Source organism: uncultured Croceicoccus sp. (assembly GCF_947496385.1).
In the GTDB taxonomy this organism is placed as follows: domain Bacteria; phylum Pseudomonadota; class Alphaproteobacteria; order Sphingomonadales; family Sphingomonadaceae; genus Croceicoccus.
In genome coordinates this window covers 339,242-454,584 of the sequence record NZ_CANMCP010000001.1, presented here as the reverse complement: position 1 = coordinate 454,584, position 115,343 = coordinate 339,242, and the positions used below count along the sequence as shown (strand labels likewise).

General features: G+C 64.5%; 97 protein-coding genes, 1 tRNA gene, 1 pseudogene and 2 riboswitches (1 of these 101 cut by a window edge). Of the genes and pseudogenes, 43 read left to right on the top strand and 56 right to left on the bottom strand.

Translation table 11 applies throughout. The annotated features are described in order from the left end of the window. The 3 genes in view from Q0897_RS02185 to Q0897_RS02175 are tightly spaced (at most 17 nt apart) and all read left to right on the top strand, a layout consistent with a single transcriptional unit that may run on beyond the window. Positions 1 to 1,814, top strand: the 3' portion of a protein-coding gene (locus Q0897_RS02185) for a primosomal protein N' (RefSeq protein ID WP_299307268.1). It extends 397 nt beyond the left edge of the window; 1,814 of the gene's 2,211 nt are visible here — the last part of the coding sequence; the start codon falls outside the window, past its left edge; the stop codon is at positions 1,812 to 1,814. Between the two features lie 17 nt (positions 1,815 to 1,831). Further along, positions 1,832 to 2,464: a glutathione S-transferase family protein gene (locus Q0897_RS02180; RefSeq protein ID WP_299307267.1), complete on the top strand. Its 633-nt coding sequence runs from the start codon at positions 1,832 to 1,834 to the stop codon at positions 2,462 to 2,464. Positions 2,465 to 2,471: 7 nt separating this feature from the next. Beyond that, on the top strand, positions 2,472 to 4,040 hold the full coding sequence (locus Q0897_RS02175; RefSeq protein ID WP_299307266.1) for a cryptochrome/photolyase family protein: 1,569 nt from the start codon (positions 2,472 to 2,474) through the stop codon (positions 4,038 to 4,040). Here the strand turns inward: Q0897_RS02175 and Q0897_RS02170 are convergent. After that, positions 4,037 to 4,561, bottom strand: a pseudogene (locus Q0897_RS02170) (methylated-DNA--[protein]-cysteine S-methyltransferase); the annotation flags it as partial. The gene Q0897_RS02175 and the pseudogene Q0897_RS02170 overlap by 4 nt on opposite strands. Before the next feature lie 208 nt (positions 4,562 to 4,769). Between Q0897_RS02170 and Q0897_RS02165 the strand changes: the two are divergent. The 6 genes from Q0897_RS02165 to Q0897_RS02140 all read left to right on the top strand — a co-directional run bounded on the left by Q0897_RS02165 (position 4,770) and on the right by Q0897_RS02140 (position 11,335). Continuing rightward, complete coding sequence (locus tag Q0897_RS02165; protein ID WP_299307265.1) at positions 4,770 to 6,350, top strand: serine protease; 1,581 nt, start codon at positions 4,770 to 4,772, stop codon at positions 6,348 to 6,350. 209 nt (positions 6,351 to 6,559) lie between these two features. Continuing rightward, on the top strand, positions 6,560 to 7,114 hold the full coding sequence (locus Q0897_RS02160; protein WP_299307264.1) for a F0F1 ATP synthase subunit delta: 555 nt from the start codon (positions 6,560 to 6,562) through the stop codon (positions 7,112 to 7,114). A 13-nt stretch (positions 7,115 to 7,127) separates the two neighbouring features. After that, the gene (gene atpA, locus Q0897_RS02155) at positions 7,128 to 8,654 is read left to right on the top strand and encodes a F0F1 ATP synthase subunit alpha (RefSeq protein ID WP_299307263.1); all 1,527 of its coding nucleotides are present in this window, start codon (positions 7,128 to 7,130) and stop codon (positions 8,652 to 8,654) included. Between the two features lie 28 nt (positions 8,655 to 8,682). Then, on the top strand, positions 8,683 to 9,570 hold the full coding sequence (locus Q0897_RS02150; protein WP_299307262.1) for a F0F1 ATP synthase subunit gamma: 888 nt from the start codon (positions 8,683 to 8,685) through the stop codon (positions 9,568 to 9,570). A 26-nt stretch (positions 9,571 to 9,596) separates the two neighbouring features. Further along, positions 9,597 to 11,072: a F0F1 ATP synthase subunit beta gene (gene atpD, locus Q0897_RS02145; RefSeq protein WP_299307261.1), complete on the top strand. Its 1,476-nt coding sequence runs from the start codon at positions 9,597 to 9,599 to the stop codon at positions 11,070 to 11,072. A 5-nt stretch (positions 11,073 to 11,077) separates the two neighbouring features. Next, a complete protein-coding gene (locus Q0897_RS02140) occupies positions 11,078 to 11,335 on the top strand; it encodes an ATP synthase F1 subunit epsilon (RefSeq protein WP_299307260.1) in 258 nt (85 codons plus the stop codon). A gap of 92 nt (positions 11,336 to 11,427) precedes the next feature. Here the strand turns inward: Q0897_RS02140 and Q0897_RS02135 are convergent, their stop codons facing one another. Continuing rightward, on the bottom strand, positions 11,428 to 11,739 hold the full coding sequence (locus Q0897_RS02135) for an HNH endonuclease (RefSeq protein WP_299307259.1): 312 nt from the start codon (positions 11,737 to 11,739) through the stop codon (positions 11,428 to 11,430). 75 nt (positions 11,740 to 11,814) lie between these two features. On the opposite strand from Q0897_RS02135, the gene Q0897_RS02130 reads away from it, so the two are divergent. After that, complete coding sequence (locus Q0897_RS02130; RefSeq protein ID WP_299307258.1) at positions 11,815 to 13,320, top strand: CpaF family protein; 1,506 nt, start codon at positions 11,815 to 11,817, stop codon at positions 13,318 to 13,320. An 18-nt stretch (positions 13,321 to 13,338) separates the two neighbouring features. Here the strand turns inward: Q0897_RS02130 and Q0897_RS02125 are convergent, their stop codons facing one another. Further along, positions 13,339 to 13,560, bottom strand: a complete 222-nt coding sequence (locus Q0897_RS02125) for a hypothetical protein (RefSeq protein WP_236672088.1) — start codon at positions 13,558 to 13,560, stop codon at positions 13,339 to 13,341. 153 nt (positions 13,561 to 13,713) lie between these two features. Here Q0897_RS02125 and Q0897_RS02120 point away from each other — a divergent pair, with 153 nt between their 5' ends. Together Q0897_RS02120 and Q0897_RS02115 are read left to right on the top strand one after the other, a co-directional pair. Then, entirely contained in the window at positions 13,714 to 14,601 is an 888-nt protein-coding gene (locus Q0897_RS02120) for a DMT family transporter (protein WP_299307257.1), read from the top strand. A gap of 67 nt (positions 14,602 to 14,668) precedes the next feature. Continuing rightward, positions 14,669 to 14,797, top strand: a complete 129-nt coding sequence (locus Q0897_RS02115; protein ID WP_202083959.1) for an entericidin A/B family lipoprotein — start codon at positions 14,669 to 14,671, stop codon at positions 14,795 to 14,797. A gap of 74 nt (positions 14,798 to 14,871) precedes the next feature. Here the strand turns inward: Q0897_RS02115 and Q0897_RS02110 are convergent, their stop codons facing one another. The 12 genes from Q0897_RS02110 to Q0897_RS02055 all read right to left on the bottom strand — a co-directional run bounded on the left by Q0897_RS02110 (position 14,872) and on the right by Q0897_RS02055 (position 26,264). Beyond that, positions 14,872 to 15,522 (bottom strand): DUF938 domain-containing protein, encoded by a 651-nt coding sequence (locus Q0897_RS02110; RefSeq protein WP_299307256.1) that lies wholly within the window; start codon positions 15,520 to 15,522, stop codon positions 14,872 to 14,874. Further along, on the bottom strand, positions 15,519 to 17,117 hold the full coding sequence (gcvPB, locus tag Q0897_RS02105) for an aminomethyl-transferring glycine dehydrogenase subunit GcvPB (RefSeq protein WP_299307255.1): 1,599 nt from the start codon (positions 17,115 to 17,117) through the stop codon (positions 15,519 to 15,521). The genes Q0897_RS02110 and gcvPB overlap by 4 nt, the downstream gene beginning before the upstream one ends. After that, the gene (gene gcvPA, locus Q0897_RS02100) at positions 17,114 to 18,484 is read right to left on the bottom strand and encodes an aminomethyl-transferring glycine dehydrogenase subunit GcvPA (protein WP_299307254.1); all 1,371 of its coding nucleotides are present in this window, start codon (positions 18,482 to 18,484) and stop codon (positions 17,114 to 17,116) included. The genes gcvPB and gcvPA overlap by 4 nt, the downstream gene beginning before the upstream one ends. Positions 18,485 to 18,513: 29 nt before the next feature. Then, positions 18,514 to 18,885, bottom strand: a complete 372-nt coding sequence (gene gcvH / locus Q0897_RS02095; protein ID WP_299307252.1) for a glycine cleavage system protein GcvH — start codon at positions 18,883 to 18,885, stop codon at positions 18,514 to 18,516. 1 nt (position 18,886) lies between these two features. After that, positions 18,887 to 20,023 (bottom strand): glycine cleavage system aminomethyltransferase GcvT, encoded by a 1,137-nt coding sequence (gcvT, locus tag Q0897_RS02090; RefSeq protein WP_299307251.1) that lies wholly within the window; start codon positions 20,021 to 20,023, stop codon positions 18,887 to 18,889. A gap of 47 nt (positions 20,024 to 20,070) precedes the next feature. Next, a riboswitch (glycine riboswitch) is annotated at positions 20,071 to 20,177 on the bottom strand. After that, a riboswitch (glycine riboswitch) is annotated at positions 20,178 to 20,291 on the bottom strand. Positions 20,292 to 20,328: 37 nt separating this feature from the next. After that, a complete protein-coding gene (locus tag Q0897_RS02085) occupies positions 20,329 to 21,003 on the bottom strand; it encodes an NAD(P)H-binding protein (RefSeq protein WP_299307250.1) in 675 nt (224 codons plus the stop codon). Beyond that, a complete protein-coding gene (locus tag Q0897_RS02080; protein WP_299307249.1) occupies positions 20,996 to 22,198 on the bottom strand; it encodes a deoxyguanosinetriphosphate triphosphohydrolase in 1,203 nt (400 codons plus the stop codon). Before Q0897_RS02080 ends, Q0897_RS02085 begins: the two co-directional genes overlap by 8 nt. Positions 22,199 to 22,269: 71 nt before the next feature. Next, positions 22,270 to 22,965: an amino acid racemase gene (locus Q0897_RS02075; protein ID WP_299307248.1), complete on the bottom strand. Its 696-nt coding sequence runs from the start codon at positions 22,963 to 22,965 to the stop codon at positions 22,270 to 22,272. 121 nt (positions 22,966 to 23,086) lie between these two features. Further along, a complete protein-coding gene (locus Q0897_RS02070; RefSeq protein WP_299307247.1) occupies positions 23,087 to 24,550 on the bottom strand; it encodes an NAD(P)(+) transhydrogenase (Re/Si-specific) subunit beta in 1,464 nt (487 codons plus the stop codon). Position 24,551: 1 nt separating this feature from the next. Further along, entirely contained in the window at positions 24,552 to 24,863 is a 312-nt protein-coding gene (locus Q0897_RS02065; protein WP_299307246.1) for an NAD(P) transhydrogenase subunit alpha, read from the bottom strand. A gap of 110 nt (positions 24,864 to 24,973) precedes the next feature. Beyond that, positions 24,974 to 26,098 (bottom strand): NAD(P) transhydrogenase subunit alpha, encoded by a 1,125-nt coding sequence (locus Q0897_RS02060; RefSeq protein ID WP_299307245.1) that lies wholly within the window; start codon positions 26,096 to 26,098, stop codon positions 24,974 to 24,976. Positions 26,099 to 26,141: 43 nt separating this feature from the next. Further along, positions 26,142 to 26,264: an aa3-type cytochrome c oxidase subunit IV gene (locus Q0897_RS02055; protein WP_299307244.1), complete on the bottom strand. Its 123-nt coding sequence runs from the start codon at positions 26,262 to 26,264 to the stop codon at positions 26,142 to 26,144. A 367-nt stretch (positions 26,265 to 26,631) separates the two neighbouring features. On the opposite strand from Q0897_RS02055, the gene Q0897_RS02050 reads away from it, so the two are divergent. Continuing rightward, the gene (locus tag Q0897_RS02050) at positions 26,632 to 28,044 is read left to right on the top strand and encodes a sigma-54 dependent transcriptional regulator (protein ID WP_299307243.1); all 1,413 of its coding nucleotides are present in this window, start codon (positions 26,632 to 26,634) and stop codon (positions 28,042 to 28,044) included. 7 nt (positions 28,045 to 28,051) lie between these two features. On the opposite strand, the gene Q0897_RS02045 is transcribed toward Q0897_RS02050, so the two are convergent. The 4 genes from Q0897_RS02045 to Q0897_RS02030 form a co-directional block, all read right to left on the bottom strand. Next, the gene (locus Q0897_RS02045) at positions 28,052 to 28,597 is read right to left on the bottom strand and encodes a DUF1643 domain-containing protein (RefSeq protein ID WP_299307242.1); all 546 of its coding nucleotides are present in this window, start codon (positions 28,595 to 28,597) and stop codon (positions 28,052 to 28,054) included. Beyond that, the gene (gene folP / locus Q0897_RS02040; RefSeq protein WP_299307241.1) at positions 28,594 to 29,718 is read right to left on the bottom strand and encodes a dihydropteroate synthase; all 1,125 of its coding nucleotides are present in this window, start codon (positions 29,716 to 29,718) and stop codon (positions 28,594 to 28,596) included. The genes Q0897_RS02045 and folP overlap by 4 nt, the downstream gene beginning before the upstream one ends. Before the next feature lie 18 nt (positions 29,719 to 29,736). Further along, positions 29,737 to 30,894: a site-specific DNA-methyltransferase gene (locus Q0897_RS02035; RefSeq protein ID WP_299307240.1), complete on the bottom strand. Its 1,158-nt coding sequence runs from the start codon at positions 30,892 to 30,894 to the stop codon at positions 29,737 to 29,739. Positions 30,895 to 31,093: 199 nt separating this feature from the next. Next, complete coding sequence (locus Q0897_RS02030; RefSeq protein WP_299307239.1) at positions 31,094 to 31,678, bottom strand: ribonuclease HII; 585 nt, start codon at positions 31,676 to 31,678, stop codon at positions 31,094 to 31,096. A gap of 45 nt (positions 31,679 to 31,723) precedes the next feature. Between Q0897_RS02030 and Q0897_RS02025 the strand changes: the two genes are divergently transcribed. The 7 genes from Q0897_RS02025 (at position 31,724) to Q0897_RS01995 (ending at position 38,412) form a co-directional block, all read left to right on the top strand. Continuing rightward, a complete protein-coding gene (locus Q0897_RS02025; RefSeq protein WP_299307238.1) occupies positions 31,724 to 32,917 on the top strand; it encodes a PQQ-dependent sugar dehydrogenase in 1,194 nt (397 codons plus the stop codon). A 128-nt stretch (positions 32,918 to 33,045) separates the two neighbouring features. Then, positions 33,046 to 33,588, top strand: coding sequence for an N-acetyltransferase (locus Q0897_RS02020; protein ID WP_299307237.1), 543 nt, complete (start codon positions 33,046 to 33,048; stop codon positions 33,586 to 33,588). Between the two features lie 66 nt (positions 33,589 to 33,654). After that, a complete protein-coding gene (locus tag Q0897_RS02015) occupies positions 33,655 to 34,215 on the top strand; it encodes a DUF1285 domain-containing protein (protein ID WP_299307236.1) in 561 nt (186 codons plus the stop codon). Then, positions 34,212 to 34,811: a CoA pyrophosphatase gene (locus Q0897_RS02010; protein ID WP_299307235.1), complete on the top strand. Its 600-nt coding sequence runs from the start codon at positions 34,212 to 34,214 to the stop codon at positions 34,809 to 34,811. The genes Q0897_RS02015 and Q0897_RS02010 overlap by 4 nt, the downstream gene beginning before the upstream one ends. Further along, complete coding sequence (locus Q0897_RS02005) at positions 34,808 to 35,977, top strand: CCA tRNA nucleotidyltransferase (protein WP_299307234.1); 1,170 nt, start codon at positions 34,808 to 34,810, stop codon at positions 35,975 to 35,977. The genes Q0897_RS02010 and Q0897_RS02005 overlap by 4 nt, the downstream gene beginning before the upstream one ends. Before the next feature lie 80 nt (positions 35,978 to 36,057). Beyond that, positions 36,058 to 36,732 (top strand): TIGR02281 family clan AA aspartic protease, encoded by a 675-nt coding sequence (locus Q0897_RS02000; RefSeq protein ID WP_299307233.1) that lies wholly within the window; start codon positions 36,058 to 36,060, stop codon positions 36,730 to 36,732. Between the two features lie 267 nt (positions 36,733 to 36,999). Then, complete coding sequence (locus Q0897_RS01995) at positions 37,000 to 38,412, top strand: DEAD/DEAH box helicase (RefSeq protein ID WP_299307232.1); 1,413 nt, start codon at positions 37,000 to 37,002, stop codon at positions 38,410 to 38,412. A 90-nt stretch (positions 38,413 to 38,502) separates the two neighbouring features. Here the strand turns inward: Q0897_RS01995 and parC are convergent, their stop codons facing one another. After that, entirely contained in the window at positions 38,503 to 40,797 is a 2,295-nt protein-coding gene (gene parC, locus Q0897_RS01990) for a DNA topoisomerase IV subunit A (RefSeq protein WP_299307231.1), read from the bottom strand. 112 nt (positions 40,798 to 40,909) lie between these two features. On the opposite strand from parC, the gene Q0897_RS01985 reads away from it, so the two are divergent. Next, positions 40,910 to 41,455 carry a type 1 glutamine amidotransferase domain-containing protein gene (locus Q0897_RS01985; RefSeq protein ID WP_299307230.1) on the top strand — a complete coding sequence of 182 codons (546 nt, stop codon included), beginning with the start codon at positions 40,910 to 40,912 and terminating at the stop codon, positions 41,453 to 41,455. Positions 41,456 to 41,538: 83 nt separating this feature from the next. Here Q0897_RS01985 and Q0897_RS01980 read toward each other — a convergent pair whose 3' ends face one another. From Q0897_RS01980 to Q0897_RS01970, 3 genes are read right to left on the bottom strand one after another with little or no spacing between them, the layout of a single operon-like run. After that, positions 41,539 to 41,874: a 2Fe-2S iron-sulfur cluster-binding protein gene (locus Q0897_RS01980; protein ID WP_299307229.1), complete on the bottom strand. Its 336-nt coding sequence runs from the start codon at positions 41,872 to 41,874 to the stop codon at positions 41,539 to 41,541. Between the two features lie 4 nt (positions 41,875 to 41,878). Then, positions 41,879 to 42,967 (bottom strand): cysteine desulfurase family protein, encoded by a 1,089-nt coding sequence (locus tag Q0897_RS01975; protein ID WP_299307228.1) that lies wholly within the window; start codon positions 42,965 to 42,967, stop codon positions 41,879 to 41,881. Further along, positions 42,964 to 44,103: an aminotransferase class V-fold PLP-dependent enzyme gene (locus tag Q0897_RS01970; protein WP_299307227.1), complete on the bottom strand. Its 1,140-nt coding sequence runs from the start codon at positions 44,101 to 44,103 to the stop codon at positions 42,964 to 42,966. Before Q0897_RS01970 ends, Q0897_RS01975 begins: the two co-directional genes overlap by 4 nt. 92 nt (positions 44,104 to 44,195) lie before the next feature. Here Q0897_RS01970 and Q0897_RS01965 point away from each other — a divergent pair, with 92 nt between their 5' ends. Further along, a complete protein-coding gene (locus Q0897_RS01965) occupies positions 44,196 to 44,852 on the top strand; it encodes an alpha/beta hydrolase (protein ID WP_202083912.1) in 657 nt (218 codons plus the stop codon). A 98-nt stretch (positions 44,853 to 44,950) separates the two neighbouring features. On the opposite strand, the gene Q0897_RS01960 is transcribed toward Q0897_RS01965, so the two are convergent. From Q0897_RS01960 to Q0897_RS01935, 6 genes are all read right to left on the bottom strand, one after another. Next, the gene (locus tag Q0897_RS01960) at positions 44,951 to 45,382 is read right to left on the bottom strand and encodes a response regulator (protein ID WP_202083910.1); all 432 of its coding nucleotides are present in this window, start codon (positions 45,380 to 45,382) and stop codon (positions 44,951 to 44,953) included. Between the two features lie 333 nt (positions 45,383 to 45,715). Then, complete coding sequence (locus tag Q0897_RS01955) at positions 45,716 to 46,201, bottom strand: DUF6692 family protein (protein WP_299307226.1); 486 nt, start codon at positions 46,199 to 46,201, stop codon at positions 45,716 to 45,718. Then, entirely contained in the window at positions 46,198 to 46,692 is a 495-nt protein-coding gene (locus Q0897_RS01950; RefSeq protein ID WP_299307573.1) for a DUF305 domain-containing protein, read from the bottom strand. Before Q0897_RS01950 ends, Q0897_RS01955 begins: the two co-directional genes overlap by 4 nt. 114 nt (positions 46,693 to 46,806) lie before the next feature. After that, entirely contained in the window at positions 46,807 to 47,532 is a 726-nt protein-coding gene (locus tag Q0897_RS01945; RefSeq protein ID WP_299307571.1) for a glutaredoxin, read from the bottom strand. A gap of 41 nt (positions 47,533 to 47,573) precedes the next feature. Continuing rightward, positions 47,574 to 48,050 carry a DUF411 domain-containing protein gene (locus tag Q0897_RS01940; protein WP_299307225.1) on the bottom strand — a complete coding sequence of 159 codons (477 nt, stop codon included), beginning with the start codon at positions 48,048 to 48,050 and terminating at the stop codon, positions 47,574 to 47,576. 47 nt (positions 48,051 to 48,097) lie between these two features. Beyond that, entirely contained in the window at positions 48,098 to 48,373 is a 276-nt protein-coding gene (locus Q0897_RS01935) for a metal-sensitive transcriptional regulator (RefSeq protein WP_299307224.1), read from the bottom strand. 94 nt (positions 48,374 to 48,467) lie between these two features. Here Q0897_RS01935 and Q0897_RS01930 point away from each other — a divergent pair, with 94 nt between their 5' ends. Both Q0897_RS01930 and Q0897_RS01925 read left to right on the top strand, forming a co-directional pair. Then, complete coding sequence (locus Q0897_RS01930) at positions 48,468 to 50,276, top strand: copper resistance system multicopper oxidase (RefSeq protein ID WP_299307223.1); 1,809 nt, start codon at positions 48,468 to 48,470, stop codon at positions 50,274 to 50,276. Next, entirely contained in the window at positions 50,276 to 51,448 is a 1,173-nt protein-coding gene (locus tag Q0897_RS01925; RefSeq protein WP_299307222.1) for a copper resistance protein B, read from the top strand. The genes Q0897_RS01930 and Q0897_RS01925 overlap by 1 nt, the downstream gene beginning before the upstream one ends. 215 nt (positions 51,449 to 51,663) lie before the next feature. On the opposite strand, the gene Q0897_RS01920 is transcribed toward Q0897_RS01925, so the two are convergent. After that, complete coding sequence (locus Q0897_RS01920; RefSeq protein ID WP_366519888.1) at positions 51,664 to 53,334, bottom strand: carboxylesterase family protein; 1,671 nt, start codon at positions 53,332 to 53,334, stop codon at positions 51,664 to 51,666. Between the two features lie 300 nt (positions 53,335 to 53,634). Between Q0897_RS01920 and cls the strand changes: the two genes are divergently transcribed. Beyond that, entirely contained in the window at positions 53,635 to 55,065 is a 1,431-nt protein-coding gene (gene cls, locus Q0897_RS01915; RefSeq protein WP_299307221.1) for a cardiolipin synthase, read from the top strand. Positions 55,066 to 55,467: 402 nt separating this feature from the next. Here the strand turns inward: cls and Q0897_RS01910 are convergent, their stop codons facing one another. The 5 genes from Q0897_RS01910 to Q0897_RS01890 all read right to left on the bottom strand — a co-directional run bounded on the left by Q0897_RS01910 (position 55,468) and on the right by Q0897_RS01890 (position 65,407). Continuing rightward, positions 55,468 to 57,528, bottom strand: coding sequence for a glycoside hydrolase family 97 protein (locus Q0897_RS01910; RefSeq protein WP_299307570.1), 2,061 nt, complete (start codon positions 57,526 to 57,528; stop codon positions 55,468 to 55,470). Beyond that, a complete protein-coding gene (locus tag Q0897_RS01905; RefSeq protein ID WP_299307220.1) occupies positions 57,528 to 59,141 on the bottom strand; it encodes an alpha-amylase family glycosyl hydrolase in 1,614 nt (537 codons plus the stop codon). Before Q0897_RS01905 ends, Q0897_RS01910 begins: the two co-directional genes overlap by 1 nt. Beyond that, positions 59,141 to 60,997: an alpha-amylase family glycosyl hydrolase gene (locus Q0897_RS01900; RefSeq protein ID WP_299307219.1), complete on the bottom strand. Its 1,857-nt coding sequence runs from the start codon at positions 60,995 to 60,997 to the stop codon at positions 59,141 to 59,143. The genes Q0897_RS01905 and Q0897_RS01900 overlap by 1 nt, the downstream gene beginning before the upstream one ends. After that, a complete protein-coding gene (locus Q0897_RS01895) occupies positions 60,994 to 62,529 on the bottom strand; it encodes a tryptophan halogenase family protein (RefSeq protein ID WP_299307568.1) in 1,536 nt (511 codons plus the stop codon). Before Q0897_RS01895 ends, Q0897_RS01900 begins: the two co-directional genes overlap by 4 nt. 94 nt (positions 62,530 to 62,623) lie before the next feature. Continuing rightward, a complete protein-coding gene (locus Q0897_RS01890; RefSeq protein ID WP_299307218.1) occupies positions 62,624 to 65,407 on the bottom strand; it encodes a TonB-dependent receptor in 2,784 nt (927 codons plus the stop codon). A 288-nt stretch (positions 65,408 to 65,695) separates the two neighbouring features. Between Q0897_RS01890 and Q0897_RS01885 the strand changes: the two genes are divergently transcribed. Further along, a complete protein-coding gene (locus Q0897_RS01885) occupies positions 65,696 to 66,739 on the top strand; it encodes a LacI family DNA-binding transcriptional regulator (RefSeq protein ID WP_299307217.1) in 1,044 nt (347 codons plus the stop codon). Between the two features lie 105 nt (positions 66,740 to 66,844). After that, on the top strand, positions 66,845 to 68,398 hold the full coding sequence (locus tag Q0897_RS01880) for an MFS transporter (protein ID WP_299307216.1): 1,554 nt from the start codon (positions 66,845 to 66,847) through the stop codon (positions 68,396 to 68,398). A 179-nt stretch (positions 68,399 to 68,577) separates the two neighbouring features. On the opposite strand, the gene Q0897_RS01875 is transcribed toward Q0897_RS01880, so the two are convergent. Further along, positions 68,578 to 69,030, bottom strand: a complete 453-nt coding sequence (locus Q0897_RS01875) for a MarR family transcriptional regulator (protein WP_299307215.1) — start codon at positions 69,028 to 69,030, stop codon at positions 68,578 to 68,580. An 80-nt stretch (positions 69,031 to 69,110) separates the two neighbouring features. On the opposite strand from Q0897_RS01875, the gene Q0897_RS01870 reads away from it, so the two are divergent. Further along, the gene (locus Q0897_RS01870) at positions 69,111 to 69,566 is read left to right on the top strand and encodes a hypothetical protein (RefSeq protein WP_299307214.1); all 456 of its coding nucleotides are present in this window, start codon (positions 69,111 to 69,113) and stop codon (positions 69,564 to 69,566) included. Positions 69,567 to 69,872: 306 nt separating this feature from the next. On the opposite strand, the gene Q0897_RS01865 is transcribed toward Q0897_RS01870, so the two are convergent. The 7 genes from Q0897_RS01865 to Q0897_RS01835 form a co-directional block, all read right to left on the bottom strand. After that, positions 69,873 to 70,700, bottom strand: coding sequence for an NYN domain-containing protein (locus Q0897_RS01865; protein WP_299307213.1), 828 nt, complete (start codon positions 70,698 to 70,700; stop codon positions 69,873 to 69,875). 168 nt (positions 70,701 to 70,868) lie between these two features. Next, entirely contained in the window at positions 70,869 to 72,794 is a 1,926-nt protein-coding gene (locus Q0897_RS01860) for an HWE histidine kinase domain-containing protein (protein ID WP_299307212.1), read from the bottom strand. Between the two features lie 428 nt (positions 72,795 to 73,222). Further along, a complete protein-coding gene (locus Q0897_RS01855; RefSeq protein WP_299307211.1) occupies positions 73,223 to 73,945 on the bottom strand; it encodes a response regulator in 723 nt (240 codons plus the stop codon). Further along, on the bottom strand, positions 73,942 to 76,182 hold the full coding sequence (locus Q0897_RS01850) for a response regulator (protein ID WP_299307210.1): 2,241 nt from the start codon (positions 76,180 to 76,182) through the stop codon (positions 73,942 to 73,944). Before Q0897_RS01850 ends, Q0897_RS01855 begins: the two co-directional genes overlap by 4 nt. A 32-nt stretch (positions 76,183 to 76,214) precedes the next feature. Further along, positions 76,215 to 76,742, bottom strand: coding sequence for a YfiR family protein (locus Q0897_RS01845; protein WP_299307209.1), 528 nt, complete (start codon positions 76,740 to 76,742; stop codon positions 76,215 to 76,217). Positions 76,743 to 76,752: 10 nt separating this feature from the next. After that, complete coding sequence (locus tag Q0897_RS01840; RefSeq protein ID WP_299307208.1) at positions 76,753 to 78,816, bottom strand: TonB-dependent receptor; 2,064 nt, start codon at positions 78,814 to 78,816, stop codon at positions 76,753 to 76,755. Between the two features lie 18 nt (positions 78,817 to 78,834). Further along, on the bottom strand, positions 78,835 to 80,535 hold the full coding sequence (locus tag Q0897_RS01835) for a bifunctional diguanylate cyclase/phosphodiesterase (protein WP_299307207.1): 1,701 nt from the start codon (positions 80,533 to 80,535) through the stop codon (positions 78,835 to 78,837). Here Q0897_RS01835 and Q0897_RS01830 point away from each other — a divergent pair. Beyond that, positions 80,534 to 80,839 carry a hypothetical protein gene (locus Q0897_RS01830; RefSeq protein WP_299307206.1) on the top strand — a complete coding sequence of 102 codons (306 nt, stop codon included), beginning with the start codon at positions 80,534 to 80,536 and terminating at the stop codon, positions 80,837 to 80,839. The genes Q0897_RS01835 and Q0897_RS01830 overlap by 2 nt on opposite strands. Before the next feature lie 331 nt (positions 80,840 to 81,170). Here Q0897_RS01830 and Q0897_RS01825 read toward each other — a convergent pair whose 3' ends face one another. From Q0897_RS01825 to Q0897_RS01805, 5 genes are all read right to left on the bottom strand, one after another. Further along, a complete protein-coding gene (locus tag Q0897_RS01825; protein WP_299307205.1) occupies positions 81,171 to 83,093 on the bottom strand; it encodes a glycoside hydrolase family 3 N-terminal domain-containing protein in 1,923 nt (640 codons plus the stop codon). 93 nt (positions 83,094 to 83,186) lie between these two features. Beyond that, on the bottom strand, positions 83,187 to 86,618 hold the full coding sequence (locus tag Q0897_RS01820) for a glycosyl hydrolase (protein WP_299307204.1): 3,432 nt from the start codon (positions 86,616 to 86,618) through the stop codon (positions 83,187 to 83,189). 46 nt (positions 86,619 to 86,664) lie between these two features. After that, positions 86,665 to 89,028, bottom strand: a complete 2,364-nt coding sequence (locus Q0897_RS01815; RefSeq protein ID WP_299307203.1) for a TonB-dependent receptor — start codon at positions 89,026 to 89,028, stop codon at positions 86,665 to 86,667. A gap of 98 nt (positions 89,029 to 89,126) precedes the next feature. Beyond that, complete coding sequence (locus Q0897_RS01810) at positions 89,127 to 90,419, bottom strand: TIM barrel protein (RefSeq protein WP_299307202.1); 1,293 nt, start codon at positions 90,417 to 90,419, stop codon at positions 89,127 to 89,129. Between the two features lie 18 nt (positions 90,420 to 90,437). Then, positions 90,438 to 92,549, bottom strand: a complete 2,112-nt coding sequence (locus Q0897_RS01805; protein WP_299307201.1) for a bifunctional rhamnulose-1-phosphate aldolase/short-chain dehydrogenase — start codon at positions 92,547 to 92,549, stop codon at positions 90,438 to 90,440. A 93-nt stretch (positions 92,550 to 92,642) separates the two neighbouring features. Between Q0897_RS01805 and Q0897_RS01800 the strand changes: the two genes are divergently transcribed. From Q0897_RS01800 to Q0897_RS01785, 4 genes are read left to right on the top strand one after another with little or no spacing between them, the layout of a single operon-like run. Beyond that, a complete protein-coding gene (locus Q0897_RS01800; RefSeq protein WP_299307200.1) occupies positions 92,643 to 94,031 on the top strand; it encodes an FGGY family carbohydrate kinase in 1,389 nt (462 codons plus the stop codon). Then, positions 94,028 to 95,182 (top strand): FMN-dependent L-lactate dehydrogenase LldD, encoded by a 1,155-nt coding sequence (lldD, locus tag Q0897_RS01795; RefSeq protein WP_299307199.1) that lies wholly within the window; start codon positions 94,028 to 94,030, stop codon positions 95,180 to 95,182. The genes Q0897_RS01800 and lldD overlap by 4 nt, the downstream gene beginning before the upstream one ends. Further along, positions 95,179 to 96,453: an MFS transporter gene (locus Q0897_RS01790; RefSeq protein ID WP_299307198.1), complete on the top strand. Its 1,275-nt coding sequence runs from the start codon at positions 95,179 to 95,181 to the stop codon at positions 96,451 to 96,453. Before lldD ends, Q0897_RS01790 begins: the two co-directional genes overlap by 4 nt. Positions 96,454 to 96,465: 12 nt before the next feature. Further along, positions 96,466 to 97,248, top strand: a complete 783-nt coding sequence (locus tag Q0897_RS01785; protein ID WP_299307196.1) for a DeoR/GlpR family DNA-binding transcription regulator — start codon at positions 96,466 to 96,468, stop codon at positions 97,246 to 97,248. Positions 97,249 to 97,918: 670 nt separating this feature from the next. On the opposite strand, the gene Q0897_RS01780 is transcribed toward Q0897_RS01785, so the two are convergent. The 4 genes from Q0897_RS01780 to grxC all read right to left on the bottom strand — a co-directional run bounded on the left by Q0897_RS01780 (position 97,919) and on the right by grxC (position 99,676). Continuing rightward, positions 97,919 to 97,995 (bottom strand) — tRNA-Arg (locus Q0897_RS01780). Positions 97,996 to 98,051: 56 nt separating this feature from the next. Continuing rightward, positions 98,052 to 98,576, bottom strand: a complete 525-nt coding sequence (locus tag Q0897_RS01775; protein WP_299307195.1) for a DUF1178 family protein — start codon at positions 98,574 to 98,576, stop codon at positions 98,052 to 98,054. Beyond that, positions 98,573 to 99,400, bottom strand: a complete 828-nt coding sequence (locus tag Q0897_RS01770; RefSeq protein WP_299307194.1) for a carbon-nitrogen hydrolase family protein — start codon at positions 99,398 to 99,400, stop codon at positions 98,573 to 98,575. The genes Q0897_RS01775 and Q0897_RS01770 overlap by 4 nt, the downstream gene beginning before the upstream one ends. Beyond that, positions 99,401 to 99,676, bottom strand: coding sequence for a glutaredoxin 3 (gene grxC, locus Q0897_RS01765; protein ID WP_299307193.1), 276 nt, complete (start codon positions 99,674 to 99,676; stop codon positions 99,401 to 99,403). It abuts the gene before it with no gap. Positions 99,677 to 99,868: 192 nt separating this feature from the next. On the opposite strand from grxC, the gene Q0897_RS01760 reads away from it, so the two are divergent. Continuing rightward, on the top strand, positions 99,869 to 100,363 hold the full coding sequence (locus tag Q0897_RS01760; protein ID WP_299307192.1) for an Hsp20 family protein: 495 nt from the start codon (positions 99,869 to 99,871) through the stop codon (positions 100,361 to 100,363). A 413-nt stretch (positions 100,364 to 100,776) separates the two neighbouring features. On the opposite strand, the gene Q0897_RS01755 is transcribed toward Q0897_RS01760, so the two are convergent. The 3 genes from Q0897_RS01755 to tpiA form a co-directional block, all read right to left on the bottom strand. Continuing rightward, positions 100,777 to 102,408 carry a CTP synthase gene (locus Q0897_RS01755; RefSeq protein WP_299307191.1) on the bottom strand — a complete coding sequence of 544 codons (1,632 nt, stop codon included), beginning with the start codon at positions 102,406 to 102,408 and terminating at the stop codon, positions 100,777 to 100,779. Positions 102,409 to 102,529: 121 nt separating this feature from the next. After that, positions 102,530 to 102,898, bottom strand: coding sequence for a preprotein translocase subunit SecG (secG, locus tag Q0897_RS01750; RefSeq protein WP_299307190.1), 369 nt, complete (start codon positions 102,896 to 102,898; stop codon positions 102,530 to 102,532). Between the two features lie 99 nt (positions 102,899 to 102,997). Beyond that, on the bottom strand, positions 102,998 to 103,738 hold the full coding sequence (tpiA, locus tag Q0897_RS01745; protein ID WP_299307566.1) for a triose-phosphate isomerase: 741 nt from the start codon (positions 103,736 to 103,738) through the stop codon (positions 102,998 to 103,000). A 263-nt stretch (positions 103,739 to 104,001) separates the two neighbouring features. Between tpiA and Q0897_RS01740 the strand changes: the two genes are divergently transcribed. The 9 genes from Q0897_RS01740 (at position 104,002) to lexA (ending at position 113,019) form a co-directional block, all read left to right on the top strand. Then, positions 104,002 to 105,930 carry a peptidylprolyl isomerase gene (locus Q0897_RS01740; RefSeq protein ID WP_299307188.1) on the top strand — a complete coding sequence of 643 codons (1,929 nt, stop codon included), beginning with the start codon at positions 104,002 to 104,004 and terminating at the stop codon, positions 105,928 to 105,930. Positions 105,931 to 105,934: 4 nt separating this feature from the next. After that, positions 105,935 to 107,461 carry an anthranilate synthase component I gene (gene trpE, locus Q0897_RS01735; RefSeq protein ID WP_299307187.1) on the top strand — a complete coding sequence of 509 codons (1,527 nt, stop codon included), beginning with the start codon at positions 105,935 to 105,937 and terminating at the stop codon, positions 107,459 to 107,461. Next, a complete protein-coding gene (locus Q0897_RS01730) occupies positions 107,458 to 108,228 on the top strand; it encodes a phosphodiester glycosidase family protein (protein ID WP_299307186.1) in 771 nt (256 codons plus the stop codon). The genes trpE and Q0897_RS01730 overlap by 4 nt, the downstream gene beginning before the upstream one ends. Next, on the top strand, positions 108,225 to 108,836 hold the full coding sequence (locus Q0897_RS01725; RefSeq protein ID WP_299307185.1) for an aminodeoxychorismate/anthranilate synthase component II: 612 nt from the start codon (positions 108,225 to 108,227) through the stop codon (positions 108,834 to 108,836). The genes Q0897_RS01730 and Q0897_RS01725 overlap by 4 nt, the downstream gene beginning before the upstream one ends. Continuing rightward, positions 108,833 to 109,795, top strand: coding sequence for an anthranilate phosphoribosyltransferase (trpD, locus tag Q0897_RS01720; protein WP_299307184.1), 963 nt, complete (start codon positions 108,833 to 108,835; stop codon positions 109,793 to 109,795). The genes Q0897_RS01725 and trpD overlap by 4 nt, the downstream gene beginning before the upstream one ends. Continuing rightward, positions 109,792 to 110,580 carry an indole-3-glycerol phosphate synthase TrpC gene (gene trpC / locus Q0897_RS01715; protein WP_299307183.1) on the top strand — a complete coding sequence of 263 codons (789 nt, stop codon included), beginning with the start codon at positions 109,792 to 109,794 and terminating at the stop codon, positions 110,578 to 110,580. Before trpD ends, trpC begins: the two co-directional genes overlap by 4 nt. Beyond that, entirely contained in the window at positions 110,577 to 111,068 is a 492-nt protein-coding gene (gene moaC, locus Q0897_RS01710) for a cyclic pyranopterin monophosphate synthase MoaC (RefSeq protein ID WP_299307182.1), read from the top strand. Before trpC ends, moaC begins: the two co-directional genes overlap by 4 nt. After that, positions 111,065 to 112,255, top strand: coding sequence for a molybdopterin molybdotransferase MoeA (locus tag Q0897_RS01705; protein WP_299307181.1), 1,191 nt, complete (start codon positions 111,065 to 111,067; stop codon positions 112,253 to 112,255). Before moaC ends, Q0897_RS01705 begins: the two co-directional genes overlap by 4 nt. A gap of 86 nt (positions 112,256 to 112,341) precedes the next feature. Next, positions 112,342 to 113,019: a transcriptional repressor LexA gene (lexA, locus tag Q0897_RS01700; RefSeq protein WP_299307180.1), complete on the top strand. Its 678-nt coding sequence runs from the start codon at positions 112,342 to 112,344 to the stop codon at positions 113,017 to 113,019. A gap of 33 nt (positions 113,020 to 113,052) precedes the next feature. On the opposite strand, the gene Q0897_RS01695 is transcribed toward lexA, so the two are convergent. Beyond that, the gene (locus tag Q0897_RS01695) at positions 113,053 to 115,320 is read right to left on the bottom strand and encodes a ComEC/Rec2 family competence protein (RefSeq protein ID WP_299307179.1); all 2,268 of its coding nucleotides are present in this window, start codon (positions 115,318 to 115,320) and stop codon (positions 113,053 to 113,055) included. Positions 115,321 to 115,343 lie beyond the last annotated feature (23 nt).

The window sequence follows — 115,343 nt, the reverse complement described above, 5'->3', positions numbered from 1 at the left end:
CGGGCGAGGATCCGGGCCGCATGACGCCGCAGCGCGAACGTGCGCTGGACGCGCTTCAGGGCGAACAGGGCACCATTCGCGAACTGTCCGCCCTGTCCGAGGTGTCGGAGGCCGTCCTGCGCGGGCTGGTGAATGCGGGCGCGCTGGAACCGGTACAGGTGGACATCGACCGCCCCTACCCCGCCGCCGATCCGGCCCATGCGCCGCCCGCGCTCAACGATGGGCAGCAGGCGGTCGCCGACCGCTTCGTCGCCGCGGTGGCAGAGCGGCGGTTCGCGCCCTTCCTCCTCGACGGGGTGACGGGCTCGGGCAAGACCGAGGTCTATTTCGAAGCGGTGGCCGAGGCGATCCGCAGCGATCGGCAAGTGCTGGTCCTGCTCCCCGAAATCGCGCTGACCGAGAATTTCCTCAAGCGGTTCGAGGCGCGCTTTGGCGTGGCCCCGGTGGTGTGGCACTCGAACCAGAAATCGTCCGAACGGCGCCGCGCCTGGCGGCAGGTGGCGAGCGGCAGCGCACAAGTGGTGGTGGGTGCGCGTTCGGCGTTGTTCCTGCCATTTGCGCGGCTTGGCCTGATCGTCGTCGACGAAGCGCACGAGATCAGCTTCAAGCAGGACGACGGCGTGCGTTACAATGCGCGCGACGTCGCCGTGATGCGCGCCCGGTTCGAAGGTGCGCCCGTCATCCTCGCCAGCGCGACGCCCGCGCTCGAAAGCCTGCAGATGGCGGAGGCGGGCGTGTATGAAAAGCTCGACCTGCCGGCGCGGTTCGGCGGCGCGAACCTGCCCGACATCGCCATCGTCGACCTGCGCGAACAGGTCCCGCCGCGCGGCCGCTGGATCGCGCCGCCGCTGGTGGAGGCGATGCGCGAACGGCTGGACCGGGGGGAGCAGGCGCTGCTCTTCCTCAATCGGCGGGGTTATGCGCCGCTGACGCTGTGCCGCAATTGCGGGTATCGCTTTCAATGCCCGAACTGTTCGGCGTGGCTGGTCGAACACCGGCTGTCGGCGCGGCTCGCCTGTCATCATTGCGGCCACGAAGTGCCCAGCCCCGAAGCCTGCCCCGAATGCGGGGAGCGCGATTGCCTCACCGCCTGCGGCCCCGGCGTGGAGCGTATCGCCGACGAGGTCTCGCAGATTTTCCCCGAGGCGCGCACCGCCGTCGTCACCTCCGACACGCTGTCGAATCCGGAAAAGATCGGCGCCTTCGTCGATGCCGCGCATGCCGGGGCGATCGACGTGATCGTCGGCACGCAGCTCGTCACCAAGGGCTATCATTTTCCCGAACTCACGCTCGTCGGGGTGATCGACGCGGATCTCGGCCTCGAAGGGGGCGACCTGCGCGCCGCCGAACGCTCGTATCAACAGATCGCGCAGGTCGCGGGCCGGGCTGGCCGCGCGAAAAAAGCGGGCGAGGTGATGATCCAGACCCGCCACCCCGAAGCCCCCGTCATTGCCGCGCTTGCAGCCGGCGACCGCGATGCGTTCTATGCCGCGGAGACGGAGGCACGCCGCCATGCGGGCGCCCCGCCCTTTGGCCGGTGGGCCGCGATCATCGTGTCGAGCGAGGACGAGGCCGAAGCCCGCGATGCGGCCCGCGCCATCGGCGGCGCCGCGCCGCGCATGGACGATCTCGCCGTGTATGGCCCCGCGCCCGCGCCGCTGTCGCTTTTACGCAATCGTTACCGTTATCGCCTATTGATCTACGCGAGGCGGAGCGCGGCATTGCAGGATACGCTCCGGAACTGGCTCGGCTCGCTTGCATTTCCATCGGGCGTTCGGGTCGGCATCGACATCGACCCGTATAGTTTTGTCTGAACTGCGAAAGGCGTACATTGCTCACTGTCCATCATCTCGGCGTGTCCCAGTCCGAGCGGGTCATCTGGCTATGCGAGGAAATCGGGCTTCCGTACCGGATGGTGCGACACGAACGGCGGGAGGATAACAAGCTCGCCCCCGAAGCGCTCAAGACCATCCATCCCATGGGCCTCGCCCCCGTGATCGAGGATGACGGCCGGATCCTCGGCGAAAGCGCGGCAATCTGCCAGTATATCGACGCGCGTTACAACGATGGCGCGCTGACGCCGCAACCGGACGATCCCGATTACGTCGATTTCCTTTACTGGTTTCATTTCGCCAACGGCACGCTGATGCCGAACATGTACATGGAGGCGGTGGTCGTCATGGCCGATCTGGAGGAGCCGCCCTTCTTCTTCGTCGACCGGAAACGCCGGTCCTGGTCCATGCTGGAAAAGCGGCTGGGCGAGGCGCCGTTTTTCGCAGGCGAGCGGCTGACGCTGGCCGACATCATGATCGTTTTCGTCATGACCACGGGGCGCATGTTCATCAATTTCGACCTCGACACATGCCCCAATGCCCGTGCCTATCTGCGCCGGATCGGGGAACGCCCCGCCTATCGCGCCGCCATGGCCAAGGCGGAGCCGGGTTTTCGCCCCATGCTGGACTGATCCGCGGGTGCCCGTTCTCGTCCCCGTACTGGGCGATCAGCTTTCGCCCGGCCTCGCCTCCCTGCGCGATTGCGACAAGGGCGACACCGTGGTCCTGTTGATGGAGGTGCGCGAGGAGTGCACCTATGTGAAGCATCACAAGCAGAAGATCGCGCTGATCCTGTCCGCGATGCGCCATTTTGCGGAAAGCTTGCGCAGCGATGGCTGGACCGTCGATTACGTCGAACTGTGCGACCCCGACAATACGGGAAGCCTGACCGGCGAAATCATGCGTGCGGCAGAGAGGCACGATGCCGATCTGGTGCGGGTGGTGGAGCCGGGGGAATGGCGGCTCGACAAGGCGTTCAAGGGATTGATGGGCCCGCTCCCCTGCGAGATGGAGATCGTGCCCGACGACCGCTATCTGTGTTCCATCCCCGAATTCATCGGCTGGGCACAGGGGCGCGGCGAATTGCGCATGGAATATTTCTATCGCGAGATGCGGCGCAACACCGGCCTGCTCATGGAAGAAGCGGACGGCGATGCCGCGCCCGAACCGGCGGGCGGCAAATGGAACTACGACCACGAGAATCGGGCCGGTCCCGACGATTCGATGGAACCACCCCCGGCCCCAAAATTTGCGCCCGACGCGACCACGCGCGCGGTGATCGCCATGGTGGAGCGGGAGTTTCCCGACCATTTCGGCACCACCGACGGCTTCGCTTGGCCCGTCACCGCGGACGAGGCGGAGAAGGCCGTGGATGCATTCATCGCCGACCGCCTGCCCCTTTTCGGGAAGTATCAGGACGCGATGGTGCATGGCGAGGACGATCTGTTCCACTCGCTGCTCTCAACCTCGATCAATCTCAGCCTGCTCGACCCCGTGGCGGTGTGCCGCCGGGCGGAGGCGGCGTATGACGCGGGCGACGCGCCCCTGAACGCGGTGGAGGGGTTCATCCGGCAGATCATCGGCTGGCGCGAATATATCCGCGGCATGTACTGGCTCGAAATGCCGGAGCTGGCCGAGGCGAACGCATTGGACGCGGACCGGCCGCTGCCCGAATTCTACTGGACCGGCGAGACGGACATGCGATGCATCGACGATTGCGTGCGCTCGACCCGGGACAATGCCCATGCCCATCATATTCAGCGGCTGATGATCCTCGGCAATTTCGCACTCATCGCCGGGATCGTGCCGCAGGATGTCGAGGACTGGTTCCTCGTCGTCTATGCCGATGCGTATGAATGGGTGGAATTGCCGAACGTGGCCGCGATGGCGCTCTGGGCGGACAAGGGGCGGCTCGCATCGAAACCCTATGCCGCGGGGGGCAATTACATCAACAAGATGTCGGACTATTGCCGCGATTGCCATTATTCGGTGTCGAAGAAAACGGGCGAAGGCGCCTGTCCGTTCAACGCGCTTTACTGGCATTTCATGGTGCGCAACCGGCGATTGCTGGAGCGCAACAACCGCGTCGCCCGCGTCTATTCGACATGGGACCGGATGAAGGAGGAACGGCGGGACGAATACATGGCCAGCGCCGACGCGTTTCTGGAAACCCTCGCACCCGCGCGCGCGGGATGGGCGCGGGATTAGAAGGTCAGCCCCTCACGCCGCAGCAGTTCCCGCTTGATCGCCGGACCATACTCGTAACCGCCCAGCGCCCCGTCCGCCCGCACGACCCGGTGGCACGGGATCAGCACCGCCACCCGGTTGGCGCCATTGGCCCGGCCGACCGCGCGCGATGCCCCCGCCTGCCCCAGCCCGGCGGCAAGCGCACCATAGGACCGCGTCTCGCCCGCCGGAATATCGCGAAGCGCCTGCCACACGCGCTTTTGAAAGACCGTCCCGCCGGTATCGAGCGGAATATCCGCCACGCCGCCCGGCGATTCGACCGCCGCCACCACGCGCGCGAGAAGCGGGGCGAAATCCTCCCCCCCTTCGACGAGATCGGCCCGGGGAAAAAGCGTTGCGAGATCCTCGCGCCCCTTGCCGAACGCCACACGGCAAACGCCCGCATCGCTCGCCGCGACCAGAACGTCGCCCACCGCGGTCGGCGCCCTGCCCCAGCGGATCGTCACGCCCGCGCCGCCATCCGTCCATGCCGATTGAGTCATCGTTTCGCTCCTTGCCCGATGGCGGCGATCCTACCCGCAACCGGTGCGCGGGTAAAAGGCGAAAGCGCCGCGCGGGCGATTGCCCCCTGCCCAAGGGCGCGAAACCGCGTTAAAGGCGCTGCCCATGCGACACACCGCGCCGACAGGACATGACATGACGATGCCTTCCATGGGGGCGCCTCTCGTGCGGAGGGGGTGGCTTGCCATCATGGGATTCGTTGCCCTTCTGGCGGCGTGCATCGCGATCTGCGTGCCCGCGACCGCTCGCGCCGATACCGCCGACATCAACGCGGCGGCGCGCAGCGTGGTCCGCGTCGTCATCGTGCAGCGCGATTCGGCCGGCTATGACGTGATCGGGCATGGCACCGGCTTTGCCGTCACGCCGAAGCTCATCGTGACCAATGCACACGTGCTGGCCCCGCTGCTGGAGGATGAACGGTTACAGCTCGGCGTGGTGCCGGCGCAGGGGAAGAGCGGCTATTTCGCGCGGATCGTACGGGTTGCGTCCGATGTGGACCTTGCGCTTATCGAACTGACCGAGGATGCGACGCTGCCGGTGGCGACGCTGTATTCCGGGGCGGTCGGGGATGGTTCGGACGTGTTCGCGGTCGGCTATCCGGCGAATGTGGACCAGGCGATCGGGCTCGGCCTCGGTGCGCTGACCTCGCCGCAGGCTCCGGTAAAATCGCGCGGGCAGGTTTCGGGCGGACGCACGGCGAGCCAGTACGACACGATCCTGCATACCGCGCCCATCGGGGTCGGCAATTCGGGCGGGCCGCTGCTCGACCCGTGTGGCCGCGTCGTCGGCGTCAACAGCTTTGGCACGATCAGCGACAACGGCAGCGATTCCGAGTTCTACTTTGCCGTATCCATGCGCGAAATCGCCCCCTTCCTGCGCGAGGCCGGGGTGAATGCACGCTTCAACGCGCAGCCCTGCCGGTCGATGGGCGAATATGACGCGCAGCAGGACGCCCGCGCCATGCGCGAGGCCAGCGCGATGCAGGCCCGGCAGGCCGCGGCCGCCGCCCGCCTGCGCGACGAGGCCGAACGCGCCGGTCGCCGCGCCGAGCTCGAGGCGCTGGACCAGCGCGAGACGATGATGGCACTCGCGGGGGCGTTGCTGGCCGTGATGGTGCTGGCCGTGATCGGCACCGTGGTTCTGTATGATCGCGACCGGCGCGAGGCGGCGCTCGCCTGTGGCGTGTTTGCGGGCGTCGCGCTTTTGGGTGCGCTCGTCGCGTGGTTTTCGCGTCCCGGCATTGCCGAGATCGAACGGCGCGGCGAAGCGGCGCAGCAGGCCGCGCTCGAACAACCGACGGACCGCGCGCTCGTCTCGCCCGACATGCAGACGGGCCGCTTTACCTGCCGGCTCGTGCCCGAACGCAGCCGCGTGACCGTGTCGGATGCCAGCGATATCGCGCTCGGCTGGGACGCGGAGGGCTGCGTGAACGGACGGACGCAATACGGCCTGTCGAACGGCGAATGGTCGCGCGTGCTCGTCCCCAATTCGGAGCAGACCGTGTCGGTCAATCGCTACGACCCGGAAAAGCGGATCTTCACGACCGATCGCTTCCTCGTCGACCTGTCCGTGATGAACGCGGCACGCGAGGCGCGCGGGCAGTATCAGGCGCCCGCATGCGGCGGTGGAGAGGACGCGGCCCGCGAACTTGGCGAGAATCAGGACGCGATTCGCGCGATGCTGCCGGACATGCCCAACGAGCGGCTGACCTATATCTGCGAACCGTCGGCGGACGCGGTTCTTGGCGAGGGCGACGATATAACGGATTGAGCGGCCCACGCCGCAGATCGTGCCGAAAGCGGGCATCTGCGCCATGCGCCGCGAAGAAGCGATGCGAAGCGGTTGTCATTTGCGAAGCGTATTGCTAGGCGCGCCAGCGTGAAGGACGCAACCGCGCCCCGTTTCGCGGTGCACGGGTTTGGAAACCGTCTTTGAACGGACATAATCTTTTACGCTATTGAACAAGGGGCATTACGCGCGTGGATATTTCGGGCGGCATCAAGGCCAGTCTAGCAGGGCGATACGCCTCGGCCCTGTTCGACCTCGCGGTCGAGCACAACCAGGTGACTGCGGTCGAGAACGACCTGGATTCGCTGCGGCAGGCTCTCGCGGCGTCGGACGACATGCGTTCGCTGATTCGCAATCCGGAGATTTCGCGCACGCAGGCCGGCGCCGCGATGGACGGCATCGGCCGCCATCTCGAACTGGCGCCGCTGACGCGCAATTTCCTCGGCGTGCTGGCGCAGAACCGGCGCCTGCGCGAATTGCCCGCGATGATCCGCGCATTTCATGCTATCGCGTCGGCGCAGCGCGGCGAGGTCACCGCCGAGGTGACGAGCGCCCACCCGCTGGATCAGGGGCAGCTCGCGACGCTCACGCAGAAACTGACCGCGCGCGAAGGCCGCGATGTGAAAATCCGCACCGAGGTCGATCCCGACATTCTCGGCGGGCTGATCGTGAAGATCGGCAGCCGCCAGATCGACGGTTCGATCCGCACCCGTTTGAATACCCTCGCCTCGGCGATGAAGGGCTGATGAAAGGCTGAACATGGAAATCCGCGCCGCAGAAATCTCCAAGGTCATCAAGGACCAGATCGCCAGCTTCGGCACCGAAGCACAGGTCACCGAAGTCGGCACCGTGCTGTCGGTTGGCGACGGCATCGCCCGCATCCACGGCCTCGACAAGGTTCAGGCCGGCGAGATGGTCGAATTCGCCGACGGGGTTCAGGGCATGGCCCTCAACCTCGAGGCCGATAATGTCGGCGTCGTGATCTTCGGTTCGGACAGCGCCATCAAGGAAGGCGACCAGGTCAAGCGGACCGGCACCATCGTCGACGTGCCGGTGGGCAAGGGCCTGCTCGGCCGCGTGGTCGACGCACTCGGCAATCCGATCGACGGCAAGGGCCCGATCGAAAGCGTCGAACGCCGCCGCGTCGAAACGAAGGCACCGGGCATCATCCCGCGCAAATCGGTTCACGAACCGGTGCAGACCGGCCTCAAGGCCATCGACGCGCTCGTCCCCGTCGGCCGCGGACAGCGCGAGCTGATCATCGGCGACCGTCAGACCGGCAAGTCCGCCGTCGCGATCGACACCTTCATCAATCAGAAGGAAGCGAACGCGGGCGACGACGAGACGAAGAAGCTCTACTGCATCTATGTCGCCGTCGGGCAGAAGCGTTCGACCGTCGCGCAGATCGTGAAGAGCCTCGAGGAAAACGGCGCGATGGAATATACCATCGTCGTGGCCGCGACCGCGTCGGAACCGGCCCCGCTTCAGTTCCTCGCCCCCTACACCGGCTGTGCGATGGGTGAATTCTTCCGCGACAACGGCATGCACGCGGTCATCGTCTATGACGATCTGTCGAAGCAGGCGAATGCCTATCGTCAGATGTCGCTGCTGCTGCGCCGCCCGCCGGGCCGCGAAGCCTATCCGGGCGACGTGTTCTACCTGCACAGCCGCCTGCTCGAGCGCGCGGCGAAGATGAACGAGGAAAACGGCGCCGGTTCGCTGACCGCGCTTCCCATCATCGAGACGCAGGCGGGCGACGTTTCGGCCTATATTCCGACCAACGTGATCTCGATCACCGATGGTCAGATCTTCCTTGAAACCGGCCTGTTCTACCAAGGCGTGCGTCCGGCCATCAACGTCGGCCTGTCGGTGTCGCGTGTCGGCGGCGCCGCACAGACCAAGGCGATGAAGAAGGTGTCCGGCTCGATCAAGCTGGAGCTGGCGCAGTACCGCGAAATGGCGGCCTTTGCGCAGTTTGGCTCGGACCTCGATGCCTCGACGCAGAAGCTTTTGAACCGCGGTGCGCGCCTGACCGAGCTGCTGAAGCAGCCGCAGTTCTCGCCCATGCCGTTCGAGGAGCAGACCGTGTCGATCTTCGCCGGCACCAACGGCTATCTCGACAGCGTGCCGGTCGACCGCGTCACCGAATACGAAGCGGCGATGCTGGGCTACATGCGCGCCGAACATTCCGGCGTGCTCGCCGAGATTCGCGAGAGCAAGGCCTTCGACCCGTCGAAGGACAAGGTCGTTTCCGCACTCGACAGCTTTGCCAAGCAGTTCGGCTGAGCCGGTTCACACCAGATAGGGAGCCGAAATGGCTAGCCTCAAGGAACTCAAGGGTCGGATCAACTCGGTCAAGTCGACCCAGAAGATCACCAAGGCCAAGCAGATGGTCGCCGCGGCCAAGCTGCGCAAGGCACAGGCAGCCGCCGAAGAGGCGCGCCCCTATGCCGAGCGTCTGGCCTCGGTCATGGCGAGCCTTGCCGGGCGTGCCGGCGACAGCGACAATGCGCCGCGCCTGCTCACCGGCACCGGTTCGACGAAGCGCCACCTGCTCGTCGTCGCCAATTCGGACAAGGGGCTGGCCGGCGCGTTCAATTCGAACATCGTGCGCGCCGCTCTCGCCAAGGCGAAGGAACTCATCGCCGAGGACAAGGAGGTGGAATTCTACCTCATCGGGCGCAAGGGACGCGCCCCGATCCGGCGCGCCTATCCCGACCGGGTCGGCGTCAATTTCGACACGACCGACGTGCGCGAACCCGGCTATGCCGAGGCGGAGAAGATCGCCGAAGAGCTGATCGGCATGTACGAGGATGGCCGGTTCGACATCGCGCACCTGTTCTATTCCAAGTTCAAGTCCGCGCTGACCCAGACGCCCACGCGTCAGCAGATCATCCCCGTCCCCGCGCCCGATGCGGCAACGACCGACAATTCCGCCCCCACCGGCGCAGTCGTCGATTACGAGCCGAGCGAGGAGGAAATCCTCGAGGAGCTGCTGCCCCGCTATCTGAAAACGCAATTGTTCGGTGCGCTGCTCGAAAACAATGCATCGGAACAGGGCGCCTCGATGACCGCGATGGACAATGCCACGCGCAACGCCGGCGACCTGATCGACAAGCTGACCATTCAGTACAACCGCAGCCGCCAGGCCGCGATCACCACCGAACTCATTGAAATCATCGCCGGCGCGGAAGCGCTCTAAGGCACAGACGGCAAGGATACGATATCATGGCCACCGCACCCACGCTCGACAATACGGGCACATCGAACATCCCCGCGCAGGGCAAGATCAGCCAGGTCATCGGCGCCGTCGTCGACGTGGTCTTCGAAGGCGAACTGCCGCCGATCATGGCCGCGCTCGAAACCGACAACAACGGCAACCGCCTCGTCCTCGAAGTGGCGCAGCACCTCGGCGAGAGCGCCGTGCGCACCATCGCGATGGACGGCACCGACGGCCTGACCCGCGGGCAGAGCGTGCGCAACACCGGCTCGCAGATCGAGGTTCCGGTCGGGCCGAAGACGCTGGGCCGCATCATGAACGTCATCGGCGAGCCGATCGACGAGATGGGCCCCATCGGTGCGATGAACACCGCCCCGATCCACGCGAAGGCTCCCGAATTCGTCGACCAGTCGACCGAGGCGGCGATCCTCGTCACCGGGATCAAGGTCATCGACCTGCTCGCCCCCTATGCGAAGGGCGGCAAGATCGGCCTGTTCGGCGGCGCGGGCGTCGGCAAGACCGTGCTCATCCAGGAACTCATCAACAATATCGCGAAGGGTCACGGCGGCGTGTCCGTGTTCGCGGGCGTCGGTGAGCGCACCCGCGAGGGCAACGACCTTTATCACGAATTCCTCGACGCGGGCGTCATCGCCAAGGACGAGAACGGCAATGCCACGTCCGAGGGGTCCAAGGTCGCGCTGGTCTTCGGCCAGATGAACGAACCGCCGGGCGCGCGTAGCCGCGTGGCGCTGTCGGGCCTCACCATGGCGGAATATTTCCGTGACGAGGAAGGGCAGGACGTCCTGTTCTTCGTCGACAACATCTTCCGCTTCACGCAGGCCGGTTCCGAAGTGTCGGCGCTGCTCGGCCGTATTCCCTCGGCCGTGGGGTATCAGCCGACCCTGTCGACCGACATGGGCGCGTTGCAGGAGCGCATCACCTCCACCAACAAGGGGTCGATCACCTCGGTGCAGGCGATTTACGTGCCGGCCGACGATTTGACCGACCCGGCGCCGGCGACCTCGTTTGCCCACCTCGACGCGACGACCACGCTGAACCGTGCGATCTCCGAACTGGGCATCTACCCGGCGGTCGATCCGCTCGATTCGACGAGCCGCGTGCTCGAACCCCGCGTCGTCGGTCAGGAACACTACGAAACCGCGCGCAAGGTTCAGGAAACGTTGCAGAAGTACAAGTCGCTTCAGGACATCATCGCCATTCTCGGCATGGATGAGCTGTCGGAAGAGGACAAGCTGACCGTGCAGCGCGCCCGCAAGATCCAGAAGTTCCTGTCGCAGCCGTTCCACGTCGCCGAAGTCTTCACCGGCATCCCCGGCAAGTTCGTCGCGATCGAGGACACGATCAAGTCGTTCAAGGCCGTCGTCGAAGGCGAATACGACCACCTTCCCGAGGCCGCGTTCTACATGGTCGGCGGGATCGAGGAAGCGGTCGCCAAGGCGAAGAAGCTGGCCGAGGATTCCTGATCGCCATGCCGCTGCATTTCGAACTCGTCACCCCGGCCAAGCTGGTGCGGTCGGAGGAGGTCCACATGGTGGTCGTCCCCGGCAGCAACGGTGAGTTCGGCGTTCTGGAGGGGCATGCCCCGTTCATGTCGACCATTCGCGACGGCAAGATCCAGGTCTTCGCCTCGCAGGGTGCGACGCCCGACGAAATTGAGGTCGCGGGCGGTTTCGCCGAGGTGGCCGACGGCAGGCTGACCGTGCTGGCCGAACACGTCGCAGGCTGAACCGCGATTGATCGCATAGAGAGCGCCGCCGGACAGGTTCCGGCGGCGTTTTGCGTCGGGCGGCGCCGCTCCTCTTTGCCGTGTGATCCTTGCTATTTCCGCGGGCCGCGCGTTTTCGCGTGAAAGTCCGGCGGACGCTTTGCAATCCAGCGCAGGAATTTTGCAACGCCGTCGTTGCGCCGCAGGAATTCGACATCCTGCCCGAACCGCGCCAGTTCCGCATTCGTGAATTGCGCGTGGAGCGTGCGGTGGCAGATCGGATGCACCGCGACCGTTTCGCGGCCCTTGCGGCTTTTCGGCACCGTGTGATGATACTCGACCCTGTCGCCGAGCGGCCTTTCGCACAGCCAGCACCGTGTCGGCGCGAGCCCATGGTTAGCGAGTTGTTCACCAATTCCAGCCATAGAGGATCCACCATGCGAAGCGTGACACCGCTTCCGTCTGGCACAGGAAGATGCGCGCCACAAAGGTCTGAATTTATGAGTGCTTTCGGCCGAAAGGATGGATTGGCCTCCAAGTCGAACCCGCGTGCCAGCTTTGGCGTGGCCCGGCCGATGAAGGGCACCGGTGCCGCGCCGGGCGCGCAGCCGCTCCCGCCCCCGCCCGAACCGGAGCCGTTCCCCCCACTTCCCGAGATCGCGGTCGATCCGGAGGATGACGCGCTCGCCCGGCTTGCCGAACGCGCCAATTCGGTCACCGAGGGCAATTACACCGCCGAAGGCTTCGAAGTGTCGGTCCACCGGATCAAGGAGCAGGTGTTGCCGCGCCTGCTCGAACGCGTCGATCCCGAGGCCGCGGCGACCCTGACCAAGGATGAACTGTCCGAGGAATTCCGGCCGATCATCCTCGAAGTGCTGGCGGAATTGAAGATCACCTTGAACCGGCGTGAGCAATTCGCGCTCGAAAAGGTGCTGATCGACGAATTGCTGGGCTTCGGCCCGCTGGAGGAATTGCTGTCCGACCCGGATATTTCGGACATCATGGTCAACGGGCCGCAGCAGACCTACGTCGAACGCAAGGGCAAGCTCGAGCTCGCAAAGATACAGTTCCGCGACGAGCAGCACCTGTTTCAGATCGCCCAGCGTATCGTGAACCAGGTCGGCCGCCGCGTCGATCAGACCACGCCGCTCGCCGATGCCCGGTTGAAGGATGGCAGCCGCGTCAACGTGATCGTCCCGCCACTTTCGCTGCGCGGGACGGCCATTTCCATCCGCAAGTTTTCGGAAAAGCCCATTACCATCGACATGTTGCGCGAATTCGGCAGCATGAGCGAAAAGATGGCGACCGTGCTCAAAATCGCCGGCGCGTGCCAGATGAATATCGTCATTTCGGGCGGCACCGGTTCGGGCAAGACGACGATGCTTAATGCGCTGTCGAAAATGATCGATCCGGGCGAGCGCGTGCTGACGATCGAGGATGCGGCCGAGCTGCGCCTGCAACAGCCGCACTGGCTTCCGCTCGAAACGCGGCCACCCAACCTGGAGGGCGAAGGCGCGATCACGATCGGCGATCTCGTGAAGAACGCCTTGCGCATGCGTCCCGACCGGATCATCCTGGGCGAAATTCGCGGGGCGGAATGTTTCGACCTCCTCGCCGCGATGAACACCGGCCACGATGGTTCGATGTGCACGCTCCACGCCAACAGCCCGCGCGAATGTCTCGGCCGGATGGAGAACATGATCCTGATGGGCGACATCAAGATCCCGAAGGAAGCCATCAGCCGGCAGATCGCCGAATCCGTCGACCTTATCGTGCAGGTGAAGCGCCTTCGCGACGGGTCCCGCCGTACCACCAACATCACCGAGGTCATCGGCATGGAAGGCGATGTCATCGTGACGCAGGAATTGTTTAAATTCGAATATCTCGACGAAGGATCCGACGGCAAGATCGTCGGCGATTTCAAATCATCGGGCTTGCGCCCCTACACGCTTGAAAAAGCGCGGCAATTCGGCTTCGATCAGGCGTATCTGCAAGCCTGCCTCTGAGCCCGGTTGCGCCGCGCCTCAAACGGTTGCGAGCCAGTATTGCAGCGCGACGAAACCCGACAGCCCCGCAATGCCGAGCGCGGCGAGGAACAACGGCCCCCACGGCACGATGCCGACATCGTCGGGCCGTTGCCGCCGTGTCCGGCGAAGATCGCCCACCCATGCAATCGCGGCGAGCAGCAGCGCACCTGCCGCAACGGCGGCCAGCATTCCCGCTTCGCTATCCCAGAAATTCAGCATCGCGGGCGGATCCCTGCCCGAACCGGCGCAACCGCGCAATCGAAGGTTGATCGTATCGATGGCGCGGCGCAGTAGGGCGGTATGCCCCCTGCCCCCGGTTCTTCCTCATCCTCGCGCCTCCCCGGCTCGCAAATTCCGCCGCGCGATGGCCCGGTGCAGCGCCCGATGTATGCCTTGCTGCTACGGCTCGGCGCGGGGGTGACGCTGGCGACGATGCTCATGCTGGTGAAGCTGGCGTCGGCGCGCGGCGTCGATCTGCCGCATATCCTCCTGTTTCGGCAGGCCGTGTCGGTGCCGGTGTTGCTGGGTTTCCTGCTCGTGAGGGGGCAAATGGGCCGGCTGCGCAGCAACAGGCTGGTGTCGCACGGTATCCGCGCGATAACCGGATCGACCGGCATGGCGCTGACCTTCGGTGCGCCGATCCTCCTGCCCTTGGCGGTTTCGACGACGCTGGGCTTTACCTCGCCGATCTTTGCCGTGGTGCTGTCGGCCCTGCTGCTGCATGAAAAGGTCGGACGCTGGCGCTGGTCCGCCGTGTTGCTGGGGTTTGCGGGCATCGCGATCATCGCCGGGCCCGGGGGAACGGACATCGACCCGCTCGGCGCGGCGGTGGGCATCGCGGCGGCGTTCATGGTCGCGCTGATCTCGATCCAGATACGCGACCTCTCACGGACCGAGGACAGCATCGCGATCGTCGTCTATTTCGCGCTGTTCTCCGCGCCCGTGCTTTTCATCATCGCGCTGTTCTTTCCCTGGCCGACCGACTGGACCGATTACGCGCTCCTTCTTCTCGTCGGGGGGTTCGGCACCGCGGCACAGCTGTTTCTGACCAATTCGCTACGCTATGGCACGGTGTCGAGCGTGATCGTCATGGATTACGCCATGCTGATCTGGGCCACGCTTTACGGGTGGCTGGTCTTCGACAATCTGCCGTCCGTCATGCTGTGGTTCGGCGCGCCGCTCGTCATCGCGGCGGGCGCCATCATCGTGTGGCGCGAACATCGCCTGTCGAAAACGCGGAACGAATTTGGCGAACTTTGAACGAATTATGGGGAACAACGCGCCCATCGCTTCGTTTCGTGGCGGAACAATCAGCAAGGAGCATCCCATGATCCGTCGTATCGCACTCGCCGCTGCCGTCGGCAGCCTGGCTCTCGCCGCCGCCGCCTGCAACACCGTCGAAGGTGCTGGCGAGGATATCGAATCCGTGGGTGAAGCGGCCGATCGCGCCATCTGACACGCGGCGGGCTCTTTCGCCCGTTGTGAAAAGGCCCGCAGGACAGCACGTCCGGCGGGCCTTTTTCATGCCCTCTATCGCCGGTAGATCAGCATCAGATTATTCGCCGGCATCGGGATCGGCTCCGCAGGCCGCAAGCCATTTTCCTGCGCGAGAGCGTCAAGCGCGTCCACCCGCCGCAGTCCCCAGCGTGGGTCGCGTGCCTTCAGATTGTCATCGAAAGCCAGGTTGGATGCGGCCGTTTCGACCCCAACGCGAAGGAACGGACCGTAGATGACGAGCGGGCCACCCTCCCGCAACACCCGCCCGGCGTTTGCGAAAAAACCCTGCGTCGCGGACCAAGGGCTGATATGCGTCATGTTGATGCACAGGATCGCATCGGCGCTTTCCACGGGCCAGTCGGTCGCGCTCGCATCGAGCCGGACCGGCGCGCGAAGATTGGCAAGCCCGCTGTCCGCCCCCCATGCGGCGATGGAGGAAAGCGCCTGCGCGTCAGTATCGCTCGGCTGCCAGACCAGCGCCGGGAACAGCGACGCGAAATATGCCGCGTGCTGCCCCGTCCCCGACGCGATTTCCAGTACGGTCCCGTGCGCGGGAAGCACGTCGCGCAGCACCGCCGCGATGGCATCGCGGTTGCGATGGGTCGCGGGGGCATCGCGGCGCGCTTCGCCCCCGAACACGAAAGGTTGCGGACCGGCGCCGCCTTCGTGTCCGGGGTCGCTCAACGTCCGCCGGTCTCGCTGCGCGTGGGTTCGCCCGCCGGGGCCGGATCGCCCTTCCACACCAGCACCGGCTTGCGCGCGGCCTGCGTTTCGTCGAGCCGGCGACGCGGCGCATAATGCGGCGCGGATTTCAGCGCCTCGTCCCCGTCCTTTGCGCGGGTGACCACGTGGCGCAGGCTGGCGATCAAGCGGTCCAGCCCGGCGCGGCTCTCGGTCTCGGTCGGCTCGATCAGCATGGCGCCATGCACGACGAGCGGGAAATAGACCGTCATCGGGTGGAACCCCTCGTCGATCAGCCCCTTCGCAATGTCGAGCGTGGTGAACCCCTCGGCAAGGCCAGCATCGGAAAACAGCGCCTCGTGCATGCATGGGCCGCTGCCGCCGAACGGCGCGTCGAGCACGTCGTCGAGGCTGCGCAGCACGTAATTGGCGTTGAGCACCGCGTCCTCCGCGACCTGCCGCAACCCGTCGACCCCGTGGCTGAGCATGTAGGCGAGCGCGCGGGTGAACATGCCCATCTGCCCGTGAAACGCGACCATCCGGCCGAAGCTGTCGGGGAGCAAGTCCTTCGCCCCGCGCTCCTCCACCATGCGCAGGCGGCCCGTGTCGTCGCGGCGGACGAACGGAATCGGCGCGTAGGGGGCGAGCGCCTCCGACAGGACGACCGGACCGGAACCCGGCCCGCCGCCGCCGTGGGGCGTGCTGAACGTCTTGTGCAGGTTGATGTGCATGGCATCCACGCCGAGGTCGCCGGGACGCACCCGCCCGACGATGGCGTTGAAATTCGCGCCGTCGCAATACACGAGCCCGCCCGCGGCGTGCACGGCGTCGGAAATCGCCTTCATGTCGCGCTCGAACAGGCCGCAGGTGTTGGGATTGGTGATCATGACGCCCGCGACATCGGGGCCGAGCCGCGCCTTCAACGCTTCGAGATCGACGCGGCCTTCCTTCGTCGCAGGGATGTTTTCGACCGCGTACCCGGCAAAGGCGGCGGTGGCGGGATTGGTACCATGCGCGCTTTCGGGGACGAGGATGACCGCACGCTTGTCGCCGCGCGCCTCCAGGGCGGCACGGATCGCGAGGATACCGCACAGCTCGCCATGGGCGCCAGCCTTCGGGCTCATCGCGACGGCGCTCATCCCGGTGAGCGTCACGAGCCATTCGGCCAGCTGCTCGATCACGGCGAAGGCGCCCTGCACCGTGTCCATCGGCTGTAGCGGGTGGATGTCGGCAAAGCCGGGCATGCGGGCGACCGCCTCGTTCAACCGCGGATTATGCTTCATCGTGCACGAACCCAGCGGGAACGGGCCGAGGTCGATGGCATAGTTCTGCCGCGAGAGGCGCGTATAATGGCGGACCGCTTCCGGCTCGGCGAGGCCGGGCAGGTCGACCGGCGATTTCCGCGCAAAGCTGGCGAGTGCGGGGCTGATGTCGCCCGGCTCCTCATCGAAATCGACGCCGCAATTGCCGCGATTGGCCAGCTCGAAGATCAACGGTTCTTCGAGGTTCAATGCCATGTCGCCGCTGCTCGTCGGGGTTTCGCTGCGGCCGGCCGGACCCATCTGCGGTTTCCAGCCCGATGCGTTGGGGGCGTTCATGCGGCGTCTCCCGAAATTTCCTGGGCGAGCGCGGTGGCGAGCGCCTCGATATCCTCGTCGCTGACCGTTTCTGTCACGGCCACGATCAACCCGTCTGAAAGCGCGTCCTGACCCGGGAACAGCCGCCCCATGGTCACGCCGGCCAGCACGCCGTTCTTCGCCATGCGCAGTGCCGCCTCGCGCGCGTCGCAGCCGATGCGGATGGTGAACTCGTTGAAGAACGCGTCGTTCACCAGTGAAACGCCCGGAATCTGCGCCAGCCGCGCCGCCGCCTTCGCCGCGCGGGCATGGTTGATGCGCGCCATCCGGTCCAGCCCGACCCCGCCGAGCAATGTCATGTGGATCGAGAACGCGAGCGCGCACAGCCCCGAATTGGTGCAGATATTGCTCGTCGCCTTTTCGCGCCGGATATGCTGCTCGCGCGTCGACAGCGTCAGCACGAAGCCGCGCTTGCCGTCCGCATCGACAGTCTCCCCGCAAAGGCGTCCCGGCATCTGCCGCGCATATTTCTCCCGCGCGCCGAACAGGCCGAGGTAAGGACCGCCGAACTGCAAACCCACGCCGAGCGATTGCCCCTCGCCCACCACGATATCGGCACCCAGCGCGCCCGGACTCTCGAGCAGGCCCAGTGCGACCGGCTCCGTCACGACGGCGACCAGCAACGCACCCTTTTCATGCGCGGCATCGGCAATGCGCGAAAGGTCGGGAATGCGTCCCAGCAGGTCGGGATATTGCACCACCACGCAGGATGTCGCGTCGGTGATGCCCGCGATCACGCGATCGTCATCGGTTGTGGCAAGCAATTCAGGCGTCGCCGTGTCCAGCGTATCGCCGGTATATTTCGCCATGGTCTTCGCGACCGACACGTAATGCGGATGCAGGCCGGACGACAGCACCGCATGGTCGCGCCGGGTGATGCGCCCGGCCATCGCGATCGCCTCCCAGCACGCCGTGGAGCCGTCATACATCGACGCATTGGCGATGTCGGTGCCGAACAGGCGCGCAACCTGCGTCTGAAACTCGAAGAGGACCTGCAAGGTGCCCTGCGCGATTTCGGGCTGATACGGGGTGTAGGCGGTGAGGAATTCGCCACGCTGGATGATATGGTCGACGGTTGCCGGGATATGGTGCCGATACGCCCCGGCACCGAGGAAGAACGGCGCATCCGCCGCCGACAGGTTCTGCGCGGCGAGGCTGCGCATATACCGTTCGACCGCCATTTCGCTGGCATGGGTCGGCAGGCCGTCGATGGGGCCGGAAAGGCGGGCGCCCTCCGGCACGTCGGCGAACAGGGCATCGATATTGTCGGCGCCGATCTTCGCCAGCATGGCGGTCCGGTCGTCGGGGGTCAGCGGCAGGTAACGCATGTGCGGGTCTTTCCTCTGTCCAGCGCAAATCAAAGGCTGGCGACGTAATCCTTGTAGGCGCTCTCATCCATCAAGCCGTCGAGCTCGGACGGATCGGAAAGCGTGACCTTGAACAGCCAGCCGGCCGTTTCCGGGTCCGAATTCACCGTTTCGGGCGCCTCTTCGAGCGTTTCGTTATTGGCCGTCACCTCACCCGACACCGGGGTGTAGACGTCGGAGGCGGCCTTCACCGAATCGACGACGGACACCGCGTCGCCCTTCTTCACCGTGTCGCCCGCGCCCGGCAATTCGACGAAGGTGATGTCGCCAAGCTGTTCCTGCGCATATTGGGTGATGCCGACGGTGCCGGTGTCGCCTTCGACGGCGATCCATTCGTGGTCCTTGGTAAAATAGGTCGTCATGTCAGGCTCCTGTCTTGGCTTTGCGATGATAGCGGTGGGGAACGAAGGGCATTTCGGCAACGGTCGCCTCGATCTGGCGGCCGCGCATCTCGATGGTGACGCGCGTGCCGGGCATGTCGTGGCCGGTGGCGATGGTGGCCATGGCGATGGGCTGGCCGACGCTGGGCGCGAAACCGCCGCTCGTCACTGTGCCGATGCGCGCCTCGCCGGCAAAGACGCCCGCCCCTTCACGCGCGGCCATGCGGCCTTCGACCTTCAAGCCCACGCGCCGCGCCCCGGCCCCGCGTTCGAGCAGGGGCAGCACCGTATCGGCACCGATGAAGCCGCCTTCGTTCCGGCGCCGCTTCGATATGGCAAAGGCGAGATCCGCGGTCACCGGGTCCACGGTTTCGGTCATGTCATGCCCATAGAGCGGCAGGCCCGCCTCGAGCCGAAGCGAATCGCGCGCGCCGAGGCCGATGGGCTTCACCTCCTCCATCGCGACCAGCGCGTCGGCCAGCGCCTGGGCCGCCTCTGCCGGAACGGAAATCTCGAAGCCATCCTCGCCGGTATAGCCCGATCGCGAAATGCCGAGCGTGTGCCCGTTCCAGTCCGCCACCATCGCCTGCATGAAGGTGAGGTCAGTGACGCCGGGAACGATCCGGGCCAACGCGGTCGCCGCCTCCGGCCCCTGCAACGCGAGCAGCGCGCTTTCGTCGAGATGAGTCAACGTCACCGTTTCGGGCAGGTTTTCATGCAGCCAGGCAATATCGTCCCACTTCACCGCGCCATTGACGACGAGATAATACCCATCGCCCGTGTTGGTCACCATGAGATCGTCGAGGATGCCGCCATCCTCGTTGAGCAGGAGCGAGTAACGCACCCGCCCTTCCTTCAACGCGGAAATATCACCGGGAAGCACGCGTTCCAGCGCGGCGGCAACGTCCGGCCCCGTCACCATGAGCTGCCCCATGTGGCTGACATCGAACAGGCCCGCATGCTCCCGCGTCCAGCCATGTTCGGCGATGATGCCCTCATACTGGATCGGCATGTGATAGCCGGCAAATTCCACCATGCGCGCACCTGCATCGCGGTGCCATTGGTCGAGCGGGAGGATCATCACCTCCACCGCTTCGCCGTCTTCGATAATGTCGTTCATGCGTTCGGTTCCGTTCAAAAAGGTCGCGCCGGGCCATGATGACCCGGTACGCCCCCTCTGTCACGGAAACCTGAGAGCCTTCCCCGCATGACGCGAGGTTACACCGTCGGTGGCCCGGCCCGGCAAGGGCAGGACGCTTTCCAGAGCATCGCTATCGACCGGCGCGGTCCCTGGTGCCTGAGAGTTTCCGGGGCGGTTGCTCCTTCGGCGGACGACACGATGCGTTCGGCATGAACGAATCGCGGCGACACTCTCCCGCGCGGTCAGCGATAGGCGTGCAGCCATGCGCATCCCCGCGGCCCAAGTCAATCGGCGAGCGTATCGGCACGGGCAAGAATCGCATCGTTGTCGTGGATGAAAACGCCCTCGCCCGCCTCCCGCGAAAGGGCGAGGATCGCGCGCGCCACCGTCGCGCCCGGAATCGACCGCATGGCCCGCATCCGCCCGTGCAGCAACCGGTCGAAAATCGGCGCTACGGCAATGGCGAGCCGTTCCTTCACCCGCCGGTCGGCCCCGCGCGATCCGCGAAGGAGGCCGGGCCGCAGGATGTCGAGCCGCGTGAAGCCAATGGTCTTGAGCGTATCCTCGACCTCGCCCTTTACCGAAAGGTAGAAATTGCGCGAGCCTGCATCGGCGCCGGCCGCGCTCACCACGATCATGCGCCGGGCGCCCGCATTATGGGCCGCACGCGCGCAATCGATCACGAGATGCTGATCGACGCTGCGAAAGCCGTCCTGCGACCGTCCCGCCTTGCGCCACGTCGTGCCCAGTGCGCAGATCAGGCCGGCGGGCGTGAGGTCCGCGATGATCGCCGGCCATGCCCCGGTCGGCGCGACGATGCTGCGCGAAGGGTCGGCAGCAGCGGGATTCCCGCGCCGCGCGAGCGCCACGATCCGGTCATCGCCGCGCGCCTCCGCCTGCTGCACGACCGCACCGCCGACGAGCCCGGTCGCCCCGACGAGGACGATGGCATCAGACATTGCTCAATTCCGCAGGGGGCGGCCCGAAAATCCCGGTGTAGCGGCGAATGGCATAAAGGTCGGTCATGCCGGAGAGGAAATCGGCGATATGGCGGCTGCGCTCCGGTTCGGCATCGGGCATTGCGCGGCGCCAGTCGTCGGGCAGGAGGTCGGGCTGCGCATCATAGGCGGAGAACAGCTTCGCCAGAAGATCATTGGCGAGATCGGCGGTGCGCAGCTGTGCCGGGTGGAAATAGAGATTGTCGTACATGAACCGCTTCAGCCGGCGTTCCTGCGCCGCGGTGCTTTCGGAAAAGCCGCAGATGGCGGCCCCCGCCGCGCGCACATCGTCCGCCGTGACGATCGCGTGGCCGGTGATCCGGGCCTGCGTTTCGGCAATGACGTCGTTCACCATCCACCCGATCTGCCCGCGCACCAGCTCGCGCTGCAACCGGTCGCGCGGCGCGTGGGGGAAGCGCGCCTCGATCCCGCGCCACTGATCCGCGATGAAATCCAGGCTCAGCAATTGATCCATCGACAGGAACCCGGCGCGCAGCCCATCGTCGATGTCGTGATTGTCATAGGCGATGTCGTCGGCAATCGCGGCAACCTGCGCCTCGAGCGAGGGCCAGCGCGCCAGGTCGAACGCAAACGCCGCATCCAGTTCGCGCAGCGCCCACGGCAATGCCGCATCCGGCGCGACCGGGCCATTGTGCTTCGCCAGCCCCTCCAGCACTTCCCAGCTCAGGTTCAGCCCGTCATGCGTGCAATACGGGCTCTCCAGCCGCATCAGCACGCGCAACGTATTGGCATTGTGATCGAACCCGCCATGCGCGGCGAGCGCCTGATCCAGTGCGCGCTCCCCCGCATGGCCGAAGGGCGGATGGCCGATGTCGTGCGACAGGCACAATGCCTCGGTCAGATCCTCGTCCAGGCCGAGCGCGCGGGCGATGACGCGGCCGATCTGCGCCACCTCGAGACTGTGGGTGAGGCGCGTGCGGTAATGATCGCCGTCGGGTGCCACGAAAACCTGCGCCTTGTGACGCAGACGGCGAAAGGCGATGGAATGGATGATCCGGTCGCGGTCGCGCTGAAACGGGCTGCGGGGACCGCGCACCGCATTGTCGGGCGGGCCGAACTCGCGCCCCCGGCTATGGTCGGGATCGCTGGCGTAACGGGCGCGCGGGGCGAGTTCGGGGCGGAACGGGGAATTCATGATCCGGCCTGATGCCAGATCGCCGGGTTCGCGGAAACGGGATCAAATCGGGAACCTACGCGCGCGGCGGCCTACCCCTCGCCGAGGATGAATTCCGCCGCCGCGCGTGCATGGATATGCGCCCCGTCGAACACCGGCAGGACATTGGCGTCGGTATCCACGATCAGCTCCAGCTCGGTACAGCCCAGCACGACCGCCTCGGCCCCGTCCTTGCCGAGATTGGTCAGGATCGTCTTCAACTCCCGCTCGGAGGACCGCGTCACCTTGCCGATCATCAGCTCGTCATAGATGATCGCATCCAGCCGGTCGGCAATCTCCTCGTCCGGGGGGAGCAGTTCGAGCCCCTGCGCGACGAGCCGTTCGCGGTAGAAATCCTGCATCATGACATTGCGCGATCCCAGCAGGGCGGCACGGTCGACGCCCTCCTCCTGCATGGCCTTCGCGACGCAATCGGCGATGTGGATGATGGGGATCGACACCGCCGCGGCCACCTTGTCATAGACATGGTGCATCGAATTGGCCGCGATCACGAGCCCTTCGGCCCCCGCCGATTCCAGCCGCCGCGCCGATTCGATCAGCACGTCGGCCGCCTTCTGCCATTCCGCTTTTTCCCCGATGCGATAGAGCGGGCGGAAATTGAGGCTCTCGATCAGCATGGGCGCGCTGCTTTCAGGCCCGGCGTGACGCTGCACGATGCGGTTGATGTCTTCGTAATAGGCGCGGGTGGAGACCCAGCTCATCCCGCCGATCAGGCCAAGTTTGCGCAACACTCGCGTCCTCGCTTTTGCAATTCGATCCAGTTCCGGTGCCATCCCATCCTTAGAAACAAAAGGGGCGGCCCGTCCAGCGACGCACCGCCCCTTTTATCGCGAAAGGCGCAATCCCACGCTATTCCGCGAGTGCCTTGTTGATTTGCTCCACCATCTTCTTCGCATCCGACAGGAGCATCATCGTCTGATCCATGTAGAAGACGTCATTGTCGACGCCCGAATAGCCGACGCCGCCCATCGAACGCTTGATGAAGAAGATCGTCTTGGCCTTCTCCACGTCGAACACCGGCATGCCGTAGATCGGGCTGCTCTTGTCCGTGCGGGCGGCGGGGTTCACCACGTCATTGGCGCCGATGACGAAGGCGACGTCGGTCTGGCTGAATTCGCCGTTGATGTCCTCAAGCTCGAACACCTCGTTATAGGGCACGTTCGCCTCGGCCAGCAGCACGTTCATGTGGCCCGGCATCCGGCCTGCGACCGGGTGGATGGCGTATTTGACGGTGACGCCCGCCTCTTTCAAAAGATCGCCCATTTCGCGCAGGACGTGCTGCGCCTGCGCGACGGCCATGCCGTAACCCGGGATGATGATGACCTGCCCGGCTTCCTTCATGAGGAAGGCCGCATCCTCTGCGCTGCCGCGTTTCCACGGGCGGTCGACCTTGGCCGCGCCATCGCCTGCATCGCCGCCGCCATCGGCACCGAAACCGCCCGCGATCACGGACACGAAGCTGCGGTTCATCGCCCGGCACATGATATAGGACAGGATCGCCCCCGATGCGCCGACCAGCGCGCCGGTGATGATCATCGCCGTGTTGTGCAGGGTAAAGCCCATCGCCGCCGCGGCCCAGCCGGAATAGCTGTTGAGCATCGACACGACGACCGGCATGTCCGCCCCGCCGATCGGGATGATGAGCAGGAAGCCGATGATGAACGCCAGCACGGTGATGACCGCGATGACCCAGATCGACTGATCCGCCGTGAAATACACGGTGAGCGCGAGGATCGCCGCCAGCGTGCCGAGGTTGATCACGTGCCGCCCGGGCAGCATGATCGGCGCGCCGCTCATCTTGCCTGCAAGTTTCAGGAAGGCGATGACCGAACCTGAAAAGGTGATGGCCCCGATCGCGATGCCCAGGCCCATTTCCACCCGGCTGACGGGGCTGATGACGCCGTCGATCAGAATGTCGAACGCACCGGGGTTGAGATAGGCCGCCCAGCCCACCAGCACCGCGGCGAGCCCGACGAGGCTGTGAAATGCGGCGACGAGCTGCGGCATGTCGGTCATTGCGATCTTGCGCGCGATGACGAACCCGATGCCGCCACCAATGGCGATGGCGATCACGATTTCGAGCAGGCTGGCGATGTCGTGCGTCACCAGCGTGGTCACCACCGCGATGAGCATGCCCGCCATGCCGTAGCGATTGCCCTTGCGCGATGTCGCGGGCGAGGACAGGCCGCGCAGCGCAAAGATGAAGCAGACCCCCGCGGCGAGATAGGCGAGCGCGACCCACGGATTTACCGCATGCGTGGCCTGCGGCAGCGTGGGATCGGCGGCAACGGCCAATGCGTTTGCAATATCCATCCTAGCGGTCCTCCCCCTTGGTGACGGGCTTGGGCCGTTCCTTCTTCTTGTACATGGCCAGCATGCGCTCGGTCACGGCAAAGCCGCCGAAGATATTGATGCTCGCCATGACGACGGCGGCGAGACCGAGCCATTTGGACGCGACCGATCCGGCCTCGGCCGACGCGATCAGTGCGCCCACGATAATGACAGAGGAAATCGCGTTGGTCACCGCCATCAACGGCGTGTGCAGCGCCGGCGTCACCGACCACACGACATAATAGCCGACGAAACACGCCAGCACGAAAATCGACAGGATCGCGATGAAATCCATAGGTGTCCTCTCCTCAACAATCCGGTTCTTCGGCAAGCGACCTGGTCAGGGAGCCCGGATCGGCGGGTGTTGCATTGAACAATCCCATGGCACCCCCCCTTTTTTGTGGCTCAGCTTGACAGGCGTTCGTGAACGACCTTGCCGCCCTGCGTCAGGCGGATGGCGTCGCCGATCTCCTCGTCGAGGACCGGCGCGCCCTTCTCCTCGTCCCAGAAGGCGGACAGGAAATTGTAGAAATTGCGCGCCAGCAGGGCCGATGCATCGGCGGGAAGATGCGCGGGCGTGTTGGCATAGCCGATGATCTTCACGCCGTGGCGTTCCACGGTGGTGTCGGGTACCGATCCCTCGACATTGCCGCCCTGCGCCACGGCGAGGTCGAATATGACGCTGCCGTTCTTCATCGTGGCGATTTGTTCGTCGGTGATCAGCCGCGGCGCCGCGCGTCCGGGGATCAGCGCGGTGGTGATCACGATGTCCTGCCGGGCGATGTGGGAGGAGACGAGCTCGGCCTGCGCGGCCTTGTACTCGTCGCTCATCTCGGTTGCGTAGCCGCCGCTGCCCTCGCCCTCGATCCCTTCGACCTTGTCGACGAAGATCGGCTTCGCACCGAGCGATTCGATCTGTTCGCGCGTCGCGGAGCGCACATCGGTCGCAGAGACCTGCGCGCCCAGACGCTTTGCCGTGGCGATCGCCTGCAATCCGGCGACACCGACGCCCATGACGAAGGCGCGCGCGGCGGGAATCGTGCCCGCCGCCGTCATCATCATGGGAAAGGCGCGCCCGAAATTATCGGCACAGGCCAGCACCGCCTTGTACCCGGCGAGGTTCGACTGGCTGGAGAGGACGTCCATGGATTGCGCGCGGGTGATGCGCGGCATGAATTCCATGGCGAGCACTTCGTATCCCGCCTGCGCCAGCGCATCGACATTGTCGCGGCGGCCGAACGGATCGCAGATCGCGGCGACCATCGCCCCCGGTTTCGCCCCGTCGAGCAGGGCCGGCTCCGGCGCCGCCACGCCCAGCACGATATCGGCGCCGTTCACCGTCCCCGAAAGGTCGCCGACCGTCGCGCCTGCATCGGCGAAATCCGCATCCCTGATCGACGCCGATTGCCCGGCGCCGGCCTCGACCCGCACCGTCGCGCCCAGCTTGGCAAGCTTGCCGACCGTTTCCGGCGTGGCGGCGACGCGGGTTTCGCCCGCGGCCCGTTCCCTCAATATCGCGATGGTCGTCATGTCCGGCAGCCCCTCCCCCTTGAAATGCCGGATTATACTCCGGTCAGGCTATGATCCACACCACGATAGCGGCAAGAACGGCGACTGCAATCGCGCCCCATTTCGCATAGCCGATGAAACCCTCGTAAGTTTCCCTGGCCGCATTGATATCGTTACGCTTCGCCATTTTCGTAAAACCCGTTTCCTGTATCGTAAGCTGCTCTTTCGGAGAGGTCCATCGTCCAGGCACGCCGGCACTTGTCCCCCCATTGCCTGCCTGTATCGCGGCTGTGCGCACCGCACAAGCCTGTGGCCGCGCCCCGGGCCGGGCATTATTATTGCGCGAAATTCGAAAAACCTTTGTCGCACTTATGGAAATCATAACGCTTTGGTATGGTATTAGAGTGCAGGTGGCGGCATGGCATGTCCATCCGGCCTTCGATCCGTGCATTCGCGCCGGAACGAAAAACAAAGGGATTCGCCGATCGGGCGTCAGGTTTCGCGTATGCAGGAGGTCGTCGATGTGGGGTGGGTCGTAACGTTCCGGGGTATGTATGGCGGATGAGCAGAACCGGCATCTCATGCTGGTCGATGACAATGCCGATCGGACGCGGCACATCAGTGCGATGGCGGCGCGCGCGGGATGGCGCACGACGCGTATCGCGAGTGCGACCGCGGCACTCGCCTGCCTGTCGCAGGACGATATCGTGCCGCCCAATGCGCTTCTCGTCGACGATCGCGTCGCGGGCGAGGAAACGTCGCATCTGATCGGCGATGTCCGCAGCCTTCTCCCCGACCTCCCCGTCCTGCTTTTAACCGAGGCGTCGTCATCGCTGCTCGCGGTGCAAGCGATGCGGGCTGGTGCCGTCGATTACCTAGTGAAACCGGTCGGTTCGGAACGGCTGCTCTACGCCCTGGAAAGCAGCCTTCAGGGGCGCCGGCAAAAGGACGAGCTCGCCCCGCTGACGGAAAAGATCGGGCACGATCTCGGCTTCGACATGATGATCGGCTCCGCGCCCGAATTGCGCGCCGCGCTCGCCCGCGCGGCAAAGCTGGCGCGGGGCCACGCCCCGGTCCTCGTGTCGGGAGAGACGGGGACGGGCAAGGAACTGCTCGCCCGCGCGATCCATTCCGCCAGCCCGCGCAGCAAGCAGGCGATCCACGCCGTGCATCTCGCCGGCGTGGCGCCCAGCCACATGGAATCGGCGCTCTACGGCCATGAAAAAGGGGCATTTGCCGGCGCTTTCGAACGCCATGTCGGCCTTCTGGAAAAGGCGGATGGCGCGACCTTGTTCATCGACGACATCGAACGGCTGCACCCCACGCTTCAGGCACGGCTCGCCACCACGATGGAGCGCGGCGACGTCAAGCCGGTCGGCGCGGCGCATGGCTTTCGCGTGGACGTGCGTATCCTCGCCGCCGCCAGCCATCCCGCGCCGCACATGCGCGACACGCGTATCCTCGATAACCGCCTTTGCGACCTGCTCGCCCCGAACGAGGTCAGCCTGCCTCCGCTACGGGAAAGAACGGGCGATATCTCGCCGCTCTGCCGCCATTTCCTGACGCTCATCGGGGAGCAGCCCGGCCTGCGCAAGCTCAGCATCTCGGACGAGGCGCTGGCCCTGCTCGAAGGATATGACTGGCCCGGCAACCTTCGGCAGCTGCAGGCCGTATTGTTCCGCGCGGTGGTATTCTGCGACGTGGAGACGCTCTCGCCCGGCGATTTTCCGCAATTGCTCGACATCGTCGGCGACCATACTCCCAGCGCCGCACCGCAGGCCGCGGGCATCACGCTATTCGGAAGCGATGGCCACATTCGCTCGCTTCAGGATATCGAATCGGACGTGATCCGGCTTGCCATCGGCCATTATCGCGGCCGGATGAGCGAGGTCGCGCGGCGGCTCGGTATCGGGCGGTCGACGCTTTATCGCAAGCTCGCCGAACTTGGCATCGACAGCGCGACGTGACGGCGCGCTACCATTCGCGCATCGCCACATCGCGCGGGAGGTAGAGCGGGTGGCGCGGGTGGCCGTGTTTCGTGAGGCCGAAATGATGCAGCGCCCCGCCCTGCTCCCGGCAAAGCGCAAGCACCGCGTCCCCGCGCCCGCGATGGGCGCCGTGCACGCCCCACGCCGCCACGGTCCGATCCGCAAGCGATAGCGCAAGCCGGGCCGCATCGTCGTTATGACGCCCCACCGGCCCACGCCGCCGTTTCAGCTTTGCCGGATCGGTCTCGCGCAGCGCGAACAGGTTCCACACCAGCAATGCCGCGCCCGCATCGCGCGCCCGGTTGTGACAGCGCGCGATGGTCGGATCGTTGCTGAGGTGATCGGCTTTCGACGGGTTCAACATCGCGATCGCGTAGAATGGCGCATCGCCATGCGCATCGCGCCACAGGAGATAGCGATAGCGGCCGCATCGGCTGAATACCGCGCCATGCCCGCTCTGCGAATCGTGCCGGAAATCGAGCATCGCGTCGCCGGCCCAGTGGCGGATGCGCGCAATTCGGCCCAGGTTCATTCCGCGAGACGGGCAAAATCGGTGAGCGCCGCATCGCGCAGGCCGCGCCACACCCGCATCGCCTGCACCGTTTCGGCGGCGTCGTGCACGCGCAGGAGCGCCATGCCCGCATCCATCCCCTTCAACGCGACGGCGAGCGAGCCCGGCATGCGCTCCGGCGCGGGCACCTCCTTCGCCAGCGCGCCGATGAACCGCTTGCGACTGGCGCCCAGCAAAAGCGGCTGTCCCAGCGCATGGAACAGCGGCAACGCATTGATGAGCGCGAGGTTTTCGGACAGCGTCTTGCCAAACCCGATACCGGGGTCGAGCACGATGCGCTCCCGCGCGATCCCCGCCGCAATCATCGCATCGCGCCGCGCGGCCAGCCAGTCGAACACGTCCAGAACCACATCGCCATAGGCGGCATCGCCATGCAGATCGCCGCCCTTTCCGGGCGCGTGCATCGCGACGACCGGCACATGTGCCTGCGCCACGATGTCCATCGCGCGCGGGTCGTGGCGAAGCGCGGACACGTCGTTGATGATGCCGGCCCCGGCCGCGATCGCCTCGGCCATGACCGTGCCGTTGCGCGTGTCGACCGACACCGCTGCCCCCCCGCGCGCCAGCCGTTCGATCACCGGGATCGCGCGGCGCAGTTCCTCGCCCTCGTGCACCGGGTCCGCGTTAGGGCGGGTCGATTCGCCGCCGACGTCGATGATCGCGGCCCCCGCCTCCAGCATGGCGGCACCGTGGTCCACCGCCGCATCGGTACCCGCGGCAAGGCGCCCCCCGTCCGAAAAACTGTCCGGCGTGATGTTGAGGATGCCCATCACCTGCGGCTGGTCGAGGCGGATCGTCCGCGCCCCGCCCGGCGTCGCGAGGGTAAGCGCCGGATGGGCCATGCGCAGATTCGCCCATTGCCGCTCCGCCTCTGCACCCAGATCGTCAGGCAGGCGCGCGATGGCCGACGCCATGTCCGGCGCGGCCACGATGTCGCGTGCCATGATGGCTCCGTCCGCCCCGCGGCGGATCAGCGCGAATTCGCGGGCATAGACCATGGATCCGGCAAGCCGCACCGCATCCCCGCCAACCGCCTGCGGCGCGTCGACGAAGCTGATCGGGCTAAGATAAAGCTTTTCCATCGCCCGCATGTAGCGAGGTCAGTCCTCCGTCGCCAGACGATAGAGATTGCGCGCCGCATCGATGGGGGTCAGCCCATCCGCCCCATCCGTGTGCCAGAAGGTCCAGCCATTGCACGACGGCGCGCCCTGCATCTCGGCACCCAGCGAATGGATCGAGCCGGTCGCGCCCTTCGCCGACGCGCCCTCGGCCACGAGCGAGCCATCGGCGCGCACCACTGCGCGATACTGCCGCTTCTTATCCGTCAGCACGGTGCCCGGCGCGATATAGCCATTTTCGATGAGCGCGCCGAACGCCACGCGCGGTGCGCTGCGCTTCGACTGCATCGTCTTCAACGCGCTTTCGTCGAGCGGGAGCGCCATCTCGATCCGCTCCATCGCCGCGCCGCGATAGCGGTCCTCCCGCTCGCACCCGATCCATTCGCGGCCCAGCCGTTTCGCCACGGCGCCGGTCGTCCCGGTTCCGAAAAACGGGTCCAGCACGACATCGCCGGGGTTCGTCGTCGCCAGCATCACGCGGTAGAGCAGCGCTTCCGGCTTTTGCGTCGGATGCACCTTCGCCCCATCCTGCTTCAACCGTTCGCCGCCTGAACAGATCGGCAGGACCCAGTCGGACCGCATCTGCAATTCATCGTTCAACGTCTTCATCGCGCGATAGTTGAAGGTATATTTCGCCTTCTCCCCCATCGACGCCCAGATCAGCGTTTCATGCGCATTGGTGAAACGCGTGCCCTTGAAATTGGGCATCGGGTTCGATTTGCGCCACACCACGTCGTTCAGGATCCAGAACCCCGCATCCTGCAACGCGGCACCGACACGAAAGATGTTGTGATAGCTGCCGATGACCCAGAGCGAGCCATTCGGCTTCAGGATACGGCGCGCCTCGGCCAGCCAGTCGTGCGTGAAACGGTCATAAGTCGCAAAGCTGGCGAACTTGTCCCAATCGTCGGTGACTGCGTCGACCGCGCTGCCGTCCGGCCGGGCGAGATCGCCGCCGAGCTGCAGATTATAGGGCGGGTCGGCGAACACCATGTCGATGCTGTTGTCCGGAATGGTGCGCATCGCGGCGATGCAATCCCCGTCCAGGATGCGGCCAAGCGGCAGGCGCGCACGCAGCTCCTGTGCCGCTTCGCGAGTCGTCGGCGCGGCCTTCGCGCGCGTTTTGAGCATGGTTGCCATCGGTCGTTTTCCCCTGTGGACAACCGTGATGAATCCATAGCGACTCGCCGTCAAGCGCCGATTTTTCAGCCCGTTCATCATCGTGCGACCCGGCCGGGCGCATGTCAGGGCGCCGCCACATGATATGGAGTCCCGCCCGCGTCCATGGACTCGACATGTTGCGGTGTGGCGCGAAAGACTCAGCAGCGCGCGCGAAGGATCAACCGAACAGATCCGCCTGCGCAACAGGGGCGAAGCTGCGCCGGTGCAGCGGGGTCGGGCCATGACGGCGCAGCGCCTCCAGATGGTCCTTCGTCCCGTATCCCATGTTCCGGTCCCAGCCATATTGCGGGTGACGCAGCGCCGCATCGCGCATCATGCGGTCGCGATGTTCCTTGGCCACGATGCTCGCGGCGGAAATGCACGGCTCCTTCGCATCGCCCTTCACGATGGCGCGGGCGTTCCACCGCCATTCGGGGCGCCGGCCTGCGGGCGTCAGATTGCCGTCGACAAGCACCTCGACAGGATCGCAGCCGATCTTCGCGCATAATTGTTCCACCGCGACACTCATCGCGAGCATCGTCGCGCCGAAGATGTTGAGCCGGTCGATCTCGCCCACCTCGACCACGCCGACGCCAAAGACGCAGCGGCGGCGGATGGCCTCGTCCAGCCGTTCGCGTGCCGTGCGCGACAACACTTTCGAATCGCCGAGGCCCGGCGGGCGCGGCTTGCACAGCAGCACCGCCGCCGCGACCACCGGCCCGGCGAGCGGCCCGCGTCCCGCCTCGTCCACGCCCACAATCATGCGCGGCGGCGGAACCTTTGGCCCCGCACCCGAATTCTTGTGTTCATGATCATTCCGCGCCCGCTTTCCATCACCGTCCCCCTTTCGCTCGTCGGCGTCGTCGTTGCAAGCTGTGCGCCCGCGCCGCAGGGCAATGCCTCCGAATCGCGCGAAGCATCCGGGGCCGCTGCGCCCTCTTCCGAAACGGACGGTTTTCCCGGGTTTACCCTCGCCGAAATGGGGACGTTCGACGAACCCTGGGCGCTCGCGTTCGAGCCGGGCACGGGCCGTCTTTTCATCACCGAGAAAAAGGGCAACATCCGCATCCGCGAACCCAATGGCGCCATGGGCAGCGTCACCGGCGTGCCCCGTGTCGATTACGGCGGTCAGGGCGGCCTCGGCGATTTCGTGTTCGGCCCCGATTATGCGCGCACCGGGCAGGTTTATCTGAGCTGGGTCGAGGCGGGCGACGGCGACACGCGCGGCGCGGTCGTGGGGCGCGCGCGGCTGATCTGCGAGGAAAGCGGCACGAACTGCACGCTCGACGGGCTCGAAACGATCTGGCGGCAGACACCCAAGGTTACGGGCCGCGGCCATTATTCGCATCGCATCGCCTTTTCGCCGGACGGGCAATATCTCTTCATCACCAGCGGCGACCGGCAGAAGAAGGAGCCTGCACAGGATCTTTCGAACACGCTCGGCACCATTGTCCGCCTGCTCCCCGACGGCACGCCGGCGCCCGGCAATCCGTTCGCGGATCGCGGCGGCGTTGCGGCACAGATCTGGTCCTATGGCCATCGCAACATGCTCGGCATCGACTTCGATCCGGAGGGGCGTCTCTGGGTGCTCGAACACGGGCCGAAGGGCGGTGATGAGCTGAATCTCGTGCAGAAGGGCGGCAATTATGGCTGGCCGGTGGTGTCGAACGGTGTGAATTACGACGGCACGCCCATTCCCGACAACGATACGCGCCCGCAATTCATCACGCCGCGCATCGGATGGACCCCGGTGATCGCGCCGGGCAATTTCATCTTCTATACCGGCGACATGTTCCCGGCGTTGCAGGGGCAGGCCATCATCGCAGGGTTGAAGACGAAGGCCATCATCCGCGTCGGTTTCGAGGGGACCACGCCGACCGAACTCGCCCGCCACCCGATGGAACGCCGCATCCGCGAAGTGGCGCAGGGGCCGGACGGCGCCATATGGGCGGTGGAGGACGAGGGCGACGCGCGGCTCTGGCGCCTGACGCCGGCGGAGTGACGGCACGCGACCGGCTTGCCCGCGCCTGACTTCACGGCGGGCCGCGAACCGCGGGGATAGCGTTTCTATCGCCCCCTTGCGCTTTTTCGCAATCGACAGCGTGCGTTTCGCGCCCTATCGGCGCGCGCATGTCCACCATCATTCCCCTTGCCAATGTCGATCCCGCCATGGTCGAACAATTGCTGGACCGCGCATTCGAGCCGGAGCGGCACCGCCGCACCGCCTATGTCGTGCGCGAGGGGATGGACTGGCTGCCGGCGCTGTCCTTTGCCGCACTCGATGACGAGGACATGCTGTGCGGCACGATACAGTGCTGGCCGGTCGCGCTCAACACGCCGGAGGGGCGCGCCGTGCCGCTCGTCATGGTGGGGCCGGTCGCCGTGCTGCCCGCGATGCAGAACGAGGGTTTCGGCAAGATGCTGATGCTCTCCGCGCTGCAGGCGCTGCGCGACGTATCGGGGCCGCAGGGCGCATTGCCGCAGGTGCTCATCGGCGATCCCGAATATTACGGGCGCTTCTTCGGCTTTACCGCGGCGCATACCGGCGGCTGGGTGCTTCCGGGGGAGTGGGAGCCGGCGCGGCTGCTGTGCCGCGCGGACAACCCGGCGGTCCTTCCGGAAAAGGGCGTGCTCGGCCCGTGGGGCGGCGCCGCCCGCGCCGCCGCCGGATAGTATCGCCGCAATAAAAGCGGGCACGCAGGTCTTGGCGTTTGCGCGCGCCGGTGCCAGATAGGATCCGTGCCCTACGAACCGAACCCCGACCTCGCCTCCATGTCCCTTGCCGAGGTGGCCGACGCCGTCGCGGCGCGCAAGCTGCCCCCGGTGTCGAGCTGGAACCCCGAAAACACCGGCGACAGCGAGATGCGCATCGCCGCCGACGGCACCTGGTATCACCAGGGCTCGAAAATCAAGCGCCAGGCCATGGTCCGCGCGTTTTCCAGCCTGCTGCGCCGCGAAGGGGACACGTACTGGCTCGTCGTGCCGTATCAGAAATTGTCGATCGCGGTGGAGGATGCGCCCTTCGTCGCCGTCGACGTGACGCGGCATGAGGAGGACGGCGCCCCCGTGCTCGCCTTTCGCAGCAATACCGACGATCTGGTGACGGCCGATGCCGATCACCCGATCCTCGCGCGGGGCGATCCGGACACGCCCGCGCTCTATGTCGAGATGCGCGACGGCCTGCTCGCCCGGCTCGACCGGTCGACCTATGCGCAACTGGCCGAGATCGCCATCGCGCGCGGCGGCGAACCGCTGGCCGTGGAAAGCAGGGGTGCGGTGTTCCCGCTGACCCCGGAATGAGCACGATCCGCGAACGGCTGATCGCCATGCACCGCCGCGGCCATGCCCGGCCGCTGACCGATCTTCGCGACGATGCCGATTTCATGGATGACAATACGGCGCGCCCCGCCGCCGTGCTCATCGCGGTGACGGAGCGGGCGGACGAACCCGGCGTCCTGCTCATCGAACGGCCGGCGAAGATGCGCACCCATGCCGGGCAGGTCGCCTTTCCCGGCGGCGGCATCGACGCGGGCGAAACGGCGGAGCAGGCCGCGCTTCGCGAAGCACACGAGGAAATCGCCCTCGCGCCCAGCCGTGTCCACGTCATCGGCCGCACCGATGGATATCGCACCGGAACGGGCTATGCCATCACGCCCGTGCTCGCCACCGTGCCGCCCGATCTTCCGCTGCGCGCCAATCCGGCCGAGGTCGACGAATGGTTCGAGGTACCGCTGTCCTTCGCACTGGACCCTGCGAACCATGTCGCGCGCAGCACCACGTGGAAGGGGACGAAGCGCCATTTCATCGAAATGCACTGGGACGGGCACAGGATCTGGGGCGTGACCGCGGCGATACTCGACAATCTGTCCCGGCGCCTGCGCTGGACCGGGCGGTGACGCTCCCCGCCCTGCCCTGGACGCGGTGGGACGGCCTGCGCGCGCTCGTCGATGCGCTCGGCGCCGAGGAGTGCCGCTATGTGGGCGGCTGCGTGCGCGATGCGTTGCTGAACGTCGCGGCGCAGGATATCGACATCGCCACCCGCCATGCCCCGGATGCGGTGATGCGCACGCTGAACAATGCGGGCATTCGGACGATTCCGACCGGGCTCGATCATGGGACGGTGACCGCCCTCCTCCCCGAAGCATCGGTGGAGATCACGACGCTGCGCCGCGACGTCGCGACCGACGGGCGCCATGCCACGATCGCCTTCACCGACGATTGGCGGGAGGATGCGGCGCGGCGCGATTTCACGATCAACGCGCTCTATGCCCATCCCGGAACGCTAGCCATCGACGATTATTTCGGCGGGCTGGACGATTTGAAGGCTGGGATTGTGCGTTTTATCGGCGATGCGCGCACCCGGATCGCGGAGGATCACTTGCGGATCCTGCGCTATTTCCGGTTCGAGGCGCGTTTCGGCAACGGCGCGCCCGATGCCGAGGCGGTCGCGGCATGCCGGGATTGTGCACCGACCTTGATGGGGCTTTCGCGCGAACGGATCGGGCAGGAACTGCGCCGGTTGCTCGCGCTGCCGCGGCCTGCCGAAACGGTGCGGCGCATGGCCGACCTTGGCGTGCTGCGCGTGATCCTGCCCGAAAGCGGGACGGATGAACGCGACACGCTGAGCCGGCTGATCGAGGCGGAGGACGCGGCGGGTATCGCGCCCGATGCGATGCGCCGGCTTGCCGCCCTGCTGCCGCCGCGGCGCGATGTCGCGGCACAGGTCGCGGCGCGGCTGCGCCTTTCCAATGCGCAGAAGAAACGGCTCATCAGCGCGGCGGAGCGGGAGGCCGGCGATGCCGCCAATCCGCGTGGCCTGCTGTTCCGGCTGGGACGCGAACGGGCGGAGGATCGGCTCTTGCTGCTCGGCGCATCGGTTCGGCCTATCGCGGGATGGGAACCGCCCGCCTTTGCGATCGACGGGCGCGCCGTGATGGCGGCAGGCGTGGAGAAAGGACCCGCGATCGCGGCGATCCTGCACCGGGTTCAGGCCCGATGGATCGACGAAGGGTTTCCCGGCCCCGACCGCACCCATGCCATCCTGCGCGAAGAGGTCGGATGACTTCGCGTCCCGCCCTGGTCGGACCGCCCCTGATCGGCCCGGTCAGCATCGGTAAAGCACGAGGGAGGTAAGACCGGGCCATGGATCTTTCCTTCATCCCGTTCGACGCGCTCCCCTTCGGCGACGTGCTCGAGGCGCAGCCGCTGCTGGCGCTCGCGCTGTTTGCCTTGCTCGTGTCGATCATCGGCTCGATGGTCGCGCGGGTGGCCCCTGCGCCCGGCGCCGCGCTGCGCTCGCTCGGCAGCGTGGGGCTGGCCGGCGTGCTGATCCTCACCGTCATCGACGTGGCGCGAATGAACCCGGATGTCGATTTCGCCCTCCCGCAACTGGGCATGCCGAAGCAGGTGGTCGAAGGCGACGAAACGCGCGTGCCGCTGGGCCGGGACGGGCATTACTGGGTCGAGGCGACGATCAACGGCCATCCCGAACGGTTTCTGATCGACACGGGCGCCTCGCTCACTGCCATCGCGCCCGAAACCGCGCAGGCCGGCGGGATCGAGCGAGAGGCGCTGCGCGGGACGATCGCGCTGCGCACCGCCAATGGCGCGGCGCCGGGGCAGATGGCGTCGATTGCGGAGCTGCGCGCGGGCAATATCGTGGCCCGCGATCTTGAGGTGGTGGTCGCGCCGTCGATGGGCGGGATGAACGTGCTGGGCATGAATTTCCTGTCCCGGCTCGAAGGATGGCGGGTGGAGGACGGGACGCTGATCCTCACCCCTGCCCCGGCGCAGGAAACGGACGCCGACGAAATATAATTAGGATCGCGCGAAATAAGGTTTGCATCTGCCGAACGATGCGCCTATCTGGCCCGATGTGACAGCGCGGGATCACCCGCGGCATCGGATGCAAGCGTGAACGCTGCCGGGACAAATCGGCAGATGTCCGCACCCGATTTACGGTTCGCACCGCAAAGCTTCCCCATTCACGCTAGGGTCGCGATTTTGACCCCGCGCATTTCGCGCGCCGCTGCGCTTTGCAATTGCGCCCGGCGGCGGGAATGCGCCTGTATACGAGTGACCATCATGTCCTATTTCAAAGAACTCGGCCTTGCCGAACCCATCCTGCGCGCGCTTTCGGCCAAGGGCTACGAAGAGCCGACCCCGATTCAGCGCAAATCCATCCCCTCGCTCATGGAAGGGCGCGACCTGCTCGGCATTGCGCAGACCGGCACCGGCAAGACGGCGGCGTTTGCGCTGCCCTCGCTGCACCGCCTGGCGCATAGCGGCGGTTCCCCCAAGCCGGCCTCGTGCCGCATGCTCGTCCTGTCGCCGACGCGCGAACTGGCCGCGCAGATCGCCGACAACATGGGCTACTATGCGAAGAACCTCGATCTTTCGATCCAGTGCATCTTTGGCGGCGTTCCCGCGAACAAGCAGGCGCGCAAGCTGACCCATGGCACCGACGTGCTCGTCGCGACGCCGGGCCGCCTGCTCGACCTCATCGATCAGCGTGCGCTGACCCTGCGCGATGTCGAAATCTTCGTGCTCGACGAGGCGGACCAAATGATGGATCTCGGCTTCATCAAGCCGCTGACCCGCATTGCCGCGATGCTACCCGAAAAGCGGCAGTCGCTGTTCTTCTCCGCGACCATGCCGCAAGCGATCCAGCAGCTCGGCAAGCGGTTCATCACCAATCCGGTGAAGGTCGAGATCGCGCCGCAATCCACCACCGCGGAACGGGTCGAGCAATATGCGACCTTCGTGAACCAGGCGGAAAAGCAGGCGCTGCTCACGCTTTCGCTCAAGGCCGGGCTCGACAAGGGCGAGATCGAACGCTGCCTCGTCTTTACCCGCACGAAGCACGGCGCGGACAAGGTGGTGCGCCATCTCGCCGCCGCCGGCATCGTCGCCGCCGCTATCCACGGCAACAAGTCGCAGGCGCAGCGCACCCGCGCATTGGACGGGTTCCGCGAAGGCCGCGTACCGGTGCTGGTCGCGACGGATATTGCCGCGCGCGGGATCGACGTGACGGGCGTCAGCCATGTCTTCAACTTCGAAATTCCGAACGTAGCCGAACAATATGTGCACCGCATCGGCCGCACCGCGCGTGCCGGGGCCGATGGCGTGGCCATCAGCTATGTCGCGCCGGATGAGAAACCCTATATCCGCGATATCGAGAAGCTGACGCGGGTGAAGCTCACCCCCATGCCGCTGCCCGATGATTTCACGCTGCAGGCCGCAACCCTGCCCAAGCCGAGCCGCGCACCCGCGGGTGCCGAGCGCGCGCCGCAGGGCGAACGTCGCGGCAATGGCGGCGGCGGCGGGCGTGGCCGCGGCAACGGCGGCGGTGGACGCGGTCGCGGCAATGGCGGCGGCGGGCGTGGCCCCAAGCCCGAAGGCCAGCGCCAGGGCGGCGAGCGCCGCGAAGGCGCCGAGGGGCAGCGCAACCGCCGTCCCCGCGGGCCGAAGCCTGCACGGGCCGGTGGATCGAACTGATCCCGTCCGGTTTACGGATCACGAAAACGACGGCGCGGGGCTTCGGCTTCCGCGCCGTTTTTCATGCGCCGTGTTCAGAAGCGATTGCGTTCAAAAGCGATTGTCGCGGGGGAAACCGGTCGGCGGGAGGCGTCCGGCCGCGCCGCGCGCGACTTTCCATTGCCACATGTCCTTTTCGGTGCGGGTGCGCCCGGTTTCCCCGCCCATGGTCCAGCTCAGCCCCTCCTCCAGCGTGAGCGTCGTCGCATCGGACAGGCCGCCATCGCGGTACCGTTGCAGCTGCACCCCCTGCCCGCGCGTCATCACCGGCAATTCTTCGAGGTTGAAGATGACGAGCTTGCGATTGTCGCCCACCACCGCGACATGGTCGTGCTCCGGCGCGATGGCATGGACGACGCGCAGAGTGCTGCCCTTCTTCAGATTCACGACCTGGCGGCCCTTGCGCGTTTCGGCGAGCAATTCGTCCATTTCCGCTGCGAAGCCGCGCCCGTTGTCGGCGGCGAGCAGCAATTGCCCCTTCGGCCGGTAGATGTGGACGCCGACGATCGCGACCTCCGGGTCGATGTCGACCATCGAGCGCACAGGCTCGCCAAAACCGCGGCCGCCGGGCAATCCGTCGCATCCCATGGTATAGAACCGGCCATTGTCACAGGCGATGAGCACCTTGTCCGTCGTCTGCGCATGCATGGCGAAGGCGGGGCCGTCGCCTTCCTTGAACTTGAATTCGCCGGCAAGATCGACATGCCCCTTCATCCCGCGGATCCAGCCGCGCTGTGACAGGATGACGGTGACCGGTTCCTTCTCGATCATGGCGTCCATGCTGAATTCGACGGTGGGTTCCGCCTCGGCAATGGTCGTGCGGCGCGCGCCGAGCGGCGTATCCTCGGCATATTCCTTGCGCAGCGCCTTCAGGTCGCGCTTGATTCGGGTGCGTTGGCGGGCCGGGCTTTCGATGAGCTGCTCCAGCTCGCCACGTTCGGCGAGAAGGGCATCGCGCTCGCGGCGAAGCTCCATCTCCTCCAGCTTGCGCAGGCTGCGCAGCCGCATGTTGAGGATCGCCTCGGCCTGCCGGTCGGTCAGCTCGAACTCCGCCATCATGATCGGTTTCGGCTCGTCCTCGGTACGAATGATCTCGATCACCCGGTCGAGGTTGAGGAAGGCGGCGATATACCCTTCGACCAGCTCCAGCCGCGCCGCGATCTTGTCCAGCCGGTGACGGCTGCGGCGCAGGAGAATGTCGATCTGCGCCGCGATCCAGTGGCGCAGCACCTCGCCCAGTCCCATCACGACCGGCGTGCGCGTCGCGTCCAGCACGTTGAGATTGAGCGAGAACCGGCTCTCCAGATCGGTCAGCTTGTAGATGCTTTCCTTGAGCAGTTCCGGGTCGACCTTGCGGCTCTTGGGTTCGAGCACGATGCGGATCGTCTCGTCGCTTTCGTCGCGCACGTCTTCGAGGATCGGCAATTTGCGGTCGGCGATCAGATTGGCGATCTGCTCGATCAGCTTGCCCTTCTGCACCTGATACGGGATTTCGGAAATGACGAGCTGCCACTGCCCGCCGCCGAGCCGTTCGATACCGGCATCGCGGTCGGCCTCGTTCGCGGCCTCCGCCGCATGGAACCGGCCCCGCATTCGGAATGAACCGCGCCCGGTTTCATACGCATGGGAAATCGCCTCCGCGCTGTCCACGACCAGCCCGCCGGTCGCGAAATCGGGGCCGCGGAACACCTCCATCAACTCGCCATGTTCGGCGCGCGGGTTGTCGATCAGCTTCAGCGTCGCGTCGATCACCTCCGCGACATTGTGGCTGGGGATGGAGGTCGCCATGCCGACGGCGATCCCGCTCGCCCCATTGGCAAGCAGGTTGGGGAAGATGCCCGGGAAGATCTCCGGCTCCTGCTCCTCCCCGTTATAGGTCGGGATGAAATCGACCGTGCCCTCGTCCAGCCCGGCCATCAACAGCATCGCCGTCCGCGTCAGCCGCGCCTCGGTATAGCGATAGGCCGCGGCATTATCGCCGTCGATATTACCGAAATTCCCCTGCCCCTCGACCAGCGGGTAGCGCAGCGCAAAATCCTGCGCCAGGCGCACCATCGCGTCATAGACCGACGCATCGCCGTGGGGGTGATACTTGCCGATGACGTCGCCGACCACGCGGGCGGATTTCTTGAACGCCTGCCCCGGATCGAGCCGCAATTGCCGCATCGCCCACAACAGCCGGCGGTGCACAGGCTTCAGCCCGTCGCGCAGATCGGGCAGCGACCGCGCCGTGATCGTGGACAGCGCATAGACGAGATAACGCTCCGACAAGGCGGCGTCGAAAGGGGCGTCGATCAGGCGATCGAACGGATCGGGCTCGGTTTTTTCTGTCGTATCGCTGGGCATCGCACGAACCGGCTTAGCAGCACGACGGGCCGAGGCAAATGGCGGAACGCATCCCGTCCCCCATCCGTTTCATAGGCAACACGCAAACAAAGCGATTCAAGGAGTTACACTCATGGCCAAACAGATTCTCATCATGGCGACCAACGGGTTCGAGCAGAGCGAGCTCATGAAGCCCAAGGCCAATTTCGAGGATGCCGGCATGACGGTCACCGTCGCCAGCCCCGAAAGCGGCGAAATCAAGGGCTGGGACCAGGACGACTGGGGCGACACGGTCAAGGTGGACAAGACGCTCGACCAGGTGAACGTCGCCGATTACGACGCGCTGGTTCTTCCCGGCGGGCAGATCAATCCCGACATCCTCCGGCTCGAGGAAAAAGCCGTGAAGATCGTCAAGGATTTCGACAATGCGGGCAAGCCGGTCGCCGCGATCTGCCACGGCCCGTGGATGCTGGTCGAGGCCGATGTGGTGAAGGGCAAGACCGTGACGAGCTGGCCCTCGGTCCGCACCGACCTGAAAAATGCAGGTGCCAGCGTCGTGGACAAGGAAGTCGCCGTCGACGGCAATCTCATCACCAGCCGCAACCCGGATGACATTCCCGCCTTTTCCAAGGCCGTCATCGATGCGGTCGAAAACGCGAAATCGCCCGCCATGGCATAAGCGCCAACGCGCGATCATGTAAAAAGGCCCGCCCGGCATCACGCCGCGGCGGGCTTTTTCATGCGTATCGTTGTGCCCGGCTCCTATCCCACGCCGCGCATGTCGTGCGAATCGAGCGGGATGGAAATGGCGAGCCCGTCGAGATCGGGGTCGAGAAGGATCTGACACGACAGGCGGCTCGTGCGCTGCACCCCCGCGGCGAGGTCGAGCATGTCTTCCTCTTCCTCGCTCGCCGGGGGGAGCCGGTCGAACCATTCGGGCGCGACAACCACGTGGCAAGTGGAGCAGGCCATCTGCCCCTCGCACGTCCCTTCGAGCGGCATGCCCGCGGCCTGCGCCGTTTCGAGGAGGCTCGCGCCGTCCCCGCCCTCGGCCTTGACGGTCTCGCCCTTGGCGGTGGTGATATTGACGCAGACCATCGGTTCAGAATCCCTGTTGCTTCGCCGCCGCCTGTATCAAGGCCGCGGCATGTTCCAGATCCTCTTCCCGTGTGTAGCGTCCGAACCCGAGCCGGATCGATTGTTTCGCCTTTGTGTCAGTCAATCCGATGGCCTGCAAGACATGGCTGGGCCGGCCCGACCCCGACGCGCATGCGGAACCGGCGGAAAAAGCGACCTCGCGTACCTCGGACATGAGCCGGGCCACGTCCAGCCCGTCGCGCCTGAGATTGAGGTTTCCGTGCCAGCGCAGCGCCTCGCTCCCATTGAGAGTCCAGCCTGCGAACCATGCGCGCGCCCTGTCGAAAAGGTGGCGGACATGCGCGGCATCCTCCTCCATCCGCGCGATGGCCAGCGCCGCCGCCGCCCCGAACCCTGTGCATAATGCGGGGCTGAGCGTGCCGGAACGCATGCCGTCCTGCTGCCCCCCGCCGGTGATCTGCGGATCGAGCGTCACCCCGCCGCGCACCCATAGCGCGCCGATCCCCTTCGGCCCGTGCAGCTTGTGCGCCGACACCGCGATGAGGTCGGCATGTGCGATTTCAATCCGCCCCGCCGCCTGCACCGCGTCGCACAGCATCAGCGCACCATCCGCCCGCGCCCGTTCCGTCATGGCGCCGACCGGTTGCACCGTGCCGATCTCATTATTGACCTGCATGAGCGCGACGAGCCGCGTTGCGTCCGGCCAGGGGGCGTCGGCGGCAACCACTCCGTCGTCACCGACCGGCAATTCGTGCACCCGAACGCCGAGGGCTGCGGCGGTATCGCGCACGGCGGCATGTTCGATCGCACTGATCGCCACCGGCCGGTCGTCGCCCGCCCGCGCCGTGCCCCGTATGGCAAGGTTGATCGCCTCGGTCGCGCCGGATGTAAAAACGACCTGTCCGCCCGGCGGGAAGAGCGCCGCGACCTGTTCGCGCGCGATGTCCACCGCCGCCGCCGCCATCCGTCCCATGCGATGCGGGCTGTGCGGATTGCCAAAGCCTGTGCCATCCGGCCCGTCCAGCCAGCGCAGCATCGCCTCGCGCGCTTCGGGCGCAAGCGGCGTCGTCGCCTGATAATCGAGATAGATCATGGCCGCCGCCGCCGCGCAATATCGCCCCACACGTCGAGGAATCGGTCGATGTCGGCCTCTCGCGTGTCGGGCCCGATGGACACGCGGATGACCTCGCCCGCGCTCTTGTCATCCATCCCCATGGCCGAGAGCACGTGGCTCGTCCGGAGCGAACCGGAGGAACAGGCGCTGCCGGCCGACACCGCGATCCCTGCGCTGTCGAGCCGGATAAGCTGCACCGCCGCGGCCACACCGGGCAGGCGATAGGACCCGATGGTCGCGATGCGCGGGCTGCGGTCGGCGACCACCTCCCCGCCCGCATCGATGATCGCATTCTCCAGCCTGCTGCGCAGTCGCAGAGCCTCCTCCATCCAGCCATGTCCGGCCTGCAATGCGGCGGCCATCGCCATGGCGCCGGGCACGTTTTCCGTCCCCCCGCGATAGCCGCGTTCCTGCCCCCCATCGGGTGCGATCATCCCGAAATCGCGCAACAGCAGCGCCCCGATGCCCGTCGGTCCGCCAAATTTATGCGCGGAAACCACCGCCATGTCCGCCGCCGGCATCGGGATTTTTCCCGCCCCTTGCGAACAATCGGCCAGCAGCAGCCCGCCGCCCGCCCGGATCGCATCGCCAAGCGCGTCGAGCGGTTGAATGACGCCCGTCTCATTGTTGACCTGTTGTATCGCGACCAGCGCATCGGTCGCATCGGGGAGATCGCCGGGCGCGATCATGCCCGCCACACCAACGGGAATCCGCGCCGCGCCCGTCGCATGCCGCGTGACGGCATCGTGCTCCACTTGGCTCACGATCCGCCGCGTTGCATGCGAACGATGCAGCCCAATCGACAATGCCTCGCTCGCCCCGCTGGTAAAGACGATCTCGCCCTGCCAGCCCAGCGCGTCCGCCACATCGGCGCGCGCCTGTTCGAGGGCGGCACGCGCCGCACGGCCCGGCGCATGCGGACTGCTCGGATTGGCGTTGAGCGTCATGCCGCGAAGCAGTGCATCGCGCGCCTGCGGCAGGATCGGCGCGCTGGCCGCGTGGTCGAGATAGGTTATTGTGTTCAGAGCGTTTCCACCGTTCGATGACGCACCCGCCCGACCCGCAACGGGAGGCGGAACGGGTGACGGTTCGCATTGTTCTTTTTGGCAACGCATCTATATAGGCTGCGTCCACAAATCACACCCCCGTGCGCGCTTCGCAACGAAAGCCGCAGCATGGGGCCAGCATCAGGTAACGACATCACCCCATGCCAGCCGTTATTTTTCCCGGTCCCGAAGGCCGCCTAGAAGGCCGTTATCATCCCGCCCCGCGCCCGCGTGCGCCGCTTGCCATGATATTGCACCCGCATCCGCAGGGCGGCGGCACCATGAACGAGCGTATCACGCAAGCCCTGTTTAAGGATTTTGCCGCGCGCGGTTTCGCCGTCCTGCGCTTCAACTTTCGCGGCGTCGGTCGCAGCCAGGGCAGTTTCGACAATGGCGTCGGCGAATTGTCCGATGCGGCGAGCGCTCTCGACTGGGTGCAGTCGGTCCATCCCGAGGCGCAGGTTACGTGGATCGCGGGCGTCAGTTTTGGCGCGCTCATCGGGATGCAGCTGATGATGCGGCGCCCGGAAATCCGCGGCTTCATCTCCATCGCGCCGCCGGCGAACATGTACGATTTCTCGTTCCTGGCGCCCTGTCCCGCCTCCGGCATCATGATCCAGGGTGCCGCCGATACGGTGGTGACGCCGTCTTCGGTGCAGAAGCTTGTCGACAAGCTGCGCACGCAGAAGCACATCACAATTCACCACGACGAGATTCCGCGCGCGAACCATTTTTTCGAGCATGAATTCGACGAGCTCATGCGCTCTGTCGACAATTACCTCGATTTCCGCCTGTCGCCCGATTGTCAGATCCGGTGATCCCGCGGTCAAACTGATCCACCGGCCGCCGATGACCCGGCGGCCGATACGGCGGATCGGCCGTTGATCGATTCCGGGGCTCCGGCCCCGCCAGATGGTCAGACCGGGCGCGCGACCATCTTGCCGAATTGCGGCATGCCTTCCATGCCCGAAATGCGGCGCATCGCGCCCTGTATCAGGCGGTCCGCGCGGAACAGCAATTGTTCCATGTTGCAGGGTTTCGTGATGTAATCGTCCGCCCCGTCGTAATAGGCGATCGATTGATCCGCATCGGTGCGCACCGCGGTGAGCATGAGGACCGGAACCATGGCGAGTTCCTTGCTGATCCGCATGGAGCGCAGCACTTCGATCCCGGACATTTCAGGCATGCGTTGGTCAAGGATGGCAAGATGCGGCGGGCGGAACCGAATGGCATCGAGCGCCGAACGGCCATCCTTGCACCAGCCGACGGCATGGCCGGCATCCATCAGCGTATCGCGGACGATTTCACCGACGATCTCATCGTCTTCGGCCAGAATGATGCGCGCCATTTACTACTCCTGTCCTCCCCGAACCCGGTGATCGGCAAACGATCGGGAGATGTCGAAAATCGGGAAGGTTTTCGATCCATCCGTTGCGTGCCGACAGGAGTTACCTCAAATTGCGTAAAACCGCCGTCTGCAACGCCCTAGGGGTTATCCCGCAGCAAGGGTCGCGGCAAAGGAAGGCCGGTCCGATCCGGATGCAACCGCATCCCGACGGATCGGAAATGGTGGCAACCGCCTTTTGCCCGGATTGCCGCGCGTTACGGAGCACCGCGCCCGCATCGTTGCGGCGCGCTGGACATGGTTAACAAACGGGTAGCGAAGAGGATCGCCGCCGGTTCAGCCCTCGCAGCTCGTATAGCCGCGATACCCCAGCTCGTCCCCCGCACCGGGCGGAACCACGATCATCTCCAGGCCCCGCAATCCGGCATTGCCCCGCGTGTCGAGCAGCCGGGCGGTGACGACCAATTGCCCACTTTCGAACCGGTCGGCACCCGCCGCATCGAGCGGAATGAGCGTGCCATTGAGCTTGATGAACCCTTGCTCCCCCGGGGTATAGACGAAGGCCGGGAAACTGACCTCGGTGAGGGTGAAAACGCATCGCCCTTCGGTCCCGCCGATCGCGGCCACGTCGGCATCGCTCATCGTTTCCGGTTTGATGAGCGCGGTCGACACGTTCCGTAACGCAGGGGCAGCCGGCATGATCGGTGCGGCCTGCGCGGGCGGGTCGCGTCCGGCTTCGCGGTCGTTGCCGATGGCCGTATTGCGGTTGCACCCGGCAAGAGCGAGCGCGGACAGGGCGGCGACAATGACGAGCTTTTTCATCGGTCAGCCCCCGCCGTTCCTTCGGCCCGCACGTTCATGCCTTCGGGAAGGCGTTCCTCCGTGCGGATGCCGTTCTCCTCAATGTCGGCGATCAGGTATTTCATCTGCGCAATTTCGCGGCGCTGCGCGAGGATGATGTCATGCGCCAGCTTGCGCACGCGCGGATCCTTGAGGCTCGCCCGCTCGCTCGTCATGATGGCGATCGAATGATGCGGGATCATCGCGGACATGTATTCGGTGTCGTCCACCGTCGCCTGGCTCCGCACGAGCCAGAGGGACAGGGCGAACACGACGACCCCGACGCCGATTATGATGAAATTCCGGGTCCGGTCCTTGTACATGCCCCACATGAAAAGGAGCATGACGACCATCATCATCGCCCCCATCACGAACATCATCCAGAAACGCGTCTCGCTCCAGAATATGTGATCGGCATCGAAAGTATTGGCATACATGAGCCCGAACATGATGACCGTGGAGGTCGACACCATCGCCATGAAGCGCCAATAATTGCCGCCGCCGCCGGACGTATTGCCGGATTGGTCATTCGCCATGTCGATGCTCCTTCCAATTCCTCAAATATTCTGGCCGCAGTTGGGCCGGGATTACAGAACGACCCAGCCCAGCGCCTTGGCCCCCATCCACAGGCCCATGCCGATCATGAACAGGTTCTCGGTCAGCGAAACGAAGCCCAACGGAACGTTGCTGCCCCCGCCGACGCACGCGCATTTCAGTTCGCGCTTGTCGATATATACGGCCTTGAACACGCTGATCGCGCCGACGGTTCCGATGAACAGCGATACCGGCACCGACACGATCGGCAACGCATGCGCCACCATCAATATGCCGGCCAGCGCCTCGCCGAACGGGTAGATGAAGCCATAGCGCACCCATCGCCGCGCCAGCAGGTCGTAATTGAGGAACATGGTCGAGAAGCTGCGGATATCCTGCAGCTTTTGTATGGCGAGCAGCGCCATCGACAGGCTGACGAACCATTCGATCGCCTGCACGGTGAAGATCGTGCCGAACACGTACCAGCTGACCGCGAGGCCCAGCAGGAACGCGACGCCGAAAATGGCGATCACGGGCTGATAGCTGGTTTCGCCCTCCTTCTGCACCGACTTGCCGAAATATTCGCGCAAATCGTCATAGCCGCCGATCCGCTCGCCATCGATGAAGGTCTGCGGCGTGGTCTTGACCCCGTGCTTTTCCTTGAACGCGTCGGTTTCCTCCCGCGTTTCGAGGTAGTGGTCGTCCACCGCGAACCCTTCGCGTTCGAGCAGGTCGACCGTCTTCAATCCGTAGGGGCAGACATGCTCGGGCATGACCATCCGGTACACGGTGGCGGTTTTCTCCTGTGCGGCATTGTGTTTCACGATGCGCTCCCGCCGTGGCTGGCCCACACGCTGCGGCCCTTCGGACCGAACGCGATGACCTTGTACGGCTGGCGATGGGGGCCGTTCTCCATGCCGGGCGAACCCATCGGCATGCCCGCGACGGCGAGCCCCGCGACACCGGCCGGACGTTCGGACAGCAGGCGTTCGACATCGGCGGCGGGCACATGCCCTTCGATGACATAGCCGTCCACGATGGCGGTGTGACACGACACGAGGTCGCCCGGCACGCCATTTTTCGCCTTCACCGATGCCATGTCGGGATGGTCGACGGCCTTTACATCGTGCTTGCCGGCCTTCTCCACATGATCGGCCCAGCCGAGACAGCACCCACAATTGGGATCGCGATACATGGTGAAACTGGCCGCCTGTGCAACACCGGCGCAGGCCGCGACGAATATCGCGGCGGACGAGGCGACCATGCGCAGCGCGCCTTTACGGGTTCGATCGGTCATCAGTATATTCCTTTACATCTCGTATCATGCGCAAGGGTGGCGTGGGATCAACGCTTCGCCTTTTCGAAAAGATCGACCAGCTCGCCGAATTTTTCCTTCTGCTCCTCTGCATCGCCGCTCGCGATGGCGTCGGCGACGCAGCAGGCGGCGTGCCGTTTCAATATTTCGCTCTCCGCCCGGCCCAGCGCGGCCTTGATCGCCTGCATCTGGGTCAGGATGTCGATGCAATAGCGGTCATCCTCGACCATCTGTGCGACGCCGCGTACCTGCCCCTCGATCCGGCGGAGGCGGTTGACGATGCGGGAACCATGGGTTGCCGACACTTCGAATTCTCCAATATGCAATTATACCCTGCGGGGTATCTTGCCATACTCCCGAGGGGTATATATGACGGACCGCGAAGGAGTTGCAAGGTCCATGTCCCGATTGAACGTTTCACGCCGCGGTCTGCTTGCCGCCGGAACCCTGGGCGCGGGGGCGCTCGCCCTGCCCGCATGGGCGCGCGGCGGCGATCTGCATGGCGGGATGATCCGCCCCGGCTTTGACGAGGTATCGGGCCGCGACATCGCGCTGACCATCGGCAAGGGCACGCATACGGTACAGGGGCGGCGCGGCCATGCCATCGCCGTCAACGGAAGCGTGCCCGGCCCGCTCGTCCGCCTGCGCGAGGGGGATCCGGTGCGCATCGCGGTCACCAACACGCTGGACGAGGACAGTTCGATCCACTGGCACGGGCTGCTGCTCCCGTTTCAGTTCGACGGCGTGCCCGGCGTCAGCTTTCCCGGCATCGCGCCCGGCGAAACCTTCGTCTACGACATTCCCGCCCTGCGTCAGCACGGCACGTATTGGTGGCACAGCCATTCCGGCATGCAGGAACAGGCAGGGCATTACGGCCCGATCATGGTGGAACCCGCGCGCCGCGACCCGGTCGCGCCGGACCGCGATTACGTCATTCTGCTCAGCGAATTCAGCCCGCTCCACCCGCACACCATCATGGACAAGCTCAAGAAGGGCGAGGAATACTTCAATTTCCAGAAGACGTCGTGGACCGGCGATTACCCGCTTTCGGGAGAGGACCGGCGCATGTGGGCGAACATGCGCATGACGCCGACCGACATCGCCGACGTGACCGGCTCCACCTACACCTATCTCGCCAACGGGCGCGGGCCGGAGGAAGGCCTCGAATTCGCGTTCACCCGGGGCGAGCGCGTGCGGCTGCGCATCATCAACGGCAGCGCGATGACCTTCTTCAACATCCGCATTCCCGGCATGAAATTCCACGTGGTCGCCGCCGACGGACAGGACGTGCGCCCGGTGGAGGTCGAGGAATTCCAGATCGGCACGGCGGAAACCTACGACATCCTGGTCGAACCTGTGGGCGAGGCGCATGCGATCGTCGCGGAAAGCATGGACCGGTCGGGCATGGCGGTGGCCATGCTGGCGTCCCGCCCCGGTGCGCGGGCCGCTGTGCCGGCGCTGCGCGATCCGCCGCTGCTGACCACGGCGGACATGGGCATGAACCACGGCACCGAACTGGACCTGAGTGCGGACGGGGCCGGAGACATGGCCGGTATGGACCATGCGGCAATGGGCCATGCCATGCCTTCGGACGCGTCCGGCGGGCATGATATGGGCGGTATGAACATGCGCGATACGTCGCTGCTTCCGCCCGATGTGAAGGTCGGACCGGGGATCGACATGGTGTCGATGAACCCCGTCGATCGCATGGGCGATCCGGGCATCGGGCTCGACACGGTCGAACACCGCGTGCTGACCTACAAGGATCTCGTCGCGCTGGCGCCCAATGACGATTTGCGAACGCCGTCGCGGCAGATGGAAATCCACCTGACCGGCAATATGGAACGGTACATGTGGTCCTTCGACGGGAAGAAATTTTCCTCCGTGAGCGAGGAGCCGATCCGTTTCGCCTATAACGAGCGGGTCCGCGTAAAGCTTGTCAACGACACGATGATGGCGCACCCGATCCACCTCCACGGCCATTTCTTCGAGCTGGTCAACGGCGCGCCCGCCGATCATCAGCCGCAGAAGCACACGGTCATCGTCCAGCCGGGCGGAAGCGCCACCTTCGACCTGACCGCGGACGAGGAAGGCGACTGGGCCTTTCACTGTCACCTGCTCTACCACATGCACATGGGCATGTTTCAGATCGTGACGGTCGCACCGCGTGGCAACCGGCCCGATGTCGAACGGGTGGGAGAAGATTGATGCGCCCGCTCGTCGCCATTCTCCTGTGCGCCGCCGCCACGCCCGCATTCGCACAGGATCACGCCGGCCATGCCACGGGTGGAGAAGACCCCGCCCCGACCGCGTGCGAGGAGGAAGCCGCCCGCCACCGTGCAATGGGCCACGCGGTGCCCGACGGGGCCTGCACGCCGGGCCCGCATGATATGCCGGAAGCGGCGACAACGGACGACCATGCCGGCACCCACGCGGGACATTCCGGAATGGATCCCGATGCGATGGACCACGACGCCATGGATCATGGAGAGATGGACCTGCGTTCCATGGACCACGGCGAAACGGACCACGGCGAAATGGATCACGGTGCCATGGGCCACGGCGAAATGGACCACGGGGCCATGGACCACGGCGCCATGGACCACGGCACCATGGATCACGGCGCGATGCCGGTGCCACGCACCGCGCCGCCTGCTGCTGCGGGAAGCGGCCCGGCGCGTGCCGCCGATGCCATCTGGGGCGCCGATGCGATGCGCGCCTCGCGCGAGGCATTGCGCACGGAGAACGGCGGCATGCGCTATTTCTGGTTTCAGGGCGACCGGGCCGAATATCGCGCGCGCGAAGGCGGCGACGGCTATCTCTGGGACGTGCAGGGGTATTACGGCGGCGATCTCGACAAGTTCTGGTTCAAGAGCGAGGGTGAAGGCACCTTTGGCGAGCAGCCCGAAGACGCCGAGATTCAGGGATTGTGGAGCCACGCCATCGGCCCCTGGTGGGATGTGCAGGCCGGCATCCGGCAGGACCTGACCGGGCCGGAGCGCACGCATGCGGTGCTCGGCGTGCAGGGGCTTGCGCCTTATCTGTTCGAAGTCGATGCCGCCGCTTTCCTGTCGAACGAAGGCGATCTGACCGCCCGTGTGGAGGCCGAGGTCGAGCAGCGGATCACGCAGCGGCTCATCCTGCAACCGCGCGGCGAAGTGAACCTTTCGGCGCAGGACGTACCGGAACTCGCCCTCGGCACGGGCATCACCTCCGCCGAGGTGGGCGTGCGGCTGCGCTACGAGATCATCCGCGAATTCGCGCCCTATATCGGGGTGGAGCAGGAATGGCAGCTCGGCAAAAGCGCGGACCAGGCCCGCCTCGACGGTGAGGATCCGAGCGTGACGAACTATGTCGTGGGCGTGCGCTTCTGGTTCTGAGCCTTACAGCCCGGCCCCCGTTCCATCATGCCGATCGCCGTGTCGTGGGTGCGGGACCGATGCGCCACGCGCCGGGCCTGAACGCAAACCCGTGCAGGCCGGACGGTTCAGGCGGCCTCGCTTTCTTGTGCGTACCGACCCCGCCCCGGCGCAGCTGACCCTGCCCCGACCTGATCCGCCCGCAACACCGGCCGGTCAACCCGCCGGCGCGCCGGTCATGGCTGCTTTCCCAAGGCGGCGAGTTCGGCGTCCATCGCGGCCAGCTTCTCGTCCGTCATCACCTGCGGCATGTAGGCGCGGACCGTGTCGAAGGTGGCATCCCGCGCCATTCCGATTTGCGGGCTGTTCACGAAATCGGGGAAATAGCGTGCGAGGATCGGCCGGGCCGCCGGATCGTCGAGCATGGTTCCGATCGGCGTCGTCAGGCTGTTGTAAAGACGGGAGGCACGCGCGGCGTCCACCCGCCGGCGCATCGCGTCAATGTCCGCGCCCCATGGATCGCGCTGCGCCGCGGCCTCGCCCGAAGCCGCGAAATCCATGATCGCGTCCGACGCCACGCCATAGCGGGGCCAGAACGGCAGGTCGGGACCGTTGGGATTGCCGGTCTTCACGAAATTGACGAGATAGTCGCTCACCATATGGCCGACGGCGATGTCCTGCGCGGTGGTCGCATCGCCGTATTTGATGGCGGTATTGTCGAAGAAAAACGGGATTTCCGAGGCATGTTGCGCGCCCGGCTGCGCAATGGCCTCCGCCACGTAGGAAAACCGATATTGCCACACCGGCACATCCTTTTGCGCCAGCATGCCCGCAACGTCGCGGGCGCCTGCGACCATATACCCGGTCTTGCCGCCGATGTCCGCACTGGTCGCGCCGATCATCATCGGCACCTTTGCAAAACGGTCGCGGGCATAGGCCTGCTCAAGATCGACGAGCACGGTCCCGTCGGCAAAAGGCCGCGTATAGGTGACAGGATCCACAGGCTGCTGCATCAGGTTCAGCCCGTCGGTAACCTCCTGTGCCGAAAGGGCGCGAAGCTGCGCCAGGGCGCCCGGTGCATCGGGGTCGATGGCGTAGCGGCGGGCGAAATTATCGCCGATCCGCTCCGCCTCGGCGAGCGTCTTGCCCTCGCCCTTCCCATTGCCGCCGGACATGACCACGGCCCGCGCGAACAGGCCTTGCGACAGCGGTGAGGTGACGAGATTATGCACCGACATGCCGCCCGCGCTTTCGCCGACGATCGTCACATTGGCGGGATCCCCGCCAAAGGCCGCGGCATTTCGCCGCACCCATTCGAGCGCGGCAATCTGATCCATCGCACCGTAATTCGCGAGCCGGCCATCATCGGCGTTCTCTTCGGTAAGCTGCGGAAAGGCGAAGGTCCCGAACCGCCCGACGCGATAGTTGAAGCTGACGACGACAATGCCGTCCCGCGCCAGGTTCGCGCCCGCGTAGGTGGGCGGCGATGCCCCGCCGTTCACAAAACCGCCGCCATAGATCCACACCATGACCGGCAGGTCGGACCCCGCCCCCGCTGGCCGCCATACATTGGCATAGAGGCAATCTTCCGCCGGTTCGGTGCCGAGCGGGGCCGCATCGCTGGGAAAGGGGAGCTGCATGCAGTCAGGGCTGTAGGCGGTGGTTTCGCGCACGCCGTCCCACGGGCGAACCGGCTGCGGCGCGCGCCAGCGTAGCGCGCCCACCGGCGGCTGCGCAAAGGGAATGCCCTTCCAGCTTATCACCCCGTCGTCCTGTTCCCCGCGGATCGCGCCGCTGTCGATCCGCACCTGCTCTACGCCTGGCGGCACCGACTGGGCCGATACGGCCTGCATCGGCCACATCGCGGCAAGCCCGGCGAGCAGCATGGGCAATCGGGTCAATCGCATCGCTTTTTCCTTTCCTCGGGACGCGGGACGATGGCACGCGCCACCGGACGCCGGGTTTGCCCGCCCTTCTCGATCCGGCGCGAGCTTCCCCTTTCCTGTGCCAGACCGACGGCCGCACGCAAAGCAAATCGACCATCGCAGTAGGTCCGCCACGCATGTCGGTATCGTAGCCCCCTCTCGCGAAGGGAACGCGACACGCGGGCAATATGCGCTTGTCCTTGGGGCGAAATGCGTGTTGGACCCCGGTTCAACACTCGAAAGAGCGGCGGCAAGACGCGAGGAAGGCAGGGCGAACCCTCATTGACCGGACTTGAGACAGCGGCGTGGCTGACCCTTCTCGTGGTGCAGCTTTGCGTGATCCTTCGCGCGATCCTGCTCGAAGGGCGCGATTCTTCTGCGCGCGCGGCATGGTTGCTGTTGCTGATCGCCCTGCCGGTGGTGGGGGTCGTGCTCTACATCCTGTTCGGCGAACCCTGGATTTCGAGCGGGCTGCGCACGCGGGACCGGCGCATCCGGGAGGGCTTGCGTGCGTTGGCGCCGTCGGCGGCGCGGCACGACGATGCGGGCGGCCGGTACGCCAATGCCTTCGCCACGTTCGAGGCGGCGTCCCGCTGGCCCGTCGCGACCGGAAATGCGGCGCGGCTCACGCCCGATGCCGATGGGGCGATCGCGATGCTGGTGGCCGACATCGACGCCGCGACGACGGCGGTGCATCTCTGCTTCTATATCTGGCTCGAAGACGACAATGGCACGATGGTCGCGGAGGCCGTATGCCGCGCGGCACGCCGGGGCGTGGCCTGCCGCATTGCCGCCGATGCGATCGGATCGCGCGGCCTCATCCGTTCCGCATGCTGGACCATGATGCGCGATGCCGGCGCTCATCTGTGCAGCGTGCTGCGCGCGCCTTTCGGCCTCGGCTTTCTCGTCGGGCATCGCATCGATCTTCGCAATCATCGCAAGATCGCCGTCATCGACGGGCGCGTTGCCTATTGCGGAAGCCAGAATTGCGCCGATCCGGCCTTTCGGATCAAGCGCCGCTTTGCGCCGTGGGTCGACATTCTCGTCCGTTTCGAAGGGCCGGTCGTGCGTCAGACCGAACTGATCTTCGCCGCGACATGGGCGCTCGAAACGGGGGAGGATCTGCGCCCGGCCCTCCCCGACGCGCCGCAGCCTGTCGCCGGGGGTTTTCCCGCCATCGCCACCGGGACGGGGCCGATGTCGCCGCGCGGGACGATGACCGCCATGTTCGTTGCCGTGCTCGCCGCGGCGCAATCGCGCGTGACGATCACGACGCCCTATTTCGCGCCCGATCCGCCCTTGCTCGCCGCCATCATTGCCGCGGCGCGGCGCGGGGTGGCGGTCCGCATCGTCTTCCCGCATCGCAACGACAGCAGGGCGCTCGTCGCGATCAGCCGGGCCTACTATCCATCGCTTATCGAGGCGGGGGTGCGTATTTTCGAATATTGCGGCGGGTTGCTGCATGCCAAGACCATCGTCGCCGACACCGCCCTTGCGATGATCGGATCGTCCAACATGGACCGGCGGAGCCTCGACCTCAATTTCGAGAACAACCTGCTCCTCGATTGCCCGCAGTTCGCCGCGCAACTGGAGCAGCGGCAGGAGGACTGGCTCCGCGATGCGATCGAGATCGACCGCGAGGATGCCACCGGCCGCGCCATGCCGCGCCGCCTGATCGACAATTTGCTGACCATGGTTGCGGCGGTGTTCTGAGGCCGGTTCCGAACAGGCAGACCATTCGCGATGCCGCGATGGCATGTGTACTGGACACGGCGGGCACTTCATACCGTTTAAGACGGTTCCGCAAGATCGCGGCGCGTCACCGGCGAATGCGGGCTACTTCCTCGTTCGCCCCAATGCCCGAACGGACTGGCAAACGTTTCGAGAAGTCCGCAACCGGTGTGCACGGTGCAGCCGCGACCCTCGTGCCGAACCGGCGAGGCCGAATGCTCGCACTTGCACGCGCCGATGCCGCGACTGGCGGACACCGCGCCCGGCACCCGCTCCGAACGCGGCATGCTCTTGCCACCCGAAGCGAATGCGGCACGCAGCCCCATCATCGCTATCTTCGGCCCCCAGCCCCGACAGCAGGCCAGGGGCCGAGGGCGAGCACGCTCAGCGCGGCACGAGCTGCATCGCCAGCCCGCCACCAGGCGCCAGCCGCACGGCATAGCTGTCACCCTTGCGCACCGTCACCGTATCATAGGCGATGTCGTGCCGCTTTTCGGTCAGATAGGTGGCATCGGGCCCGTCCTTCCACACCTTCGCGGTGTAGGCCCTGCCCTCTTCCAGAAAGTCAAAATCGAGTGTCAGGTTACGCTCGGTCGCGTCGTTGACGCCGCCGACATACCAATCCTCGCTCGCGCGGTCCTTGCGCGCGAAAATGGCATAATCCCCCACCGCACCCGCGATCAACCGGCTTTCGGACCAGTCGGCCGGCACCGCCTTGATGAATGCGAGTTCGCGCGGATGGGCGGCCAGGCTTTCGGGGAAATCCGCCGCCATCTGGATCGGCGAATAGATCGCGAGGTAGAGGCCAAGCTGTTTCGCCAGAGTGCTGGCGATCGGATAATCCTGATCCCCGACGAGGCCGAGCACGCCGGGCGTATAATCCATCGGACCGGACAGCAGGCGCGTATAGACGAGCGTGGGTGCATGGTCCGGCCCGTTGGCAAAGGGCGCCCATGCATTATATTCCTGCCCCCGCGCCCCTTCGCGCGCGACCCAGTTGGGATAGGTGCGACGCAGGCCCGTATCCTTGACCGGTTCGTGCGCATTGACCGCGACATGGTTCTTCGCCGCTTCCTGCAGCACGCGCAGGTGATGCTGCACCTGCCGCTGTCCGTCGTGCCATTCGAAAACCTCGGCATCGCCGACGCACGGATCGGCGATATCGGCGTTGCACGACGTGATCCCGCCCGCGTCGGCGACGTAACCCGTCTTTACCCAATCCACGCCGAGATCGCCGTAAAGCTTCATCGCGTCGGCGAGCTGATCCTCGTACACCTTGATATTGCCGCCCGTTTCGTGATGGCCGATGAGGCGCACGCCTTTTTTCCGCGCGTAATCGGTAACGGCCTTCAGGTCGAAATCGGGATAGGCCTCGGTAAAGCTGTAGTCGCGGCCGTTGCCGAACCAGTTGCCGTCCCACCCCACGTTCCACCCTTCGACGAGCACGCCGCGAAAGCCATGCTCGGCGGCGAAGTCGATGTAGCGCTTCGTGCGTTCGGTGGTGGCGCCATGCCGGTCGCCCGACGCCCAGGTCCATCGGTTGGAGATCATACCCCACCAGATGCCGATATATTTGCCCGGTTCGACCCAGCTCACGTCGCCGAGCCTGTTCGGTTCGTTGAGGTTGAGTTCAAGGTCGCTTTCGACAAGGCCCGCGGGCCCGTCGCTGATGCGGATGGTGCGCCATGGGGTGGTGAAGGCGCCCTCGCGCACGACCTTGGCGCCGCGGCTCGACGGGGCGAGCGTGGCGCGGAACCGCGAGCCTTCCATCCTGCGCAGCCACATGCCGGAATAATCGACCAGCGCCGCCTCGTGAAACGACAGATGCGTCCCGTCCGCAAGCCGCATGGTGATCGGCGTGTGCGCGATGCCGACCTCCTCCAACGGCGTTTCGTTGTAGAGATATTCGTAACGGTTGAAGTCGCCGCCGGGGATCCACCACGCCTTGCCATCCGCCGCCGCCTCGGGAGCGATGGCGAATTCGGTCAGCTCCTCGGCAATGTTCGCGACCGGCATGTCGGCGCTTTCGGGAAATTCGTAGCGAAAGCCGATGCCGTCGTCGAACACGCGCATCCGCACGGTCAATGCACGCGTGCTGGTGGCGCGCGCCTCGCGGAAGGTGACCGACAGCTCGTTATGATGGTCGCGCACGAAGCGGCGTTCGCCCCACGGCTGCTCCCAATTTTCGTCATGGGTGGCGCGGGTCTCGGCCTCGACCGTGAAATTGCGGCGCATCGGTTCCGCATCGGTGAACAGGAAGCCAAGGTCGCTATCGGCGATGAGCGGCTTTCCATCGCGCGTCACGCGGTAAAACGCAACGCCATCCCCATCCACGTCGAGCGTCACGACGGTGCGCCCGTCCGGGGAGGTGACATCGCCCGCGAAGGCCGGCACCGCACTCGACGCGAGCAGCACGCCCACCGCCGCCTTCATCGCGGCGCGCATCATGCCCGCACCATCACCGCGGCATAGGGCCCAAGGCTGTCCGACACCGAATTGACGCTGCATAGGGTTTCTCCTTGGGGTATCTGTATGTTGTCGAGAGTGTCGGGCGACATGTTGAACAGGCACACCACCCGTTCCCCGCCCGTAAAGCGTTCGAGCCTGAGCAGCGCGCCGCTGGCTTCGCAGGCCGCGCCGCCATGCCGCAAGGCGGGCGATGATTTGCGCAATGCGATGAGTTCGCGGGTCAGCGCGAGGAGCGAGGCAGGGTCCGCGTCCTGTTGCGCGACGGACCTTTCGAGGTTCTCCTCGCCGAGGGGGAGCCAGGGGGTCTCGGCGCCGAACCCGCCGCCCGCTTCGCCATGCCACGGCATCGGCGTGCGCGCGCCGTCGCGCGACAGGGTCAGCGGCCAGTTCGCGATCGCCTCGGGATCCTGCAATTGATCGAAGGGAATATCGACCTGGGTGAGGCCCAGTTCCTCGCCCTGATAAAGGATGATATTGCCGCGCAGCGACGCGAGCAGCGCCATCTTCATCCGGGCGAACCGCTCCCGGTGTTCCGGCGCGCACCAGCGTGACACGGCGCGCGGCGCATCGTGATTTTCGAACGCCCAGCTCGGCCAGCCCGTCCCGCCCGTCTCCGGCCATTCGGCCAATGCTGCACAGACAAGGCCGGGCGTCAGGCGATCGGCATAGAGGAAGTTGAAGCCATAGGCGGAATTCAGCCGGCCATCGCCCTGCGTAAAGGCCTTCATCTCCGCCTCGGCCTCGTCGCCGCCGACCTCCGCAACGGTAAAGATCGCGTCATAGGCGTCGGTGACGGCCCGGATCCGTTCGATGAATCCGGGAATGTCGGGATGCGACATGTTGTGGATCTTGCGCTGAAAATCGAAGGGGCGCGTGCGCGGGCGGTCGGTCGGCGGGGCCGGCGGATTGTCGCGCAATTGTGGATCGTGCATCGCGAAATTGAGCGCGTCGATGCGAAACCCGTCGACACCGCGATCGAGCCAGAACCGCATCACGTCCAGAATTGCGTCCTGCACTTCGGGATTATGCCCGTTGAGCTGCGGCTGGCAGTTCAGGAAATTGTGCAGGTAATATTGCCCCCGTCGCGCGTCCCATGTCCAGGCCGGGCCGCCGAACACCGATTGCCAGTTGGAGGGCGGCGCCCCGTCGGGCTTCGCATCGGCCCACACGTACCAGTCGCTGCGCGGATTATCGCGGCTCTTCCGGCTCTCCACGAACCAGGGATGTTCGTCCGAGGTGTGGGAATACACCTGATCAATCAGCACCTTGAGCCCCAGCGCATGCGCGCGGGCGACGAGCGCATCGAAATCCGCCAGCGTCCCGAAGATCGGATCGACGTCCCGGTAATCCGCGACGTCATAGCCGAAATCCTTCATCGGGCTGGTGAAGAAGGGCGAGATCCAGATCGCATCGACACCGAGCGAGGCGATATGCTCGATCCGGCTGGTAATCCCCGGAAGGTCGCCGATTCCGTCCCCGTTCGCATCCATGAAGCTGCGCGGATAAACCTGGTAGATCGCCGCGCCGCGCCACCATTCGATGGCGGCGTCGGTCTGCGCCATGGGTTCCTGCGTGCTGACGTCTGCCATCACTTTGCCTCCAGTTCGCACACGGCCCAGCCGAATGCCGGGATGGTCAGCCGCACGCTGCCGGGGGCAGTGACCGCCGCCGGGCATTCGCCCGCAAGCGGGGTCAGCGCGCGGGCATCGTAATCCACCGCGATGTCGCGTGTGATCGGCTCTCCGGACGTGTTGAACGCGGTGAGCACGCGGCTCCCGCTCGCCGCATCGTAACGCTCCACCGCGAGCAGGCCCGGCCCCTCGTGGTCGAAACCGCGCACGGTGCTCAGCCCGCGCCGCAACGCCGGCGAGCCGGTGCGCATCGCCGACAATTCGCGGATCAGCCGGTACAGCGGGTGCCCGGTATCGAAATTCGCCTGCACCGTGGTCGCATCGGTGCCGAGCAGGGCATTGTCGTTATAGGCATCGACCCGGCTTTCGAACATGTCCTCGCGCGCGAGCTGATCATTGCCGTCGGAGATGAAGCCCTGCTCGTCCCCGTAATAGACCGTCGGCACGCCGCGCAGCGCGAACATCATCGCATGGCCGAGCTTTGTCCGGGCGAGCAGTTCGGCGCGATCGCCGGTTTCCGCATAATCGCGCAGGAACATCGAGAACCGCCCGAAATCATGATTGCCGAGGAACGTCGGCAGGCCGGTCGCGGTGACCGCCCCGCCGGGATAGATCACATCCTGCGTGAGGAGTTCCGCCATCACGGCGGGGCTTTCCTTGCCGCTCGCGACGAGCTGCGCCGCCTTTGCGAACCCCATGTCGAGAGCGTAGGGCAGATCGGCCTCCGCCATGACCCGCGCGGCGGTGACGGCATCCGGCGTGTCATACGCGATCTCCCCGAAAATGTGGAAGTTGGGGATGCCCCGCGCCTCCGCACGGGCGAGCATGGCGGGCACGAAGGCCTGCCAGAATTCGGGATTCACGTGTCTTGCCGTGTCGATCCGGAACCCGTCGATCCCGTACCGGTCAATCCAGTCGCCGAAAATCGCGATCATCCCATCGATCACGCGCGGATGTTCGGTGAACAGATCGTCGAGCCCTACGAAATCGCCATCGACGCTGCTCTCCCCGGTCCAGAACGTGTCGCCGCGATTGTGATAATAGATCGGATCGTTGAGCCAGGCAGGCACCTTCACATGGCGCTCCCCCTCCGGCACGACGGGGGTGTAGGCAAAGGACGGATCGGTCAGCCGGGCCCAGTTTTCGGCGCTCGGATCGGCGGGATCGAACCCTTCGTTGATGGCCGGGCCGCCGGGACCGCCCCGCGTGGAATAGGGATAGTCCCCCTTGCTGCGATAGGCGTATTCGTCCTCGGCAAAGCGGATCACGTCGGCGGTGTGGTTGGCGATGATGTCCATGTAGACCTTCATCCCGCGCGCATGTGCCGCCGCGACGAAGGCTTCGAAATCCGCATTGGTGCCGAAATGCGGATCGACCTGCGTGAAATCGGTGACCCAGTACCCGTGGTAGCCCGCGCTGAAACTTTCCGGATCGCCGGGCTTGCCCTGCACCGGCTTGTTCTTGAAAATCGGCGCGAACCAGATCGCGGTGACGCCCATCCCCTGAATATAGTCGAGCTTTTCGGTCAGGCCCTTGAGGTCGCCGCCGTGGTAGAACCCCTTGTGCGCCGGGTCGTATCCGCTGCGCATCCGGTCCGCCGGATAGCCGCCGCGATCATTGGCGGTGTCGCCATTCGCGAACCGGTCGGGCAGCACGAAATAGATGATTTCATCCTCCACCCCGCGCTCACGAAAACTCTCGGGCGCCGGTGGGGCAACGGCGGTTTGGGCAACGGCGCTTTGGGCAGGTGCGGGCGTGGCAATCGCAGGCGCGCTCGCCATCAGGGCGGCGGCGATCAGGGCGAAGCGTTTCATCGGGCTGTCTCCATCATGGCGGCAGATCGGGGCGTGGATGGCGATGCGCAAAATTCGCGCAAGAATTCGACGTGGGTCGGCATGGTATCGACGAGCGACGCGATGCTCCCCGCCATTTCGTTCAGCATGCGGGCCAGCACGTGCGGCGCCAGCGCATCGGCATTGGGGTGGGTCGCGCGCGGGACGACCCCCTGCCCGATGAGCACCTGTATCCAGCCCGGCTCGGTAAACAGCTCGTCATGCTCGCGCCGGACAAAGCCGGTGGCGCGGAACAGCGCGAGCCGCGCGGCAAGTCCGTCGGGGAGCGTCATCGCACGGCAGCGATCCCAGAACGGCTGCCCCTCACGCCCATTGGCGGCGTAGTGGAGAATGAGGAAATCGCGGATGCTCTCCCATTCGAACCGTGCCTGCCGGTTGAACTCCTCCGCCATCGCGGCGGGCACGTCGCGGCGGGGCAGCATGGCAAGAAAGCGCGCGATGCCCGACTGTATCAAATGGATGCTCGTCGATTCGAGCGGTTCGAGAAAACCCGCCGCGAGGCCCAGCGCAAGGCAATTGCCCTGCCATGGCGCCGTGCGCATCCCGGTCGTGAAACGCAGATGGTTGGCAGTGCCGATCGGCGCGCCGTCGAGATGGGCGCGCAGGACCGTTTCGGCCTCTCCCTCCGACAGGAACTCGCTGCAATAGACCAGCCCGTTGCCGGTCCGGTGCTGCAACGGGATGCGCCATTGCCACCCCGCCGCACGGGCCGTCGCGCGGGTGTAGGGCAAGATCTCATCCGCCGCCGCGCTGGGCACCGCCACCGCGCGGTCGCACGGGAGCCAGTGGCTCCAGTCGGCGAAATCGTCGCGCGTCGTCTCGTCCGTAAGCAGCGCGCGAAAACCGGTGCAATCGAGGAAGAAGTCCGCCTCGACCCGCCGCTCCGCATCGAGGGTGAGCGCGCGGATCGCCCCGCTTTCGCCATCGCGTTCGACCGAGACAATCCGCCCTTCGATGCGCTCCGCCCCGTGCGCCTCGGCAAAACGGCGCAGGAAACCGGCGTAGAGCGAGGCATCGAAATGATAGGCCCAGGGCATGTCGGCGGCTCCGCCACCCGGCGCCATCTGCATCTTTCCCGCGCGCGCCGCCCTGTCGTTAAGCGCATAGGCGGATAGATCCTTCGCCACGCCAAGCTCCCGGCCGCGCAGCCAGAGCTGATGAAACGGCAGCAATCCCGCGCCGCGCCCGACATGGCCGAAGGCGTGCATGTAGCTTTCGCCGTCGCGCCGCCAGCCGTCGAACGCGATGCCGAGCTTGAACGTGCCCTTCGTCGCGCGCAGGAATTCGGCCTCGTCGATGCCCAGCCCGCGATTGAACAGGCGGATCTGCGGGATGGTCGCCTCGCCGACGCCGACCGTGCCGATCGCCTCCGATTCGATCAGCACGACCTCGCACCCGGTGAGCTTTGCAAGGGCGGCGGCGGCCATCCACCCGGCCGTCCCGCCCCCCGCGATCCCGATTTTCAGCGGTCGCCTTGCGCCATCGTCCTGCATCACGGCCTTGGTCCTCCCTCGTCCCCGTCAGACGGTCCGGCCGGCGGGGGAGCGCGCCTTGCGATGATCGCCGCGCCCCCACCGGTCGCCTGGATCAGAACTTGTAGGTGAAGCCGGCGAGGAAGCGGCGCCCGTAAAGCTGATAATCGACCACCTGATTGGACTGCGCCCCGGTGGAGACGAACGGCTGATCGGTCAGGTTCTGCCCCTGGAGGTAGAGGGAGAGCCCCTCGAACGTGCTGCCGGCCTGAAAATCATAGCCGATCTGTCCGTCGATGATCGTCTCGGACTTTGCGGTGCGGCGCACGGGCGAACCGCCAAATCCGGTAAAATCGCCGAGAAACTCCGAACGATACCGCGCGCTGAGCCGGGTGTTGAAGCCCGCCCGCTCGAAATAGGCCGTGCCGTTCACCACCCATTTGGAATAGCCGGGGATCAGCGTCTCGTTACCGTCCGCATCCTCGATCCCGGTTTTCGTATAGCTTGCGCCGCCGGTGACGCCGAACCCGCGCAACGTGTCGGACAGCGTGTCGAAGGGCAGCGTGACGGCGAGTTCCGCACCATAGAGATCGCCCCCGCCCGTGTTGGTCGGCGCCTCCAGCGTGCCTTCGGTCGACAGGCCGGGGAAAGCCTCGATCCCCGTCGGCGGCGGGAAGTCCGAGTAATCGAACGCGAAACGCCCGTTGAAGACGTAGCTTTCGATATCCTTGTAGAACAGCTGAAGCGCGACGACCCCGCCGGTCCCGAAATATTTCTCCACGTTGAAATCGACCGCATTGGCGCGATAGGGACGCAGAAACGGATTGCCGCCATTGCCGCGGATCAGCCCGCCCGGCACCGAATTGTCGATGCCATACTCAATAGAGAGGCGCATGTCGTCGAGCCGAGGTCGCATGATCTCGCGCGCGGCGGCGACGCGGACCACCCAGTCGCTGTCGAGCCGGAGCGAGAGGTTCGCGCTCGGCAATACGTCCCAGTAATCGGCCCCGCGCGTCGCGATCTCAGGACCGCTCGCCGGGAAGATGAAGCCGGTCGAATCCTGCTTCGTATTGATGCCCTGCACGCCGACATTGCCGGTCAGGATGCCGATATCCAGCTCCTGCTCGATATTGGCCTGCGCGTAGAGGGTCACGAGATCCTCTTTGACGGTATAGCTCTTGCTGAGCACGTCATTGGCGGCATTCGGCCCGGTCGTGACCCGCGGTTCGAGCGCGAGGACGCCCGCGGCAATGAGGTCGCGCGGATCGTAACTCACGATGGGGCCGAGCCCGAGATAGGTAAGATCGGTCGCGCGCAGCAGGAATTGCGAGGGGATCGCCACCTCGGTCGCCCCGCCCGGAAGACGCACGAACGCTTCGTCCGGGGTCAGGCCCTTTTCCCGCTTGGTATAGTTCGCGCCGAGCTGCACGCTGCGCAGGAAGCCTGCGTCGAACTCCTTCTTCACCTCGCCGCGGAACTGGAACAATTCGTCTTCGATGATGCGATTGTTGGAGTAGCCGGCCTGCGGAACGGCGCCCCCGCCCCAGCCGAGCGGATCGGTCAGGAAAATGCGATCGGGGTCGCTGTAATCGAGCGAGGGATTGAACACGGTTCCCGTATCGCCGGAGGCAAAGGTGATCTTCGCCGCCGAACCGCGTCCGGTGGCCGGACCGTTGAACCCCGTCCCCGAATAGCTTTCCAGGCTCAGCTCGTTACGGTCGGTGCGCGAATAGCCGAAGTCGAAGAACGCGCTGAACCCGTTGTCGTCATCCCACAGCGCGTTGAAACCGCCGGAGTAAAGATCGGCCTTGCGCTGAAAAATATCGTTGCGGATCACGCCGCGGACATTGTTGAACTGCCCCGATGTGACGAGCCCGTCCTCGACCGTGAAACCGGCCGGGTCGAAGCGCGTCGGCGCACCGAAGGCGAGCGGAAGTTCAATGCCGCGCTTGGTCTGGTCATCGTCGAAGTTCGAGTAGAACGCATCGAGCGTGAGTGTCAGCTTCGACATGGGCTGCCACTGCACCGTGCCATTGATGCCGAGGCGCTTGAGCCGGGTCGAGGTCACATAGGATTTCGACCCGCCGATGACCGCCGCATCCTCACCATTCACCTGCGTCCCGGCATAGCCCCAGGCATTGAATTCCTGGATCTGATAAGGCTCGTCGACATAGGACGCCGCGACCGAGACACCGAGCGTGTCGTCCGCGAACTGATCCACGAAGGTTCCGTTGACGCGGTAGCCCAGCTCCTTCGACCCGGCGTTGAGCGCACCGATGTCGGCCCATGATCCGCGCGCACCGATGGCAATGATCTGCTTTCCGGTTTCGAGCGGGCGAATGGTGCGGATGTCGATCGTCCCGACCAGACCCTGGCCGACAAGGCTCGCGGTCGGCGATTTGTAGACGACGACCTGATTGACGATCTCGGAGGGATACTGGTCCAGTTCGACCGAGCGGTTGTCGCTCGTCGTGGTCTGTTCCCGCCCGTTGAGCAGCGTTTGCGAGAAATCCGGCCCGAAACCGCGGATCGCCACGACATTGGCGCGGCCATTAAGCCTTTGTGCCGCAAGGCCGGGAAGACGCGCAATCGATTCGCCGATCGACGCGTCGGGCAGCTTGCCAATATCCTCCGCCGTGATCGATTCCACGATCTGGTCGGAAAGTTTCTTTTCCGCGACGGCGGTTTCAAGGCTGGCGCGAAAACCGGTGACGACGATCACATTGTCCCCGGTCTTGTCCGGATCGGTCACCGGGCGGGCTTCGTCCGTGACCTCGGGCGTTTCGGGCTGCGTCGTTTGCGCGAATGCCGTGCCCGGCATCGCTCCCCCGGCAAAGGCCAGGGTGGCGGTGATTGCGGAAATGCTGATGCCGCTGCGAAGCGCCTCGCGAAATGCCATCGGTTATGCCCTCTCCGGAACTGGCCGCGTTGGGCCGTCCAATTGTCGTGTTGCCTCAATCCGGCGGATGGGTCCGGTCTTCCGGTTCACCGCCATGGCCATCACCGATACGCCTCGTCCTGCCCCATGCGGAAGACAGCATACGTATGTGCCTCCTCGATCGGCGGTTTGCGGGCAGGCGAACCGGGGCGGCCGGATCGCCCGCCGCCACATTGCCAAGCCCGCACGGACGGAGTAGCGTTTTGCCATTGGGAACAAGGCGCTTTCGCAGCGCGGGGGAGAACGGTTTTGGGACGCGCGCCGAGCGGCAGGCCGACGAGTTTCGACATCGCCTATCGCGCGGGCGTATCGCAGCCCACCGTCAGCCGGGCGCTGCGCGGAGACAAATCGGTGAGCGCGCAGACCCGCGCCCGGATCGAGGCGATCGCCGCAGAGCTCAACTATACCGTCGACAAGAATGCGAGTTCGCTGCGTTCGCAACGCTCCAACACCATCGCGCTGCTCTTTTTCGAGGATCCCACCCCCGATGAAAGCATGATCAATCCGTTCTTTCTCGCGATGCTGGGGTCCATTACCCGTGCCTGTGCCGATCGCGGGCTGGACCTCCTCATCTCGTTTCAGAGGATGGAGGATGACTGGCACGTGCGGTATCAGGACAGCCACCGTGCCGACGGGCTGATCCTGCTGGGCTACGGCGATTACACGCTCTATCGCGAACGGCTCGATCAGCTCGAGCGGCAGGGCACGCATTTCGCGCGCTGGGGTTCGGTGTCGAGCGATGCGAGCGGATTGACCGTGGGGACCGACAATCAGGCCGCGGGGCAACTGGCAGCCGAACATCTGATGGCGAATGGCCGGCGCCGCATCGCCTTTCTCGGTCATGCGGACGAACATTATCCCGAATTCGAAGGGCGCTATCGCGGATTTTGCAATGCCCTGCGCGCACGGGACATCGCGTGCGAACCGTCGCTGCAATTCGATGCGATCACCACCGAGGAGGCGGGCCATGCCGCCACGCGTGCCCTCATCGCGAGCGGGCGTCCCTTCGACGCGATCTTCGCGGCCAGCGACCTGATCGCGATCGGCGCGATGCGCGCACTGGCCGAGGCGAACATCGCGGTGCCGGACGCGGTCGCGGTGGTCGGCTTCGACGATATTCCCGCCGCCTCTCTCACCACGCCGCCCCTCACCACCATGATGCAGGATATTTCGGGGGCCGGCCGCGCCCTCGTCGAAGCCCTGCTCGCGCAGATCGAGGGGCGCGACCTGCCCCCGCGCAAGCTGCCCGCCCGGCTGGTCGTCCGGGGGTCGAGCGGGCACGGCGCGGCCTGACCCTCACATTCGTATGCAGCCTTGTTGCCATTGCCGCTTCGTGCGAGCGATGGGGCGTTGCGCGTGGGCATGAAGACCTGCCGGACACGGATGAGGATATTGCCGATGACGAGCGCCACCCGCACCGAAAAACCGCGTCAGAGTTTCTGGGGCCTGTTCAATATCAGCTTCGGCTTTTTCGGGATTCAGATCGGCTTTGCGCTGCAGAACGCGAATATGAGCCGCGTTTTCCAGACCTTGGGCGCGAGCATGGATGCGCTGCCCGCGCTCTGGATCGCGGCGCCGCTCACCGGGCTGATCGTGCAACCGATCATCGGCCACCTGTCGGACCGGACGTGGAACCGGCTCGGTCGTCGTCGCCCCTATTTCCTGAGCGGGGCGTTGTTTGCCGCCATCGCCCTGCTGCTCATGCCGCTAAGCCCGGGCTTTGGTGCGCCGCTTCTGTTCGCGGCGGGCATGCTGTGGGTGCTCGACGCGTCGCTCAACATCTCGATGGAGCCGTTTCGCGCTTTTGTCGGCGACATGCTGCGCACGGATCAGCACAGCGCGGGCTATTCGGTGCAGACTGCCTTTATCGGCGCGGGCGCGGTGGTCGGCTCGATCTTTCCCTGGCTGCTCGAACAGTTCGGCATTTCGAACGTCGCCGCGCCGGGGCTGCTTCCCGATACGGTGCGGCTGAGCTTCTGGTTCGGTGCGGCGGCGCTGGTCCTCGCCGTGCTGTGGACCACCCTCACCACCCGGGAATACAGTCCCGAGGAGCAGGCCGGTTTCGCGGGCACCCCCACCGGGATCGACACGGGCGAGCAAGTCGGCGCGCTCGCCCGGAAATCCTATGCGGGCGCGGCTCTCTGGATCGTGGCGGGCGTGATCGTATTGTTCGTGGTGAGCGCCCTCGATCTGGGCAAGGAGACGCTGCTGCTGGGCGCGCTCCTCGCCGCGTATGGCATTCTGAGCGCGATCGCGATCGCGCTCAGCCGGCGGGGACGCACGGCCAACATGCTGTCCAGCATCGTGGGCGATTTTGCGGGAATGCCGGATGTCATGAAGCGCCTGGCCCTCGCGCAATTCTTCAGCTGGTCCGCGCTTTTCATCATGTGGATCAACACCACGCCCGTCGTCACGCAATATGTCTTCGGCAGCACCGATCCGGCCAGCGCCGCCTATAACGAGGGGGCAAACTGGGTAAACGTGCTCTTCACGCTCTATAATGGCGTGGCCGCCGTCGCCGCCTTGACCCTGCTCCCGTGGATGAGCCGCCGGTTCGGACAGGTGACGACGCATATGATCTGCCTGCTGCTCGGCTCCGCGGGGTTCCTCGCGTTTTTTCTGATTCGCGATGCGAGCGTGCTTCTCCTGGCGGAGATCGGCATCGGCATTGCCTGGGCCAGCATTCTTGCCATGCCCTACGCCATTCTTGCATCCAACCTTCCGCAGGCGAAGCTCGGCATCTACATGGGATTGTTCAATATTTTCATCGTCGTCCCGCAATTGCTGGTGGCGACGGTCATGGGCACGATCATGAACACGCTGTTCCCCGGTGAACCGATCTGGACCATGCTCTTTGCAGCAGGTGCGTTGGGCGTTGCGGCGCTTACCATGCTGCGCGTCAAAAGCGCGGTGCCCGGTGATGGGCGCAACCGCCATCCACACACGGCGTGACGACGGGCGAAGGATTGCCGGGCGATGGCGATCGGCGGGCCCTGCCAGCCGGATGCAAACCGCCTTCCGTTTCGCCGAGTGCGCCCGTGCCGGGTTCGCGATACGCGGCCCGAAAGCTCACACGGCGGCTTCGTGATATCCTGGGCTGGTAGGGCTGCGAACGACCTCGTTTCTGGCGGTCATTCGGATGAGGTTAGCATCGCAGATTTCCTGTCTCGATAAACGATCTTTTGCATCAATACGACAAGCTGCCGCTGCTCCTGCGCTGACAAACCGGCCATGGTTTCGGCATTCACGGAGCTGGCCGCCTCGATTGCCGCATCGTGCAGCCCTCTTGCACGGTCGGTCAGCCAGATCCGCTGCACCCGGCCATCGGCCGCGTCCTTTTGGCGCCGGACAAGCCCATCGCGTTCCATGCGCGCCAATGTGTTGGCCATGGTGGCCTGTTCAATGTCCAGACGTTCGACCAGCTCCTTTTGCGTCAGCCCGTCTCCTTCCCACAGTTCCAGCAGCGCCGGGAATGTGCCGGGGGTAAGCCCGAGCGGCCGGATGCGCGCAGCCAGCCCTCTCTCGAACAGCCGCGCCGTGTGATTCACGAGGTAGCCGGCTGACAGGTCTTTGGAAAATTTCATAACGCGCGGATAGCACTTGCATAGCAAGCTATACAAGATTACATAGCTAGCTATATTTTAGATCAACGCGGAAGGTTCCCATGGCGAGAATGATCCACCCGATCGCAGGCGCGCTTGCTCTGCTCACAATTGTTTTCTTCTGGTTCTCCACGGTGTCAGCAGAACTGTTTGGCAGTGGTGCGCTGCTCGTCACGGTCAAGACCATGATTCCGTGGGGCTTTCTGATCCTGATCCCATCGCTGATGGCGGCAGGCGGCTCCGGTCTTCAATTGGGCAAGGGATGGCGAAACCCGTTGGTCAGCGTGAAGCGCAAGCGCATGCCCATCATTGCAGGCAATGGCCTTCTGGTTCTGATACCGTCCGCTCTATATCTGTCGTTCAAGGCTCAGGCGGCGTCTTTCGATGGCTGGTTTTACATCGTGCAAACGATTGAGTTGATCGCGGGCGCGGTGAACATCGCCCTGCTCAGCCTCAACATGCGCGACGGACTGCGCCTGACCCGCAAACGGCCGGCGGTGGACGACGCCAGCATTTGAGCAAGCTGCATATCCCTACGAGTGGCCGCTACGAATGCTTGTGATGGGATCGGCAGTATTGAGAGACAGAAGCCAGGAAAAGCCGACCCTGGAAAGAGCCACCGCGAGCGTCACCAGACACCGATTTCGCGGTCGCACAGCACGCAATTTCCGCCCCTTCAAAGCCGTAATTCGTTCATCGAGCCCTGACCGACCACCATCGGGACCGAGCCGCCGTTCGCAAACATAAACGAGAGTGCCCGGTTGCGGCGCGGGCGGAAGGACATCGGCAATTTGCTTCACGGGTACACGCATGATGCCGAGGGTCTAGTCACTCGGTTGCGATGACCGATCCTTATTGCGCTTGTCCGCGACAAAGCACTGTCCGTTTTCGGTTCGATGGATGTGAAACAGGCCCGTCGCCTCGAACAGCGCGGTGAAATTTCGAACGCCGTAATTGCGGGGATCGATCGGGGCCTGTCTTTTTACGGCTGCTCCCGCTGCGGACATGTACGACCAGCCATCCTCGCGGGCGGCGGCTTCGACGGCACCTCGCAATATGGTGACAAGCTTGGTGTCCTGCGACAGCGCCCTGCCCGCTGACTTCGTGTCTGACGAGGCCGTTCCGTTGCCCTCTGGCTTGACCGCCGTTTTGGGCATTATGGCTGGCGTCAAAGGAGCCGCCGGAACGAGCGGTTCGTCCAGCGTGTCGAGGTAGAGAAACGCTGTGCAGGCGTTAACGAACGGCGAAGGTGTCTTGCGCTCACCAAAACCGTAAACCTCATGCCCGTTTGCCCGAAGTTGCATGACCAACGGCGTAAAATCGGCATCGCTGGAGACTATGCAAAATGCATCGAGATTCTGCGTGTAGAGCAGTTCCATGGCGTCGATCACCAGCGCGATATCGGTCGCATTCTTGCCAGTAGAATAGCTGAACTGCTGAACCGGTCGGATCGCGAAATCGTGCAGTTTTTCCTTCCAATTCTTCAGATTCGCGCTCGTCCAATCTCCGTAGGCATGCCGAATATTTGCCGTCCCATATTTCGATAGTTCGGCCAGCATCTCCGCGATCTTGCCATGCGGCACATTTTCGGCATCGATAAGTAACGCAATCTTGCAATCCTGTGTATTGCGGCCCCGATCTTCCAATTCCATTGCGTCCCCCGAACCGGATTGGTCCTCTTCTCTCGAAATTGTGCACCGGACGCTACCGACTTTTGCGCAGGAGCGTATGGAAATCGACAGTGCACGGTGCGTTCGAGACGGAAAAATCTGCTCCTCGAAGCTTTCATTCGTATGCAAACCGCTCTCGGTTTTGCCGCGTCAATTCGGGATTTGCGGAATGGTTGCGCGCACTTTGCAAGTAACTCCTTCGGAGAGGAACTCGATCTTAACGCTCCCGTTGAGTTCCGCCGCCAGCCCACGTTCCAGCATCTTGCTGCCGAAACCGCGCTTTTCCGGGGCGACAACCGGCGGCCCCCCAAACTCCTGCCATTGGAAATCCAGTTCGTTGGCGCCCACTTTCCAGCGCACATCCACGCCGCCACCCGGCACGGAAAGGCTGCCATATTTGACGGCATTCGTCGCCAGTTCGTGCACGGCCAAAACCATCGATATCGCCGTCCTGGAAGGAAGCATCAGTTCGGGTCCTTCCATGCTGATGGCATGGCCCGCTACGTGGGGGGCGATAGCATCCTGCACGAGTTGCCTCAGGGGGGCCGGCTCCCAATTCTTCTTGGTCAGCAGGCTATGCGCCGCGGCCAGGGCCATCAGCCGTCCTTCGAGTGCCTTGCGGATTTCGGGATCGGACGACGTCATCGTCTGCGCAACCAGTCCCTGGACGATCGCCAACAGGTTCTTCGCGCGGTGATTGAGCTCATCGATCAGCAGCACCTGATGCTCCTGAAAGCGCTTCTCTTCCGCGATGTTCCGGGCTTCGATGACCGTGCCGATCGGCTTTCCCTCATCGTCGAGGACCGGGCTCGCAGTGAATCCGACGGGGTAGAACGATCCGTCCGGCGCGACGAACAATTCCTCACCTGAGGTCTGCGCACGTTCGGGAAAGGCGCGATCAATCGGGCATTCCTCGATCGGATAATGCGATCCGTCGGGCTTTTTGTGGTGGACGACGTCGTGCAACGGCCGTCCTCGCATGTCCTCGAAAGCATAGCCGGTCAATTGCTCTGCCGCGGCATTCGCGTAGACGCAAATCTGCTGCTCATCCATGAGGAACACCGCCTCTCGCGTGTTGCTGAGAATGGCGTTGAGCCGGCGGCTCGTTTCGCGAAGGATCCGCTCGCTCCGGACGCGCTCGATGTGAGCCCATGATCGTTCCACCACTTCGCGCGTCAGGCCGAGTTCCGCGTCCGTCCATACCCGCGGCGTCGCGTCGTGAACCGCCATCAAGGCAATCAGCCTGTCGTCTTTTACGAGCGGCAAGCAGATCGTCGCGGCGATACCGATGCTTTGAAACGTCGCGGCGGCATCTGATGAAATTTGAGCGGCCACATCATCCACGACAAGCGGCAGATTCGACGTGAGATTGGAAACCGCAAGCTCGCCGAAGTCGGTCAGTTGGTAAGTGCCGACGATGCTGGCCGATCCCGGAGCCGTCCAGTCTCCCGTGATCGTGAAGCCGTTTTCATCCTTGTGCATGTCGGCATATGCACAGATGGAAACGCCGAGGAATTCGCCCGTCAATCGCGCGACCGTGCGCATGATCGCGGTCGCATCCTCAAGCTCCTGCGTCGCAGAAGCGAGCCGGTCGAAGAAGGACAGCCGGCCCATCAGCTCGGCCTGGATGGCTTGTGAATGACGCAATGCAAGCTGCGTAACGGCCTGCGCGCAGATCGCCTGGAATGCGCTCCGCTGCTCACCGGTCATGCTGGCCGGGCGGGCTTTTGTATCCGCCACGATCAGGGTGATACTCGCAGGCCGGCTCGTAAGCTTTTCGCGAACACCCGCCATGAACCGGAGTGGTTCGCCTTCGGATTCGACCGTATTCCCGACCTCGAGATCGGGAAGGACCAAAAGCTGGCGTTCTTCGAACCTGGCGTGCCAATCCGTTTCGTAGGCTGTGCGGATGGATCGCTCGTCTCCGACAGAGGCCGCCAGACGCTCCGTTCCGCGCTCCTCGATCCAAAACGCCGCAACGGGGGCTTCAAAGAGCAGGCGGGCGAGCTGCAACAGGCCGATGAGCGCGGCGTCGGCTGAGCCTTCGCCTTCGAAATTTGCATCGACTGTCTGCATTGATCACTCCGATAGCGAGGCATCGCTCGTGCTGAGCTCATTGCCACCATTCCGGATATTTCGTCAATTTTTCAATATGAAGAGCGCGTGACTGTAGATTGACCGGGCCCTTCGGATTGGTGCCAGAGGATCATTTCCTCCCGGTCCAGCGAATGGCCGCCCATCGTCAAGACGGTGCGCTGCAGTCCGATCAAAACTGCTATGCGAGCGGTTCGACCATTGATGCAGGGTTTCGTTAGGATAGCAGATGATAGAGGGCGTCAAGCGCGCTTACGGTTGTCGAGTAGACAGCCGAGGCGTGCGTTGCCTCGTCGAACTTATCCGCGCGCTCTGCGAACCGTGAGGGTTGCGCTTTCTTCATGAAGCGCAGGGCCGCAGCCTTATTCCTGGCCTTCGTGATCGACGGCGCGCCGGAGGTGAGCCCCGGCCTAGTCTCCGTCCAGGACTAGCTGGTTCAAAAGCTCTTTCAGCTCGTAAATCAACGCGAGATTGGGGGTTTTCCCGTCCACGACGCTATCGAATACGACATTGAACTTTTGGCTGATCTCGGCCAACGGGAGATCGGCAAGGGTCTTGGGCCGGGGGCTCTGAACGGATCCGGCTGATCGCTTTGCCAACTCCTGTTCATGCTGCAGGCGCAACGCAATTTCGGACTTCAGCTCGCTCTCCATATCGGCAAGAACAAGGTTTCGCATCGTCACCTTTTCATCGAGAGCGGCATTCGACATCCGCAGATCTGACGCATTCCCCTGTTTTTGCAGCTGGGAATCGATCCTGGCGCGCAGCACCACATAATCGATCGGCTTGGTGACATAATCATCCGCCCCCGCCTCGAGCGCTTCTACCGTGGCCTGATTTTCGGCGCGGGCGGTGACCATGATCACCGGCAGATCGACCGTCGCCGGATCCGCGCGCAGGTGCCGCAGGACCTCGATGCCGTTCATGTTCGGCATCATGTAATCCAGCAGCATGATATCGGGCCGGATGCGGGTCAGCAACTCCAGCGCCGCTTCGCCGCTGTCGACGCTCATGGCGTTATATTTGTGCAATTCCAGCTGTCGGCACAGGACCGAACGATTGGCCGCCATGTCATCGACCACGAGCACCATCACCTTCTGGCGATCCGCGTCGCTGAGTGATGTCTTGATCATGCCGCCACTCCTCTGGGTCTGCTGGTATCGAAATTCGACAGCGTCCTGGCCAGATGGCTGGGGCTGAGGCCGTGCTTGAACAATACGCTCTGCACCTTGCTTTGCAGTTCGCTTGCATCCTCGTTGCTCATCGCCTTGCCGGTCACCACGAAGATGAGCGGCTTGGGACGATCGGAAAATTCCGCGATCCATTGGATAAGATCGTGACCATCGAATTCGGGCATGCGCAGATCGGTGATCACGAAATCATAATCCTGCGCGCGCAATAAAGCCTGCGCGTCCCGGCCATTCACGGCCACGTTGACCGTGTATCCCGCTCGCTCCATGCCGCGGCCATACATTCGCGTCGTTGCCTCATCATCATCGACGATCAGAATCTTGCCCGACCGGCGCGCGGCATATTGCGCCAGCACCCCGGTCACCTCGGTACGGCTGACCGGTTTGATGAGGTGTTCGCACGCGCCTGCGTCGATGGTGGCCTTGCGATCGTCATTGACTGACACGATGACCACGGGCGTGGCGGAAAGCTGCGGATCGCTGCGCAATTCTTTCAACACATCGAACCCGTTCACCTGCGGAATGGCGAGGTCCAGGAGGATGATCGCGGGATTATGTTTTCGGATAAGAGCCAACGCCTTTTCGCCGTCGTTTGCCACCGCCGTGGCGTAACCGGCCTGAATGGCTATGCGTTCAAGCAACTTTGCAGCGCTGGGTTCATCGTCGACCACCACGGCCAGCAGCTTTGAGCCGTCAACTTCGATGGTGTTGGACGTGACGACATCCGGGCGGACATTGGCCGGGATCAGTTCGCTACCGGAATCGGTCAGGGCTTGCACGCTATCAAGGTCGGCCTTGATCCTGATGGTAAAGGTGGAACCGACGCCAGCGCAGGATTCAACCTCGATCGTTCCGCCGAGCAATTCGGCAAACCGTTGCGTAATGGTCAGACCGAGCCCGGTGCCACCAAACCGGCGGGTCGTCGATGCATCGGCCTGGCTGAAAGGTTGAAACAGCCTGTCGACCTGTTCTTCACTCATCCCGATGCCCGTATCCGAAACGGAAACGACCAGATCGCTGTTATCTCGCCGCGCGAGAATGAATATCCGGCCATTTTCGGTAAACTTACATGCATTCGACCCCAGGTTTAGGAGCGATTGACGCAGCTTGACCGAATCCGATTTCGCGATCCCTATATCCCCGGCAATCTGCAAATGAATGCGATTGCCGCGTTGGGCAGCCATCGGTTCCAGCATCTTTCTGACTTCTTCCATGATGCTTGCCACATCGAATTCGTGGATATCCACATCCATCCGACCCGCTTCGATCTTGGACAAATCAAGAATGGAATTGATCAATTCCAGCAATTGCTGAGCCGAGCTCGCAATCCAGCCGGCATCTTCTAGCGATCGTTGATTGTCCGCCCCCTGCAGTTCCTCAAGCAGTACATCGGCATATCCGATGATCGCGTTGAGGGGCGTGCGCAATTCATGGCTCATATTGGCAAGAAACTGCGACTTGGCGACGTTTGCCGCCTCCGCCTGATCGAGCGCGACGGTAAGCTCGTCGGCCTTTTCGACCAGGGCTTCGTCGCGGCTGGCAACGGTTTCCACCATCTTGTTGAAATTATCGGTGATCAGCGAAAAATCCGGGTCCAGTTCCGCCTCGAGCCGCATGGTGTAGTCATTGGTGATCGTAAATTTCTGGATGGCGTCGTTCAACCGGCCGATGGGCGCGAACGCCATGCTGTTCATCTTTCGCGCGACGACCATCGATATCATCAGACACAGCGAAAACAGGACGAGGATCGCCGTCCAGGTTTCGCCGACGATATCGCTGAACGACCGCAATCTGACCTTCATTTCAACCCAGCCGAGGCGCACTCCATCGACCGCCACCATTCTGCGGACGGTTTCCAGTTGATCGGTATCATCGCCAAGACCGGCCGCCGAATTTTCATAAGACGTGAACAGCGTCCCATCGTTCGCAAAGACGGAAACCGATGCGACATCCTCGATCCCATTGATCGACATCAGGTTCTCGCGCGCGGCTTCCGGATCTGCAAACATCAACGCGGGGCCGGTGTTGGATGCGATGACCTGCGTAATCTGATTGTGCCGCTGCGACGCCAGACGGCCTTCGGTGAGAAATTGCATCCCGATCAGGCCGAGGCTCGCCAGCAACAACGCCACGGACACCAGCATGGCGCTGGTCACGGTCAGCTTGGTCTTGAATCGCATGTTCGCGAGACTGCCGCGCGACGGGCCCTGCATCACCGGGCGACCTTTGACGCCAATCGTATCAGGCGCGAGCTGATCGTAAGCTGGCTGTTCGATGCCGCAACCAGGTTCAGCTGGAAACGCACCTGACCGCCGCTTTGCACCAGACCGACCGTGCCGCCATTGTCGATGAAGCGGCGGCCACCCCCGATCACCAGACGCCCGCGAGCCGAAGCGCGCTGAATCTGATCGCGACCACCGGAATCGAGATAGACCACATCGCAGCCGAAATAGGAGCCATCGCGCGCGGTTCGGACCGATACGATGCGCGACCCGGCCCGGCGGCCGGAGAACGAGCGGAACGCGTCATATCCGTCGGCGTCCGGCGCCACGCAAAAATCGATCGTTCCCCTTTGTTCAGGGGCAAACTCGATAAAACGCAGCACGTTGAACACGATCGCGGCACGCAATTGATCGACTTCGCTGGATCTTGCGCTGGCCGGCGTGATCGTCGTCGCCCATGCCAATCCACATACAGCGACCAGTCCGGACAGCTTCGAAAGGGTTGAAAGCTTGAACATCACAACCCCCTCAGAACCGGTACCGTAGCTCAAGCGCTACGTTACGAGGGACAGTGGAGGGCGGCGCCGGATAGGTATCGAACAGGAATTCGAATCTGCGCTGTTCAAGCAGGTTTTCGCCCACGAGAGACAGTTCGAGCCCGTTCGGTGCTTCGTATCTCAGCCGGACGTCGCCATCGAAATAGGACGGCACTTGCCCGCCGATCAGTTCGTCCACGAAGCGAATCTGCGTGTTGAGCGAGATCGAGGTGCTCAACTGGAAGTTATTGCTGAGCGTAGCCTGATGTTCGGGGGACCCGTCCAGCGGCAGGAACCCGTTGAACCGCTCGCCACTCCGCCTGTCGGTTCCGGTTCGGCCCTTGAAATAGGAATAGCCCAGCTGGCTGTTCCACCACGGCGCCACCTGCCCCTTGATCAATGCTTCCAGCCCCCAGGTTTCGGCCTTGCCGCGGAACTGGAACTGCGCCGTGGTCGTGAGACTGACCGGGAACGGAACGTTGGGAATGAAATTGGGCTCGACCGCGACGAGGGTCGGCTCCGCCAGGCTATCGTAGAAATTATAGTAGCCTGCGACGTCAATGCTCCATTGGGGTGCAATATTTGCGCGAAAACCCGCCTCGTATGCCAAAAGGTTCTCAGCCTCGGAATCGGGCGTGCCAAGAAAGCTCGTAAAAATGGGGAGCGGCGAGGGATTTCTGCGTGTATAGGGCGGCAGGGCGGCAAGCTGAAAATCCGCGTAACGTTCGAACCGCGATGGCGTGCGAACCGCGCGTGATACCGCGCCCCAGATCGCGAGATCCTGGTTCGGCCGATAGAACATCCTGACGCCGGGCTGAAATTCCACCCCGGTGAAATCGTTATATTCAAGCTTGGCCCCGATCGTCAGGCGCAGCGTCTCGGCGATGAGGCTGATATCGTCCTGGACGTATCCGCTGATCCAGTAATCGGTTCCTTCCCGGTCGAGGAAATCGACCCGCGGATCGATCAGCACGAAGCGATCCGACATCGCCCGCAGGTTCAGGCCGAAATTGATGTCATGCGTTTCGTTTAGCCGCCAATTGGCACCGAAATCCAGATCCGCAATCGACCATTCAAAATCGAAATAGCCCAGTTCCTCGCGGCCCACGGTGGTATAATAGGCCTGAAGCGAGTAATCGAGCTGCTCGCTGTGCTCGCGCCGCCAGCGTCCCAGAACGCTGAATTCATTATAATCGACCGCGGTCAGCACCGGGATCGGGGTGGGATCAATCTGGGCCGGATCGATGTTGAAAGTGGTCGTATCGCGGGCGCCGATCTTGTAATCGGCCTGAAGCGTGATCGCATCGCGGGCGGTCGGTTGCCAGTCGAATCGTGCACCCAGCGCGCCTTCATTCGCGGCCGTGCCGAGGTCATCGCCGCTGAGTGACTGCAAGCCCTGATCCCGGCGATATACGCCGTTGATGCGGATCGTCGAATCCGCGCCGATTTCGCTGCCTGAAGACAATTCCACGAGTTGTTCGCGCAGACCTGCACGGGCGCTTGCCCGAAGACCCAGCGTATCGGCACTGTTCTTGGTGATGATGTTGATGACGCCATTGACCGCGTTCGCACCCCATAAGGTGGACCCGGGCCCGCGGACGACCTCGATCCGCTCGATGTCGTGCATCGGGATGTTGAGCTGATCCCAGAAAACGCCCGACAGTGTTGACACATAAACCGACCGGCCATCAACCATGACCAGCATCGATCCCGAATTTCGGCCATTGAACCCGCGGATGGTAACGGCGGTCACGCCATTGGTTATCTGGCCGACTTCGACGCCAGGAACCACGCGAAGCAGATCGGTAATGGTGGAACTGGCGGAATTGCGGATCTCTTCCTGCGTGATCACATAGACCGCCGCGGCGGAATCGTCGACGTTCTGGCGCTTTTTGGCGACCGAAGTCGATTCAAGCACCAGCAGGTCTTCCAGATCGGTGCTCAGCAGGTCATCACCCGATGTCGTCTCAAGCAGCGTGTCAGTCTGGGCATGAGCGGGCATGGCCAGCCCGGCCAAACAGCTCGATGTGAGCAAGATGGTGGCAAATTTTGTCATGATGATCCTGCTGACCGATTAGGCGGCTTCATTCCGTTTGGCGGCTTTGGATTGTTCTTCTGTCAATCCGGCCCTACGGGGACGCCGCTGGTAACTTGCGGACAGTTGCTTGAGCTTTTCGAACGTGACGGGACGTGAAAACAGAAAGCCCTGCAGGACATCGCAGCCCATCGATTGAAGAATCTGCATCTGCTTTTTGTTCTCGACCCCTTCTGCCACCGAGTGGAATCCGAGGCTGTTGGCGAGACTGATGATGGTTTGAACCAGCACATGCGCTTCGGTGCTGTATTCGATATCCTTCAACAGCGAACGATCGATTTTGAGGCGGGAAACCGGCAGCATGAGGAGGTTGGCAAGGTTGGAATAGCCGGTCCCGAAATCGTCAATGGCGACGGTCACGCCGAGCTCTGCCAGCTTTTTAAGGTTCCTGAGGCTGACCTCGGGATTGGATACGGCCGCATCCTCGGTCGCTTCGATCTGGAGCAGCTCGGGCGAACATCCCCACCGCCCGATCAGCGATCGGACGAGCGAGGGAAACTCTATCTTCTCGAGCCTGTTGGGTGATACGTTGACAGCGATCATCAACGGCATGCCGTCCCGTTCAAGCTCTGCGATCCTCGAAACTGCGTCGTTGATGACCCATTCGTCGATGGCCGCGGAAAGGTTGGATCGCTGAATGGCCGGAAAGAAATCAGCCGGCGTCAGCACCCCGCGCGTGGGATGGTTCCACCGCAGCAAGGCTTCCGCGGAACAGATATCCAATGTTCGAGCATCGATAAGCGGCTGAAAATAAAGCTCAAGCTCGCCACGTGCGATGGCGTCGCGAACCTCGTTTTCCTCCTGTTCCGCCTTGCGCGCTGCATCGAGGAGCGATTCCCGGTAAAATTCGCACCGGTTTTTTCCAAGAGCCTTGGCCTGATACATGGCCACATCGGCCTTGCGGATCAAATCAAGGTAATCGGTACCATGTTCGGGCGCGAACGCGACGCCGATGCTCGCGCCGATCTGCACCGTTTTCGTTCCGATCTGAAAAGGATCGGACAGAATATGAAGAATGCGATTTGCTATTTTCTGCGCCACGCTGCCTGAGCCGGTTTGCGCAACGAAAATGACGAATTCGTCGCCTCCGAACCGGGCAAGGGCCACATTCGACGCACGGGTTTCCAGGTGACCCGAAAAATCGTGGCGCACGACCATCTTCAGGCGTTCCGCCAGCAGGATCAGAAGCTTGTCGCCCTGGCTATGGCCCATCGCATCGTTCACCTGCTTGAAACCGTCGATGTCGATGAACAGCAGGCAATGCGTAGAATCAGCTTCGGCTTCGCGCAGGCGATGCTCGATAAAAGCTTCCAGCCCAGCGCGATTGTTGAGCCCGGTCAGCGGGTCTCGTGCGGCGATCGACTGGAGCTTTGCAAGCTGTTTATCGCGGTCTGAAGCAGAAGCATCGCCCCCGTTTTTTGAATGAGCAGTCTCGTGCGAGTTCTGATCGGCCGTGAGCGGGTTGGGGATTTGTTGTAGTTCCGCATTTTCCCGCTGCCACCGTCCGACGATCAGACCGAGGATACCGATCGAGATCATCGCGAGGACTTGTGCGCCAGATAGAAGAGAAAGTCCGACAGTGATCAATGCAAGCGCGACATGCGCTTCGTTGCGCGCGAGCAGACGCCTTGCCAAATCCGGCAGTGCTTTTGTCCTTCTGCCTGAAGCGATCCTGTCCATGGAAACGCTCTGGCAGGAACCCGTAAACACGACGTTATTCGACTCTGCCAAGAGCCCTTATGATCTTAGCCGGACAATTGGGTTTACCGGCACGCCTGATATGGCGCTGGAAGCCTTGAGCCGTGATCATGCCAAGGGTCTGCGCAGGCCGCATAAGCCTGGCAAAAACAGCCCGAGCTATCCACGTATCGGCCTTCTGATGCCGTTGCGGGCGCAACTCCGTCAGCGCTTTTCGCGACACGGTCCTGTTCAACAATTGAAGGGATCTGACGTGCGGCGGCGGATCCGCCTCGAGCGAGCCTGACCCCCACTCCGATCGGCGCGGGCGACGCGGTAGTACTCTAGAGCTCGTGAAACATCGGCCCGCTTTGTCCGCCAATCCGCTGGTAGCGCGGGACGCACCCGCCCTTCTGTATTGTCGCTTGTCCATCGGCGTCGTGCCCGGTACCGATCCGAACTATCGGCGCGGCGAATTAGCCGGTCGCGCGTTCAGATCGCCGGTACAGGTCGGGCCCATCTGCGGGTCGTTCGCGCCGTATTTGAGCAGGAACGCCGCCGGATCAATCACGCATTCGCCAAGCGGTCATGGCGCGGCATCCGGCAGCAAACTTTTCGCCCAAGGAATTTGATCCGGATCACCGCAGGCCAAAGCCGCGGGGGAAACTCGTCCGCACGCTGTCTTCGGAAAGATCGGGTCGCTGCTGCACCACGGCGTCCATATCGCGCGGTAATTCCACGGGAAGTCGGCCCTGCGGTGCGACCTTCCCCGTCAGCACATCGAACAACGCGCCATCGCTCGCGCCGAAAGCACCGATCAGCACGTCTGTATGGCGGAGCACCTCGGAAAGAACCGCGGGGCGATCGAGATCGACCATGATGATGGTCGGCGTCTTGCGATCGACCGTAAGCAGCGCGTCATATCCCGCGTCGCCGGGGCGGAAGTCCAAGCGCCCTTCGTTCTGCATCGCGCCGAAAAAATGATGCGGATGAAGCTTCTCGGCTGGCGCGGCAAAGCGAAGGATCGCCATATCCGCCTCCGCCGGGTCACGCACCACTTCAAAGCCATTGGCCTGCGCGATTTCGAGATCGATCCCGTAGAGCCAGACCCGCTGCTTTTCGCGTGCGTTCCGCAGAATGCCGTCGCGATCTTGCAGGAGCACCAAAGCGCGGGCTTGCGCCTGATTTCCTTGTGCCAGTGCGTTGGAATTCCCGACGATCATGCCGGCGGCTTCGGGATCGACATAGGGATCGTCGAACAAGCCCAGCCGGAATTTGACCAGCATGACGCGCCGCACCGATTGATCGATACGAGCCATGTCGATCCTCCCGCTCCGCAATGCGGCAAGAAGCGCAGCCGGGTCGTCCAATCCCCCGAACTGATCGACCCCGGCATTCACCGCCTTCGCGACCCGATCCTCCATCGTCAGATCCTCGACCCCCCACGGCATTCCGATTGCCTGCACCCCTTGGGGATTTTCTGAGGTCGGGGCCCGGCACGCTTCGGGGCAATCGTTTGCGATCCCCCAATCGGACACGACCAGCCCCCCGTAATTTGCGTCACGGCGCAGCATGTCACTCAGCAATTCCTTGCTGAACCCGGCGCCAACCGCTTCGATCGGTTTGCCGTCGATCGTCACGCCATCGATTATCGCGTAGGTCGGCATGATGCCCGCTGTATTCGCGGCCAGCACACCGTCAAAGCCGGCGCGATGCCGGGCAAGACTCTCGTTCGTCAGCGTAACACGCTTCCCGTACCAGTTATGCGCGTCAAACCCTTCCGGCTGGGCGCCGTAGCCGAGCCAGTGTTTCGCAACCGTTGCAACTCCGTCTCGTGTCAATCCGGTCGCGCTGCCCTGAAACCCCACCACATAGGCCCCGGCGAGCTGGGATACGATTCGCGGATCGCTGCCGAAGGTTGCGATCCCCCGCGGCCAGCGTGGTTCGGTCGCAAGATCCGCCTGTGGCGAAAGGGCCATGTGGAGACCGACCGCGCGATACTCCTTCCGGGCCGTCGCGGCGAAACGCTGCACCAGCGCCGGATCCCCGATCGCGGCAAGCCCAAGCGGTTCAGGCCATTGCGAAAACCCCGCCGACGCGTTGCTGGCGCCTGCCACAGTCGAGAAGTGATTGCGGGGATCGGTGCTTATCGTCACCGGAATGCCGAGCCGGGTATTTTCGGCAAGCCGCTGCACCGCGTTGTTCTGTGCGGCAAAATCGGCAGGCGGCATGGTCAGGCGGCTAATCATGCTCGTGATCCCGCGGGTTTTCAGCAAGCCGTCGATCGCGTCCAGATCATAACCCTGGTCCGACGCGCCGAACGGATTGCCCACCGCGGGAAGCGTACCATGCAGGAGCGCACCGATCTTTTCCTCGACCGTCATGTGCGCGAGAAGATCCTCGACCCGCTCTTCATCCGTCAAGCGCGGATCCTCATAGGGGTCGAGCGCCGCATTGTGATTGAGATCGCGATATTCCGGCATCGGTCCATGGCCGCCGACCGTGCTACAGCCCGACACGCTCACGCCCGTAGCGATCGCAAGAAGCATGAGTTTTCGCATCGGAATGTTCCTCGGTAAACCAAGTGGAAAGATGAAAGATCTGGACGCCCGGCCCGTGTTTCCGGGCGGAATTAAATTGCGTGAAATATCATTTCAATCGCACGATTCCGGCCCCATCGCGGAGCCGCTGCCCTGCGCCGCCCGCTCGCGAACGAGCCGCACCGGCCCAAGCAAGCCGGCGGGACGGAGCGGCGTATCTGCGCGCAATTCGCCGCCCATCGGGGGGAAGGCGCCGAGATCGTTGACCCATGTCTGGGGAGCCGCGTCTGGCTGAAGATCGCCGACCATGCGATTTTGCCACGTATTCGCAACGCGGACGTCCAACCGGTTGTGGCCGGCATGCACCGCCTCTGTAATGTCGACGCGATAGGGCGGCTTCCATGCGGTCGCGACGGGTTCGCCGTTGATCCGAACCTCCGCGATATCCGCAACGGTGCCGAGGTCGAGATACAGGCGATCGCGGCCATCCACCTTCGGCATGTCCAGATCGCGTGTGTAGGTCGCGGTTCCTGAAAAATATCTGACGTCCGGAGCACTGTCCTGCGTCCAGGATCCGGCGGATACCTGCCGCACCACGGGGGCACCGTCTTTCACCGGAACGGACAGGATCCAACCGGTGTCGAGCGACTTTATCGTATCTTCGGGCGGCTCTGCGATCACGCGCGATGCGCAGGTGGCCGGCGCGCGGAACACGATCAACGCCGAGCCATAGGCATCGAAACGCAACGGAACTTCGGTCACGCTGCCACGCTGACGATAGCCGAGCGGGCGCATGCTTGCATCGGCGGGGTTCCACAATTCGGGTTGCTTGCCCGAAATCCTGAATCTGAGCGGGACTGAACCTGCCGACGCGCTTTGATTGGTGACGAAGTAAATATCACCCTCGGCGGTCCGCCGGTGGATGAACCGCAGGTCCAGATTCGCATCGGTCGGCGACCATGCGAAATCGGGCATCACGCCCTCTTCTGCCAAGACCTCCCGCACATCGTCGCGCCAGTATACGCGGCCCTTGCCGAACTCATTTCGGGTGCGCGTCTCTCCATCGGTCTCACCCCACAATTCGTCGGCGACCGACCGCACGGCGGATCCAGCCGAGGCCAGACTGGGCGAGCCGGCCGGCCGGGGGCCGACGATGACGGCACCCTGAGCGACAAGATCGCGCAATCTCGCGATCATCGGCAGCGTCATCTGCGACATGTGCCGCGGGAGGACCAAGACACGGTAGGACGCGCCGCCGGGAAAAACGATCGTCCCATCCTCGACCCTCGCGAGCCGCATCAAGGCGTCGGCATTCACATAGTCGAAGCCGAACTCGCGCAGATCCGCAGGTTCGCCCGCCCGGTCGTAGGGAACGCCGACCGGCGCCCCTTCCCCATAAAAATACAGGACATCGGCAACAGGCACACCCTGTTGAAGCATGAAGGAATTTCGCGCGAGATAATCGATCCAAGGCTTCGCCATCTCGGCCCAGGTTTCGTGGCGCGTGAATGCCTGGCCAAACGGGCCGAGCGTCAATCCCGGCCTCCGCGTGTCGTCGGGCTGATGCGGGGAGGTGTGGATGACCATCCGGTTCACGCCGAGAGCGAAGTAACGGTCGGCCACCCATTTCAACTGCCACGGCGTCGAAATCCATTGCGGCAAAGACGAGGTGAAGGCCTCCGCCGCGACAACAGGCTTTCCATACACATGCGCGGTCGATCGGGTTTCGATGATGTCGGCGGGAAATTCGTCGGAACGGACGTGATGATACGCCGCGGGCTGACCGCCGAACGGGATGGCCCAGAATTCGCCCATCGGTATGTCGGTCCGGCTTTTCGCCAGCATCCCGTCCGCCACCGTGGGCCATGCGGCGCCAGTCGCCTCGCCATAATAGCCAAGGCCGTGATCCTCGGCAAAGCGCGTGATCGTACCATAATGGTTTTCGGCAACCAGATCGGCCAGCGTCTTCCGGTAATCCCACAGGAAAGCGTCGCTCTTCGCGGCGCTGTCGACGACGCGGCCCGTCAACACCGGTAACAAATTCGTCAGGTCATAGCCGCGGCGCTTGCGAAACTGTGCCGGCATCTGTCCGGTCCAGTTTTCCTGACCCGCTTCCCAGCTATCGGTGAGAAGGTAGGACAGGCCCCGCTCTCCGGAGAGCGCGCCCAGATGCCGGATCACGGGATCGAGGTAAGCATCGAGATGCCCCCGGACGGCCTCCGCATCGAGCTTGTCCACCTCCAGCCCGGTCCCTTCGGGGGTCGCGGGATGATTGACCTGTCCGGTAAGCGACCAGCCCGTTCGCAGGACGATCCATTCACCCGGCGGCGCAATCCATTCCAGCGTGCCATCCGGGCGCAGGCGATCACTGAGGTCGATAATATCGGACGACCGGATTGCGGATGCGGCCGAGATCGACGGCGTCGGGCTTTGATCCTCCTGAGAAAGAACGCCAAAGCCTGCCTTGTCTTCGAACATGTCGACCCGCGCCCCCGGCACGAACGCCAGTTCCGCGAGCATCATCCCGTCGGGCGCGGGAAAGGGTTCGCGCGAATTCAGGGGCCGGTCGAAAAGCACCCTGAAATATCGTGCCGTGGTCGCAGGAAAGGCAAACGTGCACTGCGGCGCAGGATTGTGCGCGGGCCCGACGAGAGTTCGCACGGTTTTCCAGTTCGTGCCGTCATCGCTCGCCTCGATCCTGCCGTCCGGACCGTCCGCAAAACGACCGCCGAGCGGACCGACATAGGTGAGCGCTCTGAGAGTCCGGGGCACGGTAAAATCGTACCGAACCCATTGCGGCGCATCGGGCACAGGGTTCGGAAGCGTAACGTGTTCCTGCAAATCGCCGTCGAGGAACTTGCGTGCATCCACCCCTTCGGCGCTCGTCGTGACGACAGGCTGCAACGCGGGGAGCGGGACATCGCCCTGCGGCGCGGGATACGCCAGCACCGCAATATCGCGCGCCATCGTCAGCGGGCCTGCCTCCGTACTGCTCAACGCGTCCGACTTCGCAATCGTCTGAAACGGCCCGGCATTGGACGGAAGCGGAGCGAGGCGGCCTGCGCGTTGCCCGCCCGACACGCGCGTTTCGGACCAGACCAGTTTTTTCATTGCCGCCTCGGGAGGGACCCAAGGCCCGCCCGTCTCGCTCCAGCCGGGGGCGGCAGCCATCGCAAATTCCAGGTCGAGGCGCGCCGCCTCGCTGGCGGCGAAATGCAGCTTGTCATACCATGCGGGGCTGAGCACGGTGACCCGCTCGGGCACGATTTTGGGCGCGCCCATGTCCCCGTCGAACATCATCGCACCGGCAATGCCGATACGCTGCATCCATTCCAGATCCTTCGTGATGCCCTCTTCGCTCACGTTCCCCGAAAGCCAGTGCCACCACACGCGCGGTCGGGCTTCGGCCGGCGGATCCGCAAATGCGTCGGCCAAGCTATCTTCGGCCTCGACCGGGACATGATCCTCCACTTGGGCCTGCGCCGATGACGGCGTGCTCAGACTGCTCGCAGCCAGCAGCGCAAAACCCAGAATGGACGGTCTCATGATATCTTCGCCTCAAAGCTCGAAATACTGACGCCGGAACGCTTGCCTAGAACCGGAAATCCACCGAGGCACCGATCGTTCGCACAGAGTTGAACCCGAATGTCTGCACGGTGCTGTTGAGGCCGGAGGCCGCATCGCCCGGATCGTTGTAGATGAAATTGGGCACGCGTTCGTCACCGCAATTCTTGCAGAATACAACGAACTGCAGATTTTCGTTGAGATCCAGGCTCACGCGCGCGCCGAATATGTCGACCGGCCCGAGTGCGGTCAGCGGGTTCGTCGACACGGTGTAATTGACAGACGAGCGATGATACCAATCGCCGCCGATGACTACATCGGCATCGCCGAAGACCGGGAACCGGTAATTCACGCCGATCGACGACGTAAGGTCCGCGGCAAGCGGCGTGCTCAGACCGCGGGCGTTGAACGTCCCGTTCGCCGAGCAATCCGGCTGCCCCGGATAGCATTGCGCGCCCGGGAAATCATCGAACTCGGAATCGAGGAACGTAAGGGCCGCATCGACCGACAGCCCCGCGAACGGCCGGAGATTGGCCGTCACTTCGGCACCTTGCGAGGTCAGGCTCGCCGCGTTCGTGATGACAAAGCTTGCCTGCTGCGCGTTGAACGCGGACGCCTGATAATCGCGGTACTTGGTCCGGAACAGGGACACGTTGAAGATGACGCGCTGATCCAGCCAGCTGGTCTTTGCACCAAGCTCGATGTTGCGGGACGTCTCCGGCTCCACGATCAGGTTCGCGTTGGCGGTTGCCGCGCTGTTGTTTGCGCCGGGGCCCTTGTAACCCTTGGCATAGTTTGCATAGACCATCACCTGCGGGCTGGGTTCGAACTGCGCGCCCAGCTTCCAGCTGAAATCGGTGTGGCCGTCCTCCGCGGAATAGGTTCCGGACGGACCGCCGAAACGAACGAAGTAGTCGAGGACGTTCTGCGTGAAATCAATCTCGATTTCGTCGCGCGTCAGCCGTCCGCCGGCCAGAAGCCGAAGCTGAGGCGTGAGTTCATAGGTGAACTGCCCGAATGCGGCATAGGTCCTGGACTTGAACAACGAGTCCGTATCCGAGCCGACCGCGTAATCATTGCTCACGCTGCAATTCGGCGGGAAGGCACCCGGCTGCGCGTCCGCGCCGACGCAGAACGGAAAATTCGGGAGGACGAACGACGGAATATAGAGATCGCCACCCGTAAGCGTCGTCGATTCCTCCTCGAAGGTTAGGTAATAGAGACCGACCTGACCCGACAGGCGATCGCTGGCCGGAAGAGCCAGCCGCAGCTCGTTCGAGAACTGGTGGAAATCGCTGCTGAGGGTGGAGAGGCTGACGCCGTTGCTCGTGGTGTAGTCCTGATCGAACGCGTATTCGTGATCGTAGGCCTTGTACGCGGCCAGATTGATAAGCTCCCAATCGTTCGCAAACAGGTACGACACGCGGGCCTGACCGCCGTAGGAGCGCAAGTTGCGGAAATTCGCGCCATCGGCCTTGTATTCGAGCAGGTCGGGGCTTGCCACATAGCCGTCTGCGGCCAGCGGGTCGGTATTCGCGCTCCCCGGCGCCAGCGCGCGATAGGTCCGATCGAACAGGCCGGCGGTGCCGTTGGTTTCGGCATAATTGCCGATCAGGTAGAATTCGAGCGCATCGGTCGGTTGTGCCAGGTACTTGCCCCGAACCTCGAACGAACGCCGATTGGTGTTGGAACCCGGCCCGGAAACGACGGCCCTCGTCACGGGATTCTGATGCTGATACGCGAGATTGAGCCGGAACGCCGAATTTTTGGTCACGGGAAGATTGAAGTTCGTGCGGGCGATCACGCCATCGCCATTGCCGGGGGTGGTATCCCGCACGTTATATTCGAGATGACCATCCACCATGGTCCTGCCGAGCTTGGGCCGGGTGGTCGTGATATTCAGCAGGCCGGCGCTGGCATTGCGGCCGAAAAGCAGCCCTTGCGGACCGTTGAGGACTTCGATCTGCTCGACATCGAGAAAGAGGTTCTCGCTAAGCAATGTGCGGGCGAGGCTGACTTCGTCGAGAGACACAGCGACGGCCGGGTCGACCGTTTGCTGAAACGCGAGCGTGCCCACCCCGCGAATGGAAAACGTGTTTTCCTGACCGATCTGGAGACTGGGCGCGGCAAGCGTGATCTGCTGCAAATCGTTGAGGTTTCGCTCGCGCAGCGTGTCCGCCGTGACGACATTCACGGAGACCGGAACATCCTGAAGGCTTTCCTGCCTCCGCTGCGCCGTGACCACGATCATCTGCACGCCCGCATCGTCCGCAGGTTCCTGCACGCCGGAACCGTCCGCAGGCTCTTGTTGCGCATGGGCCGGAACAGCCGCCAGCAAAAGCGGCAAGGCCGAAACCGATCGAACCAGACACGACTTAACCCCTCGATTCATTTATCTTCTCCTGAACTTGTAATTTTATTGTCGGTACCGGTGCGAGGCCGCAAGGAATGGTCCCTCACCGCATCACGCGCCGGTGTGCGTTTCGTCCCTCAAACGATGCCGGCACCAAGGCCGACGGCGTTGCGCTCCTGCGCCTTGCGTTCGCGATACTTGCTGCTGCGATAGACCTTGAGCCAGTCGATTGCGCCGCCCGTCTCTTCCCGCGCCTTGGCGAGGATCGGGCTGACATCCGTTTCGAACGCGGCGCGCAGGGTTCTGAACGCGAGCATCACGTCGTTGCTGTCCTGCGCGTGATGCAGCGCGTCCCGGTCGACGAGCAGCGCACGCACATAACACCCCGCGATCGCCTCGGCCGATGACAGCATGCTTTCGATGGGATCGGTGACATTGTGCGACTGGTCGATCATGTAGGCGGGGTCAAAACCGCCGCCCGGGTTCAATTCCGCCTCGACCAGCTCGTTGAATACGAGGAACAGCTGGTGCGGATCGATCGATCCGCTGTCGAGGTCGTCATCGCCATACTTGCTGTCGTTGAAGTGAAAGCCGCCAAGCTTGCCCGCGCGGTGGAGGCGGGCGACGATCTGTTCGATATTCACATTGGGCGCGTGGTGACCAAGATCGACAAGGCACTTGCACCTCTCGCCCAGTTCCTGTGCCGCCATCAGCGAGCTGCCCCAGTCCGAGATGACCGAGGAGTAGAACGCAGGCTCGAACATCTTGTGCTCGAGCATCATCAGCCAGTCGTCCGGCAGCGCGGCATAGACCTGTGCCGCCGCATCGAGATAGCGGTCGAGCGAACGGCCAAGATCCTGCTGTCCGGGGAAATTGGTGCCATCCCCCACCCACACGGTCAGGCGTTCGGAGCCGATCTTCTGCCCGATCTCGATGCACGCGATGTTGTGCTCCACGGCCTGCTGCCGCGTCGCCTCGACCGTGGAGGAAAGCGAGCCGGTGGCGTAGGTCTGCGCCTGGCCGGGCTGATCCTGGAAGGTGTTGGAATTTACCGCATCGAAGCCCAGGCCGTAACGTTCCGCCTCCTCGCGCAGTGCAGCGTAATCCTCCACGCAATCCCAGGGGAAATGCGGGCTGACGCGCGGTGTCGTGCGGCCCAGCTGATGGATGACGGCGCAATCTTCCAGCTTCTCGTGGATGTTGGTCGGTTCGCCCGCCAGCGGGAACTTCGCAAACCGGGTGCCGCCGCGCCCTGCCCCCCAGCTGGGCACGGCGACGGACCAGCCCCTGGCCTTTTCCTTTACGGAATCGATCGAGATGCCAAGACGCTCGAGCCTTCGGCCAAGGCTGGCGTAGTCGTCTTCGAGCGCGGCGGCATTGGCCGCGTTGCTGTCTTCGATCAGATCGGGCGAAATCGGCGTGTTCTGCATGTCCTCTCCCCGCGCCGGTCAGCGCGTAAACGCCTGCACGTTGCCAGCGTCGACGTTGATCATGTTGCCGGTCGATTTTGCGCTGGCCTCGCTCGCCAGCCAGTACGCGGCCTCGGCGATATCCTCGGGCAGGACGTCACGCTTGAGCATCGAGCGGTTGCGGTAATGCGCCTCCAGCTCTTCTCCCGCATCGACCTTGTTCGAGGCCGCGCGTTCGCGGCGCCAGTCACCGTCCCAGATGCGGCTCCCCTTGATCACCGCGTCCGGGTTCACGACGTTGACGCGAATCCCTTCCGGCGCGCCTTCGAGCGCCAGACAGCGTGCAAGGTGGTTGGCCGCGGCCTTGGCGCTGGCATAGGCCGAAGCGCCCGCCGCAGCCGCGACGGCATTTTTCGACCCGATGAAGACAACCGAAGTACCGCCCTGCTCCTTCATCAGCTTGAGCAGGCCCCAGGCGTGTTTCGCGGTGAGGAAATAGCCTTGGGCGAGCACATCGTAATTGCGGTCCCACAGCTCGACAGTGGTCTGTTCGATAGGCGCGCTGGACGCAATGCCGGCATTGGCCACCAGAATGTCGAGGCCGCCAAATTCGCGCGCACACGCGGCGAAAGCGGCCGCGACCTGCGCCTCGTCGGTCACGTCGCATGTGACGCAGCGGACCACATCCTTGCCGAACTGGCTGGCAAAGCCATCGCGGACTTCGGCCACGACATCGCCGTCACGGTCGGCGAGCATCACGCAGGCGCCATCTTTCAACAGGCGCGCCGCGGTCGCCGCCCCGATCCCGCCGGCACCGCCCGTGACCAGTGCAATCCTGCCGACCATTTCCCTCGGCGCGGGCATGCGCTGCAGCTTGGCCTCCTCGAGCAGCCAGTATTCGATATCGAAGGCTTCCTGCTCGTCGAGCGCGATGTAATCGCCGATGGCCTCGGCCCCGCGCATCACGTTGATGGCATTCAGGTAGAACTCGCCGGCGATGCGGGCCGTGGCCTTGTCCTTCGCAAAGGTCATCCGGCCGATACCGGGGACAAGCACGACGACCGGGTTCGCATCGCGCATGGCGGGCGAATTGTCCCGTGCGCAGCGATCGTAATACGCGGCATAAAGATCGCGATAATCCGCCAGCGATTGCGCGAGATAGGCATCATCCGCAAGCCGCGAAGGATCGAGCGTGAGCGGGGCGATCTTGGTGCGCAGGAAATGATCGGGGCACGATGTTCCAAGCGCCGCCAGCCCCCCGAAATCCTTCGAGCAGACAAATTCCAGGCTGGCCTCATCATCGGCAAAATGCCCGATCTTGCGGCGATCGCCTGTCATCAGACCGCGCAGGCGGGGCATGAGATCGGCCGCGATGTCCGCGCGTTCCGGGTGCGGCGCATGGGTCGCGCCGCCAAACGCCGGTTTCCCGGCCATCCTGTCGTTCAGATATTGAGCCGCATCCGCGATCAGGCGCACGGTCTGCGCATAGCAATCCTTCGCCGTATCGGCCCAGCAAATGATGCCGTGGCCCGCCAGCATGGCGCCCTTGGCCTGCGGATTGGCCCTGGCGAAATCGCGGATCATCACGCCGAGGGTGAAGCCCGGTCGCTTCCACGGCAACCAGCCGATCTCGCCGCCCCAGATATCCTTCGTCGCCGCCTCGCCGCCCGATGATGCGGCCAGCGCGATGATCGCGTCCGGGTGAACATGATCGATATGCTTGTAAGGAAGGAGTGAGTGCAGCGGCGTATCGATGCTGGCGGCGCGGCTGTTCAGGTTGAACGTGCAATGCGGCAGGAAGCCGACCATCTTGTCATCATCCTGCTCGCCCTCGTAATGGGTTTCCAGCGCCAGCAGCTTGTCTTCGTAGAGGGTCGCGAAACCATCCAGCGTCATCGAGCCGATATCGCCGCCGGAGCCCTTCACCCACAGCACTTCGACCTGCTCGCCCGTCAGCGGATCGGTTTCCATGATCTTTGCAGAGGTATTGCCGCCACCGAAATTGGTCACGGTAAGATCGCTGCCGAGCAGGTTCGAGCGATACAGCAACAGCTCGGATTCGCCCATCGCGTCCGCCAGGCGATCTTCCCAACGGCTGCTGGGAACGGCAAATGGAATGGCATCTCGGGCCGGCAGGGTCTGCATGTTCATGGCGAAACCGATAGCGTTAGCGCTTTTCATGATCAATCATTTTCGATATTAGACGATCACCAAACAACAAAGACAAGCACCAGGGAGGGGCTCTTGGCAGGCGGTTTCGCCATCGTCATCGACATCGGGAAGACCATGAGCAAGCTCAGCCTGTGGTCGCGCGACGGGCGCATGCTCGACCGCGTGACCCGGACGAATACGCATGCCGATGGCGTTCTCGACACGCAGGGCACCGCCGACTGGACGGTCCGCGAAATGGCGCGCTGGGCCGATCATCCGGTCGAATACATTGTGCCGGTCGCCCATGGCGCCGCAGTCTCGGGCATCAAAGGCGACGCGCCGGCATTTGCGACGCCCGATTATGAAACCGAATTGCCGGACGACGCGCTCGCCGCTTACCGCGCCGCACGCGATCCCTTTGCCGATACCGGGTCCCCCGCCCTGCCCGCCGGCCTCAATCTCGGAGCGCAGTTGCACTGGCTGGAAGACCAGGCACCCGAGGGCCTGCGGGACGTGACGCTGATGCCCTATGCGCAATACTGGGCATGGCATCTTACCGGCGTTGCGACCAGCGAGCTGACCAGCCTCGGCTGCCACTCGGACCTGTGGGATCCGGTCCGGGCCGATTTCTCGCCGATGGCAAAGCGGCGAGGCTGGGCGAGGCAATTCGCGCCCCTGGTGAAGGCAGGCGATGTGATCGGCACGCTGCGGCCCGAACTCGCCAGGCTGACGGGTCTCTCCGAAAATACCAAGGTGCTGGCAGGCCTTCACGATTCCAACGCAGCACTGCTTGCCGCACGCGGGTTTTCGGCCATTGCCGAAAACGAGGCGACCGTGCTTTCCACCGGCACTTGGTTCATCGCCATGCGGCTGGCCAAGGCCGAAATGGATCTTGCCGCGCTGCCCGAAACGCGGGACTGCCTGGTCAACGTGGACGCGTATGGCGCGCCCGTTCCTTCGGCGCGCTTCATGGGAGGCCGCGAAATCGAGAGCCTGATCGGGATCGACACCCGCCGGGTCGATATCCGGCAGGACCAGCCCAGGCTGCTCGCCGCCGTGAAGGACGTGGTCGAAAAGAAGGCAATGGTCCTGCCGACGCTGACGCCCGGTCACGGCCCCTTCCCGACATGCGAAGGCGGGTGGGTCGCGCGCCCCGACGACTGGTACGCCCGCCGCGCGGGCGCGTGCCTCTACGCCGCCTTGGTCGCGGATGTCTCGCTCGATCTCATCGGGTCGAAAGACCGCCTGCTCGTCGAAGGCCGCTTTGCCGAAGCCGAAGTCTTCGTTCGCGCTCTCGCATCGCTGCGCCCTGACATGACGATCTTCGTCGCAAATGCGCATAATGACGTGAGCTTTGGCGCACTGCGCTTGATCGACGCTGCGCTCGAACCCGGTGGCACACTCGAACGGGTCGAACCGTTGCCGGAGGATCTGGCCGCATACAAGGCGGCCTGGCATGCCCGCATCGGAGAGGGCGGATGATCGCGGCCTCCGTTTCCGACTATCGCGAATTGGCGCGCCGAAAGGTTCCGCATTTCCTCTTCGAATATATCGACGGCGGTTCCTATGCCGAGGTTACCCTGGACAGGAATATCAGCGATCTCGAGCACATCGCGCTGCGCCAGCGCGTGCTGCGTGATGTGTCGCGGATCGACCTTTCCACCCGATTGTTCGGACAGACACTGTCCATGCCGGTCGTCCTCGCACCGGTCGGACTTGCGGGGCTCAACGCGCGGCGCGGCGAATGCCAGGCGGTGCGCGCAGCCCACGGCGCAGGTGTGCCATTCACACTTTCCACGGTGTCTGCCTGCTCGATGGAGGAAGTATCGGCGGCCGGGGCGGGGCCTTTCTGGTTTCAGCTCTACATGCTGCGTGACCGCGGCTTCATGCGCGAGATGATCCAGCGCGCCAGGGCGGCTGATTGCCCGGTGATGGTCTTTACCGTGGACCTTCCGCTGCCGGGCAGCCGCTACCGCGACGTGCGCTCCGGTCTTTCGGGAGCGGACAACCTGAACGGCACGATACGCCGCCTCTGGCAGGTTCTCAAACGGCCGCGCTGGGCGTGGGACGTCGGCTTGCACGGGCGGCCGCTGTCGCTGGGCAATGTTACAGGCGTCATGGGCGCCCATGCACCGATTTCCGATTTTCTTGCCTGGCTGGGCAATAATTTCGATCCTTCCGTCACGTGGGAGACACTCGACTTCATTCGCTCCGAATGGGATCGTCCATTGATCATCAAGGGCATTCTCGACCCCGATGATGCCCGTGAGGCGAGAAAGCTCGGTGCTGACGGCATAGTGGTTTCCAACCATGGTGGCCGGCAGCTCGATGGAGCAATGTCCAGCGCCCGCGCCCTGCCCGCGATCGCCGATGCCGTGAAAGGCGAGATGGCAGTGCTTGTGGATGGCGGCGTGCGCTCGGGGCTCGACGTGGTGCGGATGCTCGCACTCGGCGCCGACGGTGTGCTGATCGGCCGTCCGTGGGTCTACGCGCTCGGCGCGCGGGGCGAGGCGGGCGTCCGCCATGTCCTGCACATCATCGAAACCGAAATGCGCGTCGCGATGGCGCTCACCGGAACATCCAGAGTCGACCGGATCGACCGCACGATAATCGCACAGGGGGGGATAGCATGAGCCAGGTCGAGATCGTGGAAGATCCGCATATCCAGAAGGATAACTGGAAGGGAACGATCCTTGCCGGACTTGCAAACTACATCGATTCAGGGTCGATCGTCTCTGGCGCCGCCGCACTGGCGCTCTGGCAGAGCATGTACGGACTATCCGACAGCCTGCTCGGATTGATTGCCGCCTTCGGGCCCAATGCGATCGGCGCTGGCGTTGGTGCGATGATCGGCGGCTGGCTGTGCGACAAGCTCGGTCGCAAGCGCATCTACCAGTACGACATGCTGGTCTATGCGTTCGGCATGGGCATCCTGGTCCTCGCGGTGGCCCCCTGGATGATCGTCGTCGGCTTCGTCATCGTCGGCCTGGCCGTGGGCGCCGACATCCCGGCCAGCTGGTCGCTCATCGCCGAAGAAGCGCCCGACACGCGGCGCGGGAAACACTCCGGCGTTGCGCAGATCCTGTGGAACCTCGGCCCGGTGGTCGTTCTGCTGATGAGCCTGTTCCTGACCGATTTTCTCGGCCTTGGCGAACTGGGGGCACGCCTCGTATTCGCGCATCTCGTGATCGTCGCCCTCGGCCTTACGATCATGCGGCGCAAGATGCGCGAAAGCCGGCGGTGGAAAGAGACACAGGAAGCGGGTTTCGCCATTCCTCCCATGTCGTCCCTGTTCAAGGGCCGCTACCTCGTGTCCGTCGCGGGCCTTGTCGGCATCTACGGCTTCTGGAACCTGTGGGCCGGGACCAATGGGCTGTTCTTCCCCTATCTGATGGAGACCCTTGGCGTCGCGACCCACGCACAGAGCATCGCGCTGCAATGCCTCAATTTCTTCCTCGGCATGGTCGCCAACTATCTTGTCTTCATGAAATTCGTGGACAAGGTCAGTCACAAGACGATGTTCATGGTCTCTGCCGTCATGCAGGTGATCGGGATGAGCCTCCTGGCGATCTTCCCGCTCACGGTACCGGTGGTGATCGCGCATGTCCTCGTCCTCGGCTTTTTCCAGGGGTTTGGCGCGCAAAGCTTCTTCCAGCTCTGGAGCGCAGAGATGTTTCCCACCGCGCTGCGCAGTACCGCACAGGGGCTGTGTTTCGCGGTTGTTCGCATCAGCCTTGGCGTGTTCAGCTTCTTCGTCCCCATGCTTGCCACTGCCGATTTTACCGTTCTGGCGTGGATTTTGACCGGTTTCCTCACCATGAGTGCGCTCATCGGGTGGTTGTGGGCGCCGAATAATGCTGGCAAGTCGCTCGAAGAGATTCAGCGCGAACAACTCTCTGTATAGGAACGGACGACGATGCATGCGACCGAGCGGGAGGAGGCGATACTGGCCGCGCTGGCTCGCACCGGCTTCGTTTCCTACCGCGATCTCGAAGCGAGCCTCGGCGCATCGCCTGCTACGATCCGCCGCGACCTCAGCCGGATGGAAGAAAAGGGCCTGCTGAGCCGCGTCCACGGAGGCGCCCGTGCCGAGCGTGAGAAGCGTGACGATAGCGCGGCTCTCGCCTTGCGTGGCACGCCGTTCGAAAAGTCGATCGTACAGGAGCTGGCCGCGAAACGCGCCATCGGAAAGGCAGCCGCCGCGATTTGCGAAGACGGCGAAGGCGTGATAATCGACGGGGGTTCGACGACCTACCAGATGTGCCCGCATCTGGCGGGGCTCGGCCTGCAGGTGCTCACCAACTCGCTGCACATCGTCAACGCCCTGCTGCCGCAGGAGGGCACGACGCTGCTCGTGCCGTCGGGCACGATATTCCGGGAGCAGAACATCATTCTTGCCGCGAGTGGCGAGGATTCGATGCCTCGTTTCCATGCGAGCAAGCTTTTCATGGGCGCAGCGTCGCTGGGTCCGCAGGGCATAGCGCAGGCCGACACCGTTCTGGTCGCATCGCAGCGCCGCTTTATCGAGCGCGCAAACAAGGTCATACTCCTTGTCGATAGCCAGAAATTCGAAGCGTTCTCAGGCGCAATCGTCTGCGGTCTGGATGAGATCGACGTGGTTATTTCCGACTCCCGTATCAACGACGAAAGTCGAGAATTGCTCCGCAGTAACGGCATCCAGCTCATCGCCGCCGAGTAGGAGCGAGCGGCTCCCCTTCGACACAGGATCGCCGACGCAATCCGCCTGCAAAAAACCCTGGCGCAGGCGCGACAGATTTTGGGGGAACCCTCGCGGGGGCCAGCCCCCGGGTGCTTTTTGCAAAACGCGCAAAGCAACGGCTGTGTCCCCGGTGTTGGTCGCGCGGCTTTCGAGAACTCTCCTTCCCGATCGACGGCGCGTCGCCCTCGCTCACCCCGGTCCGCTTGTCGCCAGCTTTGATGGATGCGAAATATTCGGGGCAACAATTACGCCCGAATAATGACGGTCGGTAAAACGGACGATACCGAAACCCAGGTTGTTATCGCACGCGATTCAGGAATGACCGAACCTGTGGCGAGCGCTCCATAAGCGGAACAGGGCTTTGAAACATACAGGTCACGATACATCAGCGCGTCAAACAAGCCGCTATAAATGGACGTTCATGTCGCAACCGCCAGGTTCGCGTTGCAGATAAGACAGTCTCGCAGTTCGCCTATAATCTGTTCAAAAGACCGCGCGACACTTGCGATCCTGCGCCAGGCTGGCGCGTTCGTATCAACCACGGAAATCGCCGCCGATTCCCATGCAAAATAGCGACGCAAACCGGCATCCGAGGCCGGGATCGATATCCTCGTCACAAAAGAAGAACAGGGCGAATGTTTCGGCAAAATGGTGCGCCCGGCGTGATTCGAACACGCGGCCCCCAGATTAGGAATCTGGTGCTCTATCCTGCTGAGCTACGGGCGCGCCGTCGGCGGGTTTAGCCGCGGGCGCCGGGAATGACAATCGGCTTGCCGCGGGTTTCAGTTCAATTTGTCCGGCGGCGCCACGGGAAACAGCAAGGGCGCGATTTCGACCCCTTCATCGGTGAGCGCGCGGCTTTCCTCGGGGCTGGCCTCGCCATAGATCGGCTCGGCATCCTTTTCGCCATAATGAATGGCGCGGGCTTCCTCGGCAAAGCTGCGCCCGACCCAGCGCGATTTTTCGATCACGCGCTTTTGAAGATCGGCAAGCTTCACGAGCGCGGTCTTTACCTCCTCGGGCAGGCCCGCCGCCGCGCCCCGCTCCGCCCCCGCAGCCGGGAACGCCGGTACAGGTGCAGATCCCGGTGCGTTGCCCCGCGGCGTATGGACAGGCGGCGTGCCGGAATCGCGATTGCCCTTGCGGCCCACGGCCGGTGCCATCACTGCCTTTTCGACATCGGCGCTTCCGCATTGCGGGCACATCAGCAGACCGTCCCGCTTCTGCCGCTCGAAATCGGCGGAGGAACGGAACCAGGCCTCGAACCGATGGTCGGCCGATTGACAGCAGAGATCAAAGACAATCATGCCGCTGGCGGATGATGGAATTCCCGCCGGTTGGCAAGGCTCGGCAATTGCCTGCGCACGGTGGCGACGCGGTCGGGGTCGATTTCGGCAAATCCCAGCCCCGGCCCCGCATCACCCATGTCGAGCAGGACCTCGCCCCACGGGTCGATCACCAGGCTATGGCCAAACGTCGCGCGCCCGTCCTCGTGCTGCCCCACCTGCGCCGCCGCGATGACAAAGGCCGAAGCCTCGATCGCGCGAGCCCGCAGCAAGGTGTGCCAATGCGCCCGCCCGGTGGGCACGGTAAAGGCGGCCGGCACGCTGATCGCGTCGCAGCGCGCCTCCCCCAATGCGCCGAAAAGCGCCGGAAAACGCATGTCGTAACAGATCGCCAGCCCCAGCCGCCCGACCGGGGTTTCGCAATACACCGCCTGTTCGCCCGGCGCATAGGCATTGGATTCGCGCCAGCTTTCGCCGCTGTCGAGATCGACGTCGAACATGTGGATCTTGTCATAACGCGCGGCGATTTCCCCATCCGGGTCGATGACGAAGGCGCGATTGGCCCACCGGCCATCCTCTCTCGTGACCGCGAGTGACCCCAGCGCCACCCACAGCTCTTCCTCGCGCGCGGCATTGCGCACGCCGGACAGGACGCGGTCGGCATCCTCCGCGGCGATCCGGGCGGCAGCACGCTTGCGGTCCCGATCCAGCAGGCCGCTCATCTCCGGGGTGAACAGCATTTGCGCGCCGCCGTTCGACGCACCGCGTACCGCATCGACGAGATCGGCGGCGTTCCGCTCCGGATCGATCCCCGTATTCGCCTGATAGAGCGCGATGCGCGTCATTCAGCGCCCCAGCATCGCATCCAGCTTGCCCGAGCGGTCGAGCGCCATGAGATCGTCCGATCCGCCAATCGCCTGATCGTCGATGAAGATCTGGGGGACGGTGCGCGCGTCCGGCTTGCGGCTGCGCATCTCGTCGCGCTTTTCCGTGTCGGTCGTGATGTCATATTCGGTGAACGCGACATCTTTTTTCTGAAAAAGGTCGATCGCGCGGTGGCAATAGGGGCAGCCGAACTTGGTATAAAGCTCGACCTTGGGCGCGGCGCGGTTGTCGTTCATCGTCTTGTCCTGTCTCGCGTATTCACGCGTTTCTTCAATCATGGTTCAGGCTTGAAACCGTTTCCGGCGTTCCTAGATTATCGTCAGCCGTCGCACGCCAAACGGGTGGATGGCAAGTATGGGCAGAACGCGTGACGCCACGATGGGTTTCGCAATGCTGCCGTGAATTGCTTCTATTGGAGGATTTGCAAGATGAACCGTTTTGATTTCAGCCCCTATCGCCGCACCACTGTCGGGTTCGACCGGCTTTTCGACCTGCTCGAAAACAATGGACGGCAGAGCAGCGGGGACAATTACCCGCCCTTCAACATCGAACGCCGCAGCGAGGACAGCTATCGCATCACGCTGGCGGTGGCCGGCTTCCGCCCCGATGACATTGAAATCACGGCACAGCAGAACCTGCTGACCGTGGCGGGGAAGAAGGCCGAGGACACCGATACCGGCGAATTCCTGCATGTCGGCATCGCGCAGCGCGGGTTCGAGCGCCGCTTCGAACTGGCCGATTTCGTGCTGGTCAAGAATGCGCAGATGCGGGACGGCCTGCTCGTCATCGATCTCGAACGCGAAGTGCCCGAAGCCATGAAGCCGAAGAAGATCGCCATCGGCGACGACAACGGGCGTGGTGCGAGCGGCTCCGAAAGCACGCTGTCGCTCGTCGACGAGGCGGACGACACCCGCGCGGCCTGATCATTACAGGCCTGCCGGTATCAGGCATTGCGAAGGGCGCAGTCGGGCCAACCGATTGCGCCCTTTTTCATGTCGGGAAACGTCAATTACGGGGCGGATATCGCACAGGTTCATGCGCTTGCCGGCTTTTGTCGCGATAGGGGGACGGACCGAAGCCCGCCCCCGCGACGTAACCGCCGCATCGCATCCGAAAATAACTGTCCGGGTCGCAGAAAGACAGTCACCTCCGAACGCGATCCAAGCGTGCCTTCACCACAAAAATTGGGGTGTGTTCAAGTCGAACGTCGGCGCTGCCCCATTTTAGGACTGCTACCGCTAAAATAATGATTGCGCTGCATTTCGTATAATCACGAGGGGGAGACAGTATAGTTTCTTAAGAAATCAGACTGTCCGCCCCCTGCGCAAATCTTGGATTACATCAATCGCGATTGCGCCACCGCCGCCGCAATGAACCCGTCGAACAAGGGGTGCGGATCGAACGGGCGGCTTTTCAATTCGGGGTGAAACTGCACGCCGATGAACCACGGATGGTCCGGCCGCTCCACGATTTCGGGAAGGAGACCGTCCGGCGACATGCCCGAAAATTGAAGGCCCTCCGCCTCCAGCCGCTCACGATAGGCGCCGTTCACCTCGTAGCGATGGCGGTGGCGTTCCGAAATCCGGGTCGTGCCATATTGCTCGGCCACACGGCTCCCCTCGGACAGATGCGCCGGATAGGCGCCCAGCCGCATCGTACCGCCAAGATCGCCGCCCGCCGCACGCTTCTCCAGGCCTTCGGACGTCATCCACTCGGTAATGATGCCCACGACCGGCTCCGACGTTTCGCCAAACTCGGTGGACGAGGCCGCAGCCACGCCGGCGGTGTTCCGCGCCGCCTCGATACAGGCCATCTGCATGCCGAGGCAGATCCCGAAGAACGGCACCTTGCGCTCGCGGGCAAAGCGCACGCTGGCGATCTTGCCCTCGCTGCCCCGCTCGCCAAATCCGCCTGGCACCAGGATGCCGTGCAGCGGTTCGAGCTGTCCGACGATTTCATCGTCGTCCTGCGCGAACAGTTCCGCGTCGATCCAGCGCACGTTGACCTTCACCCGGTTGGCCATGCCGCCATGGACGAGCGCCTCGTTCAGCGATTTATACGCATCGGGCAGGCCGACATATTTGCCGACCACGCCGATCGTGACCTCGCCTTCCGGATTTTCGAAGCGGTCGACGATGTCGGTCCAGCGCGACAGATCGGGCGCCGCGCTGTCGAGGTTGAAATGGCGCAGAACCTCCGCGTCCAGCCCCTCGGCATGATATTGCAGCGGCACGGCATAGATGCTGCTGGCATCGAGTGCGGGCACGACCGCTTCGGTCCGCACGTTGCAGAATTGCGCGATCTTGCGGCGCTCGCTTTCGGGCAGCGGACGTTCGCAGCGGGTGAGCAGCATGTCCGGCTGCACGCCGAGGCTGGTAAGTTCGCGGACCGAGTGCTGCGTGGGCTTGGTCTTCAGCTCGCCGGCAGCGCTGATATAAGGAACCAGCGTGACGTGAATGGCGAGCGTATCCTCGCGCGGCATTTCGTTGCGAAGCTGCCGGATCGCCTCGATAAAGGGCAGCCCCTCGATATCGCCGACTGTGCCGCCGAATTCACACAGGACGAAATCGAGCCCGTCCGTATCGGCGAGCGCGAATTGCTTGATCGCGTCGGTGACGTGGGGAATGACCTGCACCGTGGCGCCCAGGTAATCGCCGCGCCGTTCGCGCGCGATGATCGACTGATAGATACGGCCCGAGGTGATATTGTCGCTCTGATGCGCGGACACGCCGGTAAAGCGTTCGTAATGGCCGAGGTCGAGATCGGTTTCCGCCCCGTCGTCGGTGACGAAGACCTCGCCATGCTGATACGGGCTCATCGTGCCGGGATCGACGTTGAGATAGGGATCGAACTTGCGAATCCGGACCTTGTAGCCGCGCGCCTGAAGCAACGCCGCAAGGCTTGCCGCCATCAGCCCCTTGCCGAGCGAGGAGACCACGCCGCCGGTGATGAAAATGTACCGCGCCATGGGATTTGGCCCTTACTGCAATGCGCGGCCCCGCCGCAAGCCTTCGCTGCGGCAGGGTCGCGGTTTCGTCGATGAAGATGCGGGAGAGCGCGAATGTCCGCGCCCGCCCGCCCGGATGGAATTACTGACCCGCCAGCGGATCGTCGTTCGCCGGCGCGGGGGCCGGTTCGGCAGCAGGCGCCGCGCCCGCTCCGCCAAGGTGATCCGCAGGCGCCGAAGGCAGCGAGCGATCGAGCGAGGTATCGACGGTGCTGACCGAAGTCGCCTCCACCGAAACGGCCGCCAGAATGATCGAAAGCACCACGAACAGCACCGCGAGGATCGCCGTCGCCCGCGTCAGGAAATCGGCTGCACCGCGCGCCGACATCAGGCCGGAGGGGCTACCGCCCACGCCCAGCCCGCCGCCTTCGCTGCGCTGCATGAGGATGACCCCCACAAGAGCCGCACCGACCAGGGCCTGCACGATCGTCAGAAAGAAAAATAGCGTCATCGGATTTCGATCAACCTGTCATCCACGAACGGGGCACGTCGTGCCATTGGCGCCGCCCTTACCCCCTCGGGTGCGAAGGTGCAACCGGCGGCGTGCGGATCAAAGCTCGACCGCGGCGGAGATGATCGGCACGAATCCATCGGCCGAAAGACTCGCCCCGCCGACCAGCGCGCCGCCGACCTCGGCCACGGCGAGCAGTTCGGCGGCGTTTTCGCCCTTGACCGAACCGCCGTACAGGATGCGGACCTTTTCGCCCTTCTCGCCATATTTTTCGGTCAGCACGGTGCGCAGCCGTGCGTGCATGGCGGCAATATCGTCCACAGATGGCGTGCGCCCGGTCCCGATGGCCCATACCGGCTCATAGGCCACCGAAAGCCGCTCCGCCTCGCCGGGCAGCGAGGCGGCAAGCTGCGCCGCGACGACGCTTTCCGCATCGCCCGAATCGCGCTGCGCCTCGCTTTCGCCGACGCACACGATCACGCCCATGCCCGCGGCCTGTGCCGCCTCGGCCTTGCCCTTTACGTCGGCGTCGCTCTCGCCATGATCGGCGCGGCGCTCGGAATGGCCCACGATCACGAAGTCGCTGCCCGCCTCGCGCAGCATGGTCGCCGCGATGTCGCCCGTGTGGGCGCCCTTGTCGCTATAATGACAGTTCTGCGCGCCGACGCCGACGAACTCGACCGTCTCGCGCATGGCGGCGATCAGCGTGGCGGGCGGCGCGATGGCCACCTCCACCTTGGGGAGGCGCTGTGCGGCGCGGTCGATGGCGCGCGCTTCGGACAACGCGGCCCGCATGCCGTTCATCTTCCAGTTGCCGACGATGTAGGGGCGCTGGGACATCATGTCTCTTTCTTTGAGATATTCCGTAAAAAGCAAGCCGAGCGCCGCTAGCCCAAGCGAGGGTTCCTGTCAAAGCCGCGACGCGTCCCAATGCGCCCCGTCGTGGGACAGATCGCCGGACAATTCGGCCCGCGAATGGGGCCTGATGTATTGCGACGGCGCGCATCCCCGCCTAAGGCGCGTGTTCGATCGCGATCCTTTTTCGCGGGCCTGTTGGCGCGCGACATAAAGGCACACGGAAATAACAGGCAGGCTGTCTCTTCATGATCCAGGGTTTTCGCAAGATATTCCAGTCCAGGATCGGCCTGGCGCTCGTTCTCGCCTTTGTCGGGCTCATCGCGCTCGCCTTTGCCAGCGCGGATGTCACAGGCTTTGGTTTTGGCGGCGTTGCGGGGACCGAACGGGCCGCCACCGTCGGGGACGAACGGATCACCACCGCCGATCTGCGCGGCGCGATCACGAGCGCCTATGAAGCGGCGCGGCAGCAGAACCCGGAACTCTCGCTCGACGAATTTCTATCCACAGGGGCGGTGGACGAAATTCTGGATCAGCTCATCGCGCGGGCCGCGCTCTACGATTTCGGGCGTCAGGCCGGCGTGCGCATCGGCGATTCGCTCATCGGGAGCGAATTGACGCAGATCCCCGCGTTTCAGGGCGCGGACGGCAATTTCAACGAGCAGGCCTATCGGCAGGCGCTGCAAGGGGCCGGGATTTCCGATTCGATGCTGCGCAAGGATGTCGAGAATGGGCTGGTCGCGCGCATGATGCTGTCGGCAACGACGGTGGGGACGGAATCGCCCCGCATCCTGGCCGAACGCTATGCCGGCATGCTGAACGAAACGCGCAAGGGTTCGATCGCGCTTCTGCCCGCGATCGCCTTTGCCGGCGATGCCGAGGTTTCCGACGCAACGCTGAAGGAATTTCTGGCCGAGAACCGCGCCGATTACCTGCTGCCCGAACGGCGCACGATCCGCTACGCCGTGCTGAACGCCGAAGGATTGGGAGAAATTACCGCGAGCGAGGCGGAAATCGCGGCGCGCTATCGCGAGAATGCGGCCCAATATCGCGGCAGCGAACAGCGCACGCTTACGCAGCTCGTCCTGCCGACCGAGGCCGCCGCCAATGCGATCGTGCAATCGGTCAATGGCGGCGCCACGCTCGCCGCCGCGGCAAGTCAGGCCGGCCTCGGCACCACGCAGATCGCGCCCGAAAGCCGGGCCGCGCTCGCCTCCTCCGCCTCCCCCGCCGTCGCGCAGGCCGCTTACGAGGCGCAGCGCGGCGCGCTCGTCGGGCCGGTGCGCGGGCCGCTGGGCTGGTACGTGCTGCGGCTGGACGGGATCGACAGGACCGCGGATCGCAGCCTCGCCTCCGTTCGCGGCGAGCTGGAACAGGCCATCGTGCAGGGCAAGCGCCGCGAAGCGCTCGCCAATCGCGCGGCCGAGGTGGAAGAGCGGCTGTCGTCCGGCGCCAGCCTCGCCGAGGTGGCGCGCATGGTGGGCGCCGAGGTGCAGACCACCGGGCCGGTGCTCGAAGACGGAACGCTTTATCAAAGCGAGGCCGAGCTTCCCGCCGATGTCGCGCGCGTCGTGCCGACGATCTACGCGATGGACGCATCGAGCGATCCGCAGATCGCCGCCGGCGCCAATGGCGAAACCTACATCGTCTTCGCGCCTGGAAAGATCACCCGGTCCGCCCCGCCCGCCTTTGCCGAGCTTCGCCCGACGCTGCTCAACGATTATCGCCGGGAGCAGGGCAATGTAGCGGCCAAACGCGCCGCCGACAGCGTGCTGAAGGCGATGAAGGGCGGCAAGACGCTGGCGCAGGCGCTCGCCGCGCTCGACCAGAACGTGCCGCCTGCCAACCCGATCAGCCTGTCGCGCCGTCAGCTCATGGCGAGCGGACAGCAGGTGCCGCCGCCGCTCGCGCTGATGTTCACCATGGCTGAGGGATCGGAAAAGCGGATCGAGGCGCCGCAAAATGGCGGCTGGTTCATCGTGGCGCTCGACGAGATCGAAACGCCGGAGCTGGACGCGGACGATCCTCTGATCGAATCCACGCGCGGGGAACTGGGGACATTGCGCGGCAACGAATATGCCGAGCAGCTCAACCGCGCGATCCGCAATTCGCGCGATATCCGCCGCAACGACAGCGTCATCGCCGCCGTGCGCGAACAGCTCGCCGGGTCGCGCTGATCCGATGGTGGCGGGGGGAACGACCAACGGGCGGGATCACGACGAACGGGCGCGCGACAATTTGCGGGCCGGAAAATCCGGCGTGGTCTGGCGCCGGATCATCGCCGATTGCGAAACGCCGGTAGGCGCCGCGGTCAAGCTGATGCAGGGGGAGCGCGGCGATTTCCTGCTCGAATCGGTGGAAGGCGGGGAAATACGCGGGCGCTATAGCCTCATCGGGCTGGACCCCGATCTCGTCTTTCGCGCAAAGGGGACCGGCGCCGAAATCAATCGCGACTGGCGGCGGAATCGTGACGCGTTCGCCGCGATGGACACAGGCCCGCTCGACAGCCTGCGCGCGCTGGTGGCGGAATGCACGTTCGATGTGCCGGACGCATTGCCCCCGGCGCTCGCCTGCCTCGTCGGCTATTTCGGGTATGAAACCATCGGCCTTGTCGAAACGGTGGGCCGGCCTGCGCCCAATCCGCTCGACCTGCCCGACATGCTGTTCGTGCGGCCGACGGTCCTGCTCGTGTTCGACAGCCTGAAGGACGCGGTGTTCTGCATCGCGCCGGTGTGGGCCGGCGGCGCGGCGGACGATGCGGTCGCCGCGGCGGTGGAACGGGTGGAAACCTGCCTGGCACGGCTTGCAGGTGCCCGCCTGCCCCATAGCGATGCCGAGCCGTTCCATCCCAAGATCGCGGCGACGCCCTGCGTGCCCGCCGAAACCTACCGGGACATGGCGCTCCGGGCGAAGGAGTACATCACCGCCGGCGATATTTTTCAGGTCGTTCTGGCGCAGCGTTTCACGACGCCGTTCGAATTGCCGCCGCTGGCGCTCTATCGCGCATTGCGGCGGATCAACCCCTCGCCCTTTCTCTATTTCCTCGACCTTCCCGGCTTTGCGCTCACCGGCTCCAGCCCGGAGATCCTGGTGCGGGTCCGCGACGGCGAGGTCACGATCCGGCCCATCGCCGGAACCCGCCCGCGCGGCGACACGCCGCAGCGCGATGCCGCAAACCGCGCCGAACTGCTCGCCGATCCGAAAGAACGGGCCGAGCATCTCATGCTGCTCGATCTCGGGCGCAATGATGTGGGCCGCGTGGCACAGGCCGGAACGGTGGAGGTGACCGACAGCTACGCGGTCGAGAATTACTCCCACGTGATGCATATCGTCTCGAACGTGGTCGGCAGGCTGGATGCAAGGCACGACGCTGTCGATGCGCTGTTCGCCGGGTTCCCGGCCGGCACGGTAAGCGGTGCGCCCAAGGTCCGCGCGTGTCAGATCATCGCGGAGCTGGAGCCGGAAACGCGCGGCGCCTATGCGGGCGGGGTCGGCTATTTCGCGCCGGATGGCTCGGTCGACAGCTGCATCGTGCTGCGCACCGCCGTGGTGAAGGACGGGACCATGCATGTGCAGGCCGGCGCGGGCATTGTCGCCGACAGCGACCCCGCCGCGGAACAGCGCGAATGCGAGGCGAAATCGGGCGCGCTGTTCGCCGCCGCGCGCGAAGCGGTCCGCATGGCGGGAGAGCCGGACTACGGGCAGTGACCGCCGCAAGGCTCGGCGTTGTCACGGTCCTGATCGCGCTGTCCGCATGCGGGGGGCAGGAAGCTTCCGAACAGGCCGAGTCCCAATGCCGGACCGAACGGTTCGAGGGCCAGCGCTTCACCCATTGCATCGCCGATCCCGAACGGCACGAAATTGCGCTCTATCTCGATGGCGCGGATGGCCGTCCGCTCGAACGGTTCGGGGCGTTGCGCGATTTTCTGGGCGATGCGGCGGGCACGGTCGCCTTTGCCATGAATGCGGGCATGTATGGCGAGGATCTGCGCCCCATCGGCCTTTTCGTCACCGATGGCGAGGAGCGCGTCCCGCTCAACCGCAATGCGGGGCCGGGCAATTTTCACATGGCTCCCAATGGCGTGTTCTATGCCGACGATGCGGGATGGCACGTGGCGACGAGGGCGGATTATGCGGCGCGCAGCCCCCGGCCGCGGATCGCCACGCAATCGGGACCGATGCTGGTGATCGCCGGCAAGCTGCATCCGGATTTCAGCGAAAACGGACCCTCCCGCCATTTCCGCAACGGTGTGGGCGTCGATGCGGACGGAAACGCCCATTTCGTGATCAGCGACGACATGGTGTCCTTCGGCCGCTTTGCCCGGTTCTTTCGCGATGTCGCAAAAACACCCGATGCGCTCTATCTCGACGGGGCGGTTTCGGGGTTGTGGGACCCGGCCGGCGAACGAATGGATGCCGCCCCGCCGCTTGGCCCCTTGATCGCAGTGCGCAACTCCGCAAAGGCAGAGCCATGATCCTCGTCATCGACAATTACGACAGCTTCACCTGGAACCTCGTCCATTATCTGATGGAGATGGGCGCCGAGGTCGAGGTCGTGCGCAACGACGCCATCACCGCCGCGGATGCCATCGCAAGCGGGGCGGCCGGCTTCCTCCTCTCCCCCGGCCCGTGCACCCCGAACGAGGCGGGGGTGAGCCTCGATCTCGTCGCGGCATGCGCGGATGCGGGGCGCCCGCTGCTCGGCGTGTGCCTCGGCCATCAGGCGATCGGCCAGCATTTTGGCGGCACGGTGGTGCGCGGCGGCCTGATGCATGGCAAGACATCTCCGGTGACGCATCACGCGGACGGTGTCTTTGCCGGGCTGCCCTCGCCCTTTATCGCGACCCGCTACCACAGCCTCGTGGTGGAGGACGTGCCGGATTGCCTCGTCGTGAACGCATGGACCCCGCGGCCCGAACAGGACGGCATCCATGCCATGGGATTTCGCCACCGCGATCTGCCCATCCACGGCGTGCAGTTTCATCCCGAAAGCATCGCGACCGAAAACGGCCATGCCCTGCTCGCCAATTTCCTGCGCATGTGCGGCATTGCGGCGACGCTGCCGGCTAGGGTGACGGCATGACGCTCTCGCTCCTGGAAACGAGCGAACTGTTCGGGCGGATGCTCGACGGGCTGATGCCGGACACGGACATTGCCGACACGCTGGTCATGCTGGCCGAGCGGGGCGAAACGGCGGAGGAGATTGCCGGCGCCGCCACCGCGATGCGCGAACGGATGCTGCCGGTCGCCGCGGTCGAGGGGGCCATCGACGTGTGCGGCACCGGGGGTGATGGGCAACACAGCCTGAACGTGTCGACGGCAGTGGCGCTGGTCGTGGCGGCGGCGGGTGTGCCGGTGGCGAAACATGGCAACCGCGCCGCGTCGAGCAAGGCGGGCGGTGCCGATACGCTGGAAACGCTGGGCCTCGACCTCGCGCGGGCGGGGCACCGGGCCGAAGCCACGCTGCCCGATCTCGGCATCGCGTTCCTGTTTGCGCAGGCCCACCATCCCGCGCTCGCCCGGATCGCCCCCATTCGCCGCGAACTGGGCCGTCGGACGATCTTCAACCTCATCGGTCCGCTCGCCAATCCGGCGGGCGTGCGGCGGCAATTGATCGGCGTCGCGCGGCCGGAATTCGTGCCCACCTATGCCGATGCGATGCGCCTGCTCGGCACGGAGCGTGCGCTGATCGTGTCGGGGATGGAGGGGCTCGACGAATTGTCGATCGCCGGGCCGAGCCGGGTCGCGGCGATCGGCATGGATGTGCCGGACACGCTGACGCCCGCCGATGCCGGCCTGCCGACCCATCCGCTCGATGCCATTCGCGGCGGCGATGCGGCGTATAACGCCGACGCGCTCCGGCGGCTGGTCATGGGCGAAAAGGGCGCCTATCGCGATGCGGTCGTGCTGAACGCTGGCGCCGCACTTTGGATTGCGGGCATGGTCCGCGACCTCGGCGCAGGGGCAGAGGAAGCGGGCGAAACCATCGACAAGGGGCTGGCGAACGCGCTCCTCAATTGCTGGATCGACACGGTCAAATGACGAACAAGCTCATCGAAATCTGCGACAATACCCGCGCGCAGCTTGCCCAGCGCAAGAAAGAAAGCACGCTCGATGCGCTCGACCTCGCGGCGCGGGGGCGCGAACCTGTGCGCGGCTTCGAAAACCGTCTGCGCGAAGCGGCGCGCGATGGGTTCGGCCTCATCGCCGAAATCAAACGCGCCTCCCCGTCCAAGGGATTGATAAGACAGGATTTCGATCCCGAATCCCATGCGCGCGATTATGCCGCCGGAGGGGCGAGCTGCCTGTCCGTACTGACCGACGAAACCTATTTTCAGGGGCATGCAGACTATCTCGTTGCTGCGCGGCAGGCCTGCTCGCTTCCCGTGCTCCGCAAGGATTTCATGGTCGATCCGTGGCAGGTGGCAGAGGCACGGGCCATGGGGGCCGATGCGATCCTCATCATCGTCGCCGCGCTCGACGACGGGCAGATGGCGGAGATCGAGGCCGCCGCCCTCGAACGCGCGATGGATGTCCTCATCGAGGTGCATGACGAGGACGAGATGGAGCGCGGGCTGCGGCTGCGCTCGCGATTGCTGGGCGTGAACAATCGCGATCTGCGCAGTTTCGAGACCGATCTTGCCGTGACCGAACGCCTGGCTGTCCTCGCCCCGGCGGATGCGCTTCTCGTCGGGGAAAGCGGCATCGCGACGCACGCCGATTGCGAGCGTCTCGCGCAGAGCGGGGTGCGCTGTTTCCTTGTCGGCGAAAGCCTTATGCGGCAGGACGACGTGGAGGGTGCGACCCGGCGCCTGCTCCAAGGATGAGCGGTCTCACCCATCTCGATGCCGAGGGCAATGCCCGCATGGTCGATGTCGGCGCCAAGCCGGTGACCCGCCGGGTTGCGACCGCATCGGGCCGGATCGTCATGTCGGCAGAGGCGCGCGATGCCATCCGGCAGGGCACGGTCAAGAAGGGCGATGTCCTCGCCACCGCGCGGATCGCGGGCATCATGGCGGCAAAACGCACGGGCGAGCTGATACCGCTGTGTCATCCGCTCGGCCTCGATTCCGTGCAGGTCGATTTCACGTGGGAGAGCGATGCCCTGCGCGTGACGGCAACGGCCTCCATCTCTGCGAAGACCGGCATTGAAATGGAAGCGATTACAGCAAGCTGTGTCGCGTTGATGACAATCTACGACATGGCAAAGGCTATCGACAAGGGCATGGTGATCGACGCGGTCCGGCTGATCGCGAAGGATGGCGGCAAATCGGGTCGCTGGCGCGCCGAAGGGTTCGAGGATTTCGAACCGTGACGCCGTTGCTCGACCTCGAAGAGGCGCAGCGGAAGCTCCTCGCCATGGCCGCGCCGACACAGGGCGAGACGATTGCGGTGGAGGCCGCCGCCGGGCGCTATCTCGCCGCCCCGCTCCTTGCGCGGCGAACGCAGCCGTCGCACCCGCTTTCGGCGATGGACGGATGGGCGGTGCGCGGCGTCGACATGCCCGGCCCGTGGACCATCATCGGGGAAAGCGCGGCCGGCCACCCCTTTGCCGGCGACGTCGGCGCGGGCCATGCGGTGCGCATTTCGACCGGCGCCATCGTGCCGACGGGCGCGGATGCGGTGCTGGTGCAGGAAGAATGCCGGCGCGATGGCGATACGCTGCATTTTGAAGGAACGCCGCCCGATCCGCTTGCCCGCCATATCCGGCCGCGCGGACTGGATTTTAAGGAAGATGCGGTACTTCTGGACGCCGGCGCGCGGTTGAGCCCGGCCGCGCTCGCGCTCGCGATTGGCGGGGGGCATGGCACGGTGCCGGTACGCCGCCGCCCGCGCGTAACCATCATCGATTGCGGCGATGAATTGCGCGCGCCGGGCGAGCCGCTTGGTCCGGGTGATTTGCCGGCGAGCAACGGGCCGATGCTGGCCGCGATGTGTAGCGAACTGTCCTGCGATGTGACGCGCCGCGGGCCCGTTGCGGACGAGCGTGAGGCGCTGATCACCGCGTTCGGAGCGGCGGACGATGCCGATCTGGTGATCACCAGCGGGGGCGCATCGGTCGGCGATCACGATCTGATCCGGCCGACACTGGAATCGATCGGTGCGGAACTCGCATTCTGGCGCGTGGCAATGAAACCGGGCAAGCCGGTGATGGTCGCACGCCGGGAACGGCAGATCGTCCTCGGCCTGCCGGGCAATCCGGTTTCCTGCTTCGTCACCGCGTTTCTGTTTGCCCTGCCCCTGATCCGCGCGATGAACGGGTGCACCGCCCCCCTCCCCACCCGGCAGCCTGTGCCGATACGCGGTTCGCTCGGACCGACGGGGAAAAGAGCGGAGTTCATTCGCGCGCGCATTCGCGACGGCGCGGCCGAACCCCTGCGGCTCCAGGATAGTGGCGCAATCGCTCCGCTGGCCATGGCGGATGCGTTGATCATTCGTCCGGCGCACGCAAAAAGCATCCAAAATGGAGCCGAAGTGTCCATTTTTCGCCTATATGGTTAGAAGGGCGATTGACGGCGTTCCGTTTGTTGCCTAACTGTTCCTTATTCGTTCACGGATTGATTTCGTAGAACAGGAGGAACGAACCAATGCTCACGCGCAAGCAGCATGAATTGCTGGTGTTTATTCAGGATCGGCTCGACGAGACCGGGATTTCCCCCTCGTTCGAGGAGATGAAGGACGCCATCGACCTGAAGTCGAAATCGGGTGTGCATCGGCTCATTTCCGCATTGGAAGAGCGTGGCTTCATCCGCCGCCTCCCCAACCGCGCCCGCGCGCTTGAGGTGATACGCCAGACCGATCGTGCCGGCGCCGCCTCCAGGGAAGAGCCCGGAACCGTCGTACCCCTGAACCGGAAAAGCGGCACGCCTGCACCCGCGAATGATGTCGTCGAGATCCCGCTGCATGGCCGGATTGCCGCCGGCATGCCGATCGAGGCGCTGGAGGATCAGCAGATGCTGCCCGTACCAGCCGCATTGCTCGGTGCGGGCGAGCATTATGCGCTCGAAGTGTCGGGCGATTCCATGATCGAGGCCGGGATCTTCGATGGCGATTTCGCCCTTGTCCGCCGCACCGAAGAGGCGCGCGATGGAGAGATTATCGTCGCTCTCGTCCATGGCGTGGAGGCGACGCTGAAATATCTACACCGCGATGCCGGAAAGGTCCGCCTCGACCCCGCAAACGCAGCGTATGAGGCGCAGGTTTACGACGCTCGCGATGTGCAGGTGCAAGGGCGCCTCGCCGGGCTCCTGCGGCGGTATCACTAAGAGGAAGTCACTAAGCCGAGAAAGTCGCCCGGGTCATTTCATCTCTGCCGCCGCCCCGCTCCGGCGCCATCCATGCCCGTCACGAGGATTTCGGGCATAGGCGGTCGCCCCGCTTTCGAAATCGTAGGTCATGCCGCCCCTGCGCGTAAGCAGGGCACGATCCGCCTTCAAGATGCGCGGCCTGCATGCGCCGGGCAGTTTCCATTCGGCGATCACGATATCGCTGTCCGCACATGCCGCGACCATCGCCCTGTAATCGACGGTCGCGCGGCGCTGCGACACCATGATCCGCCGTTGTCTCATCTCGAACCGGCAAAAGGCCCGGTTGCATTCCGCCCCGGGAATGTCGTTAAGCCTCGCATAGTTGCCGATGTCCGGATCGACACCCGCCTGTTCGAGCAGCGCATCCCGCGTGAACCCGGCGCGATCGCGTAACAGGTAGATCCGTCCGCCCTCGTCCGCGATGGCGACATGCCGGCCTTCCGCCGTGATCATGAGATCGGGCGCGGGCTGCATCGCCAGCATGACGACGCCCACGCCCATCGGGATCAGCCCATACAACCGGATGCGCCCCGACCACAGTGCACACCAGAAAAACCCCGCGGCAAAAAGAAGGATGGACCATAACGGCGGCTGCGCCCGCAGGATCACCGAATTTTCCGAGCCGGAAGCCAAAAACGCAATTTCGATCAGCGCCTGCAGCGCCCACCCCGTTGCCATCCACACCGGACCGCCCAGCCCGATCAGGTCGAGCGTGAGCGACAGGCCGAGCAACGGCATCACCAGCGCGGTCGTCAGCGGAATCGCGACCAGATTGGCGAACGGCCCGAACACCCCGGTGCGGTGAAAGTGAAAGAGGACGAGCGGCGACAAGCATGCCTCGGCCACGAGCCCGGTCAGGAAGAGAGCCACGACCGGACGCCACCACCCGCGCCCCTCTTCGCGCCGGGCAAGGAAATCCTGCATCCCCGCGCTGTTATGAAAGGCGACGATGGCGACCACGGCGGCAAAGCTGAATTGAAAGGACGGGCCAACCACCGCCTCCGGCCAGAAGAACATGATCGTCATCGCCGCAATCGCGATCAGGCGCAGGGAAAGCGCCTGCCGCCCGATCGACAGCGCGAACAGGACGAGAAACGATGCAATGCACGCCCGGATCGTCGGCAATGCAGCACCCGTGAGCAAGGTGTAGCCGAGCGCCGCCCCCGCCCCCACGGCCCCCGCCAGGATCGGCAGCCGCCAGCGCAACGCGACGGCGGGAAACAGCCCGCCGATCCGCATCACCACGAACCAGGCGGTCGCCACCACCGCCCCGACGTGCAGGCCGCTGATCGAGAGCAAATGCGCGAGCCCGGCGTCGCGCATCGCCTGCGCGCTGATCTCGTCAATGGCGCCGCGGTCGCCGCTCGCCAGCGTGGCGCCGATGGCGACGGCGGCGGGGTCGATACCAGCGACCGTGCTCAACCGTTCGCGCACATGACGGGCGAGATCGCGGCGCCACGCACCGAGCCCTCCGCCCGGTTCGGCTGCATCGGCGGCGCCTCCGCCCTCCCCCGGCGTGAGCAGGCGCGGCGGGTCGAGCGCCGATCCCGTGGCCGCAACCCCATCGAACCATGCGACCCGCGCGAAATCGTAAGCCCCCGGCAACACCGGATGCGTCGGCGGGGTCAGCCGTGCGCGCACCGCGATATTGGCCCCTTCCCTCAGGAAAGGGCGGTCATCCTCCGCCTTGATATTGATGCGCGCGCGGATCGTCCGCTCCTCCCGCGGGTCGCGCGTCGCGATCAGCAGCCGCACGCGATTGCGCGAAGGCTGCTCCTCGCGCTCCAGCACGGTTGCCGTGATCGGCGCCACGACCGGCCCGCCGATGGGCTGCGTCCCGACAAGTTCGGACCGCGCCCAGATCAGCGCAAGCCCCACGGCAAACATCGTCGCCAGCCCGATTGCCGCACTGCGCACCAAGGCATGCGAACCATCGGGCGCGCGGCTGGCCACGACCCCGGCGATCACCCCGCAAATGCCGAGCGCGAGCAGCCATTCCGCGGCGCCCGGCAAAACGAACCAGGCCCCGATTCCCGCCAGCATCGCCACCGCGAGCCATGGCATACGCTCGAACGGCCGCGCGTTCAGAAAGGCTTCGGCACGGTTCAGCAGGCTGGACAAACTGCCCCGCTTGCCCCATTGCCGCAAACGCGAAGACGATGGCCCCGCGGCATGCGGCGCGCCATCCGGTTCGCCCGCAATCGGGATGCCGGATCGCCCATCGAAGGCGTCGGGTTTCGGAAATTGCGGCGCGACCATGGGATTATTGGATAGGAAGCGGC

What these genes read in the sequence shown, in the direction of transcription:
- parC (WP_299307231.1), bottom strand. Translation starts at nt 40,797, where the DNA reads ATGCCCAGCGATACGACAGAAAAAACCGAGCCCGATCCGTTCGATCGC.
- Q0897_RS02085 (WP_299307250.1), bottom strand. Translation starts at nt 21,003, where the DNA reads ATGTCTGATGCCATCGTCCTCGTCGGGGCGACCGGGCTCGTCGGCGGT.
- trpD (WP_299307184.1), top strand. Translation starts at nt 108,833, where the DNA reads ATGACGCTCTCGCTCCTGGAAACGAGCGAACTGTTCGGGCGGATGCTC.
- Q0897_RS02065 (WP_299307246.1), bottom strand. Translation starts at nt 24,863, where the DNA reads ATGGATTTCATCGCGATCCTGTCGATTTTCGTGCTGGCGTGTTTCGTC.
- grxC (WP_299307193.1), bottom strand. Translation starts at nt 99,676, where the DNA reads ATGAACGACAACCGCGCCGCGCCCAAGGTCGAGCTTTATACCAAGTTC.
- secG (WP_299307190.1), bottom strand. Translation starts at nt 102,898, where the DNA reads ATGACGCTATTTTTCTTTCTGACGATCGTGCAGGCCCTGGTCGGTGCG.
- Q0897_RS01905 (WP_299307220.1), bottom strand. Translation starts at nt 59,141, where the DNA reads ATGGCAGACGTCAGCACGCAGGAACCCATGGCGCAGACCGACGCCGCC.
- Q0897_RS01930 (WP_299307223.1), top strand. Translation starts at nt 48,468, where the DNA reads ATGTCCCGATTGAACGTTTCACGCCGCGGTCTGCTTGCCGCCGGAACC.
- atpD (WP_299307261.1), top strand. Translation starts at nt 9,597, where the DNA reads ATGGCCACCGCACCCACGCTCGACAATACGGGCACATCGAACATCCCC.
- Q0897_RS02140 (WP_299307260.1), top strand. Translation starts at nt 11,078, where the DNA reads ATGCCGCTGCATTTCGAACTCGTCACCCCGGCCAAGCTGGTGCGGTCG.
- folP (WP_299307241.1), bottom strand. Translation starts at nt 29,718, where the DNA reads ATGGAAAAGCTTTATCTTAGCCCGATCAGCTTCGTCGACGCGCCGCAG.
- Q0897_RS02165 (WP_299307265.1), top strand. Translation starts at nt 4,770, where the DNA reads ATGGGATTCGTTGCCCTTCTGGCGGCGTGCATCGCGATCTGCGTGCCC.
- Q0897_RS01890 (WP_299307218.1), bottom strand. Translation starts at nt 65,407, where the DNA reads ATGGCATTTCGCGAGGCGCTTCGCAGCGGCATCAGCATTTCCGCAATC.
- Q0897_RS01870 (WP_299307214.1), top strand. Translation starts at nt 69,111, where the DNA reads ATGGCGAGAATGATCCACCCGATCGCAGGCGCGCTTGCTCTGCTCACA.
- Q0897_RS01865 (WP_299307213.1), bottom strand. Translation starts at nt 70,700, where the DNA reads ATGGAATTGGAAGATCGGGGCCGCAATACACAGGATTGCAAGATTGCG.
- Q0897_RS02000 (WP_299307233.1), top strand. Translation starts at nt 36,058, where the DNA reads ATGGATCTTTCCTTCATCCCGTTCGACGCGCTCCCCTTCGGCGACGTG.
- trpC (WP_299307183.1), top strand. Translation starts at nt 109,792, where the DNA reads ATGACGAACAAGCTCATCGAAATCTGCGACAATACCCGCGCGCAGCTT.
- gcvT (WP_299307251.1), bottom strand. Translation starts at nt 20,023, where the DNA reads ATGAACGACATTATCGAAGACGGCGAAGCGGTGGAGGTGATGATCCTC.
- Q0897_RS01790 (WP_299307198.1), top strand. Translation starts at nt 95,179, where the DNA reads ATGAGCCAGGTCGAGATCGTGGAAGATCCGCATATCCAGAAGGATAAC.
- Q0897_RS02050 (WP_299307243.1), top strand. Translation starts at nt 26,632, where the DNA reads ATGGCGGATGAGCAGAACCGGCATCTCATGCTGGTCGATGACAATGCC.
- Q0897_RS01820 (WP_299307204.1), bottom strand. Translation starts at nt 86,618, where the DNA reads ATGAGACCGTCCATTCTGGGTTTTGCGCTGCTGGCTGCGAGCAGTCTG.
- Q0897_RS02055 (WP_299307244.1), bottom strand. Translation starts at nt 26,264, where the DNA reads ATGGCGAAGCGTAACGATATCAATGCGGCCAGGGAAACTTACGAGGGT.
- Q0897_RS01875 (WP_299307215.1), bottom strand. Translation starts at nt 69,030, where the DNA reads ATGAAATTTTCCAAAGACCTGTCAGCCGGCTACCTCGTGAATCACACG.
- lldD (WP_299307199.1), top strand. Translation starts at nt 94,028, where the DNA reads ATGATCGCGGCCTCCGTTTCCGACTATCGCGAATTGGCGCGCCGAAAG.
- Q0897_RS01980 (WP_299307229.1), bottom strand. Translation starts at nt 41,874, where the DNA reads ATGGTCTGCGTCAATATCACCACCGCCAAGGGCGAGACCGTCAAGGCC.
- gcvPA (WP_299307254.1), bottom strand. Translation starts at nt 18,484, where the DNA reads ATGCGTTACCTGCCGCTGACCCCCGACGACCGGACCGCCATGCTGGCG.
- gcvPB (WP_299307255.1), bottom strand. Translation starts at nt 17,117, where the DNA reads ATGAACGCCCCCAACGCATCGGGCTGGAAACCGCAGATGGGTCCGGCC.
- Q0897_RS01775 (WP_299307195.1), bottom strand. Translation starts at nt 98,576, where the DNA reads ATGATTGTCTTTGATCTCTGCTGTCAATCGGCCGACCATCGGTTCGAG.
- Q0897_RS01845 (WP_299307209.1), bottom strand. Translation starts at nt 76,742, where the DNA reads ATGTTCAAGCTTTCAACCCTTTCGAAGCTGTCCGGACTGGTCGCTGTA.
- Q0897_RS02030 (WP_299307239.1), bottom strand. Translation starts at nt 31,678, where the DNA reads ATGATTGTGGGCGTGGACGAGGCGGGACGCGGGCCGCTCGCCGGGCCG.
- Q0897_RS02080 (WP_299307249.1), bottom strand. Translation starts at nt 22,198, where the DNA reads ATGAATTCCCCGTTCCGCCCCGAACTCGCCCCGCGCGCCCGTTACGCC.
- Q0897_RS01805 (WP_299307201.1), bottom strand. Translation starts at nt 92,549, where the DNA reads ATGAACATGCAGACCCTGCCGGCCCGAGATGCCATTCCATTTGCCGTT.
- Q0897_RS01760 (WP_299307192.1), top strand. Translation starts at nt 99,869, where the DNA reads ATGAACCGTTTTGATTTCAGCCCCTATCGCCGCACCACTGTCGGGTTC.
- moaC (WP_299307182.1), top strand. Translation starts at nt 110,577, where the DNA reads ATGAGCGGTCTCACCCATCTCGATGCCGAGGGCAATGCCCGCATGGTC.
- Q0897_RS01835 (WP_299307207.1), bottom strand. Translation starts at nt 80,535, where the DNA reads ATGGACAGGATCGCTTCAGGCAGAAGGACAAAAGCACTGCCGGATTTG.
- Q0897_RS01910 (WP_299307570.1), bottom strand. Translation starts at nt 57,528, where the DNA reads ATGCGCGCCGCGATGAAGGCGGCGGTGGGCGTGCTGCTCGCGTCGAGT.
- Q0897_RS01840 (WP_299307208.1), bottom strand. Translation starts at nt 78,816, where the DNA reads ATGACAAAATTTGCCACCATCTTGCTCACATCGAGCTGTTTGGCCGGG.
- tpiA (WP_299307566.1), bottom strand. Translation starts at nt 103,738, where the DNA reads ATGTCCCAGCGCCCCTACATCGTCGGCAACTGGAAGATGAACGGCATG.
- Q0897_RS01995 (WP_299307232.1), top strand. Translation starts at nt 37,000, where the DNA reads ATGTCCTATTTCAAAGAACTCGGCCTTGCCGAACCCATCCTGCGCGCG.
- Q0897_RS01945 (WP_299307571.1), bottom strand. Translation starts at nt 47,532, where the DNA reads ATGGTCATGCCCGAGCATGTCTGCCCCTACGGATTGAAGACGGTCGAC.
- Q0897_RS01695 (WP_299307179.1), bottom strand. Translation starts at nt 115,320, where the DNA reads ATGGTCGCGCCGCAATTTCCGAAACCCGACGCCTTCGATGGGCGATCC.
- Q0897_RS01940 (WP_299307225.1), bottom strand. Translation starts at nt 48,050, where the DNA reads ATGACCGATCGAACCCGTAAAGGCGCGCTGCGCATGGTCGCCTCGTCC.
- Q0897_RS01785 (WP_299307196.1), top strand. Translation starts at nt 96,466, where the DNA reads ATGCATGCGACCGAGCGGGAGGAGGCGATACTGGCCGCGCTGGCTCGC.
- Q0897_RS01860 (WP_299307212.1), bottom strand. Translation starts at nt 72,794, where the DNA reads ATGCAGACAGTCGATGCAAATTTCGAAGGCGAAGGCTCAGCCGACGCC.
- Q0897_RS01815 (WP_299307203.1), bottom strand. Translation starts at nt 89,028, where the DNA reads ATGAATCGAGGGGTTAAGTCGTGTCTGGTTCGATCGGTTTCGGCCTTG.
- Q0897_RS02060 (WP_299307245.1), bottom strand. Translation starts at nt 26,098, where the DNA reads ATGACGACCATCGCGATATTGAGGGAACGGGCCGCGGGCGAAACCCGC.
- Q0897_RS02035 (WP_299307240.1), bottom strand. Translation starts at nt 30,894, where the DNA reads ATGGCAACCATGCTCAAAACGCGCGCGAAGGCCGCGCCGACGACTCGC.
- Q0897_RS01900 (WP_299307219.1), bottom strand. Translation starts at nt 60,997, where the DNA reads ATGAAACGCTTCGCCCTGATCGCCGCCGCCCTGATGGCGAGCGCGCCT.
- trpE (WP_299307187.1), top strand. Translation starts at nt 105,935, where the DNA reads ATGGTGGCGGGGGGAACGACCAACGGGCGGGATCACGACGAACGGGCG.
- Q0897_RS01955 (WP_299307226.1), bottom strand. Translation starts at nt 46,201, where the DNA reads ATGAAAAAGCTCGTCATTGTCGCCGCCCTGTCCGCGCTCGCTCTTGCC.
- Q0897_RS01855 (WP_299307211.1), bottom strand. Translation starts at nt 73,945, where the DNA reads ATGATCAAGACATCACTCAGCGACGCGGATCGCCAGAAGGTGATGGTG.
- Q0897_RS02135 (WP_299307259.1), bottom strand. Translation starts at nt 11,739, where the DNA reads ATGGCTGGAATTGGTGAACAACTCGCTAACCATGGGCTCGCGCCGACA.
- Q0897_RS02070 (WP_299307247.1), bottom strand. Translation starts at nt 24,550, where the DNA reads ATGGATATTGCAAACGCATTGGCCGTTGCCGCCGATCCCACGCTGCCG.
- Q0897_RS01850 (WP_299307210.1), bottom strand. Translation starts at nt 76,182, where the DNA reads ATGCGATTCAAGACCAAGCTGACCGTGACCAGCGCCATGCTGGTGTCC.
- Q0897_RS01960 (WP_202083910.1), bottom strand. Translation starts at nt 45,382, where the DNA reads ATGGCGCGCATCATTCTGGCCGAAGACGATGAGATCGTCGGTGAAATC.
- Q0897_RS02150 (WP_299307262.1), top strand. Translation starts at nt 8,683, where the DNA reads ATGGCTAGCCTCAAGGAACTCAAGGGTCGGATCAACTCGGTCAAGTCG.
- Q0897_RS02025 (WP_299307238.1), top strand. Translation starts at nt 31,724, where the DNA reads ATGATCATTCCGCGCCCGCTTTCCATCACCGTCCCCCTTTCGCTCGTC.
- Q0897_RS01950 (WP_299307573.1), bottom strand. Translation starts at nt 46,692, where the DNA reads ATGGTGTCGACCTCCACGGTCATCATGTTCGGGCTCATGTATGCCAAT.
- atpA (WP_299307263.1), top strand. Translation starts at nt 7,128, where the DNA reads ATGGAAATCCGCGCCGCAGAAATCTCCAAGGTCATCAAGGACCAGATC.
- Q0897_RS01895 (WP_299307568.1), bottom strand. Translation starts at nt 62,529, where the DNA reads ATGCAGGACGATGGCGCAAGGCGACCGCTGAAAATCGGGATCGCGGGG.
- Q0897_RS01920 (WP_366519888.1), bottom strand. Translation starts at nt 53,334, where the DNA reads ATGCGATTGACCCGATTGCCCATGCTGCTCGCCGGGCTTGCCGCGATG.
- Q0897_RS02125 (WP_236672088.1), bottom strand. Translation starts at nt 13,560, where the DNA reads ATGCTGAATTTCTGGGATAGCGAAGCGGGAATGCTGGCCGCCGTTGCG.
- Q0897_RS01985 (WP_299307230.1), top strand. Translation starts at nt 40,910, where the DNA reads ATGGCCAAACAGATTCTCATCATGGCGACCAACGGGTTCGAGCAGAGC.
- gcvH (WP_299307252.1), bottom strand. Translation starts at nt 18,885, where the DNA reads ATGACGACCTATTTTACCAAGGACCACGAATGGATCGCCGTCGAAGGC.
- Q0897_RS01830 (WP_299307206.1), top strand. Translation starts at nt 80,534, where the DNA reads ATGGAAACGCTCTGGCAGGAACCCGTAAACACGACGTTATTCGACTCT.
- Q0897_RS02010 (WP_299307235.1), top strand. Translation starts at nt 34,212, where the DNA reads ATGAGCACGATCCGCGAACGGCTGATCGCCATGCACCGCCGCGGCCAT.
- Q0897_RS01825 (WP_299307205.1), bottom strand. Translation starts at nt 83,093, where the DNA reads ATGCGAAAACTCATGCTTCTTGCGATCGCTACGGGCGTGAGCGTGTCG.
- Q0897_RS01970 (WP_299307227.1), bottom strand. Translation starts at nt 44,103, where the DNA reads ATGCGTTGCCAAAAAGAACAATGCGAACCGTCACCCGTTCCGCCTCCC.
- Q0897_RS01725 (WP_299307185.1), top strand. Translation starts at nt 108,225, where the DNA reads ATGATCCTCGTCATCGACAATTACGACAGCTTCACCTGGAACCTCGTC.
- Q0897_RS01770 (WP_299307194.1), bottom strand. Translation starts at nt 99,400, where the DNA reads ATGACGCGCATCGCGCTCTATCAGGCGAATACGGGGATCGATCCGGAG.
- Q0897_RS02130 (WP_299307258.1), top strand. Translation starts at nt 11,815, where the DNA reads ATGAGTGCTTTCGGCCGAAAGGATGGATTGGCCTCCAAGTCGAACCCG.
- Q0897_RS02045 (WP_299307242.1), bottom strand. Translation starts at nt 28,597, where the DNA reads ATGAACCTGGGCCGAATTGCGCGCATCCGCCACTGGGCCGGCGACGCG.
- Q0897_RS02020 (WP_299307237.1), top strand. Translation starts at nt 33,046, where the DNA reads ATGTCCACCATCATTCCCCTTGCCAATGTCGATCCCGCCATGGTCGAA.
- Q0897_RS01755 (WP_299307191.1), bottom strand. Translation starts at nt 102,408, where the DNA reads ATGGCGCGGTACATTTTCATCACCGGCGGCGTGGTCTCCTCGCTCGGC.
- Q0897_RS01975 (WP_299307228.1), bottom strand. Translation starts at nt 42,967, where the DNA reads ATGATCTATCTCGATTATCAGGCGACGACGCCGCTTGCGCCCGAAGCG.
- Q0897_RS02115 (WP_202083959.1), top strand. Translation starts at nt 14,669, where the DNA reads ATGATCCGTCGTATCGCACTCGCCGCTGCCGTCGGCAGCCTGGCTCTC.
- lexA (WP_299307180.1), top strand. Translation starts at nt 112,342, where the DNA reads ATGCTCACGCGCAAGCAGCATGAATTGCTGGTGTTTATTCAGGATCGG.
- Q0897_RS01880 (WP_299307216.1), top strand. Translation starts at nt 66,845, where the DNA reads ATGACGAGCGCCACCCGCACCGAAAAACCGCGTCAGAGTTTCTGGGGC.
- Q0897_RS01740 (WP_299307188.1), top strand. Translation starts at nt 104,002, where the DNA reads ATGATCCAGGGTTTTCGCAAGATATTCCAGTCCAGGATCGGCCTGGCG.
- Q0897_RS01965 (WP_202083912.1), top strand. Translation starts at nt 44,196, where the DNA reads ATGCCAGCCGTTATTTTTCCCGGTCCCGAAGGCCGCCTAGAAGGCCGT.
- Q0897_RS01925 (WP_299307222.1), top strand. Translation starts at nt 50,276, where the DNA reads ATGCGCCCGCTCGTCGCCATTCTCCTGTGCGCCGCCGCCACGCCCGCA.
- Q0897_RS01810 (WP_299307202.1), bottom strand. Translation starts at nt 90,419, where the DNA reads ATGCAGAACACGCCGATTTCGCCCGATCTGATCGAAGACAGCAACGCG.